The sequence below is a fragment of the Sphingomonas sp. MMS24-J13 genome (assembly GCF_044905095.1).
Taxonomy (GTDB): Bacteria; Pseudomonadota; Alphaproteobacteria; order Sphingomonadales; family Sphingomonadaceae; genus Sphingomonas_I.
On the sequence record NZ_CP173258.1, the window covers coordinates 796,295 to 909,079 of the forward strand.

Here is a 112,785-nt window from a genome sequence, read left to right on the forward strand (position 1 = left end):
AGGAAAGGATAATTCTCAATCGCCCAGCCATCTCGAGCGAAGTAGGGGGACCGCCAGCATCGAGCCCTTCGACTTCGCTCGAGACAATCGGAAACAGGAGGCCGCCGCCGCTCAGGCGGCGAGCCGCATTTCCATTCGGCTCCAGATTTCGACGAGGGCCTCGACGAGTTCGCGCATCATGGCCTCGCTGTGGGCGGGGCCGGGGGTGAAGCGCAGGCGCTCGGTGCCGCGCGGCACGGTCGGATAATTGATCGGCTGGACGTAGACGCCATATTCGGCGAGCAGGATGTCGCTCGCGCGCTTGGCCTTGACCGGATCGCCCACCATCAAGGGCACGATATGCGTGGTCGACGGCATCACCGGCAGGCCGGCTTCCTCCATCAGCGCCTTGAGCGTGGCTGCCGCCGCCTGCTGGCCGTCGCGCTCCTCGCTCGACGCCTTGAGGTGGCGCACGCTCGCCAGCGCACCCGCGACCAGCACCGGCGACAGGCTGGTGGTGAAGATGAAGCCGGGCGCGTAGCTGCGGATCACGTCGATGATCATCTTGTCGGCGGCGATGTAGCCTCCCATCACGCCGAACGCCTTGCCGAGCGTGCCCTCGATCACGGTGATACGCGAGGCCGCGTCGTCGCGATCCGAGATGCCGCCGCCGCGCGGGCCGTACATGCCGACGGCATGGACCTCGTCGAGATAGGTCAGCGCCTGATATTTGTCGGCCAGGTCGCAGATGGCGTGGATCGGCGCGACGTCTCCGTCCATCGAATAGACGCTCTCGAACGCGATCAGCTTGGGCGTTTCGGGATCGACCTCGGCCAGCAACTCCTCGAGATGCTCGAGATCGTTGTGGCGGAAGACGCGCTTCTCGCAGCCCGAATTGCGGATGCCCGCAATCATCGAGGCATGGTTCAATTCATCCGAGAAGATCACGCAGCCGGGCAGGACCTTGGCCAGCGTCGACAGCGTCGCCTCGTTCGAGACGTAGCCCGACGTGAACAGCAAGGCGCCTTCCTTGCCGTGGAGATCGGCCAGCTCATATTCCAGATCGACATGGTAATGCGTGTTGCCGCCGATATTGCGCGTGCCGCCCGATCCCGCGCCGACATCGTGCAGCGCCTCCTCCATCGCCGCGATCACATCGGGATGCTGGCCCATCGCCAGATAGTCGTTCGAGCACCACACCGTGATCGGCTTCGGGCCGTTATGCCCCGCAAAGCAGCGCGCATTGGGAAACATCCCCTTGTTGCGCAGGATGTCGATGAAAACCCGGTAGCGACCCTCAGCATGAAGCCGATCAATCGCCTGGGTGAAAACGCGGTTATAATCCAACGACGTGATCCCTGGCACCAAATCGGTGCGGCACTTAGCGATACGAACGCCGATTTGCCAGCGCGAAACCGTCACATTCGTTCGATCATCAGACCCAAAGACGTCCCGGCAGCGAAGGCTGGCATCTCAGGAGGAAGCGCGCGCACCTCGTCTCTCACCAGACCCCAGCCTGCGCTGGGGTGACGAGAACCGGGGCTCAGGCCGCGCGCACCGCCGGTCCCAGCCGCTCGATCATCGCTTTACGCATGACCTGATCGACATGGTAGCGCGGCATCGCGGCAGCGGTGAGCGCATGTTCGGTCCAGAGACCCGCCAGATCGGCCATCGTCCAGCTCACATCCTCCTTCAGCGACATCGCGCCCATGATGGTTTCGATGAGCTGCTGCTCGAACCATTCGCGCGCGATCGCCTGCGCTGCCTGACGCGCGCCCGGCACATGGATGAAGCGCTCGGTCCAGCGGTCGATCAGGTCGTTGAAGCCTTTGAAGTCGCCGTTGATGAGCAGCATGTTATGCTCGGGCAGGTAACGGGCAGCGCGCTTGACCATATCGTTCGGGCCGCGCGAGCCATCGACCACGCTGACCCAGCGCGTTTCCGGCTGAGGCGGGGTCTCGATCTTCTCCATGCCGTCATCGATCTCGTCGGCGAATTGCGACAGGATATCGGGCTGGGCGGGCTTGGGCTTCGGCTTGTCGATCGCCGTCGTTTCGGGCTTGGGCGGCTGGGGCTTGTCGACCAATTGCAGTGCCGGCTTGGCCTCGGCCGGCTTGGATGGCGCGGCGGGCTTTTGCACGGGCTTCTTGTAGCCGCCGAACTGGAAGAGCGAGCGCAGCGTTTTCAGCCGGTCGCGAATTTGTTCGGTCCGCTGCTCGCGCTGGCTGTCGGCGCCGAAATTCTCCTGGAAAGCGACCAGTTCGGCGGGCATCAGCGCGCGGAACTCGATCGCATATTGGCCCCAGTCGAGACCCTGATTGTTGACCAGCAGGTGCGTACGCGCCGTATTGGCGGTGACGAGCGAGGTCGCGCTCGGATTGGGCTCGACATAGAGCACGACCCGCTCGGCGCCGAACAATATGCCGAACGACTGCATCCGCACGAAGCCGCTGGTACGGATCTGCATCTCATACAGCTCGCTCTGAAAGAGCGCAGCGATATGGCCTTCGGGAATGTAGTTCCAATTGCCCGATTCAGCGTCCGCCTTGAGAATCCACCAATGGACGGTAGCACCCGATTTGGGGAGAATGGCGGCGCCGAAACTCTGGGAATTGCGCGTGAGCCATGGCTTCATGCCGCTCACCGCGGGCAGGCCGTTCTGCGGCGAGCCGAACGGAGATCGCCACCCGACGCGGGTGCGGACTGTCGTGCCCGGCGCGAATTCGAGGAAGCGCGTGTTGAGGTAGCGCAGAATCCACTGGTTGGGGTTCTGCGTGCCGACAGGTGCGTCGATGGTGGAATCATCGGCATCGCGACCGAGCAGAACCACCATCGTGCCGTGATCTTTGATCGGCTCCGGCTTCATCGCGTCGTCGATGGGCTGCCAGTAGAGGCCGTTCTCGAAGCGGCGCAGGCCATATTCGCCGGTAGCGTCCTTGAAGAGGTGGATCATGGCGCCGGCGCCATCCTTCCAGCTCAGATAGACCATGCCTTCCGGATTGAGCGGCGCGGCGGCGATCTTCGAACCCACGCCGAAATTGCCTGTGTCCGATTGCTGGTGGATCGAGGAGGAGAGCTTGTTGATGAACTCGACCATCTCGGGGCCGGTCATTCCCGATCCCGTATCGACGATCGAGAGCTTCATCGCCGATCCCGGGCCTGTCTGGCTGTGGCGCCGCCAATCGACGTCCCAGCGAATTTCGCCGACCTGCCCCGGCACGCGTTCGATGCCCTGCATCGCATTTTTGGTGAGCTCGCGCACGAACTGGAGCGGTGCGCAGTCCCGGTTGAGGCGATCCACCAGGAAACCCATCTTGGCGACGCTCATCGCCAGCATTTCCGGCTTGGCGGCGATATCGGTGCTCATCGTTTTCCCCCGCGGTGCAGCATTCGATCGGTTGCCTGAGCCGATCGCTTTCACCCTCTTTGATAGCAGGGGAGGTTAAAGATTAGTCAATTGCGATGATCGCATTTCGCTGCGACGCAGCACCCAACTAGAGCAATTCGATCCGCTCCAGTCCGCGGTCCGCGAGTGTCGTGCAGAAATAGGGCGCCGTATCTAGCGGAGCGGTAAAGACTATTGTCCCCGTGGCCGGTTTTTCGGGCCAGCCTTGGCCCTTTGTCAAAAAAAGCGCGCGCCGTGCTATCCCCGCCGCGCCATCGACGAAATCAATCGCGCGTGGCGCCACTGCGGCAAGCCGGTCCCGCACCAAAGGGAAATGCGTGCAGGCCAGTACGACCGTATCGACCCGGTCGCCGCCCCGTTGGCCCAGTAGGCCTTCGAGCGCGGCGGCATAATCGGTGTCGGCGGTCGGCTCACCACGCAGTCTTGCTTCAGCCAACTCGACCAGCCGCGCCGAGCCATGGCGCAGAACGAGGCAATCGCCCGCAAAGCGCGCGGAGAGATCATCGACATAGGGTTGGCGCACCGTTGCCTCGGTTCCTAGCACGCCTAAGGCACGGGCACGCGATCGTTCGGCAGCGGGTTTGATCGCGGGAACGGTGCCGACGATCGGCAGATCAAGCGCCGATCGCACCGCTGCCAGCGCGATCGTCGAGGCGGTGTTGCAGGCAATGACGATCAGCCGCGGGCGATAACGCTCCGCCAGTCTGCCGAGCAAGGCAGGAACGCGTGCGGCGATCTCCGCTTCGGTCTTCGTGCCATAGGGAAATCCGGCGTTGTCGGCGACATAGACGATCGGGGCGAGCGGGATGGCCGCGCGGACTTCGGCGAGGACGGATAGGCCCCCGACGCCCGAATTGAACACGAGGATGGGACGAGCATCCCCCGCCTCGATCCCTTGTGTCATTTTCCCGCCCGCAGTCCTGAGACCGTTAACGCAGGGCTGATCCGCTCGATATCCGTCTTGAGGTGCAGGAACGCGATCCCCGGCTGCTCCAGCGCGCGGGCGAGAGCGGGGGCGAATTGTTCGGTCGTTTCGACCGTCTCCGCCCAGCCATGATAGGCACGGGCGAGCGCGGCGAAATCGGGATTGGCCAGCGCCGTGCCCGAGATACGCCTCGGGTAGCGCCGCTCCTGATGCATTCGAATCGTGCCATAGGCACCATTGTCGACCAGCAGGACGAGCAGACGCGCGCCATATTGGGCGGCCGTCGCCAGTTCCTGGCCGTTCATCAGGAAATCGCCGTCGCCGGCCACGCACAGCACGCGGCGTTCGGGAAAGCGGATCGCGGCAGCGACGGCGGCGGGCAGGCCATAGCCCATTGCGCCGGCGGTGGGGGCAAGCTGGCTCGGCTGTGCGGCATAACGCCAGAAACGATGCGCCCAAGCGGAGAAATTGCCCGCGCCGTTGCAGATGATCGTGTCGCCGGGCAATTGTTCGCCCACCGTGCCCCAGCACAGGCCGAGATCGAGGGCGGCGCCGTTGGGCTGCGGGGTGCTCCACTCCAGCCATTGTGCATGCGCCTCGCCGCCGCTTGGCGAGCCCACGAAGGTTTCGTCGGCTGTCGCCGCCAGCAGACGCGCAAAGCTCGTCGAATCCGCACAGATCGATAGGTCGGTGCGGTAGACGCGGTTCAGTTCGTCGGGATCGGGATGGACATGGATCAACACCTGATCCGGATGATCGGGGCTGATCAGCGTATAGCCGTCCGTGGTCGCCTCACCGAGCCGCGTTCCGACTGCGAGCACCAGATCGGCCTGCCTGATCCGCTCGATCAACTTGGGATTGGGGCCATAACCGAGATTGCCGGCATAGACCGGGCAATCATTGGGCAGCGCATCCTGCCGCCGGAACGCGACCGCGACCGGCAGCCCGCTGCGCATCGCGAAAAGCGCGAAAGCTTCGCCCGTCTCTTTGTCCCAATCGGCGCCGCCGACGATTGCGATCGGGCTTTTGGCAGCGCGTAGTTTGTCGAACAGCGTGTTAAGCACCGCCGGGTCGCACGCCTGTATCGGACGTGCGACTGCCGGCCGATCGACGGCCTCGGCTTCTTCCTCCAGCATATCCTCGGGCAAAGCGAGCACCACCGGCCCCGGCCGGCCCGAGATCGCGGTTGCGTAAGCGCGGGCGACATATTCGGGAATGCGCGCCGCGCTTTCGATCTGCGCGGCCCATTTGCACAAGGGGCCGAAGAAAGCAGGGAAATCGACCTCCTGGAAGCCTTCGCGGTCGCGCGCGTCGCGGGCGACGTCGCCGACGAACAGGATCATCGGAGTCGAATCCTGCATCGCGACATGGACGCCGATCGACGCATTGGTCGCACCAGGCCCGCGGGTGACGAAGGCGATGCCGGGGCGGTGGGTCATCTTGCCGTCGGCCTCGGCCATGAAGCCGACCCCGCCTTCCTGCCGGCACACCACCAGATCGATCGATGGCGCATCGACCAAGGCGTCGAGCACGGGGAGAAAACTCTCGCCCGGAACGGTGAAGATACGGTCGCAGCGTTGTGCGATCAGGTTATCGACCAGGATACGGCCGCCGGTGCGAAGCTTCGTCATGCGCCCGCGCTATCATCGTAACGCCGTTTGAGGCAACGCGCCGCAATTGACCATTTGTGTCGCGCTTGCCTATGCGGGCAGGGCGGAGCGGGGCGACGTCCGATCCGATCTTTCTCCTGCGAGGGACCGTCATGGCCAACAAGATCTACTCCGATGCCGCCTCCGCGCTCGACGGGCTATTGTTCGACGGCATGACGATCTGTGCGGGCGGTTTCGGCCTGTGCGGCATTCCAGAGCGGCTGATCGACGCGATCGAGGCATCGGGGATAAAGGGGCTGACCTGCGTCTCGAACAATGCCGGCATCGATGGCCTGGGCCTGGGCAAATTGCTGCGCACCCGTCAGATCGCCAAGATGGTCTCGTCTTACGTCGGCGAGAACAAGGAATTCGAGCGTCAATATCTCGCTGGCGAACTCGAGGTGGAATTCTGCCCGCAAGGTACGCTCGCCGAACGTTGCCGGGCAGGGGGCGCAGGTATCCCCGGCTTCTACACCAAGACCGGTGTCGGCACCGTGGTCGCCGAGGGCAAGGAGACCAAAGAGTTCGACGGCGAGATCTATGTGCTCGAGCGTGGGATCGTTGCCGATCTGTCGATCGTCAAGGGGTGGAAGGCCGACGAGGCGGGCAACCTGATCTTCCGCAAGACCACCCGCAACTTCAACGCACCGATGGCGACTGCGAGCAAGATCACGGTCGCCGAGGTCGAGGAAATCGTGCCGGTCGGCAGCCTCGATCCCGACGCGATCCATGTACCCGGCATCTATATCAAGCGGCTGATCTCGGGCGCGCCCTACGAGAAGAAGATCGAGTTCCGCACCGTCCGGCAGCGCCAGGCGGCGTGAGCCGGCGCCCCGTCTGTCTGGCCGCAGCGGCCGTACTGACGCTCGTCTCGGGGATCGGGGCGGGCGAGGGCGCGTTTGCGAAGAGGCCGGCCAGGCAGCACAGCTTCGTGCCACCTGAACCACCGGCGGTTCCGCAGCAACTGCACGGCATTCAATATCTCTTCGGATCGGGCGAAGCAGCGGCGCTCAGCCGCGGGGTGTGGCACGCTTTCACCACTTTCGTCGACGGCGCGATGACCGATGGCAAACGCCGCAGCGTGGTGCTCGCGCCCGACGCGAGCCTCGCCGATCCGCATTTCCCCGATTGTGGCAGCAAGCCACCTGCGATCGTGCTCGATGTCGACGAGACGTCGATCCTCAATCTCGGCGCCGAATATGACGATCTGGCCGCCGGCCGGAAGACCTTCAACGACGATGCGTGGGACCGGTGGGAAAAAACGGGCGCCAATTATGTGTTGCCGACGCCGGGCGCCCGCGAAGCGCTCGATCATATCCGGGCGCTTGGCGTGACCGTGATCTTCAATACCAACCGGGCGCTCGCCAACGCCGCCGGCGCGCAGGCTGCGATCGATGCTGCCGGGCTCGGCCCCGCGCGCCATGGCGAAACCTTGTTCCTGATGGGTGATGACGCGACCGGATCGCGCAAGGACGGCCGCCGTCAGACGATTTCGGCGCGTTATTGCGTCCTGGCGATGGGTGGCGATCAGCTCGGCGACTTCACCGATCTGTTCAACACCGAACCCAACGGCATCGCCGCGCGCCGCGCCGCGACCGCCTTGCCGGGCATAGCCGAGCTTTGGGGCAATGGCTGGTTCGTGCTGCCCAACCCAGTCTACGGATCGGCGCTGCAGGGCGGCTCTGACGAGATCTTTCCCAAGGACAAGCAATGGCGCGATCCCGGCCCTTCGCCGGCTCCGTATCCCGTTTCCAAGAAGGTGAAGCACTGATGCCCTGGACCCGCGACGAAATGGCCGCCCGTGCCGCCAAGGAGCTGAAGGACGGCTATTATGTGAATCTCGGGATCGGCATCCCGACTTTGGTGGCGAACCACGTGCCCGAGGGTGTCGAGGTGACGCTCCAGTCTGAGAATGGCATGCTCGGGATCGGGCCCTTCCCCTATGAGGACGAGGTCGATCCCGATCTGATCAATGCCGGCAAGCAGACGATCAGCCAGCTGCCGTCATCGTCCTTCTTTTCCTCGTCGGACAGCTTTGCGATGATCCGTGGCGGTCATATCGACCTGACCGTGCTCGGTGCGATGGAGGTTTCGGAAGGGGGTGACATCGCCAACTGGATGATCCCCGGCAAGATGGTGAAGGGGATGGGCGGCGCGATGGACCTCGTCGCCGGCGTCAAGAAGATTATCGTCGTGATGGAGCATACCAGCAAGAACGGCGATCCCAAGTTCATTCCGGCCTGCACCCTGCCGCTGACCGGCAAGAATGTGGTCGACATGATCGTGACCGACCTGTGCGTGTTCTCGCGGCCCGATCATAAATCGCTATTCAAGCTGGTTGAGCTGGCACCGGGCGTGACGGCGGACGAGGTCGCGGCCAAGACGACCGCTGCCTACGAGGACTGATCGGGCTTGGCTTGACCCCGCCGCTCATCGACCACGACGTTTCGTCGCATGATATTGCGCGATGAGCCGAGCCCGCAATGCGTTGACGGCCTTGGCCATCGCCGCCAGAGCCTCGCCGACAATGGCTTTTCCAACGTGATACCGCCGACACGACCCAATCCCCCTAGGCATCGCCCGTGGCATGTCCCCGCGGTGGCGCGATGGATCGCGATCGTGCTGGTCGCCCTGATTGCGATCGAACTGGCGGTGATCGCGCGCCATTTCGTCGCGGAGGCGCCGGCCCGGCAAGGCGAATATACCGCCAACCGAGCCGAGCGCAGGCTCGGGGCGGGGCCGCTCAATCCCAAAGCCTATCGGATCGACTACACCCACCTCGATGCTCGTATCCGCCAGCTGATGGAACGGCGCGATATGGTGGGGTTGGGCGTCGCTGTCATCGAGGATGGGCAGCTCGCGTTTGTCAAAGGCTATGGCGAGACGGTTGCGGGCTCGGGCGATCGCGTCAGCGCGCAGACCCAGTTCCGCTGGGCGTCACTTTCGAAGAGCGTGGGTTCCACGCTCGTCGTCAAACTTGCTGCGGCGCACAAATTATCACTGGACGACCCGATCTCGAAATGGTCGGCGACGCTCAAATTGCCGCAAAATAATCAGAACGTCGCGACGCTCGGCGACGCGCTTTCGCATCGCCTCGGCATCGTCAAGAATGCTTATGACGATCGGCTGGAAGACAATGTCGATCCGGGGAGATTCGCGGCTCGTACGGCCCACTCTTTCCAATGTGCCCGCCCGGGACCTGTTTTGCCTATCAGAATATCGGTTATGATGTGGCGCACGAGGCGGTCGAGAAGGCGAGCGGCCTGTCGTACGATAAAGCGGCGCACACGATCCTGTTCGGGCCGCTCGGCATGACCAGCGCCAGTACGACGCGCGACGGCTATGTCGGAAAGAAGAGTTGGGCGCGTCCACACGATGGCCGGCGCGAGTTGCCAGTGCCCGAGGCCTATTTCCGCATTCCGGCGGCAGGGGGCGTCTCCAGCACGATCGTCGATCTGGGCATCTGGATGCGCGCCCAGATGGGCGGCGCGCCGCGCGTACTGCCGCAGGATCTTTTGTTCCAACTCCATGTGCCGCGTGTTCTCACGCCGCAGCGCGGGCGCGCCGATTACGATCAGATTCTTAAAAGCAGTGCGTACGGGCTCGGCTTTCGTTCATCGATCTATGAAGGCCATCACCTGGTTTGGCACCGCGGCGCGGTGAAAGGATCGCGGTCGCTGATCATCTTCGATCCGGATGCGCGATTCGGTGTGGCGATGTTGTGGAATTCGACGTCGGTCAAACCGACCGGCCTACCGATGGAATTGTTCGACGAATATTACCGCCGCACGTTTCGGGACTGGCTCCAGCCGGGCCGTCCTTAACCATGATTCGTAGTTATGGGGCATTTTTTGCCGATGGAAACCCCTAAAGACCTCTTAATCTGATGGAAGGCGCCGCTTTTTGGTTGACATGGAGTTAACCTTTGCTGCACTGCATCCAGCAGATGGCCCATGCGCGGGTCTTGTGTATGTAGGGGGCGGTAATGGTTTCGACCAAGTGGGCAATGGGCGCGATCGTTGGTGCGGCGATGTTCGCGGCGGTGCCGGCGAGCGCCACGGTAACGTTCGCGGATTACCAGCCTATCGATACCAGCAATAACATCGGGTGGCAGAACAATGGTTCGGGCGGCTCCGGTTCGGGCGGCTCGATTTACACGATTGCGCCGGGCGCGAGCACGCCAGGCAGCGTGCAGATCAAGTTTTCCTTCCTCCTGCCGGGGCTGGACGTCGTTTCCGGCGTAACGGCGAATTTCACGCTGCTGGCCACTGCGACGAACGCGCCCGCGCTGACGGATGGTTCCTTTTTCTATCAGCCGACGATTGCCGGCAACTTCTCGATCATCAGCACGTCCGCAATCACGGTTGCTGGCCATACCTATGCTTCGGGGTCGAACCTTCTGTCCGCCACGTTCACCGATTCGGGTATCTTCGGTGGGGTTGGATCTACCAGTGGAGAGCTCGATTCGACGGGCGATGGTTCGACCATTACTTACACGTCGGACTTCCTGAACTTTGCGCCGACGGTCAATCGCGATTTCGCCCTGTCGCTGGCGTCTATTGCATCGAAGCTCAGGTCGAACAATGCCAATACCGCGCTCGGCTCGTTCAGCGGCAATAGCAGCGGTAACTTCTCGTCCGATCCGGCGCCGCTCCCCATTTTCGCGGTTCCTGAGGCGGCGACCTGGGGTATGTTCATTGGTGGCTTCGGCCTGATCGGCGCATCGCTTCGCCGGCGCCGGGAATACTCGCTGGCCTGATTTACTTGGTCAATCAGTAAAAAAGGCGTTGAACTCTGGTTCAACGCCTTTTTTTGGCTCGTCTCGCCGACGGCGATCATGAGTTCGATCTCCACCTGCCGCCCGCCTTGAAGAGGTTGTTAGTAGGATCCGGGTCGGGGTTCGGGAAACAATAGCGGGTTCTCAATAGAACCGGTGTCCTTCCGCCCAGCGCAGTTCGTTGCGACGGTAGGTAAATGCCGGGACTTCCGGTTGATCATGCGCTGTGATGGATATCGTCTATGGGACGCTCGTTGCCGGAATTACCGGACCGTCGAGTTAACCGCAAATGGTTAACTTCGCATCTGCACAAAAATGGTTGACATTGAGTTAACCTTTGCCCTAGGTTCCCGTCGATCGTCCGACATGGCCGTCAGTAGAGGGGTAGTGGTACATGTTTTTTCCCAAGCTGAATGTGGGGGCAGGGCTTGCTGCCGCAACAATAGCCGCCAGCATGCTCGTTGCGACCCCGTCGCAGGCGACCATCACCAGTTTCGCATCTTACTCGGCCGTCAATTCGAGCTCCAATATCTATTGGAAGAACAGCGCGAGCGATGGTGCGAGCAGCAAGAGCGGTACCCTCTTCACGAGTTCCACTAACGGCTCGACTGCTGGTTCGACGACCATCAAATTCTCGTTCCTGCAGCCCGGCCTGAACGTCGTCTCCAATGTCACTGCGACTTTCACTTTGCTGGCGACCGTAACGAACGTGGCGGCGTCCAGCCTCGGACCGCAGCAAACTCAGAAGGGGCTTACGGGCTCTTTTTCGATCATCAGCACTGCGCCTATCACGATCTCGGGCTACACCTATGCAGCGGGTACCAACCTGCTGTCGGCGACGTTCACCAACGCGTCGATCAACGGAACTTCATCGGGCGGCGTTCGCGACGCAACCAGTGGTGCCAATGCCGGCACGATTACTTACACTTCGGCGTTCCTGAATTTCCTTCCGACCGTGGACAAGGACTTCTCACTTTCGCTGACGTCGATCACGCCGAGTTTGGCGCATAGCACGGGCAATGCGTTGAAGACGTTCAGGGCCAATTCCACCGGGACATTCTCGACCGATCCGGTTCCGGCGATCGTCATACCGGTTCCCGAAGCGGCGACCTGGGCGATGTTCATCGCCGGCTTCGGCCTGATGGGCGCGACGCTTCGCCGCCGTCGCCCGGAGCATTCGCTGGTCTGAGGCGATTGCATCAATGAATTGTTGGAGGGCGTCTGATTTCGATCCGGCGCCCTTTTCCATTGCGACGATTTGGTTGCTACGGGATAAGCTTTGTTATGCTTGAGCGGGGCGATCCGCGCGCCTATCTGCGGCCATCATGTCCAGCAAAGCCCGCACCCTCTACGAAAAGATTTGGGACGCACACGTCGTCTCGCGCCGCGATGACGGCACCTGCCTGATCTATGTTGATCGCCACCTCGTTCACGAGGTGACGAGCCCTCAGGCTTTCGAAGGGCTCCGCGTTGCCGGGCGCAAGGTGCGTCGTCCCGATCTCACGCTGGCCGTGCCGGATCATAATCTGCCGACGACTGCGCGTGTCGATGCGCAGGGACATCGCATTCCGATCGCCGACTCGGAAAGCGCGAACCAACTTGCTGCACTGCGGCGCAACGCGCCCGAGTTCGGGATCCGATTGTTCGACGAGATCGCGCCTGAGCAAGGCATCGTCCATGTCGTCGGCCCCGAGCAGGGTTTCACCTTGCCGGGCACGACCTTGGTGTGCGGCGACAGCCACACCGCTGCCCACGGCGCGCTTGGCTCGCTCGCTTTCGGGATCGGTACGTCCGAGGTCGAGCATGTGCTGGCCACCCAGACTTTGCTGCTCAAGCAATCGAAGACGATGGAAATCCGGGTCGACGGTACGCTCGGCTTCGGCGTGAGCCCCAAGGATGTGATTCTGGCGATCGTCGGCAAGGTCGGCGCCGCCGGCGGCACTGGCTACGTCGTCGAATATACTGGCGAGGTGATCCGCGCCATGTCGATCGAGGGCCGGCTGACCGTTTCGAACATGGCGATCGAGCATGGTGCGCGGTCGGGCTTGATCGCGCCCGACGAAGCCACCTTTGCCTATATTGCCGGCCGACCGATGGCGCCCCAGGGCGCGGAATGGGCGAAAGCGGTTGATCATTGGCGGACACTGCCGACCGACCCGGGCGCGGTGTACGACAAGGTGGTCCTGCTCCACGCCGACGAGATCGCACCGAGCCTGACCTGGGGCACCAGCCCGGAGGACGTCGTGCAGATCACCGGCAGCGTACCCGATCCGATGAGCTTCGCTGACCCCTCCAAGCAGGAGGCGGCTCGCAAGTCGCTCGATTATATGGGCCTTGTTCCCGGCACGCGCATGCAGGATGTCGGCGTCGAAAATATCTTCATCGGGAGCTGCACCAACAGCCGGATCGAGGATCTGCGCGCCGCTGCTGCGGTCGCCAAGGGGCGCAAGGTCGCAGGCAATATCCGCCAGGCGCTGGTCGTGCCGGGCTCGGGGCTGGTCAAGCGCCAGGCCGAGGCCGAGGGGCTCGATCGTATCTTCATCGAGGCTGGCTTCCAGTGGCGCGAGCCGGGCTGCTCGATGTGCCTCGCGATGAATCCCGACAAGGTTCCGGCCGGCGAGCGCTGCGCCTCGACCTCCAACCGCAATTTCGTCGGCCGGCAGGGGCCGGGTGCGCGCACGCATCTCGTCTCGCCGGCGATGGCGGCGGCGGCGGCGGTCACCGGCCGGCTGACCGACGTGCGCGAGCTGATGGGGTGAGTTCGCAAGCGCTGAAGGCGGCGTTTCCGGCATCGGTCGATGCGAATACGCGCTTGCTGGTGTTGGGCAGCTTGCCGGGCGAGGTCTCGCTGGCGGCGCGGCAATATTATGCCAACCCGACCAATCAATTCTGGCGGCTGCTCGGCGGCGTGATCGGCGAGGATCTGCCAATGCTTGGCTACTCCGCGCGCCTCGATCGCCTGCTCGCGCATGGCATTGGGCTGTGGGACGTGATCCAGTCGGCGCGTCGGGCAGGTAGTCTCGACACCGCGATCCGCGATCATCAGCCGCGCGATTTGCGCGCGTTCGCAATGCATCTGCCCAACCTCCGGGCCATCGCCTTCAACGGCGGCAAGGCCGCCTCCATCGGCCGCAGGCAATGGGGCGTGGATGACGGCTCGATTGCTCTGCTGGATCTGCCGTCCAGTAGTGCGGCCCATTGCAGTATCTCGTTCGACGCCAAGCAGGCGCAGTGGCTCGCCCTGAAAAGCCACGCAGGGAGTTTCAGATGAACCCGGTTACCTCGGTCGAAGGGCGCGCCTTCCCGCTCGGCCGCAAGAATGTCGATACCGACGTCATCATTCCCGCGCATTATCTCAAGACGATAACCCGCGCGGGCCTCGGGAAAGGGGCGTTCGAGACGATCCGCGCCGAGCCGGGCAATGTGTTCGACGATCCTGAATATGCCGGCGCGCCGATCCTGATCGCGGGCGACAATTTCGGCTGCGGATCGAGTCGCGAGCATGCGGCCTGGGCGCTGAACGACATGGGCGTGAGCGCGGTGATCGCGCCGTCTTTCTCGGACATCTTTTCAGGCAATGCGTTCAAGAACGGCATCGCGACGATCATCCTGCCGCAGGAGGCGATCGACCGGCTGATGGAGGTCGCGAAGACCGATCCGATCACCGTCGATCTCGAGACCGAAACCGTCACCACGCCGTTCCAGGACCGGTTCGAATTTCACATGGACCCATTCCGCCGCGATTGCCTGATGGGTGGCAAGGACGAGATCGGCCTGACGTTGGCCATGGCAGATAAGATCAGCGGATATGAGCGCACGATGGCAGTGGAGCGGCCCTGGTTGTAAAGGCTTGGTTTCGCTGCGTGACGTCAATGGGGCGCCGACGTCCAGCTTTCCCCTTCGATAGCTAAGGTCCGGTTGCGCCCTAACGCCGCGGTCCCTATCTTGCTGTTCAGAGCAAAGGGAGCCGAATGCATGTCCACCTTCGATGATCGTGAGCGCAGTTTCGAAACGAAATTCGCGCGCGATGAGGAGATGGCGTTTCGCGTCACCGCGCGCCGCAACCGTCTCGTCGGTGCCTGGGCCGCACGGCTGATGGGGCTGACCGCCGAGGAAAGCGATGCTTATTGCAAGGCGGTGGTTCAGGCCGATTTCGAGGAAGCGGGCGATGAGGATATCATTCGCAAGCTGCTTGGCGATCTGGTCTCCGCCGGTGTCGAGATGAACGATGCCGGTATTCGCTCCGCGCTCCACGACGCGACGATCGAGGCGCGTCGCCAGCTGATCGAGTCGCAATAATGGCGATGGCCGCAGACGAGATTGAAACGATGATTCGCGCCGCCATCCCGGATGCGCAGATCGAGATCAAGGATCTGGCCGGCGACGGCGATCATTATTCGGCGCGTGTCGTGTCCGAAAGTTTCCGGGGTCAATCCCGTATCATCCAGCAACGCCGTGTCTATGAGGCGCTGGGCGGCCGGATGGGGGGCGTGCTCCACGCGCTCCAGCTCACCACTGCCATTCCTTCCTGAGGACCAAGCCATGACCGAAGACGCCAATGCCCGCATCGATGCCGCCGTCAAGGCGAACGATGTGCTCCTGTTCATGAAGGGGACGCCGCTTTTCCCGCAATGCGGTTTCTCGAGCCGTGCGATCGCGATCCTCGAGCGGATCGGGGTGGAATATGGCACGGTCGACGTGTTGCAGGATCAGGGCATCCGTCAGGGTATCAAGGCCTATTCGGACTGGCCGACCATCCCGCAGCTCTATGTGAAGGGCGAATTTGTCGGCGGATCGGACATCATGATGGAGATGTACGAGAGCGGCGAGCTGCAGCAGCTGATGGAAGAGCAGGGGCTCGTCACCGCACAGTGATCCGCCCTCGTCGCGGCGGGGTTCGCATCGATCCGATGAGCGATCGGGTCGTGACGCTGGAGCCGCTCGTCCGCCGGCTGCTCGCGCCCAATCCATCGCCGTTCACGTATACGGGTACGCAGACATATATCGTCGGGCATGGCGATGTCGCGGTGATCGATCCGGGGCCGGATCTGCCCGAGCATGTCGCCGCGATCCTCGCCGCGACGGCGGGTGAAACGGTCACCGCGATCCTTTGTACCCACACGCATCGCGATCACAGCCCCGCGGCGCCTGCGCTGAAGGCCGTCACCGGCGCGCCGATCGTCGGCTGCGCGCCGCTCGTATTGGAGGATGCCGGGCCGCGTGCGGATGCGTCGTTCGATCCCGGCTATCGGCCCGATCGTGTGCTGGGGGATGGCGAGACGGTGTCCGGCCCCGGCTGGACCCTGGAGGCGGTGGCGACGCCGGGGCATACCTCCAACCATCTCTGTTTCGCGCTGCGCGAGAGTGGCGCTTTGTTCAGCGGTGATCATGTCATGCGCTGGTCGACCACCGTCGTCTCGCCGCCCGATGGCGACATGGCCGATTACATGATGAGCCTCGGCAAGCTGATCGAGCGCAACGATCGCATATATTATCCCGCGCATGGCGATCCGGTCGAGGAGCCGCGCCGCTTCGTGTCGGCGATCGCGATGCACCGCCGCCAGCGCGAGCGGCAGATCCTCGATCTGCTCGGACAGGAGCCGCTGCCGATCCAGTCGATGGTCGAGCGCATGTATTCCGGCATCGATCCGCGCCTGCACGGTGCGGCCGGCCGGTCGGTGCTAGCGCATTTGATCGATCTGGAGACACGGCAGGAAGTGGTCCGCGACGGCGACGGATGGGCGCTGGCGGCGTGACCCGGCAGGTGTTGAGGGTCGGTGGCGCGTTCCTGCTCGTCCTGCTGGTTGCGGCCGGGATCATCGCGGCCTTGGGCTGGCGGCTGAAGAAGGAGCTCAATCCCGATCCGGTAACGATCGCTACCGCCAGCCTGCAGGCGGTGCGCGAGCAAGCGGTCCTGACGCCGTTTGCCGCACGCTTCGTCGCGGTCGTGACCTCGGAGCAGCATCGCTTCCTGTTTGCGGCGCGGCGGACGTTGATCATGCCCGGCATGGTCCGCTACGAACTCGATCTCGCCGCCTTGCGGCAGCAGGATCTGGCGTGGAATGCGGCGACCCATACGCTTACCATCACCTTGCCGCCGATCCGCGTCTCGCGACCGCAGGTCGATCTCGATCAGGTGCGGACTTATGGCGAGGGTGGGGTGTTGCTGGCGCTGACCGACGTTGCCACCCAGCTCGATTCCACAAATAGGGCGGCGGGGCAGGCCGAATTGATGCGTCAGGCCGGGGAGGCCCTGCCGATGCGACTGGCACGCGATGCGGCCCGCAACGCGATCGCCCGGAGCTTCGCCATGCCGCTGAAGGCGGCTGGGCTCGATGCGACAGTGGTGGCGAAGTTCGCAGGGGAAGCTTAAGCGAACACCGTCATCCCCGCCTGCGCGAAAGCTGGGATCTCAGGAGGATATGAGCGCGGTCAACGCGCGCGAGACCCCACCCTGCGCTGGGGTGACGAGACTGAGTTGAGCCTCAGCCTAACTCTAACCCGGATTATCTGCCGTCGGCGCACCCGAGCTCACACCGCCAACGGTGCCGATGTTGCCGAACAGCTCGGACAGGAAGCCGCGGTTGGAACCGAGCACCGGGGTCTTCTTGCCGTCAAGCGAGACGTTGCGGATCGTCTCAAGCCCCGTTTTCTGCACCGACGCGACTTCGCCATTAGGGGCGAAGCGGATCGTAAGCAGCATCTGGCTGGTCGGATGCGGGGTCGAGAAAGCGAGCTGGCGGGTGTCGCGCGCGACATAATACCAGGTCGCACCCTTGTTGAACTGCCCTTCCAGGCTGGCGCGGCCGAGCGTCTTGTAGACCGAATCCCGCGTGTCGACGCCCGGCGCGACCGTATCGATCAGCGAGGAATTGATGATATAGCCTTTGTGATCGCGAACCGAGGTGCAGCCGGAAAGCGCAGCGAGCCCGATCAGCGCAAGCGGTGTGGCCGCTGCTCGCGCCCTGGATGCTGCCATTATATTCTCCCGACACAAACAATGAAGCGCCGGGATTGCAACCGCGCGCTGGTGCCTCAATATGCGGGGCCGCGCGCTTGGGCAAGCGGCGGCGAAAGGAGATGCGGCGAGTGGCGGGACTATGGCGGCGGCTGTTCGGCCGCGGTGAGCGCGATTCGTTGCTGCCGCTCTACCGATCGATCGTTGCGGCGGCGCGGCGGCCGGTCTGGTACCGGTCGGGCGGGGTACCCGACACGATCGATGGGCGGTTCGACATGGTCGCCGCGATCCTGAGCCTCGTCCTGCTGCGGCTTGAGCGTGAGGGCGCGCCGGGCCGCGAACCGGCGGCGCGGCTGACCGAGTTGTTCGTCGAAGATATGGACGGGCAATTGCGTGAGCGTGGCGTCGGCGATGTCGTGGTCGGCAAGCATGTCGGCAAGATGATGGGGGCGCTCGGCGGGCGACTGGGCGCGTTTCGCGAGGCGTTCGCCGTCGATGGCGATCTCGACGCGGCGATCGTGCGGAATGTCTATCGCGGCGTCGCGCCGGGCCCCGGCGAAAGCGAGGTGTTGCGCGATGGCCTGACCGCGCTCAACGCGACGCTCGGCGCGACGCCCGCGGACGAGATATTGGCTGGGGTATGGCAGAATTGACCGATCCGGAATTCTCGCGGCCGGTACGCCTCGATACGCTGGGTGACGGCGTGCGTCACATCGCGATCGAAGCGAACGCGGACGAGCGGATGGCGTTGGCGCGCCGGTTCGGCCTGCTGGCAATCGAACGGATGGATGCAGAGGCCGACCTGCACAATACCAATGGGGCGGTGCATGCGTCCGGCCGGCTGCGTGCGGCCGTCACCCAGGCTTGCGTGGCCAGCGGCGAGCCCATTGCGGCGATCGTCGACGAACCGTTCGAACTCAAATTCATGCCGGAGGGGAGCGCTACCGAGGACGAGATCGAGCTCGATGAGGACGATCTCGACATTATCGGCTTCGCGGGCGGCGCGATCGATCTGGGTGAGGCCGCAGCGCAGACTCTATCGCTTGCGCTCGATCCGTTCCCACGCGCGCCGAACGCAGCTCAGGTGCTGCGCGAAGCCGGTGTCGTCGATGAGCAGGATGTCGGACCGTTCGCCGTGCTCAAGGGCTTGAAAGACAAGCTTTAACGCACCTCTCCGATAAGGCTGCGGACCGCGTCCAGAAAGCGTGCCACGGTCACTGGCTTGGACACATACGAATCCACGCCTGCAAGCCGGATCCGTTCCTCATCACCCTTGGCGGCATAGGCCGTTACCGCCATGATCGGGATGGCGGCCAGTTGGGCGTCGCGCTTGATCGCCTCGATCAGTTCGAGCCCCGAAACGTGCGGAAGCTGGATATCCATGACGATCAGATCGGGGACGATGGCTTGCGCGCGCGTCAACGCGTCGCGGCCGTCGCTTACCGGTTCTGGTCTATAACCGTGCGCCGTCAAAAGATCGCAGAAGAGCCTGAGGTTAAGATCATTATCCTCGACAACCAGAACGGTTTTCGCCACGCGGCCTTCCTCGGGCTTGATCATACTCAACTCCTCACAGAAAAACGCATGACAGCGCATAATGGCAGACCGGATTTTGACGAGGCCGCGACGATCGGTTTGCGTGCGCTCGCCTGGACTTTGGGTGATGCGGATGTGGCAGCGCGGATGATCGCCACCACGGGCCTCGACATCGGCGATCTGCGGGCGCGGGCGGGGGAGCCGGCGTTGCTGGCGGCCGTGTTGTCGTTCCTCGAGGCTTATCAGCCGAATCTGATCGCCTGCGCCGAGGCACTCGATATGAACCCTAGTCAATTGGTAGCGGCGCGGATTCTGCTGGAACACTGATCGATCGGCCAGGCGTGGCGGCCTTCAATCGGACCGCTTTGCGGAGATGATCTTGACCGGCGCGAGCAGCATCTGGCCCTTCATCACCGCCGGACCCGCGTCACCGGTCGGTGAAACCAGGATGTGGCGGATGATATCCATGCCCTGGGTGACGTGTCCGAACACCGCGAAGCCGAGATTGTCTCCGGGTTGCGACGGATCGGCATCCATCGTCGGAAAACCCCCCACGACAACGAAGAAATCGCCGCTCGCCGTGCCGGGCGCGGCACGCGCCATCGAGATCGCGCCATCGACATGGCTGAGACCGGTCTTGGTGGTGGGCTCGTGCGCGATATTGGGAAAGACCCGCTTCGGATCGTTGCGCGCGCCGCCCTGGACGAGGCCATAGCCGTCCTGCACCTTGACCGAGCGATAGAAAGTGGTCCCGTCGAAACGCTTGCCGTCGACATAGCGCAGGAAGTTCGCGGTCGTGATCGGCGCGCGCTCCTTCTCCAGCTCGAACACGATCGGGCCCTCGCTGGTGGTGAGGGTGACATGGACTACCGCCGGCTTCGGCGCTGCCGGTGCCGGCGGTGCAGTTTGCACGGGTGGGGCCGGCGCAGGAGCGTCCTGCGCAAAGGCAGGAATTGCAGCGAGCCAGAGGAGCAGCGTGAATCGACGGTTCATCATTTCGATCTCAATTGACGATGCGCGAAGCTGTTCCGTCCGGTCCGGACAGGCAAGGCCGGAAATGCCTGTTGCACTTGCAGCAATCTCCTTCGAGCCGAGACCAGCTTATCGCATCACGTCGCTCGCGACACGATTTTCTTGGGAAACGGGCGGCTCAGATAGCCTGAGCCACCCAGACCAAACCGCCATGGCAGATCGATGGCCTTGGTAATGCCGATGCGGGGTCCTACCAGAATTTCACGTGGCGGCTCCCCCGCCTCGATCGAAAACGGGGGTTGATCGACCGGCAGCCCCGTCATCGCACCGGTGACGCCCAATGCTTGAGCGAGCTTGCCCGGCCCGCTGCAGAGCGCACGGATATCGACCAGACGACGCCTCTCCTGCATCGCCGCAATCCCGTCGGTCGGCTCGATCGCGCGGATCAGCACCGCGCCGCCATGGCGCGCCCCGCCGACGAAGTTGAGGCACCAGTGCAGCCCGTAGATCCGATAGACATAGACATGCCCGCCCGGCCCGAACATCGGCGCATTGCGCGGGGTCGGGCCGGGAAAGCTGTGTGCGGCCGGATCGTCGATATCGTAAGCTTCGGTCTCGACGATGATCCCGCCGATGCCGTCGATCAGAAAGCGTGCACCGATCAAGGCGCGCGCGAGCGACACGACCGGTTGCGTCCAGAATGCGGGCTCGATTGCCATGTTCGTGCTCCTGCCCGACGAAGGGGGGTGCAAGCGAGCGATTCGGAGGTGGGCGATGGACTTTCCGATTGAGGCGATCCGGGCGCAATTTCCGGCATTGGCGGTGACCGATGACGGCCGGCCGCGCATCTATCTCGACGCGCCCGGCGGCACGCAAGTCTGCCGCCCTGCGATCGAGGCGATGGTGGCGCACCTTCAACGTGGCACCGCCAACGCCGGCGGCGCATTCGCCACCACGATCGAGACCGACGCGATGAGCGCAGCGGCGCATGCGGCAATGGCCGATCTGCTCGGTGGCGAGTCGGACGAGATCGCGTTCGGGCCGAACATGACCTCGCTGACGTTCGCGCTATCGCGGGCACTGTCGCGCAGCTGGGAGGAGGGCGACGAGATCGTCCTGACCCGGCTCGATCATGACGCCAATGTCTCGCCGTGGTTGCTCGCGGCGCGCGATCGTGGGGCGAAGGTGCGCTGGATCGATTTCAATCCGGCGACAGGGGTGCTCGATTATGATGCGGTGCCCGGCCTGCTCGGGCCAAGGACACGATTGGTCGCAGTCGGGGCGGCCAGCAACGCACTCGGCACGCTCAACGATGTCAATCGAATCGTCGCGATGGTGCGCGCCGGATCGGAGGCCCTTGTGTTCATCGATGCGGTGCAATCGGTACCGCATGTGCCGACCGACGTTGAGGCGATCGGCTGCGATTTCCTCGTCTGCTCGCCCTACAAATTCTTCGGGCCGCACCAGGGTGTGCTCTGGGTGCGATCGGGGCTGATCGACGCGATCGAGGCCTACAAGGTGCGCCCGGCCGGCAATGACGGCGCGCATCGCTTCGAGACCGGCACGCCCTCGTTCGAAGGACAGGCGGGGGTGCTAGGGACGATCGTCTATCTCGACTGGCTGGGCGGCGAGGTTTCCGGCGCGAACGGCCGGCGCGAGCGCCTGCGTGCGGCGTTCGAGGCCTGCATCGCCTACGAACGCGATCTGGGCGAGCGGCTGCTGGCGGGATTGGCGACGATTCCGGGATTGAAGCTGTGGGGCGTGCCGACGATGGACGGCCGCGTCCCGACCTTCGCATTTACCATCGACGGCCACCATCCCGACGCGATCGCGGGGCATCTGGCGGGGCAGGGGATCTTCGCCTGGTCGGGCCACTTCTACGCGGTCGAGGTGATCGCGCGGCTGGGCCTGGCCGAAAGCGGCGGCCTGGTGCGGCTGGGGTTGTGCCACTACCACACCGCTGGCGAGGTGGATCGCACGATCGAGGCGCTTCGCGCTCTGTAATCGCGCCATGCCCGCCACCATCCGCACCACGCTCGAAGGCCTGCTCGCTCCCGGCCCGCGCATGGTCGACGAGCTCGAATGCGTCGCATCGGTCGCACTGGCTGTCCTGTTCGCGCATATGATCCATGCGCATAACGTCTCGTGGGCGGCGTTTACCGGCTTCGTGCTGATGCGCGGCCATGTCGCAGAAAGCTTTCTGCGCGGGATCATGCGGATCGTCGGCACTGCCGCCGGTGCGGGGCTGGGGCTGCTGATCGTTCCCTTCGCCAGCCGCTCGCTGCCGTTCGCGACGCTCGCGACTGCCTTGATCGGCGCGATCGGGCTCTACGGGATGCTCACTGCGAAGCGCGCCTATAGCTGGCTGCTGTTCGGGCTGACGTTCGAGATGATCCTGCTCGGCAAGCTCGAACATCCGACCGTCGATGTGATCGATTTCGCGAAAACGCGGCTGCTCGAAGTGATTGCCGGCACGGTCGCCTGCGTGATCGTCAGCGCGATCAGCACCTACACCGCCCGCCGCCACTGGCCGGGTCCGCCGATAGCGCCCGCGGTCCGGATCGGCTGGCATCCTTATGCCGCCAGCCATGCCGCGCAGGCGGGCATCGCCCTGGCCTTGCTGCCCGTCCTCCACGCCCTGTTCGGCATCCGCGAACTTGCGCAGGCGGGCGTGACGATCATGGCGGTGATGATCGTGCCGGTGACCGTACTCGGCAAGAGCGGGCTCGTGCCCGTCAATCGCCGTCTGCTCCAGCGGACGATCGGCTGTCTCGGTGGCGGGATGCTGGCGGCGGCCTTCCTGTTTCTGGCGCAGGGATCGCCGATCATCCTCATCGCCGGCACATGCATCGGTGTCATCGTCGGACGGCATATCGAGAATGCCGGCGGCACCACCACCTATGTCGGCCTGCAATTCACCCTCGCGATCCTCGTCACGCTCGTGCCCGATACCTATGCCGATGCCGAGATCATGCCTGCACTGCTGCGGCTGCTGAGCATTTTCATCGGGATGGCGCTCTTGGAGCCGGTGCTGCTGGCGTGGCATTGGCTCGCACCGCATGAAGCGCGGGCGGTGGCAGCATCGACGTCGTCCGAAAGTGAGTGATCGTTGCGATTCGATCCCCAACACGCTATTCGGGCCATGTCGGAAAAGGCAGACTTGGTCTGGTAAGCCCAAGTCCTTTCGGTAACGAAAGCTCTGGTCTTTGGCCTCGCGCCTGAGATCCCCGCGACGAACCCAGGAGGCTTCCAAAGCGTCCGATCGTTCGTCTGCGAGGTGCTCAGCTTGAGAAACGCTCCGGTCGAACGAACATCGACCAGGAGCGATTCATGAACACCCCCCACAATTCTTCCTACGACGTCGTGATTGCGGGCGCAGGGCCGGTCGGCCTGTTTCTCGCCTGCGAGTTGCGCCTCGCGGGCTGCTCGGTGCTGGTGATCGAGCAAGCGCGGGATCCGCATTCGCCGCTGAAGGCATTGCCATTCGGCCTGCGGGGGCTTTCGGTGCCGACGATCGAGAGCCTCGATCGCCGCGATCTGCTGGCTGCTATCGAGCAGGGCGCCGTCGGCCGCGATGTGCCGGCAACCGCGCATTGGATGCGGCAACGGCGTCGCCCCGCCGGCCATTTCGCGGGGATCCAGTTCTTCGAAGATCGGATCGACGGCACCGATTGGCCGTACCGGCTGCCGGGCCTGCCGCGCAGCATCGCCGCCGACATGGCGGGCATCGAAACCGTTCTCGCAGATCGCGCGACGGCCATGGGGGCCGAGATCAGGCGCGGTTGCGGCGTGGCGGATCTCGAACAATCCGATACGGCGGTGATGGTCCGCACTGGCACCGCGCCGATCTGCGCGCGCTGGCTCGTCGGTTGCGACGGTGGCCGTAGCACCGTGCGCAAGGCTGCCGGGATCGGCTTCGTCGGTACCGATCCCGAACTGACCGGCTATTCGGTCGAGGTCGTGCTGGCCGATCCGGCCAGGCTGATATCAGGCCGCCATTACACGGCGACGGGCATGTATACCTATAATGCGCCCGGCACGATCGCGATGGTCGATTTCGACGGCGGCGCCTTCCACCGGAGCGATCCGATCACGCGCGACCATGTCGAAGCCGTGTTACGCAGGGTTTCCGGCGCGGATGTCGCGGTAACCCGTCTCGAACTGGCCACGACCTGGACCGATCGCGCTTGTCAGGCGAGCGAATATCGCAAGGGCCGCGTGCTGCTCGCGGGCGATGCCGCGCATGTCCATTCGCCGCTCGGCGGACAGGGCCTCAATCTTGGGCTGGGTGATGCGATGAACCTCGGCTGGAAGCTCGCCGCCACGATCCGCGGCGATGCGCCGCCGGACCTGCTGGACAGCTATGCGCAGGAGCGGCAGCCGGTTGCCGCGCAGATCCTCGACTGGTCGCGTGCCCAGGTCGCGCTGATGCGGCCGAGCAGAAGTTCGCGTGCGATCGAAGCCATTATTCGCGATCTGATCGAAACAGGCGATGGCGCGACCTATTTTGCGGAACGGGTGCTGGGCGTTGCACTTCGGTACGATCTGGGTGGAAGCCATCCGTTGACGGGTCGTAGCGTACCCGATTTCGCGATGGCCGATGGGACACGAGTTAACGAGTATATGCGCAGCGGCCGCGGACTGATCGTGGATTTCGACAAGCGCCCGTCGCGCAAGTCGATCGCCGCCCAATGGCGGGACCGGATTGCGTATATTGCCGATGATGCAAGCGAGCGCCTTGGCCTGAGCGCGATGCTGGTTCGGCCAGACGGTGTCGTGGCCTGGGCGAGTGATCGTGCCGCCGACGACACAGGCCTTACCGCAGCCGCGTCGCGATGGTTCGGCTGACCGCGCGAGCCTTACTTCGCGAACAGCGCCTTCGGCACCAGCACATGCACCCCCTTGTTGCGATCGACGAGCTCGGTCACCGCGACATCGCCTGCCGCGCTCAGCAGCATATAGGCGTCGTCGCGGTTCATCCCCTTCGCCGCGACCAGATAGTCGATCATGTTGCGCAGCGCCTTGCGTGTCGCATTTGAGAGGTCGTCGTCGAAGCCCATCGCGATGTAGTGGGTCGGCGTCTCGGCGCGCGGATAAGCGGGCCCGGGCAGTTCACCCTTCTTGTGCAGGATGAAACGGAACGTCCCGGTCAGACTCGTTTCCAGCGCGGTGATGTCGACCTCGCCATTGCCTTGCGCGGCATGGCCGTCGCCCGCTTCGAACAGGGCGCCGGGGACATGGACCGGCAGATAGAGCGTGCTGCCCGCGATCAGATCCTTGTTATCCATATTGCCGCCGATGATCGTCGGGGCGGTGCTGTCGTAGCGGCCGAAATCGGGCGGCGGGGCGATGCCCATGCTGCCGAAGAACGGATGGAGCGGGATGGTGATGCCCGGCGCGAAATGCGCGACCATCTGCGTGCGATCGAGCGGGACGATCTTCATCCGCGCATAAGGGAAATCGTCGGTCAGGAAGCCGGCGCCGTATCGGAAGGCGTTATAGGCATAGGGAATGGCGAGATCGATCTTCTCGATCCGGATCTCCAGCGTGTCGCCGGGTTCGGCGCCCTCGATCGCGATCGGTCCGGTCAGGATATGCCCACCCGGCCCTTTGTCGGTGACATGCGCGGTGATGTCGCGCAGACTTTGCTCGACGTCCTTGGGCGCGACGCCCGCGCCCTCCAGTCGATCGGGGCTGCTGGTGATCAGGGTGTGCATCACCACGCGATCGCCCGATTTGATCGTCAGGACCGGCTTGGCCTTGGGATCGTAATGCCCCCACGCCACCGTCGTCGGCGAGGCGGGCAGATCATAGGTCCCGGCGCTCGCGGCTGTGCCGAGCAAAGCGGCAAGGATCATAAGATTCTTCATTTCGAACTCCCGATCGGCGGGCGGACCGGCATGCCGCCGAAGGTGACGATGCTCTCTGCGCCCTTGGCCGACAGTGCGGAGACGCCGAAGAAATGGTCGTCGATATTGATGTGCGGCAGGTCGATGGCGGTGGCCGAGGCGGGCACGTCTTTCTTGTCGCTCCACCCGAACGTATCGGCGCGCCGCCAGCGGATGCGATAGCCGGTGGCGCTGGGCACCGCGTCCCACTTGATATGGGTGTCGTCGCTGACCGCGCCCGAGATGGTCACCGTCGCCGGCGCGCCCGGTGCAGCGGCCAACTCGCGGATCACCGCCATGTTGAGCGCGGTGACGCGGGCGAGATAAGGGAAATCCACCCAGTCGATCGTGTCGCCATAGACGCGGCCGTTATCGGTGCGGAGCGACTGGTGCTGGCGATCATAATGCTCGGCCGGCTCGGTGAAGCGCACCGCCGGATAGCCCGCCTCGAGGAAGGGGATATGATCGCCGCCGCGCTGGAAGCGATCGGGCCGGCGCACCGCGAACACCTTGAGGCCGATGCCGGGCTCGGCGCCCGCCACTCGGGCCACCGCCTTGGCGAGCGCGCGCGAGGGGCTGTCATCCTCGCCGCCATTGCCGCGTTCCGCTGGATTGCCGGCGATCTGGATTCCCTCGCTGAACACGCGCACGACATCGGTGATATGCTCGCCGCCGATGCCGTGGGTGTTGCCGACGATATCGTTGTTGAGCACCGCCGCGACCTTCCAGCCGCGCGCCTTCGCGGTTCGTGCCAGCAACTGCCCGCCCCACAGGCCCTGCTCCTCGCCGGTCAGCACCGCATAGACGATGGTCGCGGGGAATTTCTCTTTCGACAGGATCCGCGCCGCCTCCATGACCAAAGCCGTGCCCGAAGCATCGTCATTGGCGCCGGGAGCGTCGCTGGCGGCGTCCATCACGTCGTTGACGCGGCTGTCGATATGCCCCTGGACGATGATGACACGGTCGGGGTCGGTCGTACCCCTCTGGACCGCGATCACATCCTCGACCCGAACGCCGCCGGGCGCGCGGGCGCCGGTGAAAGTGTCGCCGATCCGCTCGATCGTAAGACAACCGCCACACGCTGCCGCATTCTTCGCGAACACATCCGCGACCCAGTTGCGCGCCGCACCGATGCCGCGCTTCGGATCGGTCGTCGTGGAGAGCGTGTGGCGCGTGCCGAAGCCCACCAACGCAGTGATCGTTGTCTTGAGCGCATCGGGCGAAGGGGCGGGCGCAGCGCCGATCAGGAGGAGTGCGCCGAGCGGCAGGAGGGTGGTTTTCATGGGCGTCATCCTGCGGTCCAGCGTGAGCATGCGCAACAGGATTGAGCGTTGCCGCTGCGCGCCGGGCGCGTCATAGCTTGGGCGGGCAATCGCATCTGTTTTTCTCGTCATGCTGAACTTGTTTCAGCATCCACCAGGCATCCGCACGAACAGTGCGGTACGCACGGTAGACCCTGAAACAAGTTCAGGATGATGGATCGTCCTTTGCCCTGACGGTGTGGCTGATCAGCGACGTGGGGCAGGGATGAAAAGCAAGGCGTTGCGGCGGATCGGGATCGGGGTGGCGGGGCTGCTCGGGTTAATCCTGTTCATCGTCGCGATCCTGCTCATCATGTTCTTCCTAAGGCTCGAACGAAGCAAGCCACGCCTCGATGGCGAGGTGCAGGCCGCCGGCCTTGCCGCCCCGGTGCAGATCGATCGCGACGCCGCCGGCGTGCCGACCCTGACCGGCCATAGCCGCACCGATCTTGCTTACGCCACCGGTTATCTCCATGCGCAGGAACGTTATTTCCAGATGGACATGATGCGCCGGGCCGCTGCGGGCGAACTCGGCAGCCTGTTCGGAGCGGCCGGCCTCAAGATCGACGAGAAGACCCGCATCCACCTGTTCCGCGTTCGCGCGCGAAATGTGTTCGCGCATATGACGCCGGCCGAGCAGGCGATCCTGCGCACTTATGTGGCGGGGGTGAATAAGGGCCTTGGCGATCTCAAGGCGCCGCCGTTCGAATATATGCTGCTCCGCCAGACGCCGCAGCCGTGGCGACCCGAGGATTCGCTCCTCATCGTTTACGCCATGTATCTCGATCTGCAGGAGGCCGAGCCCAGGGTGCCGCTGGATCGTGCACGCGCGGTGGCACGCGTCGGGCCGGCAATGGCCGATCTGCTCTACCCGCTCGGCACCGAACTCGATGCGCCGCTCGACGGCAGCCCGATGCCGCCGGTCGCGCTGCCGGCCAAGCTGGGTGCCGCGTTGCCCGCGCCGCATGGCGCCGATCTGCCCGAGCCGATCGTCAAGGGCAGCAATAATTGGGTCGTCGGCGGGAGCCTTACCGGAACCGGCGCGGCGATGGTCGCCAATGACATGCATCTCGGGCTGCGCGTGCCCAACATCTGGTATCGCGCGCGGCTCGTCATACCGGGGCAGCTCGATATCGTCGGGGTGACCCTGCCAGGCATCTTTCCGATCGTGGTCGGCAGCAACACCCATGTCGCCTGGGGCTTTACGGTCGCGCATGTCGCCTCGCACGATGCGGTGATCGTCGATCCGGTCGCGGGGCGGAAGGATTGGTATGCGACGCCGGGTGGGCCGCGCCCGATCGCGGTGCGGCATGAGCGGCTGTGCGCCGCCGGTGCGTGCCGTGACCTCCCGGTGCGTTCGACCATATGGGGCCCCATCGTCGCGACCCTGCCCGATGGCCGCGAGGTCGCCGATCGCTGGGTGGCGCACGGCGAGCATGCCATAAAGCTCGCGCCGTTCCTGGCGATCGAGCAGGCGCATAAAGTACAGGACGTGATCGCCGCCGCGCACCAGACCGCGATGCCCGATCAGAATATGGTGATCGGCGACAGCGCCGGGCATATCGCCTGGACGATCGTCGGCCAGATCCCGCGCCGCTTCGGCATGAATGGCCGCGATCCGGCCAGTTGGGCGGATGGGTCGCGCGGCTGGGCGGGCTTCCTCGGTCCGTCGGAGATCCCCACGATCGTCGATCCGCCCGCGGCAAGGCTGTGGAGCGCCAATGCGCGAACGCAGGGCGGGGCCACGCTCGCCCGATTGGGCCCGGGCAATTATGACGATGGCGCCCGCGCACTGCGGATCAAGCAGCGCCTGTTCGCGAAAAATCGCTTCGCCGAGCGCGATATGCTTTCGATCCAGCTCGATCCGACCGCCTTGCGCATGCCCTTCTGGCAGAGCCAGATGCTGGCGGCGCTCGACAAGGCCAAGGGCGATCCGCGCCTGGTGGCGATGATCGCGCCGGTGAAGGCTTGGGATGGTCTGGCTACTCCCAATTCGGTCGGATATCGGTTGATCCGCGCGTTCCGCATCGATGTGATCCGCAACGCTTATGTCGCCTACATCGGCAAGCCCGAGGATACCGGCATCAGCAGCTACGCGCTCACCTCGTCCGAACAGGCGATGCGCGAACTGTTGCGCGCGCGGCCGGCCGCTCTGGTGCCGCCGGGGAGCGCGACTTGGGATGCCTTTCTCGCCTCCGCGCTCGCCGACGTCGCCAGGTCAGTCGCCGACGAGGCTGGTGGCGACGTCAATCGCTACACATGGGGCCGCTGGCTGACGGCATCGATCCACCATCCGCTCGCACAGGCGATCCCCTTGCTCGGGCTGCTGACCGATCCGAAGGACGAGCCCGTCCCCGGCGACAATGGCGTCGTCCGTGCGCAGGCACGCGGCGCGGGCGCAAGCGAGCGGCTGGCCGTCTCGCCGGGGCATGAGGCGCAGGGACTGTTCCAGATGCCCGGCGGCCAATCTGGCGCGCCGCTCGCGCCTTACTATCTTGCCGGGCATCGCGATTGGGTCGAAGGGCGCGCGGCACCCTTGCTGCCCGGCGCGACGCGCTGGACGCTGACCTTGCGGCCTTGAAGGAGCGGGACATGAAGATCGGATTTGTCGGCCTTGGCCGGATGGGCACCGCGATTGCGGGCAATCTCCTGAAGGCGGGGCATGAGGTCTCGGTCTGGAATCGGAGCGCCGACAAGGCCGAACCGCTGGTGGCGGCGGGCGCGACGTTGGCGACAAGCCCGGCCGAGGCGGCCGCCGGTGGTATCGTCATGTCGATGCTGGCCGACGATCATGCGGTCGAGGCCGTGGTGTTCGGCGAAGGCGGGATCCTTTCGGCCCGGTCGCAGCCGATCCACGTGTCGCTCAGCACGATCGGTCTGCGCTTTGCCGAGCGACTGTCGGGCGCTCACGCCGAGGCGGGCGGGGCGTTGGTCTCGGCGCCGGTCTTCGGCCGCCCGGCCGCGGCCGAGGCGGCGCAGCTCTTCATCGCGGCCGCAGGCGCGCCCGACGCCCTCGCGCGCTGCCAGCCCTTGTTCGATGCGATCGGACAGAAGACGTTCATCCTCGGCGATTCTGCGCCGATGGCCAATCTCATGAAATTGTGCGGCAATTTCCTGATCGGGTCGGTAATCGAGGGCATGGCGGAAGCCATGACGCTCGGCCAGCGCGGCGGCATTCCCAAGGCGAAGATGCTCGAGGTGCTGACCGGCAGCCTGTTCGATGCGCCGATCTACCGCGTCTATGGGGACATCATCGCGCGCGACGCTTACTCGCCCGCCGGCTTCACCGCCCCGCTCGGCCTCAAGGACATGAATCTCGTGTCGGAGGCGGCGAACGATATGCGCGTGCCGATGCCGGTGCTGGCGGTGGTCCGCAACCACGTCCTCTCGCTGATCGCGCGCGAGGGCGAGGAGGTGGATTGGTCGGCCCTGGCGCGGATGGTCGAGGGCGAGGCGGGGATTTGATCAACGGGGCTTTCTAGCTAAGCCCGAACTCGACGAACGAGATCCTGTTGCCGTCCGGATCGCGGATCTGGAAATCGGTCCCGCCCCAATCCTGCCGTTCGATAACCTGCGCGAAATCGATGTCCTTCGCTTCGTACTCCGCGAACAGTGCCGCAATGTCGCTGACCTCGATCGTCGCTAGGATCAGCGAGCTTTCGCGCGACGCCAGTTCGGCGAAATTGGGTTGCCGCACGAAGCGGAGATGAAGGCACGCACCGTCGCGCGAGACCGATGCGTAGAAGGGCGGCTCGCCGTGAAGGAAGTCGATCGCGAAGCCGAGCCTGGTCTTGTAGAAATCCGCCGCGGCGCTGACATCGCGCACGAATAGGATAGGCGTGATCCCTTTGAGGATCGGGTCGGTCGTCATGGAGCCACCGCCTTCATGAAGCGCGATAATTCGTAATCGCGTACATCGAAACCTGTCAACGCGGCGCCAGCGCCCTTATGGACCGAGCGGTGTCACAGACTGAGCAACCCGCCGCCGGCCCATCCTCCGCCCTGATCGTCATCATCGCGATCGCGGCAGGAGCGCTGGTCGCCAATCTTTATTATGCCCAGCCCCTGGTCGGCGAGATCGCCGCCGCGATCGGCCTGTCGCGCGACGTCGCCGGGGCGATCGTCAGCGTGACGCAGATCGGTTACGGCATGGGCCTGTTCTTCCTGGTCTCGCTGGCCGATCTGGTCGAGAGCAAGCGGCTGGTGCTGATCATGCTCGGCATCACGATCGCAGCCCTCATCGGCGCAGCGCTCGCGCCGAGCGCGGCGCCGCTGCTCGCCTGCTTCTTCCTGATCGGGCTGTGCTCGACCGCGGCGCAGGTGCTGGTGCCCTTGCTCGCGCATCTCGTGCCGGTCGATCAACGCGGGCGGGTCGTCGGGAACGTGATGGGCGGCCTTCTGACCGGCATCATGCTCGCGCGGCCGGTGTCGCTGTTCGTCGCGACAGCGTTCGGCTGGCGGGCGATCTTCTGGGGCTCCTCGGTGTTGATGCTGGCGATCGGGATCGGGCTCGTCCTGCTGATGCCGCGCCACCGGCCGACGAGCGGGCTCCATTATGGGCATATCCTCGCTTCGATGGGGCGGTTGTTCGCGACGATGCCGGTGCTGCGCTGGCGCGCGCTCTACCAGGCGCTGCTGTTCGGCGCATTCAACCTGTTCTGGACGGCCGCGCCGCTGATGCTGGCCGAGCGCTTCCATCTCAGCGGCAACGCGATCGGGTTGTTCGCGCTGGCCGGCGCGGGCGGGGCACTGGCGGCGCCGGTCGCGGGACGGATGGCCGATCGCGGACTTGGCCGGCTGGCAAGCATGGGGGCGATGGCGACGCTTGGCATTGGCTTCCTGCTCACCGGCTGGGCGGTCGCGGCGCTGGCCTTGCCGGCCCTGATCGTGATCACGGTAGCGATCGATGCGGCGGTGCAGATGAACCAGGTCGCCACCCAGCGCATCCTCTATTCGGGCCCGAGCGAGACGCGCGGGCGGGTCAATGCGCTCTATATGACCACCTGCTTCGTCGGCGGCGCTATCGGATCGGTGTTGGGCACGGTCAGTTACCATCGCGGCGGCTGGAATGCGACGATGGCGATCGGGTCGGTGCTGGGGTTGATCGCTTTGTTCTGCTTCCTCACGCTTGGGCGGAGCGCCGAGCGCGGTTAATCGTCCCGGTTCGACTTCATCAATTTCCAGCCGATCCACGACAAACCGCTCCCGATCGCGAACGGAACACCGCCCAGGATCAGGACCATCAGCACTCCGTCGGGCGCGCCGTGCTGCCCGATCATGCTGATGAGGAAGAACAGCGAGCAAAGCCCGCTCGTCCCGGCGACGAGCATGCCGACGGCAAGCAGGATCCCGCCCAACAGCCGGATCATCGCCGGCCCGCCACGGCCAGCGCGCGGTGGCGGGCGAGGACGCCCGCGCCTTCCGCGCCATCGCGATAGAAACTGTTATAGGTATCGAACGGGATGATCGCGCCCTCGGGCGTGACGAAGTGGACGCAGCTGCGCTTCACCGTGCCGAGATCGAAATTGTAGCGATCGAGGAATTGCAGGATCACCACGCGGAAGCTGTTCGCGTAGGACAGGTTCTCGGGCACCAGCGCCTGCGGCAGGCAGCAGAGCAGGCCCGCCAGCTTCTCCTCGGTATTGGCCTGCGTGGTTGCGAGCGAGAGCAGATCGAGGATCCGATCGCGCAGCGCCGGATAGGCTTCGTAGCTGATCGTGTTCGGGCCGCTCAGCATCACCTCGCGCGGCAGCAGCGACGTGATCGGCGTGATGTCCTGCCCCTGCCGCAGCCCGTAGCCGATGCAGATCTGATCGGGATTGCAGGGCAGGGGAATCATGTCCTCGATCCCGAACACACCCGATTTGCCGATCTCGCGGCGGATTTGTGTGAGCAGCACGCGATTTTCACGAGCATCGAACCCGTCGTTGCGCCCGGCATCCTGCACCGGCTGGAAGGTCACGCCGCGCACGCATGACCATGTCAGCGCATGCTGCACGATCGCCGCCACCTCATGATCGTTCACCCCGCGCTTGACGACCGCGACCAAAGTGGTCGCCAGCCCGACCTTTTCGAGCGCCTCTAGTGCCTGCCGGCGGATCCGCGCCAAACGTGCGCCGCGCAGATCGAGCAGCGCATCGTCGTCGAGCGAATCGAACTGCAGATAGACTTCCAGACGGGGCGCATAGCTCGCCAGCCGCGCCACGAAATCCGGATCCTGCGCGATCCGCACCCCATTGGTGTTGATCATCACATGGCGGATCGGGCGGCGTTTGACCGCATCCAGGACCGCGAAGAAATCGGGATGGATGGTCGGCTCGCCGCCCGACAGCTGGACCAGATCGGGTTCGCCCTCGCTCGCCACCAGCACGTCCAGCATATGCTCGATCTCGGCGAGCGGGCGGTGGCTGCCATGCACGTCGGTCGCGTTGGCGAAGCAGACCGGGCAGGCGAGATTGCAAGCCTCGTTGATCTCGACGATCGCCAGGCAGCTATGCTGCTCGTGATCGGGGCAGAGGCCGCAATCGAACGGGCAGCCGGCCTCGGTACGGGTCTGCGTGTGGAGCGGGCGGTCGCCGGGTTTGATCCAGAGCTTCTGCTGGCGCCAATAATCGAGATCGTCGCTGATCAGCGTCTTCTGCACGCCATGATCGCGGCAGCGCTTGAGGTAATAGACGCGTGCATCGTCCTCGATGATGATCTTGGCGGGGACCGGCTCGAGACAGGTCTCGCACAGGCTCGTCGTCTGGCCGTGAAAGATATAGGGCGCGGCCTTGCGCTCGAACGGCTCAGCCTGGGGGGCGGGTTTCGTCAGTATCGCCGCGTCGCCACCAGAGGATGCCATAGGCGATCAATCCCATCATGAGCAGGTGGAAGATGTTGAGCGGCCCGATAACAGGGGGATAGGGCTTCAGGAACTCCCACGCGAAACGCTGGCCAGCATAGATGATAATCATCGCATGGAAACCGTGCGCGGCTGCCCAGCGGGCATGACGGATGCGGCCATGCAGATAGAAAGCGAGAAACGCGGCCATCGCGGCGGCTTCGTAAAGCTCGACCGGATGGCGCCCGATGCCATCGCCCAGATCGACCGCCCAGGGCAGGCGCGTCGGCGTGCCATAGGTGAAATCGGACAGGCCGGCGAAGAGGCAGCCAAAGCGGCCGACGATCATGCCGACGCAGATCGGCAATACGAAGGCGCCCCCTGTCGAACGGCGAACGTCATGCCGCCACTTCCACACTTCGACCCCGAAGATACCGCCCGCCAGCGCGCCGGCGATGCTATGGCCGGGCGCGGCGATCATCGCGCGCAAGGTGTTGGCCGAACCGAACAGCCATGCCCCGATCAAGGCTCCGAGACCGAGCGCCACGAAATAGCCCGGCCGGGTCGTGTCCGCGAGGCGCCGGGCCTCTGCGGGCCAGCGGTGATATTGCCACCGGCTTGCTAACGCCGCGCCCGTCCAGGCCAGCGCATCGCCGATATAATGGGCTCCGGGCGCGGTCGGCACGACGATCATTTTGGTCCTTTAGAGCTATCTCTTGTTAAATTAAATCGTCACCCCGGCTTGAGCCGGGGTCTCGCTATTTCGGCGGAACAGAAGAAGCGGGACCCCGGCTCAAGCCCGGGGTGACGGGCAAGGTGGAGCGGACCGTTACAATCGGATTCGGGCTTTAACAGGCTGCGGAAAAACGCGCGTAACCGGCCGTTTTGTCCATTGGATTGAGGGCTTGGACGGGCCTCGGCGCGGGGTTACGGGCGTCCATTTTGGCCATTTTGCTCGGACTGCGCCGATTTGAGGCGGAGTCCGAGCATGGTCAGGCAGCCGCGATCAGCTTGGGTATCCGGATGAGGTTGTAGGCGGCGGTGGTCAAGATGAAGGCCCATCCGACGCGATCGGTGCCCCTGTGGCGGGTCTTGCGCAGTCCGCCGGTGGTCTTGGTCCAGCCGAACACCTCTTCGATGCGCTTTCGGACGCGCAGGCTGATGGCATAGCCGGGATGGCGGGTTGTGCGGCCGTCGATGGCGCTCCTGCGCCGTCGGTCGCCGGCGGGCGTGATCTGCTCGTTGCGGGCGATGTGCGGTGAGACTTTGCGGGCGCGCAGTTCGCGAACGAACTCGCGCGCATCATAGGCCTTGTCGGCGCCCAAGGTTATACGGCCGCTGGCTCCCAGCGCATCGACCAGCGCCAGCGCGGCCTCGCGTTCCGCGGTGCCCGTCGCCTGCGTGAGGGTGGCACCGACTACCAGGCCATTGCGGTTCTCCATCAACACATGCCCCATGAACGCCATGCGTGACGACTGGCCGTTGGCCTTGCGGTAGAGCTTCGCCTCGGGATCGGTGGTCGAGGTATGGGTCTGGTTCGATCGCTTCTCGCCGCGAAAGTCGCGCTCGGCATTGCGTCCCGGCCCCGGCGGTCCATCGCCATCATCCTTGCGACGGAAGCTCTTCATCGACGCCCAGGCGTCGATCAGCGTGCCATCCACCGAGAAGTGATCATCCGAAAGCAAGTCGCGGCTTCGGGCCTGCGCCACCACCGCAGCCAGGAACCGGGTCGCGACATCGCCTTCCAGGAGCCGGTCGCGGTTCTTGGTGAACACCGTGGCGTCCCAGACTGTCGCATCCATCGACAGGCCGACGAACCAGCGGAACAGCAGGTTGTAGTCCAACTGCTCCATCAGCTGACGCTCGGAACGGATCGAATAAAAGACCTGCAGTAGAAGCGCGCGAAGCAGCTTCTCGGGCGCGATCGAGGGGCGACCCGTCTTCGCGTACATCCCCTCGAAATCGCCCGACAGAACCTCAAGCACTTCGTCGACCATAGCGCGGATCGGACGAAGCGGATGACCCAGGGGAACCCGCGCCTCGCAACTCACATAGGAAAACAGGCTATCCGTCCGAACGTCCTCGCCGCGCATGCCGCACCCCAAAACTCACCGCGACACTTGAATCACGACCGACGCATCCCGGAAAGAGTTTTTCCGCAGCCTGTTAAGGCAAAAAGCGATCGCTTTTCTGCATCGCCAACGAACGATCACAGTGATCGCCTTTCGCATTTGCCGCTGCCCCACCGAGCCCCTACATCGCGGGCCCAATCACCGGGGACGGGATCCTTTCGATGGCTGACTATGACTACGACCTTTTCGTGATCGGCGCGGGATCGGGCGGCGTGCGCGCCGCGCGGGTTTCGGCGGCTTATGGCGCGAAGGCCGCGGTCGCCGAGGAATATCGGGTCGGCGGCACCTGCGTGATCCGCGGCTGCGTGCCCAAGAAGCTGCTCGTCTACGGCGCCCATTTCGCCGAGGATCTGCAGGACGCCCGCCGCTTCGGCTGGAACGTTCCCGAATGCGCGTTCGACTGGAAGGCGCTGCGCGACAATGTCCTGTCCGAGGTGACGCGGCTCGAAGGGCTGTACAGCCAGACGCTCGGCAACAACAATGTCGAGATCATCAAGGAGCGCGCGACCGTCGCCGGGCCGCATGAGGTCAAGCTCGCCAGCGGCAAGACCGTCACCGCCAGATATATCCTGATCGCGGTCGGTGCGACGCCCGACGTGCCCGATTTTCCGGGTCCGAATATGGCATCACCTCGAACGATGCGTTCCACCTCGATGACGTTCCCAAGCGGATCGTGATCGCAGGCGCGGGCTATATCGCCAACGAATTCGCCGGCATCTTCCACGAATTCGGTTCGCACGTGACTTTGGTCAACCGCTCCGACGTGATCCTGCGCGGCTATGACGAGCAGATCCGCGATCGCCTGCTCCAGATCTCGATGACCAAGGGCATCGATTTCAAGTTCCATGCGTCGTTCGAGAAGGTCGAGAAGCAGCCCGACGGGTCTCTGCTGGTCTATTGCAGCAAGCATGACCCGATCCCCTGCGACGTGCTGATGTTCGCCACCGGCCGTCGCCCCAATACCGACGGCCTCGGACTCGAGAGTGCGGGCGTCGAGCTCGATTCGAAGGGCGCGATCAAGGTTGACGAGGATTGCCGCTCGACCTGCGACAGCATCTACGCAGTGGGCGACGTGATCAATCGCGTCCAGCTCACCCCCGTCGCGATCCGCGAGGGGCAGGCTTTCGCCGATACCGTCTTCGGCAATCGCCCGCACCGCGTCGATTACGGCACGATCCCCTCGGCGGTGTTCAGCAATCCGCCGATGGCAGGCGCGGGGCTGACCGAGGCCCAGGCGCGCAACACCTATGGCAACGTCAAGATCTACACGTCGGATTTCCGGCCGATGAAGAATGTCCTTGCCGGCCGCAACGAGCGCTCGCTCTACAAGCTGGTTGTCCATTCGGTCACCGATGTCGTGCTCGGCATCCACATGATCGGGCCAGACGCGCCTGAAATCCTGCAGGCGGCGGCGATCGCGGTGAAGGCCGGGCTGACCAAGCAGGCGTTCGACGATACGGTCGCGCTGCATCCCAGCATGGCCGAGGAGCTGGTACTGATGCGCTGATCCGGGCACTGTAACCGGATCGTCATACAGCGGCCCTAGCCGGCGGACGGGAGATCATCGACGTCCGATTTCACGCCTTTCGCCACGAGCCATGCGCCGGGCCCGATATGGGCCTGCTGGCGGACGGGTGACGACGATGTGGCCATGGGCGAAAATGCGCCGCCCGCCGAATGCGATTTCCGCTGGCTCCATCTCGATCTGTGGGACAAGCGCAACCTGCGTTGGGTCGAAAGCGTCGGCATGCCGCCGCTGATCCGCGACCTCTTTGTCGGCCAGGACGCGCATCCGCGCAGCAGTGCCGAGCGCGGCTGGATCGGGCTGGTGCTGCCCGATTTCGAGCGCGAATTCGATCGCGTCGATACCGGCCGGCTCGGCGCGTTGCGCGTCGTGATCGGGCCGAGCATGGTGCTGACGGGGCGCCATCACCCGCTGCATAGCCCCGACGTGATCCGTCATCGTGCCGCATGGAGCAGCGCGATCGACAGCGCGATCGCGTTCGAAATCGTCCTGACGGTGATCGCCGATACGGTCTCGGAGCGCGCGCAGACGATCGCGTCCGAATTGCTCGTCATGGAAGATCAGTTGCTGGCCGATGATCAGGCGCCCGATACGCGTGCGCTGATCGCGATGCGGCGGCTCTCGGCGCGGCTGCATCGCATGCTCGGCGGCATGCGGATCGCTTTGGCCGGGCTCGACGGCAACCCGGCGTTGCCGCCTGCACTGGCGCCGGTCGCCACGCGTATGCTGCAACGGCTTCACACGCTCGATGCCGACGTGGTTGCCGGCCAGGGGCAGTTACGTCTGCTGCGCGAGGAGTTGGACCTGCAGGCGGGCCAGCGCACCAACGAGAATGTCTATCTGCTCTCGATCATCACTGCGTTGCTGATGCCGGCGACCCTCGTCACCGGCTTCTTCGGCATGAACACCAGCGGGATGCCGCTCGCCAAGGGCGAGGCCGGCACCTTCTTTGCCTTGTTCGGCGCGCTGGCCCTGTCGGGCCTGACCTGGTTCGCGCTCAGAATGATGGGTTTGATGCGGCGCTGACCTGCCCGGCTGCCCGTCACCTCCTCGCTAGGGCTCGCATGACGGCCGGGTTTAAGCCGGCCGCTTCGGGATCGTCAGCCCGCTCTGCACCGCTGGACGCGCCAACGCGCGGTCGAGCCACGCAGGTACGTTCTTGAGGCCGTCATAGCCGACGATATCGCGTGCCTCGTAGAAGGTGATCAGGTTGCGCACCCAGCCGATCATCGAGATGTCGGCGATCGTGAAATCCGCGCCCATGATCCACTCGCGCCCCTCCAGCCGGGTTTCGATGACGCCGAGCAGGCGCTCGCTTTCCTTGCGGTAGCGTTCGAGAGGGCGCTTGTCCTCGATCTCGCGGCCGGCGAATTTGTTGAAGAAGCCGAGCTGCCCGAACATGGGGCCGATCGAGGCCATCTGGAAGAAGACCCACTCCATCGTCTCGTAACGGCCGCGCGTATCGGTGGGCATCAACTTGCCGGTCTTTTCCGCCAGATACATCAGGATCGCGCCCGATTCGAACAGGCCGATCGGCTTGCCGTCGGGGCCGTCGGGATCGACGATCGCCGGGATCTTGCCATTGGGATTGAGCGACAGGAATTCGGGCGTCCAGGTCTCGTTCGCCATGATGTTGATCGCGTGGGGTTCGTATTCGAGGCCCAGTTCCTCCAGCGCGATCGAGACCTTCACGCCATTGGGGGTGGGGAAGGAGTAAAGCTGAAGGCGGTCGGGATACTCCGCCGGCCATTTCTGGGCTATCGGGAAGGCCGAAAGGTCGGTCATGCGAGACTCCTTGAAGATGCGGATCAGGCGGAGGGCAGAAGGGCGGCAATCTCGCGCGTCGCGATGCCGCGCGTGCCTCCGGGAATATCGCCCTTGGCCAAAGCACGCGCCGCCTCGACCACGCCGGTCATCGCCGCGCGGTAAAGCGAACCGCCGATGCTCACGCGTTTGACGCCGGCAGCGGCCAAGGTCGCGAGATCGACCCCGGGGCCCACCACGACGTTGACCGGCTTGGGCGCGACCGCGCGCACCACCGCCTCGATCGATGCCATGTCGGGCAGGCCGGGGGCGAACAGCACGTCGGCACCCGCTTCGGCAAAGGCAGTCAGGCGACGGATCGTGTCGTCGAGATCGGGACGGCCGTTCAGATAATTGTCGGTCCGCCCGGTGAGCAGAATGCGGCCCTTTGCCGCCTGCGCAGCGGCGCGGATACGGGCGACCGCGTCGTCGAAATCATGGATCGGGTGGCTCGGGTCGGCGGTCGTGTCCTCGATGCCGAGCCCCGCAAGGTCGTGGGCAATGGCCGCTTCCACCGTGGCGACGCAGTCTTCGGGCGAGGGCCCGAAGCCGTCCTCCAGATCGCCGTTGACCGGCAGGTCGGTCAGCCGCGTGAGCAGAGCCGCGTTGTCGATCGCCTCCGCACGCGACACCGCATGCGCGCCATCGGGCCGGCCGAGTGCGAAAGCGATCGCGACGCTGGTGGATCCGAGCGCCAGAAAGCCTTCACGTTTGAGGAGCAGGGCCGACGCGCCATCCCACGCATTCGGCATGATGAAGGCGCCGGGAGCCGCGTGCATGGCGCGGAAGCGTTCATAAAGCTCTGGCTGGCCCACCCGCGATCCTCCCCTATCGTTTCACCACCGAGTTGGGAACGAGGGAGACGCCGATCAAGCTGCAGCGTCGTTAATTTCTCCGCGGCGCCGGGCGCCGATCAGTGGTGCGCGGTTTCGTCTGCAGGGCCGCCGATCAAGATGAACCGGCGGTCGCAATAGCCGCAATCGACATAGCCCTTCTCGTCGATCTCGAGATAGACGCGCGGATGGCCGAGCGCGGCCCCGCCGGGAATTTCGGTTGCGCCGTCGCAAGCGACTCTGGCGGTGGCGACTCGGGAGATTTCGGGGGCTGGCTGCATCGTCGGTGCGGATAGCAAGCGCGCTTGCACGAGACAATTCTCCGTTGGAGGATTGACGCTCAATGCCGCGCCAAGGCCGCGATGCAGGTGGCATGGTCCGTATCGTTGCCCTGCGGATTGCGCGTGTCGATCCAGGTGACGCGCGGCACGCCGCCGCCGGCGGGCGGATAGAGGTAGGCGTCCAGCACGCATGCGGCCCCCCGAAACTGCAGCTTCCGGGCTGGGCCCTCATGCTGATCGAGTGCGGGCGTGCCGAATTGCGCGATCAGGACGCGAGCGTCGCTGCCGACGATCTGGAATGCCGGCGTCGGGTTACCCGGCGGCTGGACTGGACGGCGCGAAACCGTAACCGGGCGCGGCCCTGGCGGGGTATCTCCTGCGCAGCCGGCCAGCACGGCCAGTGAAGCGAGGGCGACGTGTGTGAGGATCGAACGCATCGCCCGTCTTTCGTCACCGGCACACGAATTGGCAAGCCCGCATCGGTCCGGCCGTGGCTGGCGGGCGGTTGCGTGCGCGCGCCCGGAACCGTAGTCGGTCTTGTTCAAGGTTTCCCGGAGTTTGCCCTTTGATACCCGCACCCACGTTCGACATCGTCGCGATCGGAAATGCCATCGTCGACGTGCTCGCCCAGGCGGATGAAGATTTCCTCGCCTCGGTCGGGCTGACCAAGGGGGCGATGCAACTGCTCGACGAAGAGGCGTCGACCCATCTCTACGCCCGGATGGGCCCCGCCCGCGAGATCAGCGGGGGCTCGGCGGCCAACACGCTGGCTGGCATGGCCGCGCTCGGCGCGCGCTGCGCTTTCATCGGCCAGATCGCCGACGATCAGCTCGGCGAGGTCTTCGCGCACGACATCCGTGCCAACGGCGTCGCCTTCGCCACCCCAATGCGACCCGGCCAGCCGAGCACGGCGCGTTGCCTGATCCTCGTCACGCCCGATGCGCAGCGGACAATGAACACTTTCCTCGGTGCCTCGCAATTCCTGCCCGAGCAGGCGCTCGATCGCGAGACGATTGCCTCGGCAGCGATCCTCTACCTCGAAGGGTATCTGTGGGACCCGGACGAGCCCCGCGCGGCGATGCGCGCCGCGATCGATATCGCGCGCCGGGCCGGCCGCAAGGTCGCCTTCACGCTATCGGATTCCTTCTGCATCTCGCGGCACCGCGCCGATTTCCGCCGGCTGATCGATAGCGGGCAGATCGACATCCTGTTCGCCAATGAAGGCGAGCTTCTGACGTTGGTCGAAGGCGAGGATTTCGATGCCGCGGTGGCCGAGATCGCGGCCCATATCCCGACTTTGGTGGTGACGCGCGGCCCCCATGGCGCGATCGCAATGGTCGATGGGGTGCGCCATGCGGTGCCGGCCGAGCCCATCACGCGGATTGTCGACACGACTGGAGCAGGCGATCTGTTCGCGGCGGGTTTTCTGGCGGGTCAGATCCAGGGACGCTCGGTCGCGGATTGCCTGCATATGGGGGCCATAGCGGCCGCGGAGATCATCTCGCACTACGGCGCGCGGCCCGAAGCCAAACTCGACGAACTGATCAAGGCCAGATTGGGTTGATCGGGTAAAGCCCCGCCGCTCGAAAGGGCGGGGCTCTCGTTCAGTTCAAAGCGTGCCTGGAACGGGCGGCGCGATATCCTCCTCCTCGTCGGCGCCGTGCATCATCCCGCGCCCGACATAGCTGCGCGAGCGGCTGTAGAAGAAATAGACCAGCAGGCCGATGATGCCCCAGCCCGGCAGGACGAGGATCGCGGTCAGCGGCAGCGAGATATAGAGCCCCAGGCAGCCGACGATCGCCAGCGGGGCGATGATCCAGACCAGCGGCATGCGGAAGGGCCGGTGGCGGCCCGGATTGATGACGCGGAGCACCATGACCGACACCGCCACCATCAGGAAGGCGAACAAGGTGCCCGAATTGGAATAATCCGCAAGTTTGCCGACCGGAAGGAAGGCCGCTGCGATCGTTGCGCCGACTCCGGTCACCATCGTGACCACATGCGGCGTGCGGTAGCGCGGATGCACCGAGGCAAGCTTTGCCGGCAGCAAGCCGTCACGCGCCATGGTGAAGAAGACGCGGGTCTGGCCGAACATCATCATCAGGACGACCGAGGGCAATGCCAGCACGGCGGCGAGGCCGACGAGACGGCCGACCTTATGCCATCCGATCGTGTCGAGCACGTGGACCAGTGCCTCCTTCGAGCAGACCAGAGGCTCGATCGCACCCGATGCGACGACCGAAGCGCAGCGCCCGGCCATTTCGGCCGATCCCGGGGCGAGCGAGACGCCCGCGGTCATTTCCGGCTGCGCGCCGATCGCGCCGATCGCGCCCGATGCGACCAGCAGGTAGAAGATGGTGCAGACCGACAGCGAAGCGATCAGCCCGATCGGCACGTTGCGCTGCGGGTTCTTGGTCTCTTCCGCGGCAGTCGAAACCGCATCGAAGCCCACATAAGCAAAGAAGATCGACGCCGCGGCGCCGAATACGCCGGCACCGCCGGTGGGCAGGAAGGGCTTGAAATTCTCGGCGTTCATGACGGGAATCGTCAGGATGATGAACAGGGTCAGCGCCAGGATCTTGATCGCGACCAGAACCGCGTTGACGCGCGCGCTCTCGGTCGTGCCGATGATGAGGAGCCATGTCACGAGCCCCGAAATGATGATCGCCGGCAGGTTGACCCAGCCACCCACCTGGAGCGCGGTGGTCAGATCGGCGGACGGTGCGGCCCCAAAGGCCAATTGCGCCTTGGCCATGAGCGCATCGGCGTTACTGAGCGCGGCGGGAAAGTTGATGCCGAGCCCTTTGAGGAGCCCGACCGCATGGTTCGACCAGCCGACCGCGACCGCGCTCGCGCCGACCGCATATTCGAGGATCAGCGCCCATCCGACCATCCAGGCGAGCAGTTCGCCGACGACCGCATAGGTGTAGGTGTAGGCCGATCCCGACACCGGCACCATCGATGCCAGCTCGGAGTAACAAAGTGCGGCGACCGCACAGACGAAGCCGGCGACGATGAACGAGAAGAGCATGCCCGGGCCGGCCTTTTGCGCAGCCTCTGAGGTCAGCACGAAAATACCAGTGCCGATCACCGCGCCGATGCCCAGCATCGTCAGTTGGAAGGCGCCGAGCGTTCGATGGAGACCCTTTTTCTCGGCCGTCGCGAGAATGGCGTCGAGCGGCTTGACGCGGTCAAAGAGCATGCGGGAACCCTTTTTGCGGGCGCTTAGGCCCATCTTGTGATGTGCGGAGCCTAACGGCTTGTCCTTCAAGCGCAATAGGGCCTTGTGCAGTGCACCTATCGCGCGAGCATCGGCCCCAGAGCCCGTCCGCCGAACAGGTGGACGTGGAGATGCGGAACCTCCTGCCCGCCATGACCGCCGGTATTGGCCAACAGGCGATAGCCCGGCGCAACCAGGCCGTTATCGCGCGCGACCTTGCCGATCGCGCGCACGAATCCGGCGATCTCCGCATCTGCCCCCCTGGCCGAGAAATCGTCCCAAGAGACATAAGGGCCTTTAGGGATCACGAGGATGTGGATCGGAGCCGCCGGGCTGATATCGTGGAAGGCAAGGGCGAATTCGTCCTCATAGACCTTCTTCGACGGTATCTCGCCGCGCAGGATGCGGGCAAAGATGTTGCTGTCGTCATAGGGCAGGGTGGCGTCGATCGGCATAGTAATGCTCCTCATGCAAACCCGTCACCCCAGCGATAGCTGGGGTCTCGTGAGGGTAGGGGGCTCGCTTCATCTCCTGAGATGCCAGCCTTCGCTGGCATGACGTTCAGGGCATGACCGAGCGGCTGGCTTTTTCATCATGGCCCGAGACGCCTTCGCGGCGATCGAGTTCGGCCATCACGTCGTCCAGCCGAACCCCGGCATCTGCCAGCAAAACCATGAGGTGAAACAGCAGATCCGCCGCTTCGCCGGTCAGCGCGGCCTTGTCCTCGGCCAGCGACGCGACGATCGCCTCGACCGCTTCCTCGCCGAGCTTGCGCGCGATCCGGGGGCGGCCCTTAGCGAAGAGACTCGCGACGTAGGAGGTGGCGGGATCGGCGCCCTTGCGTGCGGCGATCGTGGCTTCGAGGCGGGCGAGTGTGTCCGGCATAAGTGACTATCCCGCGTGCGAGCGGACGGGAAAGCCCGCTGCTGCCAAGGCAGCATGCGCTTCCGCCACCGTATGCTCGCCGAAGTGGAAGATGCTCGCGGCCAGCACCGCGCTCGCATGGCCTTCGGCCACACCCGCGACCAGATCGTCGAGTGTTCCGACCCCGCCGCTCGCGATCACGGGCACGCTCACCGCGTCGGCGATGGCGCGGGTCAGCGCGAGATCATAGCCGCCCTTGGTGCCGTCATTGTCCATCGAGGTGACGAGCAATTCGCCTGCGCCAAGTTCGGCCAGGCGGACCGCATGTTCGACCGCGTCGATCCCGGTGGCCGTCCGGCCGCCATGGGTGAAGATCTCCCAGCGGCCGCGAGCGACCGCCTTGGCATCGATGGCGCCGACGACGCATTGCGCGCCGAAGCGGTCGGCGATGTCGGCGGCGAGTTCGGGCCGCGTGACCGCCGCGGAATTGATCGCGACCTTATCGGCACCTGCCAGCAGCAAGGCGCGCGCGTCTTCGGGCGTCCGCACCCCGCCGCCGACGGTCAGCGGCATGAAGCACACCGCGGCGGTGCGCGCGACGATGTCCAGCAAGGTGCCGCGTTTCTCGTGGCTGGCGGTGATGTCGAGGAAGCAGAGCTCGTCGGCACCGGCGGCGTCATAGACCTTCGCCTGCTCGACCGGATCGCCCGCATCGGTGAGATCAAGGAATTGCACGCCCTTCACCACGCGCCCGCCGGCGACGTCGAGGCAGGGAATGACGCGGACGCGGACGCTCATAGCGCGTCGTCGTGGGCGAGCCGCAGCGCCTTGCGCAGATCGAGCTTGCCTTCGTAGATCGCGCGTCCGCAGATCACGCCTTCGATGCCTTCGCTGGCGTGGCGGGCGAGATCGGCGATATCCACCAGGCCGGCAACGCCGCCGCTCGCAATGACCGGAATCCGTGCCGCACGCGCAAGCGCGGTGGTCGCCCGGACATTGCAGCCCTTGAGCAAGCCGTCGCGGCCGACATCGGTGAACAACACCGCCGCAACACCCGCATCGGCAAAACGGTTGGCGAGATCGGCGGCCGTCACGTCGGACACCTCGGCCCAGCCGTGGGTCGCGACCATGCCGTCGCGGGCGTCGACCGCGACGATGATGCGGTTGGGCAGGTCTTTCGCGGCCTGGATCACCAGTTCGGGATCGGTCAGCGCAGCAGTACCGATCACCACCCGGGCAACGCCCCGTTCGATCCAGCGGTCGATTGCCGCGCGATCGCGAATTCCACCACCGACCTGCACCTGGCCGGGAAAGCTCTCGACGATCTCGGCCACGACATCGCCGTTGACCGAGGCACCGGCGAAGGCGCCGTCGAGATCGACGACATGGAGATGATCGGCCCCACACTCGTGGAACACATTGGCCTGCGCGACCGCATCGTCATTATAGATGGTCGCCCGTGCCATATCGCCCTCGGCCAGACGGACGACCTTGCCGCCCTTCAGATCGATCGCGGGATAGATGGTGATGCTCATGGAATCAGGGCCGCCACTCGAGGAACCGCGCGAGCAACGCCAGTCCATAGGCCTGGCTCTTCTCGGGGTGGAATTGAACGCCGACCAGATTGTCGCGCGCGACGGCAGCCGTCACTCGGCCGCCATGCTCGGTGACGGCGGCAAGATCACTTGCATCGATCGGATGAAACGCGAAGCTGTGAAGAAAATAGGCCTCGCCCGGGACGATCAAAGGATGCGGCTTGGTCAGCGTCACATCGTTCCAGCCCATATGCGGCACACGTGCCTCTGGGTCGGCCGGCTCCAGCTTCGCGACCGTGCCGGGAATCCAGCCGAGCCCGGGGTGCGTGCCGAATTCCTCGCCCGCATCGGCCATGAGCTGCATGCCGACACAGACGCCGAGGAAGGGATAGCCCTCGACCCGCACGCGGCGGTCGAGCGCATCGACCATGCCAGGAATGGCGGACAGCGCCCCCATGCAGGCGGCGAAGGCGCCCACGCCGGGCAGCACGATCCGATCGGCGCCGGCGACGACATCGGGATCGGCTGTGACGCTGACATCGGTCGCTCCTGCCGCTCGCAGGGCATTATCGACCGAGCGGAGATTTCCTGCGCCGTAATCGATCAGGGCAAGCGTCATGCCGCGCCGCCCAAAGTGCCCTTGGTCGAGGGAATCGCATCCGCCTTGCGCGCATCGATCTCGATCGCCTGGCGCAGCGCGCGCGCGAGGCCTTTGAAGATGCTTTCGCAGATGTGGTGATTGTTGCGGCCGTAGAGCGTCTCGACATGGAGAGTCAGCCCCACTTCGCCCGCGAAGCTGTGGAACCAATGTTCGATCAGCTCGGTATCGAGTTCGCCGAGCTTCGTCTGGCTGAAGCCCGATTTCCACACCAGGAACGGCCGCCCCGAAATATCGATCGCGATTCGGCTCAAAGTCTCGTCCATCGGCGAATAAGCGGTGCCGAAGCGCGTGATGCCGCGCCGGTCGCCCAGCGCCTTTGCCACGGCCTGGCCGAGCGCCAGCGCCGAATCCTCGGTCGTGTGGTGCTGATCGATATGCAGATCGCCGTCGCACCTGAGCGTGATGTCGATCAGTGAATGGCGCGATAATTGCTCGATCATATGATCGAGGAACCCGATCCCGGTCGAAACGTCGTAGATCCCGGTTCCGTCGAGGTTGACGGTGACGTCGATCGCGGTTTCCGCGGTCTTGCGGTTGATCGTGGCTGTGCGCATGATCGCGTCGCTATAGCGTGCGTCACCCGACAGGCAACGCTTGACCAGCCACGCGTCGGCGTTCAGTTGAAGGCCCATGAGCGACAGCGCGCCCGACAGCCTGATTCCCTATGACGAGATCGTCCAGGACGCTTTGCGTGCCGTGGTCGGCCGCGTGCTGGGCCAGGTGGAAAAGGGTGGGGGCCTTCCCGGCGCGCACCACTTCTTCATCACCTTCAAGACGGGTGCGCCGGGCGTCGATATCCCCAAGCATCTGACAGATCGCTATCCCGACGAGATGACGATCGTGATCCAGAATCGCTTCTGGGATCTCCACGTCTCCGAAAGCGGCTTCGAGGTCGGTCTCTCGTTCAATCAGGTCGGCTCGAAGCTTTCGATTCCTTTCGCCGCGATCACCGCCTTTCACGACCCGGCGGTGGATTTCGCGCTCCACTTCTCGGCCCAGGTCGAGAATCAGGAGCCCGAGGAGATCGCCGCGCCGGAGAACGATCCGGTCGTGCGCACGAGTGAAGAGGGATCGAACGTCGTCTCGGTCGATTTTACCCGCAAGAAATAGTAAAAATGTCTACGGACATGCCGATCTTGGCGCTGCGCTTTATAGTTCGGAAACCTTGATCGCCTAGACCGGCTGCGGAGACGACGCGGATGGCGGGTGCAGATCGGGTGAAGAACGAGGCGCGTATCGCCGAACGGCGGCCGGCTATGGCGCCAAGCACGATGCGGGCCGATGGCGCGATGCCGGTCGATGTGATGGTGATCGACGTATCGGCCACCGGCGTGCGCATCTCGACCGCTTTCGAGCTCGATGTCGGTCAGGAGATCAGCATCGGCCTGGCCGGCGCGGGATCGACGCGCGCCTTCGTGGCGTGGAAGCGCGACAACGAATATGGCTGCAAGTTCGAACGCCCGCTGGAGGCCGAGGGCGAAGCGCGTGCTTTCTCCCGCTCGCCAGTCGTCCATCTCGGGCGGGTTGCGCCGGTCAAGCAGCAGGGCGGGCATGACGATCTGCGGGAATTGTGGCAGCAGCATCGTCCCTGGAAGATCCCGCTCGATGCGGTCTTCGTGTTCATCGTCGAGCTTGGACTGGCGGCTGCCGGCCTGTGGTGGCTGTTCGGTCGTTAAAAGCCCGGCCGACGGGCTTGCTTTGTCGAGGCGCAAGCCCAGATCAGGCATTATGAGCACCCGCACCGAAACCGACAGCTTTGGCCCGATCGAAGTTCCCGCCGACGCTTACTGGGGCGCGCAGACCCAGCGATCGATCGAGAATTTTCCATTCGGCGAACGCGAACGCATGCCGATCGGCATCATTCATGCCCTCGCCATCGTAAAGCAGGCGGCGGCAAGGGTTAACCGCAAGCACGGGCTCGATGGGGCACTGGCCGACGTGATCGAGTTGGCTGCGGCGGCGGTGACCGCCGGCGACTATGACGATCATTTCCCGCTGGTCATCTGGCAGACCGGATCGGGCACCCAGACGAACATGAACGTCAACGAGGTGATTGCCGGCATCGCGAACGAGATGCTGGCCGGCAAGCGCGGTGGAAAATCGCCGGTCCATCCCAACGATCATGTCAATCAGAGCCAGTCGTCGAACGACAGCTTTCCCACCGCGATGCACATCTCCGCCGCGCTCGCTGCGAGCCGCTTGCTGATCCCGGCGCTCGAACGGCTCGAAGCGGCCTTGCTCGAGAAGGTCGAGGCGTGGGGCGATATCGTCAAGATTGGTCGCACCCATTTGCAGGACGCCACCCCGCTGACGCTTGGCGACGAATTTTCATCCTATCACGCGCAGATCCGCGCCGGGCGGAAGCGCATCGCGCCTTTGATCGAGCATGGCCTGTGCAAGCTGGCGCAGGGGGGCACCGCAGTCGGCACCGGGCTCAACGCGCCGGCCGGGTTCGCGGAAGATGTCGCCGCCGAGATTGCGTCGATCACCGGCCTGCCGTTCGAGACCGCACCCAACAAGTTCGAGGCGCTGGCGACCCACGACACGCTTGTCGATTTTTCAGGACGGCTGAACACTCTCGCCGTTGCCTTGTCCAAGATCGCCAACGATATCCGCTTATTAGGCTCGGGCCCGCGCTGCGGCCTCGGCGAACTCAAGCTGCCCGAGAACGAACCCGGCAGCTCGATCATGCCCGGCAAGGTCAATCCGACCCAGTGCGAGATGCTGACGATGGTTGCAGCGCAGGTGATGGGCAATCATGTTGCGATCACGGTCGGTGGGCTGCAGGGGCATTTGGAGCTCAATGTGTTCAAGCCAATGATCGGTGCCAATGTGCTGCGCTCGATCGATCTGCTTGCGACCGCGATCGACAGCTTCCGCGAACGCGCGATCGAAGGACTGGAGCCCGATCGCGATCGGATTGCGGCTTTGGTCGATCGATCCTTGATGCTGGTCACCGCGCTCGCGCCCGAGATCGGTTACGACAATGCCGCCAAGATCGCGAAACATGCCCACGCCCGCGGCCTGACGCTCAAAGAGGCGGGGCTCGCTCTGGGGCTGGTCGATGAGCCCACGTTCGACCGCGTTGTCCGGCCCGAGGCCATGCTCGGTCGGTAGAAATACGGATTAAACCGCTCCGAAACGATGTGCATCTTGGCGGATGATTACGTCATCCTGTCATAAAGGAGCGATGCATGACGGAAGCCGGGCAGAACATTGTCGACGATGCGCCGATAGGGGCAGGGCTGTTCCTCGTACTCGGTGGATTGATCGCGTTCTGGGTGATGTTGATCCTGTGGGCGCTTCGCATCCTTTGAATTGCGTCGCGCCAAGCCCGCTTAATCCTGCAACACCTCATCCGAACGAAGGCTGGGATCTCAGCAGGATATGAGCGCGCGCCTCTCTCACGGACCCCAGCCTGCGCTGGGATGACGAAGAAGAGCGTCTGTCTTTAGGCTAGGCGCTTCAGCGCCGCAGCCGCTCGATCGCCTGCGCTAGCGCCACATATAACTTGCCCGCGTCCGAAGAGAGCATCGTCGTCGCGATCGGCGTGCCGTCCTTGGTCGCCATCACCCGGCGCAGCAGCGCCTCGAAATCGTGGATGTAACGGTTGACCTGTTCGTGGAACTCGGCGTCCTCACCATAGCGGCCGGCGATCACGCCCACCTCGACCCGGTCGAGCAGGCGCACCGCACGGCGGGTGAAGATGCCGCGGTCGCCGCGGAGATAGGCCTTCCACTGCTCGTCGGTGACTTCGTTCGAGAAGATCTTGGCGACGTCGATCGCGGTCGAGTTGAGCGCTTCGATCAGCAGGCTCACGCTGCGCGCGAAGTTCGCTTCGTCATGCGCCTCGGTCTGCTCGCGATTCTCGGCGATGCGGGCATCGATCGCAGTCGAGGTCTCGGCGATCGTGACGAGCTGGCGGGTAAGCCGCTCGGCTGCCAGCCGCGCGCTTTCGATCGCCTGTTCGGAGGCCGCGCCGATTCCCGCCATCTCGGTCTGGCCGACCTCGCTGATCGCCTGGCTCAAGGCGCGCGCGGCGGATTCGCTCAGCCGCTGCGCCACGCGCGGGATGACCGCACTGATCGCGTCGCGGGCATGATCCGACGCTTGCGTGGCAGTCTCGCGGACGCGGAGCAACGCCTCGATGAGATTGCCGGTGGTGCCCTCGGTCAGCGAGCGCATCTGTTCATCTGCCTTGACCAGCAAGGCTTCGAGCGCCGCAGTTTGCTCGTGCAATCCCGCCAGCCGCTCGCCGGCGAGGGTGCCGACCTCGTCGAGCGCGCCCTTTTGTCGTTGAAGCAGCGCATCGGCCTCGGTGAGCTTTTCGCCGACCGTCGTAATTGCCTCGCTAAGGCCATCGGCGCGTTGGCTCGCGCCGGAGATCGCCTGCAGGCTCTGTTCGGCGTGGAGACGAATGCGCGATAGCGCCGACGGGATCGTCTCGCAGATCGCGACGCTGCTGGCCTCGGCCTGCACGCGCAACTGCGTGACGCGGCCGAGGAGGGTGTCGGCGGCCTGGCTGCTGCCGCCGAGCGAACGACTGACCGCATCGGCATTGTCGGCGAGCGCAATCACCGTCTCCGAGAGACCGGCGGTGTGTGCGACGCCGGCTTCACCCAGCGCGGCGAGGCGCGTTTCGACCGCCGCGATCGTCTGCTCGAGTCGGTCGAGCAACCCGCGGCCAGCCTCTTCCTGCCCGCTAAGGCCGGCACCGATCGCATCGATTCGCGATACCAGAGCATCGAGGCGAGCCGACAGGATCCGCACCGCATCCTCGCCAGCCGTGCCGATATTCGCCTGACCTTGCGCCATCAGCGCCGTCAGCGCGGCGCTTTGTTCACCGACGACGCGGCGCGTCTCGTCGACGCCTTCGGCGACCGTCTCCATCGTGATGTCGACCGCGCGGCCCATCGAGATGGCGGCATCCTCGATCCGACGGTCCGCGGCGGCAGCGGCGGCCTCGATCCGGTCGAGCTGGCCGGCGAGCCGTGCGGCGGCGCCTCCGGTACCCTCGCTGGCGGCGCGGGCGCGCGTTTCCAGTTCGGCGAGTAGCTCGTTGAAGGTGCGGATGCGCTTGTCGGCTTCGGCACTGCCTTCGCGTAATTTCTCACCGAGCAGGCGGGCAACTTCCTCGGCTTGCGGCAGATCGGTCATCAACACGCCAAGATCGGCGCGTGCGAGGGTCGTCGCGGACTCGAACGTGGTGGCTGCTGCGCCGAACGCCTGCGCCTGGCTGCGCAGGTCCGCTGCGGTCCCGCCGAGCCGCGCGCTGGCGTCGTTGCCCAACGCCTGAAGCTCGCCGGCCTGCGCCGAGAGCGCGCTGCGCCCCTCCTCGATCTGCCGTGTCATCAAGGCAAGCATTCCGGCGAGCGATTCGCTGTCGGCACGCAACCGTGCGGCGGCGCGCGAATAGGCATTGGCTTCGGCTCGACCCGAACGCAGCAGCAACAGATAGAGAATCGCGAACAAGGCCAGTGGCCCGCTGCCGAGCCCTATCCAGGCAGCGAGCTTGAGCAGGGGCAGCCCCTCGGGCGGCGTCGCCTGAGCAATTCCGATCGCGAGCGCGACGATCCAGCTTATGGCAAACAGGCCCAACAGCAGGCAGACAAGGATGGTCGGCCAGTGGCGTGAAGGGGCGGGGGCCTCCCACATCGCGTGCCCGGAATCGGGTACCGCCTCGCCGGCGTCGGCCGACCAGTCGGGGACTTCTTCATTCTCGTTGGCCTGCACGCTCTGGTTCATTGTCAGACTCTATCATCTTTGTAGTTCCGCGAAAGCGTAGACCTTTGCTTGATTCGATCGCTGCGTGCCCTATCCAATGGCGTTATGGCAGGGGAGCCGCTCACCGCGCTGATTGGCGCTTACGAGCCCGGGCCGGCGGGCCTCAGGGCACTGATGCCGATCGCCGGCATGACCCTGGTCGAGCAACAGGCGCGCCGTGCATCCACGGCAGGCGCGACCCACATATTGTTGCTGGTGGAAGAGGTTTCACCCGATCTCGTCGCGGCGGTCGGCCGCCTGCGAAGTGACGGGCTGACGGTCGGCATGGCAGAGGGGATCGATGTCGCTGCCGACGCGCTGGCCGAGCAGCAGGTGCTGGTGATCGCCGATGGCTGCCTGCCCGAACCCCGCGTGCTGCGCGATCTGGCGGCGTTGCCGGTACCGGCAGTGACGACGCTCGCCGACATCGCGGATCACGAGCGGTACGAGCGGATCGACGCCAACGCGCGCTGGGGCGGTGTCGCGCTGGTCGATGGCCATCGCGTCGCCGAGACCGCCACGATCCTGGGCAGCTGGGATCCGATCTCGACCCTGTTGCGTCGGGCAGTGCAGGAGGGAGCGATCCGGCTGGCGGTCGACGAAGCGGCACCTTTGCTGTTGGTCGATTCTGCCAGTGTGTCGTCGGCGGAGGCCGCGATCGTAGCGGCAGCACGACTACCGGCGGGCGATTGGATTTCGCGCTTCGTGTTCGCGCCGATCGAGGAACTGGTGCTGCCGTTCCTGCTAGCGCGCCGGATCAACGCCATCTGGCCAACGCTTGCCGCTGCGGGTTTGGCGATGTTCGGTGGTGGCATGGCCTGGGCCGGATGGCGTTGGCTGACGCTTGTCTGCCTGCTTCTGGCTGGCCCGATCGCGGCGGGTGCGTCCCGGTTGGCACGCGTCCAGGCAAGGACGATCCCGTTCGAACGGGGCTTCGCCGCCGCACGGCTGATCGGGGCTGCGCTGGGTGCAAGCGGCCTGGCGACGGGGCTGGCGATGGCCAGCGGACAATGGGGCTGGTGGCTTGTCGCCGCGATCGTGCTGATCATGATGACGGCGCTGGAGGCCGTTTGCCGCCTCAGCGAGAGAGGGCGATCGCTCTGGCTTGCCAGTGCGGATGCATCGGTGTGGACAATACTGCCTTTTGCCATCGCCGGCTGGTGGGGGGCGGGGCTTGCCGCTTTGGCGGTTTATGCCAGCCTGTCATTTGCGTGGGAATTAGGGTGGATGGTGCGCGAGAAGATGAAAATCGGCTGAAAGCTTGGTGGGCAGGCGGCAGGCTCTGCCGCCCCGCCCAACCGCTGCGTCAGATCGCGAGGATCACGCCGATGGCGAGCGCCTGCGCGCTCACAACGAGCAGGAAGCTCGCCGTGTTTTCAAACAACTTCACGTACTTTCTCCTATGAGACCGCAATATGGTGCGATGCAGCATAGATAATATTGTTGCGCACTATCGCAATTTTAAAACGCTTCATCGCCCTTGCAAAAATTGCAATCATCGTTGAGCGGCATGCCTTGGTCAGCAAAGCTCGCTGCCACAGCCTGCGCGCTGGTGACGAGTCCTAGGCATTCGCGCACGTGAAGGAGGCGCGCGAGCGCATCATGCGTTTCCTGGGGGTGGGCAACTGCCCCCGCCACGGCGTTAAGCAGCACATTCTCAGCCTCGCTCGTCCGCGGGCAGCAGCACGGCGCCACCACTAACCGGATCGCCGAGACACGCGATACTTCCGCCATGAACGCGCGGGTGAGGATCAGCGGTCGGCGATAGCCGAGGCCGAAGCCGGTGAAGAACGCATGCGCCGCGTGCGCATCATCAATTCCTCCCGCTGCCATCCGCCGAATCCCGTAGAGCAATAGTCGCGCATAAGGGCTGATCGGGGCGGGGTGGGGCAGCAACGTTGCGGCGGGGATGGCGGATTTCATATCGGCAGCCTCCTTGTTCACGAGGCAATGCTCGCAGTACTGCTATTGCAAGTCAATCGCAAAAAAGTGAAGCGGAGCATGAGAGAGATACTCCCCATCCCGGAACCGGATGAGCCCCATCGCGCAGCGATGGCGGAGCGGTGCGACGAGCGCTGTGCCCTGCCGGACCGCGCCCCTCCACCGCGCCGTTTCGCGTCGAGGTCCCCATCCCCCCAGCGGGAGGGGCTGCTTTATGAACAGCGATACGCCTTCGGATCGTTCACATCGCCGGTGCCACTATAACTCGCCTCCGCTGGGAATGGGCACAGTGGCCGCCTAATCGGCCCGGAGTCATGCGTCGCCACCACCATCGCCGGTGCCTGGCCCTGCTCGACCCATTGTTCGAGCGCGGTCAGCGTGTCGGGGCGGTTGAGGCCGGGGCCGCCGCCGCAATGTTCGGTGCCCGGCGCCATGAACAGGCGGACATTGCCGGCCGCGGCCGGGCTGGCCTTGGTGACCGCCTGATAATATTCGATCGTGCCGATCGGGCTTGGCCCCGGATCGCTTTCGCCATGCCATAGGATCAGCTTTCCGCCGCGCCCGGCGAAGGCGCTGATGTCCGGGTTGGTCGCCTCATAAGTCTTCGCGAATTCGCTCGATCGCGCGACCATCACCTCCTGTGGGGTGAGGTTGACCAAGTCGATATCGGCGTTGGCGAACAGCAGAGGCTTCAGCCCGAGCATGCCGCCGCCGCGCGTCACATCCTTGGCGCCCGGCGCGGTCGCGATAAAGCGGCTCCAACCGGCCTCGCCGCCGCGCATCAGCGGGAAAGCGGCCCACGTCCCGTCGGGCGCGCGGATGCCGGCATAGGCCGTGCGCATTGCCACCGCCTGCTCCGGGGTTATGCAGCCGCCGGCCGAAGCGCCCGCCTTGCAGGTGATCACCTTCGGATCCCAGCTGCACTTGCGTGGATTGTTGAGATAGCCCTGCGTTCCGCCGCAGGCCGAGAGGACCGCTGCCTGCACGAACGCCAGTTGTTCGTTGGTCAGGCCCGATCCGGCAAACATCTTGTTCCGCAACAGAGACGAGGTCTGCACCTGGAGCGAGTAGACAGGCGCGCCGGCGATGATGCCGTCATAATCGGTAGGGAAGCGCTGCGCTTCCATCAGTCCCATCCGCCCGCCGGTCGAGCAGCCCTGATAGTACGTGTGCGCCTGCTCGCGGCCATAATAGAGCCGGACGAGTTGCTTGGACGCGACCGTCATCTCGTGGATCGCGCGGTAGGAGAAGTCCTTCACCGCCTCGGGGCTGGCGACCCATTCATTGTCCCACACCGATGTGCCGGGATGGCCGCCATCGGTCTGTGCAGTAGCATAGCCGCGCGCCAAGCCGGGTTGCGCGGCCATCAAGGTGACGTTGCCCGCCCAGCCGCCGCCGCCCGAGCCGAGGATCTTGCCGTTCCACTGATCGGGCAGGCGATAGACGACGCCGATATGCGATCCCGCGACCGGGGTCAGCCACGCCTTGACCTCGCAATAGGAGGGCGTGCCGTCCTTCGCGGCGACGGTCACGCTCGACTCGATCTTGCCATGATCGCCGAGCGCGGTGCCGGCCAGCGCCTCGCAGCCCGGCTTCGCGCCTTGGGCCAGCGCCGGCGCCGCGGCCAGCAGGCACATGGAAAGTGCCGTGCCCATGCCTGCCCTTGCGATGAATCCGCTCTTCCGCATCCCGTCCTCCCAAACCTGTTTGGGGGCAAACTATACGGGCTGGTACGTTGCGCCAATCCTCAAGATCGACTCAACGAGGGGGCTAGGTCGGCGGGGTACCGTTCGCGCCGAGGACCGATCCGGCGATATAGAGCGTGCCGCCGATCATCACGACCGGCGGTTCGCCGCCGTCTTTCGCGATCTCGCGTAGGCCCGAAAGGGGATCGGCGATCACCGATCCGACCAGCCCCAGCGACTCGGCGGCTGCGACAATCTCCTCGGGCGCATGATGCTCATGGCCGGGCACCGGAAAGGCGCGTAGCCGTACGCCGCTGCCGGCGAAGGGCTCGAGGAAACCGCGCAGATCCTTGTTGGCGAGCATGCCCATCAGGATGTGGAACGGGCGGCCCGGGGCGACGCGGGTGCGGAAGAATTCGGCGATGGCGCGCGCGCCGGCCGGGTTGTGCCCGCCGTCGAGCCACAATTCGCTTCCGGCAGGCAGCAAGGCCGGCACAGGCCCGGTCGAAAGCCGCTGGAGCCGGGCAGGCCAGTCCGCCCAGCCCATCGCTGCACGCAGCGCCGAGTCCGGGATCGTCAGCACCTGCTGGTGGCGCAGCATCGCGACCGCGAGCGCGGCGTTCGCAGCCTGATGCGCGCCGGCCATGCGGGGCAAAGGGAGTTCGAGCTCGCCCTTCGCATCGCGGTAATGGAGCTTGCCGCGGCTGACGGGCGCATCCCACGCTTGGCCCCGCGGCAGCCAGAGCGCGCCGGCTTCGTTCGCGACCCGCTCGACCTGCGCGGCCTGCGACGGCGGATAGGCAAAGGTCAAAAGCGGGACGCCACGCTTGGCGATACCGGCCTTCTCGGCGGCGATTTCTTCGATCGTGTCACCGAGGAAGAATTGATGGTCGAGCCCGAGCTGCGCGATCCCGCAGGCAATGGGGTGCTGGATGACGTTGGTGGCGTCGAGGCGGCCGCCGAGGCCAACTTCCATGATGCACGCATCGGCCGGCGTCCGGCTGAAGGCGAGGAAGGCAGCGGCGGTGGTGATCTCGAAGAAGCTGGCGGTGATGCCGTCGCCCGCGTCGAGCACTTCCTCGAGAAGCGAGGCGAGCGCGTCATCCTCGATCAGCTTGCCGGCGATCCGGATCCGCTCGTTGAAGCGCAGCAAATGCGGGCTCGTGTAGACGTGCGCGGTCAAGCCAGCGGCCTCGATCGCGGCGCGCAGGTACGCGCACGTCGATCCCTTGCCGTTGGTGCCTGCGACATGGAGTACCGGCGGCAGATGGAGATGCGGATCGCCCAGCACGGAAAGCAGCCGGCTGACGCGATCGAGCCCGAGCACGTCGGGGCCGGGCGACCGCAAGGTCAGCCGGTCGAGCTGACGCTGCACGCCGGGATGATCGGACCTGGCGCCGTCCATTGTCAGGCTGCGGCGCGGCCGGGGCAGAGATAGGAAATCAGCCGGGCGAGTTCGGCGCGCAATTTGTGGCGATGGACGACCATGTCGATCATGCCGTGTGCGAGCAGATATTCGGCGCGCTGGAAGCCCTCGGGCAGTTTCTCGCGGATCGTGCTTTCGATCACGCGCTGGCCGGCAAAACCGATCAGCGCACCCGGCTCGGCGATCTGGACGTCGCCGAGCATCGCATAGGACGCGGTGACGCCGCCTGTGGTCGGATCGGTCATCACGACGATGTAGGGCAGGCCTGCTTCGCGCAATTTCTGGATGCCGACCGTGGTCTTGGGCATCTGCATCAGGCTGAGAATGCCCTCCTGCATGCGCGCGCCGCCGGCGGCGGTGAAGATGATGTAGGGGCAATGCTCGGCGATCGCCGCCTCGATCCCGGCGATGAATGCTGCGCCCACCGCCAGCCCCATCGATCCGCCCATGAAGGCGAAATCCTGGACGCCCACGACCGCCTTGTAGCCCTCGATACGGCCGACCGCGTTGATCAGCGCATCGCTCTCACCGGTCTTGGTGCGGGCCGCCTTGATGCGATCGGCGTAACGCTTGCTGTCGCGGAACTTGAGCGGATCCTCGCGCACCTGCGGGCCGGGCAGGGGGGTGTATAGCCCGCTGTCGAAGATCTGGTCGAAGCGCGCGTCGCTGCCGATGCGGCCATGATGCTGGCACTTCGGGCAGACCGACTGATTGTCTTCATATTCCTTGGTGAAGAGCATCGTCCCGCACCCGGCGCATTTGTGCCAGAGATTGTCCGGGGTTTCCTTCTTTTGCAGGAAGGGCACTGCATTGCGAACGCGATCGAGCCAGCTCATGCTGTCGCCTCCTTCGTTGCTGCGCGAACAGCTTTGCTCAAACTCTTGATCAGATTGAGAACATCGGGCGCGGGATCGCGGTTCTCCGCCGCTGCTTTGGCAACCAGATCGATGATCGCCGATCCCACTACTACGCCGTCGGCGACGCGTGCCACCGCTTCGGCCTGCTCGGGTACGCGGATGCCGAAGCCGACCGCGATCGGCAGATCTGTGCCCTCGCGTAGCCGTCCGACCGCCTCGGCGATGCTGGTGTTGGTCGCCTGCTGCATGCCCGTGATGCCCGCGACGGAGACATAATATAGGAAGCCACCGGCGCCATCGATCACGGCGGGCAGCCGCGTGACATCGGTTGTCGGTGTGGCCAGACGGATTACGTCGATCCCGGCCGAGCGCAAAGCAGGGCCGATCGCGGCATCCTCTTCGGCCGGCACATCGACGCAGATCACGCCATCGACGCCGGCCTCGGCACAGGCCTCGGCAAACCATTGGTCGCCCCGGCGCAGCATCGGATTGGCGTAGCCCATCAGCACCAGCGGCACCGCCGGATGGCGATCCCGAAAGTCCTTGGCGATCCGGAAAAGGTCGGCCGTCCGCGTACCGGCGGCGAGCGAACGCAGATTGGCCCGCTGGATCGCGGGGCCGTCGGCCATCGGGTCGGTGAACGGCATGCCGAGTTCGATCACGTCCGCGCCGCCCTCGACCAAGGCATCGAGAATGGCGGGCGTGGCTCCGGGCGAGGGATCGCCACCGGTGACGAACGTCACGAGCGCGGCACGGCCTTCGCTGCGGAGACGGGCGAAGGTTTCGTCGAGGCGGCTCAAAGCTCGACCCCCAATTCGTCGGCGACGGTGAAGATGTCCTTGTCGCCGCGCCCTGACAGGTTGAGCAGGATGATCTGATCTTCGCGATATTCTCGTGCTTTATGGACGATTGCAGCAATACCATGCGAACATTCGAGAGCAGGAATGATGCCTTCGAGCCGCGAGCAGAGCTGGAAGGCGTCGAGCGCATCCTTGTCGGTCACGGGCTCGTATTTCACGCGGCCGATGTCGTGCAGATAAGCATGCTCGGGCCCGATCCCGGGATAATCGAGGCCGGCCGAGATCGAATGCGCCTCGGTGATCTGGCCGTCCTCGTCCTGCAGCAGATAGGTCTTGTTGCCGTGGAGGATGCCGGGCGTACCGCCGTTGAGGCTGGCGGCATGCTTGTCCGTATGGACGCCATGGCCGGCCGCCTCGATCCCCAGCATCGCGACCTCGGGATCGTCGAGGAAAGGATGGAACAGCCCGATCGCATTCGATCCGCCACCGACCGCTGCCACAAGCAGATCGGGCAGGCGGCCCTCGGCCTCCAGCATCTGCTGCTTCGCTTCGTGGCCGATCACCGCCTGGAAATCGCGCACCAGCTCGGGATAGGGGTGCGGACCGGCGGCGGTGCCGATGATGTAGAACGTGTCGTCGACGTTCGCGACCCAGTCGCGCAGCGCCTCGTTCATCGCATCCTTGAGGGTCTGCGCGCCGCTGGTGACGGGCACCACCTCCGCGCCGAGCAGCTTCATCCGGAACACGTTGGGCTGCTGTCGGGCGACATCGACCGCGCCCATGTAGATCACGCAGGGCAAGCCGAAGCGCGCCGCGACCGTCGCCGTCGCCACGCCATGCTGGCCGGCGCCGGTTTCGGCGATGATGCGCGTGCGGCCCATCCGCCGCGCGAGCAATATCTGGCCGATGCAATTGTTGATCTTGTGCGCGCCGGTGTGGTTCAGCTCCTCGCGCTTGAAATAGATCTTGGCTCCCATGCCGGCGGGGGCATCGCGGCGCAGCGCCTCCGTCAGCCGCTCGGCATAATAAAGCGGGCTCGGCCGGCCCACATAATGGGTCATCAGCCCATTGAGTTCGGCATGGAAGAGCGGATCTTCCTTGGCCGCGCGATATTCGCGCTCGAGCTCGAGGATGAGCGGCATCAATGTCTCGGCGACATAGCGGCCGCCGAAATCACCGAAATGGCCCGACGCGTCGGGGCCTTGGCGGAGCGAGTTGGGAATGGTCATGATTGCGCGGTCGCTTGAAGGAAGGCGGCGATCTTGTCCACATTCTTGACGCCGGGCACGCTCTCCACGCCCGACGACGCGTCGATCGCGCGTGCGCCGGTGATGCGCACCGCGTCGGCGACATTCTCCGCATCGAGCCCGCCCGACAGCAGCCACGGCAAAGGATGGGTGAAACCATCGAGCAGGGTCCAGTCGAAGCGCATCCCCATGCCGCCGGGCAAGGTTCCGGGCGGTGTCTTGGCGTCGTAGAGGATGCGATCGACAGCACCGCGATAGCGGGCTGCGGCGTCGAGGTCGGCGCGGGTGCGCACGGGAATCGCCTTCCATATTTCGATGCCGCGGCGGCGAAGGGCCGCGAGCCGCTCGGGCGTCTCGTTGCCGTGGAACTGAAGCGCGGTCAGGCCTGCCTTGAGGACATGCGCGATCAGAGCGTCATCCGGATCGACGAGCACGCCGACCTTGCCGACCGAGACCGGCGCGCGCCGTACCAGCGCGGCCGCCTGCTCGGGCTCCACATGGCGCGGGCTTTTCGGAAAGAAGATGAAGCCCAGCCATGCCACACCGCCCGCGAGGGCGGCATCGACGGTCGGCGCGGTGGAAAGGCCGCAAATCTTGGTCTGGACAGGCATGGGCGTTCGATGGCGACTAACCCCGCGCCTTTCAAGGGACAGCTATAAAGTGGCGCCGATCGCTCTCGCAGCGGCGTCGGGGTCTTCGGCCTTGGTGATCGGCCGGCCGATCACCAAGATCGAGGCGCCGTTGTCGAGCGCTTGGCGCGGAGTCATGACGCGCTTTTGATCGCCCACGGCGCCTCCTGCGGGCCGTACGCCCGGCACGACGAAGAAGCCGTCGCGCCAGATCTTCTTCGCAGCCGCGACCTCGAACCCGGAGCAGACCACGCCATCGAGGCCCGCCTCGTGCGCCAGCCCGGTCAGCCGTTCGACCTGCGCATGCTCGCCGCCCGATACGCCGATCGTTTCGAGATCGCCCGCATCGAGGCTGGTGAGCACAGTCACGGCAACCACGCGGCAGGTAGGGGGCGCGGCCGCCTTGGCATCTTCCAGCATCGCGCGACCACCGGCAGCGTGGATCGTCAGGATCGATGGTGCAAGGTTATGCAGCGCCTGGATCGCGCTGGCGACCGTATTGGGAATGTCGTGAAGCTTGAGATCGAGGAAGATCGGCAGGCCGAGGTTGGCGATCTCGCGCACCCCCTGATGGCCGTGCGCGGAGAAGAATTCGAGACCGAGCTTCAGCCCGCCGACATGGTGACGCACCCGTTCGGCCAGCGCGATGGCACGCCCCAGATCGGGCGTATCGATTGCAACGAAGATGGGATTGGACATCAATCTGCCTGTGCGGGGCCGAAGCCGGGTGTGGGCGGCTGGTACAATGCGGGCTCGGGCGTCACCACCGGCTGAACCGCGGCGCCCAGTTCGCTCGTCCGCCGCCGGCGTTCGCGCCAGCGCCAGGCGTAGTGCCACAGATAAAGCGGCACGAACCCGATGAGGAACACGATCATCAACAGCACGGGCAGCTTCACGTCGGCCTGGAGGTCGCCGAACAGATTGATCGTCACCGGCACCCAGTTGCGGATCGAAAAGACGACCACCACCACGGTAACGGCCACCCAGAAGAGCGTTCGCAAAAAGCCCATAGCGGTCTGATTAGGGCCAGAACGGAGCGAAGACCAGAGCGGACGACGCATCCGGCTTGCTCCATCCGTCATCCTTGCCTATGTTCTTGCTTCGTTCGCAGTCCGGGAATCAGGAATGGCCAAGCCGCAACGCCGCTTCGTCTGCCAGCAATGCGGCAGCGTCTCGAACAAATGGCAGGGCCAGTGCGTCGATTGCGGCGACTGGAATACGTTGGTCGAGGAATCGGGCGGCGTGGTGACGCCGTTTGCGGCCAAGCATGATCTGCGCTCGGGCGGCCGTTCGATCATGCTGTCGGGGCTGGATGCCGATATCGCGCTGCCACCGCGCCTTTCGACAGGAATTGCCGAACTGGATCGGGCACTTGGCGGCGGGCTGGTGGCGGGGTCGGCGACCCTGATCGGCGGCGATCCGGGGATCGGCAAATCGACCTTGCTGCTGCAGGCCGCAGCCAGAATGGCGCAGGCGGGCGCGCGCGTCGCCTATGTATCGGGCGAAGAAGCTGCCGATCAGGTGCGGTTGCGCGCGCGGCGCATGGGTCTGGGGCAGGCTCCAGTGCAGCTCGCGACGGCGACGTCGGTGCGCGATATCCTGACTACGCTGGATGCGGGCGCACCGCCGGCGTTCCTGATCATCGATTCGATCCAGACGATGCATTCCGATCTGATCGAAGGCGCCCCCGGCACGGTCAGCCAGGTCCGCGCGTCGGCACAGGAGCTGATTCGCTACGCCAAGGATCGCGGCACCGCCGTGGTGCTGGTCGGGCATGTCACCAAGGATGGCACGATCGCGGGCCCACGCGTGCTCGAACATATGGTCGATACCGTGCTGAGCTTCGAAGGCGAGCGCAGCCATCAATATCGCATTCTGCGTGCGGTGAAGAATCGCTTCGGCGGCACCGACGAGATCGGCGTGTTCGCAATGGAGGCGCAGGGCCTGTCCGAAGTCGCCAATCCCTCGGCTTTGTTCCTGACCCAGCGTGGCGATGCGATCGCGGGCGCGATCGTCTTCCCGGCGATGGAGGGAACGCGCCCGGTGCTGGTCGAGATCCAGGCTCTGGTCGTGCGGCTAGCTTCGGGTGCGACCCCGCGTCGTGCGGTGGTCGGCTGGGATAGCGGCCGCCTCGCCATGACGCTGGCGGTGCTGGAGGCGCGCTGCGGACTGAGCTTCTCGACCTGCGAAGTCTATCTCAACGTCTCGGGCGGCTATCGCATCGCCGATCCAGGCGCGGATCTGGCGGTGGCGGCGGCGTTGGTCTCGGCCTTGGCGGAGCGGCCGATCCCGTCCGATGCAGTTGCGTTCGGTGAGATCGCCCTGTCGGGTGAGGTGCGCGGCGTCGCGCATGCCGGGCTGCGGCTCAAAGAGGCGGCGAAGCTCGGTTTCGGCCGCGCGCTGCTGCCGAGCGGAACCAAGGATGGAGATGGTGGCCTGACCGTCAACGCCTTTCCGACGCTCGGCGCCTTGGTCGATCACATGCTGGGCCGGTGACCCAGAACCCGTCATGCCAGCGAAGGCTGGCATCTCAGGAGGCAAGAATGCGCCGTGGCGGCTGGACTTACATCATGACCAACAAACCGCGCGGCGTACTCTATGTCGGAGTCACCAGCAGCTTGCCCCATCGCATTACCCAGCATCGCGCGGGCAATGGCGCCGCTTTCTGTCGCGAATACAACCTGACCCGATTGGTTCATGCCGAACAATATGGGTTTATCCTCGAGGCCATCGCGCGTGAAAAGGCGCTGAAGGCGTGGCAGCGAGAATGGAAGATCAGGCTGATCGAGGAGGCGAACCCGGAATGGGCCGACCTGGCGGATGATCTCGTTAACCTCTCCTGAGACCCCAGCTTTCGCTGGGGAGACGACGAGAGAAGTGGGGGGCGCAGCGCCTTCCATTGACTTTATGCCAGCAAAGCCTGGCATCTCGGTCGGCAAGCACGTGACCACCTCACCGACGCTGTCCTGCTTCCATACGATCTGGCATGAACTGAGATTATGATCGTCCGCACATCACTCGCCGCCGAGCCCCGAATCGCATGCTGACCGCGCTCGACGTCATCGTCCTCGTATTGATCGGCGGCGGCGCGGTGCTGGGCGCGTTTCGCGGGTTCGTGACCGAAGTGCTGTCGCTGTTCGCATGGGTTGCCGCGATCCTCGCGCTGAAGATGACCCATACGCCCGCGACCCACGCCCTGACGGGAATCACGCATAGCGAGAGCGGCGCCAAGGTGCTCGCCTTCGTGCTGATCTTCGGCATCGTCTTCTTCGGCGGCCGGATGGTGGCGGCCTCGCTCGGGCGGCGAACGCGGCAATCGGTGCTGGGGCCGGTCGATCGCGCGCTCGGCATCGGTTTCGGCGCGCTCAAGGGATTGCTGATCGCGACCGTGCTCTTTCTTGGCGTGAACCTCGGCTATGACATGGTCTTCGGCAGCGCGTCGGAGCGCCCGCAATGGCTCCGCACCTCACGCACTTATCCGTTGCTCAACGCGAGCGGACGCGCCGTGGTCGATTGGGTACAGCGCCGCCGCGCGCTCGGGCATGAGCCCGACCAAAATTCATCGAGCGACAGCGGCACGAGCAGGGAATGATCCGGCACGGTAGCGGAACGGCGATCGCGTCCCTACTATCCGTCGCATGTCGGCAGCGCTCTACAACCCCACCATCCTGAGACTCGCCACCAGCATCCCGCATCAGACGCGGCTGGCCGAGCCCCAGGGCAGCGCCGAACGGCGCTCGCCGATCTGCGGCAGCCGCGTCACGGTCGATGTCGTGCTGGATGAGCAGGGCAGGGTGACAGAGCTCGGTCAACTCGTCCGCGCCTGCGCGCTCGGGCAGGCGTCGGCTTCGTTGATGGGCGCCCACGCCATCGGCCGGACGCTGCCCGAACTGGAGGCGGCGCGCGATGCGCTAACCGCGTTCCTCGCCGGCGAACGCGATGATCCGGGCGATTGGCCGGGGCTAGACGTGTTCGTGCCCGCCCGCCCGCACAGCGCACGCCATCCGTCGATTCGGTTGGCGTTCGAAGCCGTCGCCGAAGCCGCTGCCTCCGCCCACGCCTCGCAAACGGCCGGCACGTGAGCGAATCGACCGTTACCGATGGCGTCATCATGCTCGGCGCCGCGCTGGCATTCGTGCTGCTGTTCCGCAAGCTTGGGCTGGGTGCCACGCTCGGCTATCTCGTCGCCGGCGCGCTGATCGGGCCGCAGGCATTGCGTCTGATCGACGGGGCGCAATCGAAGCTCAGCATCGCCGAGCTCGGCATCACCTTGCTGCTGTTCATCGTCGGTCTCGAGCTCAACCTGACCCGGCTGTGGCGGCTGCGGCGCGACATTTTCGGTTTCGGGCTCGTGCAGGTCGCTTTGTGCGGCGTGGTACTGGCGGTCGTCGTCAGGCTGACCGGTTTCAGCGTTCCCGCGGCGCTGGCGCTCGGTCTGCCGCTCGCGCTGTCCTCGACCGCGCAGGTGTTGCCGATGCTGCGATCGGCCGGACGGCTGAATACGCCTTTCGGCGAGCGGGCCTTCTCGGTCCTGCTGTTCCAGGACCTCTCGATCGTCCCGCTCATCACGATCATCGCGAGCCTCAGTAGGGTGCCGGCCGACCCCGCCGCGCCGCCGGGCTGGATGCTGGCCCTCTACACGGTCGGCGCCGTGCTCGGGCTGGTGCTCGCTGGCCGGTATCTGATCAACCCCCTGTTCCGGTTGATCGGGGGGCTGGGCGAGCGCGAGCTGTTCGTGGCTGCCGGCTTGTTTACCGTACTGGCCGCCTCGGCCGTCATGGAGGCGCTCCACCTGTCGACCGCGCTCGGCGCGTTCGTCGCCGGCGTGATGCTGGCGGACTCACCCTATCGGCATGAGCTGGAGGCGGATGTCGAGCCGTTCCGCACCGTGCTGCTGGGCCTGTTCTTCCTCGCGGTCGGCATGGCGCTCAACCTGCACGCGATCATTGCGCGACCTCTGTTCGTGGTCGGACTGGCTGCGGCGGTGGTCGGCGTGAAGACGCTGGTGATCTTCCTGCTCGCCCTGCTGTTCGGCGTCGAGCGGCGGCCCGCTTTCGCGCTTGGCCTGCTGCTCAGCCAGGGGGGTGAGTTCGGCTTCGTTCTGTTCGGGCAGGCGACGGCTGCGCAACTGGTCGCACCCGAGGCGGCAAGTCTGGTCGGCGCGGTCGTGACCTTGTCGATGGCGACCACGCCTTTCCTGATGATGCTGAGCCGCCGGCTGCGCCAGGATGACGTCATGGAACGGCGCGACGATCTCGACGGCCCCGAAAAGGCCGAGCATGGCGCCGCGATCGTCGTGGGCTATGGCCGTTTCGGGCAAACGATCGTGCAGATGCTGATCGGCGCGCGGATCCCGGTCACGATCATCGACAATGATGGCGAGCAGATCGACGTCGCCGCCAAATTCGGGCTTAAAGTCTATTACGGCGACGGCACCAGGCTCGAACTGCTGCGGCAGGCCGGCGCCGACGAGGCGAGAGCGATCGTGTTTGCGATGGACAAGGATCAATTGAGCCGCGAGGAACTCGAAACCGCGCTCAAGACGTTTCGGCAGGCCGCGATCTTCGTACGCGCCTATGATCGCCGCGCGCTGATGCGCTACCGCGGGCTCGACGTTACGCTCGTCGTCCGCGAATTGTTCGAAAGCGCGGTGCTGACGGGGCGTAAAGTATTGGGAACACTGGGCCTGCATGATGACGAGGTCGCGCGGATCGAGCGGGTTTACCGCGCCCGCGACAAGGAGCGGCTCGCCGTGCAAGCCGACAAAGGGCTATTCTCCCAGGAAGCGCGCGTGCCGTTCCTGCCCGATCGCCCGCTCGAGGAGTATGAGGATTGAAGTCCGGTCTGATCTCGCGGCTTGCGGCCGTGTCTGCCGCGATCGCCGTGATGGCGGGTGCTTTCGGGGCGCATGGCGCATCCGGCAGGGCGGCCGAATGGCTCAAGACGGGCGGCGAATATGAACTGATCCATGCCGTCGGCGCGCTGGTGGCGGCTTCGGTGCTGCGGGCGCCGCTAGCCGCGATGTTGCTGCTTGCGGGCTCGCTGTTGTTCGCCGGGACGCTTTACGCCATGGCCCTCGGGTTCCCGCACTGGCTGGGGGCGATTACGCCGATCGGCGGCGCGGGGATGATCGCGGGCTGGGTGCTGCTGGCGTTCAAAGGGAAATGATGCGCCGAACCCCTCGCCCCATCAGGTGAGCACTATCCCCTTTTTTCGTCACGCTGAACTTGTTCCAGCATCCGCCAGGACGGTGCTGTTCGCACGGTGGACCCTGAGACAAGTTCAGGTGACAGACAGATAATGCGAGCAATCGCGCTCAACCAGCCGAACGGACCGTTTCGCGCAAAAGGGGAGGAAGTCTCTTACCGTTCCCCGTCCAGAAACTGCTCCACCGCAGCCAGGCTGACATCCTTCGCCAGATAGGTTTCCCCGATACCGCGCGCGAGCAGGAAGGGCAGTTTGCCGCCCTCCATCTTCTTGTCGTGCGCCATATGTTCGACCAGACGTGCGCCGGGCGCTATGGCGTGGGCTTCGGCCAATGTCGTCGGCAGGCCGGAACGCGCGAGGTGGTAGCCGACGCGGGTTGCATCCTGATCGGGGCACAGGCCCTGCGCGGCGGAGAAGCGGAAGGCGAGCGCCATGCCGCACGCGACAGCCTCGCCATGCAGCAACGTGTCGGAAAAGCCGGTCTCCGCCTCCAGCGAATGGCCGAAGGTGTGACCGAGATTGAGGAGCGCGCGCGTACCGGTCGTTTCGCGCTCGTCCTCGGCAACGACCCGCGCCTTCGCGGAAACCGAATAAGCGATGGCATGGGTCCGTGCCGCGGCGTCGCCCGCCAGCAGGGCGGGCCCGTTCGCCTCACACCACGCGAAGAAATCGGGATCGTCGATCAGGCCGTATTTGACGACCTCGGCATAGCCTGCCGCGACTTCGCGGTGGGGGAGGGTGTCGAGCGTCGTCGGATCGATCAGGACGAGATCGGGCTGGTGGAATGCGCCGATCAGATTCTTGCCGGCACGCGTGTTGATCGCGGTCTTGCCGCCGACCGAACTGTCGACCTGCGCCAACAAGGTGGTCGGCACCTGGATGAAGCCGCAGCCGCGCTTGAGGATCGAGGCGGCGAAACCGACCAGATCGCCGATCACACCGCCGCCGAGCGCGACGATATGGTCGCTACGCTCGACGCCGAGATCGAGCAGCCGGTCGCTCAGTTGCTCGAGCACGCTCCAGCTCTTGGTCGCTTCGCCGGGGGGCAGGATGATCGGCTCGATGACGATATCGCCGAGCCCGGCGGCGAAACGCGGCAACTGGGCGGCAGCGACATTCTCGTCGGTTACCACCACCAGTCGCTTGCGCCGTGCCATACCCGCCAGGTGTGTGGCGGCACGATCGAGCAGCCCGGCTTCGATCAGGATGGGGTAGCTGCGCCGGCCGAGGCCGACATCGACGCGAATCACAGTCCGAGCACTTTCATGATTTCGCCGACCGTCGCCTCGTGCGGAAGCGGGCGGCTTTTGATGTGGATCGGGGCCAGCGCGTAGATCGGATTGCGCACCGCTGCCAGTGCGGCAAGCTTCTCGCGCGGATCGCCATCCTTCAACAAAGGCCGCGAGCCCAGGCGCCGGCCGACCCGTTCGACCAGCATGTCGATATCGGCGTCGAGCCAGATCGCGGTTGCGCGTTCCAGGATGAGTGCGCGCGTCTGTTCGTTCATGAAAGCGCCGCCGCCGGTGGCGATCACCTTGCGCCGCCCGTCGATCAGCCGCTGGATCACCCGACGCTCGCCGTCGCGAAACTGCTGCTCGCCAAAGCGTTCGAACATCTCGGCGATCGTCATGCCGGCCGCATCCTCGATCTCACGATCCGAATCGACGAAGGGCAAATGGAGGCGCTGAGCGAGCCGCCGGCCGACCGTGGTCTTGCCGACGCCCATCAAACCAATCAGCACGAGCGGACGGTTGAGGTCGGTCCGGGGTGCGGGCGTGGCGTGCATGGTCGTTGGGGCTATACACAGGACCCCCGCCTCGGGCAAAACGCCGCTCCGGCCCTCCCCCGGGTGGAATGCAAAAAGGTTGATATGTCGCGCCCGATCCTGATTCTCGCCATCCTCGTGGTGGTCGTCCTCCTCGTTCTGTTCGGGCTCGCCTCGCTCGATCGCGAGGTGCCGATGACGAATGTGGAGCAGCCGGTGACGAATGCCGCGGCGCATTAAGCCAATTCTTGGGGCGCTGGCGGCGGGCGTCGCCGGCCTCGCCCTGACCTTGCCGGCATTGGGCCAGCAGGCGCCGCAGTCGCTCTTGCCGCCCGGCTTCGGCGCGCCGGCCCCGGCACGCCCCGCGCCATCGACGCCGAGCGCGCCGGCCGCTGCGCCGACACGGAGCCTTCCGCCCCCGGTTGTGCCGGCAGAGCCGGAAGCCGCGCCGCCGCCTCCGCCCGTCCCCGGTGCTGACGAGGGTATCGCGGAGACGAACGGTTCGCTTCAGTCGCTCGATGCGTTGGTCAATGCGATAACGACACCCGCGGAGGAAATGCCGGCCTCCGCCAAGCGCTCGCTCGACATGGTCGGTACGACCCCGATCTACGGCACCGATGCGTTCGGCGATGCCGACGGACGTTATCTGGCGACGCTGATGCGGCGCGTTCAGACACCGATCGCGTCGCGCTGGGCCGAGATCACGTTGCGGCGCATGCTGGTCCAGGCCACCCCCGCCCCGCGTGGTGAGGATAAGGCGGATTGGGTTGCTGATCGCGCCGCCCTGCTGCTGCGGCTGGGCGAAGCGGACGCGGCCCGCAGGCTCGTCCAGGGCGTCGATGTCGATAATTTCAGTCCGCGCCTGCGTCGCGTCGCGATCGGATCGGCGCTGGCCAATGCCGATCCGGCGGGTCTTTGTCCGTTGCCCGACGGTGCCGAGCAGGTCGGCGATCAGCCGATCTGGCCGATGATCCGCGCAATGTGCGCGACCTTGTCGGGCGATGAAGCGACTGCAAACGCGACGATCGGACGAGCGCCCCAAGGCGATCCGATCGATCACAAGCTTGCCGAAAAACTGGTCGCGGCCGGTGGTGGGGGGCGGCGTGAGGTCACGATCGATTGGACGGGGATCGATTCGTTGACCGACTGGCGCTTCGGCATTGCCAGCGCGCTCGGCGTACTCATCCCGCAAAGCCTGCTCGATGCCGCCCCGGCCTGGTTCCAGGCGTGGCTGGCGCGCGCGCCCATGCTGAGCGCGGCCAATCGCGTGGCGCCGGCGCGGGTCGCGACGGCGATCGGCCCGATGTCGAGCGTCGATCTGGTCGATCTCTATGGCGCCGTGATGGACGAGAGCGGCGAACAGGATACGGATAGCCCCGCCGGCCGCCTGCGTGCCGCCTATCGCGGCGACGATGACGATGCGCGGCTGTCGGCGATGCATGTGCTGTGGGACGCGGCCGCCAATGGCGAGGGTGGCGAGCGGGACAAATATGCCGCCTCGATCCTGACCGCCCGCGCCGCTGCAGGCATCAAGGTGTCGTCGGATCAGTCTGACGATGTGGCACCTCTGGTGGCGTCCATGCTGTCGGCCGGGCTCGATCTGCAGGCGCAACGCTGGGCGAGCGTCGCGGAGGCGGCGGGTGGCGCCGATGGCGATCGGGCGTGGGCGATGCTCGCGGTCGGCGCGAGCCGGCCGGTGGTGCAGGTCACTGCCGATCGTTTGGGCAAGCTCGCCGATCGTGGCGGCGAGACCGGGCGCCATCGCACCGCTTTGCTGCTGGCCGGGTTGCTCGGGCTGGGCCGCGTAGCACCGGCCGAGGTCACCACCTTGGCACAGGAGGCCGGGCTCGCCGTCAATCCGTCCAGCCCTTATGCCAAGGCACTCAAGCGTGCGGTTGACGGGCGGCAGCGCGGCACGATCGCATTGCTGGTGGCCGTCGGCATGCAGAATCCGCGTTGGCAGACCGTGCCGGCGGGGGATTTCTATCAGATGATCGCGGCGCTCAACGCGATCGGCATGAAGGGTGAGGCGCGGATGATCGCCGCCGAGGCGATGGCGCGGCTGTGAGCGGAGGGGCGGTTACCGACGCCGCTCTGATCGAACGCTTTCTCGAGATGATGGCGGCGGAGGCAGGCGCCGCCGCAAACACGCTCGCCGCTTATCGTCGCGATCTGGAGGGCGCGTCCGGTCATCTGGCGGGTAGGCTGGGGGAGGCCGATGCCGCGGCCTTGCGCGATCTCGGCAAATCATGGCTGTCGCTCGCCCGCAGCAGCGTCGCGCGTAAGGCATCCGCGCTGCGCCGGTTCTTCGGTTTCCTGGCGGAGGAAGGTTTGCGGCGCGACGATCCATCCGATGCCTTGCCCCGGCCCGGTACGGCGCGAACCCTGCCCAAGGTGCTGGGCCATGGCGATGTCGACAGACTGTTCGTCGAAGTTGCGCGCCGGCTGGACGAGGCACGCTCGCCTGCCCATCTGCGCCTCTCCGCGCTGATCGAACTGCTCTACGGATCGGGTCTGCGCGCCACCGAGCTGGTCTCGCTGCCACGCCATCTGATCCGCGCCGAGCAGCCTTATGCGATCCTGCGCGGCAAGGGTGGGCGCGAGCGGCTCGTGCCGGTGTCCGATCGCGCGCGCGCCGCTGTCGCCGCATATGCGGCGACCCTGCCGAAGGACGCCGCGTGGCTGTTCCCATCGGGCAAGAAGCATCTCAGCCGGGTGCGGCTGTTCCAGATCGTGCGCGAGCTGGCGATGGCGGCGGGGATCGATCCCGAGCGGATCAGCCCGCATGTGCTGCGCCACGCCTTCGCGACGCACCTGCTGGAAGGGGGCGCCGATCTGCGCGCGCTGCAGACGATGCTCGGCCATGCCGACATCGCCACCACCCAGATCTACACCCATGTCGACAGCCGCCGGCTGGTCGAGCTGGTCAACCAGCGCCATCCGCTCGTTGACGCCCCGCCGGCTAAATCCTAGGGCGCGCGACCATGGCTGCATTCCTGGAATTCGAAAAGCCGATCGCCGAGCTTCAGGCGCGGATCACCGAGCTGCGCGGCACCGCGCAAACCAATGACGGCACGCTCGATATCGAGGCAGAGGTCTCGCGGCTGCAGGTCAAGGCCGATAAATTGCTGCGTGAGACCTATGCGAAGCTTTCTCCGTGGGAGAAGACGCAGGTTGCCCGCCACCCCGAGCGGCCGCATCTCAAGGATTATATCGCCGGTTTCGTGGACGATTTCATGCCGCTCGCCGGCGATCGCGCTTTTGCCGACGATCAGGCGATCATGGGCGGGCTCGGGCGAATCGCCGGCCGCCGCGTGATGGTGATCGGGCACGAGAAAGGTGACGATACGGCGAGCCGGCTTCGGCACAATTTCGGCATGGCCAAGCCCGAAGGCTATCGCAAGGCGATCCGGCTGATGCGACTTGCCGACCAATTCGGGCTTCCGGTGGTGACATTGGTCGATACGGCCGGCGCTTTTCCCGGTGTTCAGGCCGAGGAGCGCGGGCAGGCGGAAGCGATCGCGCGCTCGACCGAGCAATGTCTTGCGCTTGGTGTCCCGATCGTCGCGGTGATCGTGGGCGAGGGAGGGTCGGGCGGCGCGGTCGCGCTGGCCGCCGCGAATCGCGTGCTGATGTTCGAACATGCGATTTATTCGGTCATCTCGCCCGAAGGTGCGTCGTCCATTCTGTGGCACACGGCCGACAAGGCGGCCGATGCGGCCGAGGCTATGAAGATCACTGCAAGCGATCTGCTGAAGCTAGGCATCGTCGATCGGGTCGTCGCCGAGCCGGTGGGGGGCGCCCAGCGCGACCCGACCGCAGCGATCGCGGCCTTGGGCAGCGCAATTTCCGAAGAACTGGAGTCGATGGCGGATCAAAGCCGCGCGACTTTAATCGCGAGCCGTCGCGAAAAATTCCTGCGCATCGCCTGAAGGCGGCTTCCCGGGGACAGGCTTGCTGTCGGCGTGGAGGCAGGGGGCTTGTCGAGCGGTCAGATTGTTCGGCATTTCCCGCTTGGCGGGGTGACTGTACAGATGAGACCGTAATTTAGCCAGTAATCAAGTCTATTCGATTGCGCTTATACTGCGAGCATTGCTAACAATTTCGGGAGAACATACTCGGTATGGCTCCCGCTGTGCCGCTATCTCGGCTCGTCTGCAGATTGCAATGCAACCGTTTCGGCGTGAATATAGTGCATCTTAACTAATTTATCGGATATCTTAAATAAATTCAGATCAGATCAAATTAGCATAAAATATTATATCATATGTATCCGTAATTCTTCACCGTTGACCAAAAAACGGCCGACGCAGTGTCCCGCGCCGGCCTAATATCTCCAAAATATTGGGTCGATATTACGAAACGGTCATGTTGTTCGATACGTTGGTGAAGGTGTTCTTAAGCTTTCCGCCGAGCGTCGTCATCGCGCCGATGGCTGCGACTGCAATAAGGGCCGCAATCAGGCCGTACTCGATCGCCGTTGCGCCCTTGTTGTTTTTTACGAGATTGCGAATTCGCTGCATTTTAATATCCCCACGATCGAGTATTTGAGAGGTCATATATCCAGGTGCCAGTGCCATCGGTGCCGGACCGGCGAAAGTTTGTATATTCGGCAACGGTTGCTGAAGATTTAACGCTGAGCGCAGGGTTTATACTATTCAACCTTTGCCACCTTGGCGGCCATGTTGCTCCACATGTCGCCGGTGGCGCCCCCCAGCGCCGACACGCCCGCGACGATCACGATGACCAGAAGGGCGACGATCAACCCATATTCGATGGCGGTCGCGCCGCGCGTGTCGCGCGCCAACTTGCCGATCCGTCCGCCCATCGCGCTTTTCCCTATTCCGACGAGCGCGGCTTGCGCCAAGTTGACCGCATCTAAATTCCCCCAGTAAAGAAAGCCTTCCCATGGATATTCTTATCGTAGTCGCGGTGGCGCTGATCGACGGCGAGGGGCGGTTGCTGGTCCAGCAACGGCCGGTGGGGAAATCGATGGCCGGGCTGTGGGAATTCCCCGGCGGAAAGCTTGAGACAGGCGAAACGCCCGAACTGGCGTTGGTGCGCGAGCTCAAGGAAGAACTTGGCATCGATACGGAGACCGCCTGCCTCGCGCCGGCGACCTTCGCGAGCGACCGGCTAGGGGATCGGCATCTTCTGTTGCTGCTCTATGTCTGTCGCAAATGGCGCGGCATTCCGCGCGCGCTCGAAGGCGGTGCGCTCAAGTGGGTTCGCCCGATCGAGCTCCATGGGTTGGATATGCCCCCTGCCGATCGCCCGCTGGTCGGGCTCCTCGAGGCCTTGCTGTAGGCGAGTCCACGCGCGGTCGTGACGCGCTAGCCGAGGCGGACGACGGAGAACAGGCTGGCCCACCCAACGATTTGCTGTAGCGTCCTGCCATCCGGGATCAATTGCCGTCCAGCGAAGGCTGGGGATTCACAAGGATATGAGCGTGCGCGATTCTCACGAGATCCCGGCTTTCGGGCACCCAGCAACGTACCATTGTGTAGCGCCCCTCCATTGGGCGATGGCCTCTCGGCGAGGCCTCTTTCATGGGTGAACGCTTTCGCATCGCGCTGCGGTGGATGCTGGCGGCTGCTTTTCTCTATGCCGGCTATATGCATGTCGGCCGACCGGATTTCTTCCTGCCGATCGTCCCCGATTGGGTGCCGCTGCCGCGCGCAACCGTGATCGTGACCGGATGGTGTGAAATTGCCGGTGCGATCGGGCTACTGGTGCCCCGCTTGCGCTGGATCTCCGGCGTCATGCTCGCGCTGTATGCGGTCTGCGTGTTTCCGGCGAACGTGAAGCATGCGCTGGAGCATGTCCGCGTCGGCAACGGCACGCTCGGTTGGTGGTATCATGGGCCGAGGCTGCTGTTTCAACCGGTGATCGTCTGGTGGTGCCTGTTCGCGGGCGCGGCGATCGACTGGCCGTTCAGGCGGAAGCCTTAGCGAGCAATCGATCGTCGATGCTTTCGTCTTCCAGAGGCTTGCCGTTGGCGGCGTAGCGATAGGGCGACAGGAACAGCATCAGGACGATGCTGATCAGCAACGCCGCTTCGAACGCGGTCAGGGCGGTCGAATAGCTGCCGGTGATGTCGAACGCCTTGCCCATCGCGAACGGGCCGATGCCCGTGCCCACTGCGGCGATGGCGTAGATCGTGCCGTAGAGCAGCCCGAAGGCGCGCACCCCGAACAGGCGGGTGAGGAAATAGGGCAGGATGCTATATTCGCTGCCTGCGCCCGCACCGATCATCGCCGCGCCGAGGAACAGGCCCGCGGTCGAGGTCGAGAATTGGAGCGCCACGACACCGCACAACACGATCCCGAACACGGGAATGATGATCCGCCGCGTCTGCAGCTTGTCGAGCAGCATGCCGATGCCGAACTGCGCGGCCATCATCGAACCGGCGTACACCGAGAGCGCCGCAGCGGCCATGGTGTGGGTCATGCCATGATCGGTCATGATCGCCGCCATGTGGCCGCCGATGCCGTTGATCACCATGCAGGTGAGGCAGGTGGCACCGAGCATGAGCAGGTAAGCGGGCTTGAAGATCGCGACCTTGCCCTCGAGCCCCTCGGCCACCGCGACATTGGTCGGCGCCTCGGCCGTGGCGGGGGGGCGATGCCGGGGGAGCGCGAGCGCGGCGGGCAGACCGAGCAGGAGCCCGATCAGCCCGACGCCGAAATAGGTCGTCCGCCAGCCGCCATGCTCGAGCAGGGCGGCGCCGATCAGCGGCATCACCGTCATGCCGAGCCCGCCGCCCGCACCGAGGCACAGGCCGAGCAGGGTGCCGCGATTGGTGCTGAAATAGCGCGAGATGATGTTGCCGAAGGCGATACCGGTCACGAGCGTGCCGCACAGCATGCTGAAGACCTGCAGCACGATAAGTTGGGTGATCGATCCGTTGAGCTGGCTCATCAGCATCATCGATCCGCCGCACAGCACGTAGCCGGGGATCAGGATGCGGCGCGCACCGAACAGGTCGAGCAACCGCCCGATCAGGATGTAGGACAAGGCGGTCAGTGGGGATGCGATCAGGAGCGCCATCGATATGGTCGCCCGGCCCCAGCCGAATTCGTGCGAGGTTGGCTCGAGCAAGAGCGGGGTCGTCGACAGCAAGGCCGGCGCGGAAACGGTCATGCCGATGAACGAGGCTATCCCCACGGTAAGCTGCTGTCGGGTCATGCCTGTCATCCTCATCCGCTTTGTTTGTGGGAACTGCCGTCCCACTTTTTATCGTCTTCCCAGCGGAGGCTGGGATCTCCGGAGGATGTGAGCACCCGCCGCTCTCCTGAGACCCCAGCCTTCGCTGGGGTGACGGTCTTTGGGCGTCGCTTTCCCTGCATCTCACTCAGCCCTGCCGGCTGGGTACGCCTTCCATATGATCATTCTCGCCCTCGATCTTGCCGAGCGCTTCGCGGGTGAAGGGGATGATATCGTGGAAGCGTCCCTCGCGCGCCTTGCGCACCCAATCGGGGTCCCCGATCTGCCCGCGGCCGACGGCGATCAGATCGAAATCACCGCGGGCGATGCCTTGCTCCAGCAAGGTGATGCTCTCGGCGATATGGTGATCGGCTTCCTGGCCCTGCACCGTTTCCATGATGTCCTTGGTCAGGCCGACGCTGCCGACCGCGATCACAGGCAGCCCGCTCAGTTCTTTCACCCAGTGCGACATGGTCTTGTCCGAATGCGGCCAGGCCGGCTCCCAGAAACGGCGGGTGGAAATGTGGAGTACGTCGACCCTCGCCTCGCGCAGGATCGACACGAGGATGCCGAGCTCTTCCGGGCTGTCGACGATCGTCGCGCGCAGATCGATCTCCTTCCATTGCGAGAAGCGGAACGAGATAAGAAAATCCTCCCCGCAGGCAGCCCGGATCGCACGCGCGATCGCGGCCGGGTAGCGCGCGCGATCGGCGATCGTCGGGCCGCCATAATCGTCGTCGCGCCGGTTCGTGTTGGCCCACAGGAACTGGTCGAGGAAATAGCCGTGTGCGCCATGGATCTCGACGCCGTGCGCGCCGGCTTTCTGCGCGAGCAGCGCCGAGCGCACGAACGCATCCTTGATCTCCTCCAGCTCTTCGGCAAGCGCCGCCCGCCCCCGCGGCCGATCGGGCGCCATGAGGCCCGAAGGGCTGAGGGTAGGGGTGATCTGTTCATCCGGGCGTTCGGGATCGGGCTCGTCCTTACGGATCGCGCCCTCATGCCACAATTGCATGATGATCTTGCCGCCCGCCTCGCGCACCGCCGCCACGCATTTCTGCCAGGCGTCGAAGCTCGAATCGTCGAGCCGGCTGAATACCTCCGACCGGGTCGAGGAGACGTGATCGACCGCCACCAATTCGGTGATGATCAGGCCAACCCCGCCGTGCACCCGCCGCACATAATAATCGCTGAGCCGATCGGTCGGGGCACCGCCGACCGACCAGCCGCGCTGCATGCCCGGCAGCACGAAGCGGCTTGCGAGTTCAAGCGACTTGAGCCTGAAGGGGCTGAACAGGGGAGAGGGATTGGATGCCATGAGGTTTCCAGATCTCTAAATGGAACAGGGATGGATTGATCAATAGTGCCAGCGGACAGTCGCGCCGAAGGTGCGCGGCGGGTAGAGCAGGACCGTGTCGCCATCGACCGTGTTGACGAAGGCGAGCTGCTGCGCACCCTTCTCCATATTCTTGATGAAGCCAATCACCTCCCAATGCCCGTTGGGCGTGCGGTAGGTGAGGTTGGCGTTGGTGCGCGTGTAGCGATTCTGCAGCGAGCCCGGTTCGTTCGCGTTCGACATGTAATGGGCGGCGACGAGCTTGCTATCGATGCCGAAGATCAGCTTGGCGCCATTGTTCAGATCGAACGTATGCTCGTAGGTGCCGGCGATCGTATATTTGGGCGATGCCATGAGGTGATTACCCGACAGGTCTTGTCCGCCGACGAGGTAGCGATCGAATTTGGCATGAAGCAGTGCCACCGTGGCGGTAAAGCGATCCGCCGGCGTCGCCGCCCAGGTCGCCTCGATCTCGCCGCCATACATGGTCGATTTCTGCGAGTTGGAATTTTCGAGGAAGAAGCCGGGGATCTTGCCCGCAGGATCGGTCTCGACAGTCAGCGCCTGGAGATCGCGGTAATCATAATAGAAGGCTTCGGCGTTGAGCTGCACCCGGTTCGAGAAGAAGCGGTTCTTGGTGCCGACCTGATAGGCGGTGACCGTTTCAGGCTTGTAGGTGCCATCGAAGCCGGGGAAGGCCGGCACCTGGTTGACGCCGCCCGATTTGAAGCCGGTGCTGACCGTGCCGTACAACAACGAGCGATCGCTCACGTCGAATTCGGCGCCCGCCTTCCAGGTGACCTTCTTCTCGCGGAATTCGTCGTTGATCGGCAAGGTCACTTTGGTGGTGGAGACGGTCGCGAGCGATCCGCTCGCGGATTTGTCTTCGTCGGTGTAGCGGATGCCGCCCGAGATGCGGAACGTCTTGCTGATCGGCACGGTGACGTCGGCGAACACCGCCTTCGAATCCGATTTCAGGTTCGGATCGCTGAAGAAATAGTTGAACCCGTCCTGATAGAAGATCTCGGTGCCCGGGCCGGTCTCATGCGCATAATAGCCGCCGACCAGCCACTTGATCGGCGAGGAGGGCGCCGAGGCGAGGCGGACTTCCTGCGTGAAGAATTTGCTGATGACGCCCTGGACGAAGCCCGATGCCGTGCTCGGCGTCACCTGCGTCTGGCGCGCGAGGAAATTATTGTCGCGATAGCTGGTCAGCGAGGTGACCGTCGCCCAGGGGAGTGTCCAGTCGATCTGGCCATAAGCGCCCCACGTCTTGATCCGGTTGAAGTCGCCCGGATCGCGCGCCTTCAGTCCGCTCCACGGGACGAAGGGGCGGCCGATGCACTGCGGGCTGGTCGAATTGGGCGGGCAATAATCGAAGCCCGCACCGTCATTGTGGATGCGGTAGCGATCGACCGAGGCGATGATCCGCAGATTGCTGGCGGGCTGGACCAGCAGGCGAATGCGGCCGGTCGAGTTTTCCGCATTGCTGTAGCCGTTGCGATAATAGCTGCTGTGCTTGTCCGATCCGAACGCGGCGCGGATCGCGACGCTGTCGCCGAGCGGCACGTTGACCACGCCTTCGGTGCCGACTTGCGCATAGTTGCCTAGTGTCAACGCGGCGCTGGCTTGCACCTGGTTGAGCACCGGCTCGTTGGTCAGAAAATTGATCGCGCCACCATTCGAGTTGCGGCCGTAGAGCGTGCCCTGCGGGCCGCGCAACAATTCGACGCGGGCGATGTCGACCAGCACCGGCGGATAGGCTTGCGGATGCGCGACGAAGATGCCGTCGATCGTGTAGGCGACTGCGGAGTCGATGCCGGCCTGCGTGCTGAACGTGCCGACGCCGCGGATGAAGAGGATCGGCACGCTCGTCGCCGGCGACAATTCGACCGAAGGCATCCGCGACTGCAGATCGCCGAGATTCTTGATGCCGGAGCGGGTCAGCGTGTCGCCGCCGATCGCGGTGATAGCGACGGGAGCCTTCTGCAGGCTTTCGCTGGTGCGCCGCGCGGTGACCACGATCTCTTCGAGCCCGGTGGATGCCGGCGCGGGGGCGGCCTGATCGGCGGTGGGTGGAGCTGCCGCTTGCTGGGCTGCCGCATTGGCGGCGGCCAGAGTCGACAAGGCGCAGAAACAGGACAGCCTGATGGACTTCCTCACAATTCCCTCTCCTAATTTTTCTTTTGTGGGCGGAGGCTATGCAGGAGAGCGGCGCGCGTCTTTCACAATTGAGCAGCCGAGTTTCGAAATTCCGCACTCCGCCGAAAATCGCGATTTTTCCGGCGCGCGCCGGAAACGGGATGGCTCACCCCGCGATGGGCATCGATCCCGATCGGTAGGCGCGGGGCGTCACACCCGCATAACTTTTGAAGCAGGTGCTGAAATAAGCGCTGCTGTTGAAGCCGCAGGCCAGCGCGATATCGGTGATCGACCGGCTTTCGGCGATGCGCGAGCCGAGCATCTCCCCTGCCTTGCGCAACCGGTATTGCCGGATCATCTCGGCCGGCGACATGCCGCCCTGGCAGATGGCATGCAGATAGCGCACCGACAGGTTGAGCTCGCGTGCGATCACTTCGATGTCGAAATCGGGATCGGCATAGCGATCGGCGATCACATTCTCGATCAGCCGGATCCGTTGCGCCACCCGGCCGGTATCGGCAGCCGCCGTTTCGGTGTTCAGCCCCGACATGGCCGCCAGCAGGCTGCCGACCAGTTTCGCCTTCACCGACGTGGCATTCGCGATGCCGATGCCGTGGCGCAGCGCCAGCATGATATTGCGCGCGACGTCCGCCACACCTCGGTCAGGAGGAAGCTGACGGCCGCTGATCCGATCGGCCGTCGGAATGTGGTTCGTTACCAACTGGTGCGGCAGCAGGAGAGTCAGATGCCGCGTATTCTGGACGCTGCGCGTGTGGATCGGGATGTCCGAACTCAGGAAAACGACGTCGTTGGCGGCAATCTCCTGGATTCCGTCATTGCGCGTCTCGATCCAGGTGGGCTTGTCGGCGGTGTACATGCAGAATCTGGAGCAACCGTCGGGCGCGCCGCCATCGCTGAACATCTCGATGCCGTCGGTCAGCACCCAATCGATCACAACGATGCCATCCCCGGCTTCGCAGCTTTCGGCTATAACTTTGGGGCTGCGAGGCGATCCAATAAATGTCGGGCTGCGATAAATGGAATGTCGCGACAACCAGATCCGATCAGCGGCCATTGACCATGTTCGCTCAAATGCTGCACTGCAGTATAGTTGCTGTTATCGGTCACATGGTACTCGGTCGAACGTTTCCGTCAACATTAAATGGATCGCTCTACAACAGATCGAACGGAAAATCGGGCGGCCTATAGCTGGCCACGCGCTTTTATAGTGTGAAATCAAGCTGCTTGTGATCGTCGAGTGCGTCATCTTCGGCCAGGGCGGACAGTGTCAGCCCGAGCAGCCTGATGCCTTTTTCGACCGGGCATAAGGCCACAAGCAGGGCATGGCCCGCTGCGCCGATGGTAGCCCGGTCGCTCAACAGCGCGACATGGCTCTTGGCGCGCGTGATCTGGCGGAAATCGGCATATTTGACCTTGAGGGTCACGGTGCGTCCCGCCGATCCCGATCGCTCGACCCGCTCCATCAAGGCATCGAGCACATTCTCCAGCGCTTTGGCCAGTTCGTCCGGATCTTCGATGTCCTGAAAGAAGGTGCGCTCGGCGCCGACCGATTTGCGGATGCGATCGGGGCGGACCGGCCGCTCGTCGATCCCGCGTGCCGCCCCGTGGAGATAGGAGGCGAACTTCCCGAAATGCGCTTCGAGGAATTGCAGGCTCTGGTCACGGAGATCGGCACCGGTGTGGATGCCCAGCCTCGTCATACGCTCCGCCGTCTTGGGTCCAACCCCGTGGAAGCGCGATACCGGCAGGCTTTCGACGAAAGCCGCACCTTTCGCCGGTGGAATCACGCACAGGCCATCGGGCTTGTTCTGGTCCGATGCCAGCTTGGCGATGAACTTGTTGTAGGAGACGCCGGCCGATGCGGTAAGCCCGATCTCGGCCTTGATCCGCGCGCGTATCTCCTTTGCGATATCGGTCGCCGAGCGCGCGCCCGACACGTCGAGATAGGCTTCGTCGAGCGATAGTGGTTCGATCAGCGGTGTATAATCCGCGAAGATCGCCCGGATTTCGCGGCTGATTGCGGTGTAGACATCGAAGCGCGGCTTGACGAAGACCAGCTCGGCGCAGCGCCGCCGCGCGGTGACCGACGGCATTGCCGATCGCACGCCGAACTTGCGCGCTTCGTAACTTGCGGCTGCGACGACGCCGCGCTCGCGCGTGCCGCCGACTGCGACCGGCTTGCCGCGAAGCTCCGGGTTATCGCGCTGCTCTACCGACGCATAGAAAGCGTCCATGTCGATATGGATGATCTTGCGGGATTGTGCTTCGCCCGCTTCATCCGATCCCGCGTCCATAATCCGCTTTTAAAGCAGAAAATTCCCGGCCGAAACCGGGCGTCCGCTTACGCCAGGCGCTCGGGAACCGCTTCGGCTTCCTCGATCAAGGTGCCGCGCTCGGCCATCGCTTCCCACGGGAAGACGAACCAGCGCTTGTCGGTCGCGCGATCGATCGTGCGCGAACGATATTGGACCTTGGCGACCGAGCGGACATTGTCGATCAGCACCGCGACGCGGATATTGTCGATCACGCCGCCCTCGGCAATCAGGCTCTTGTTGAGCGCTTCGATCGTGCGACCGCTATCGTTGATATCGTCGATCAGCAGGATGCGCTGCCCTTCGCGCGTAGAGGCAGCGAGCTTGTGGAGCAATTCGTCGGCAAAAGCGGGAACGCCCGAACTGAAATCGACCGACAGCATCGATATTCCGGTGCGGTGTGAGAGATAGGCTGCCGGAACCAATCCGCCACGGCCAATGCCGACGAGATGGTCGGGACGCCAGTGATCGGCTTTCAGCGCATCGGCGATGGCATGAACGTCACTGACGAATTCGCCATAGGCGATCGGCGAAAGCTCGGGGTCGGACATATTTTTGTCGGTCTCTCTTCTGTCTTTTCGTCTTAATGGCTGGCGGCGAAGGCGTCGACCGCTTCGAGGTGGCGGGTGACCACATCGTCCGGCAGGAACGAGCCCAGGAAGCTGTTGCGCGCCAGCGTCACCAACTGGTCGCGGCTGACGAGGCCGGCAATGGCACGGTAATTGTCCGCGACATAGCCGCCGAAATAGGCGGGATCGTCGGAGTTGATGGTCGCGCGCAGGCCTTTGGCTAGCATCGCCGGGATGGGGTGGCGGGCGACATCGTCCACCACGCAAAGTTTGAGGTTGGAGAGCGGGCATACGGTAAGGGTCATGCCCGCACGCGCCAGCCGCGTGACCAAATTCGGGTCCTCGAGCGAGCGGTTGCCGTGATCGAGCCGGTCGATGTGGAGCAGATCCAGCGCCTCGGTCACATATTCGGGTGGCCCTTCCTCGCCGGCATGCGCGACGCGCTTGAGGCCATGCGCAGCCGCGGCGGCGAAGACTCGTTCGAACTTGGACGGGGGATGCCCCACCTCCGAGCTGTCGAGGCCTACGCCCGCGATCCGGTCCAGCCACGGTTCGGCCGCGTCGAGGGTGGCGAAGGCGGAAGCCTCGTCGAGATGGCGCAGGAAGCAGAGGATAAGCTTCGAACTCAGCCCGAACTTCGCCTCGGCCGCCCTCATTCCCGAGAGCAGGCCGTTGGCCGCGACGCCGAAGGGAAGGCCGCGATGGGTGTGGGTTTGCGGATCGAAGAAAATCTCGGCATGAACGACACCATCGGCATGCGCGCGGGTGAAGTAAGCCAGCGCCAGATCGTGAAAATCTTCCTCGGTCCGGAGGACGTCGGCGCCTTGATAATAGATGTCGAGGAAATCCTGGAGGCGGGAGAAGCTATAGGCCGCGCGCAATTCTTCGACGGAGGCGAACGGAATCTGGATGCGGTTGCGCTGGGCAAGCTGGAACATCTGCTCGGGTTCGAGGCTTCCCTCGATATGAAGGTGCAGCTCAGCCTTGGGCAGGCCGGTGATGAAGGCATCGAGATCGCTCATGGCGACGATGCCTAGCAGGGCGGCAGCCCTTGGGTATAGCCTGCCATTGCTGCTTGCGCTTGACGGTTGCGCGGGCTCGTCGATGCCGGAAGCCATCAAGTCGCGTGGCGATCTCGTTCTTGACGCTGCCGATCCGGTGATTGCGGCGACGATCGCGGGCGTGACGATGCGGCTGCGGGTCGATCTGGGCGCGCACGACACGATCGAGCTCAACCCGGCCGCGGCGGCGCGTTTGCCGCTCGTCTATGTCGGCGGCCCCGACGTGCTCGTCGGGCGCATCCGGTTGCTTGGGCGCACGGCAATCGCAAAAGTCCGGATCGGATCGGTCGAGCGACCGCTGCAAGTGATCGAGCATGGCCGCGATTGCTGCGCAGGTGCCGATGGAATGGTCGGCCCGCAGACGCTGCCTTACGATCGTGTCCTGTGGCGCAATTCCTCCGCGCCGGCACCTACACGGACGGTCAGATTGCCGCTCGATGACGAGCCGTCGACCGGTTTGTCAGCGCTCGTGCCGGACGAGGCGGCGCGGATCCGGGTGCGCTTCGCTTTCTGGCAACCCGAATCCGGGGCGACCGCTGCCGCCGGAGCGATCCTCGCCGCCGCATGGGGCGGGCGATGGGCCGGGCCCGAGCGGCAGGTGTCCGCCGCGTTCGGCATCCAGCGACCCGCGCGTCCCGTCATGTTCGATCGCCCCTCGACATTGGCCGGCTTCCGCTTCGATCGGCTGATGATCCGCACGGCCGACTTCGGCGGGCACGAGCAGCTGCCGACGGACCCGGTCTCGCCCGACGAGATCGTGGTGACCCAGAAAGTGCAGCGTCAGGAAGCGTGGCCGGCAGTGACATTGGGCGCCGATCGTTTGGCCCGATGCGCCGAGGTCGCCTTCGCTGCCGGGCCGCGCAGCGTGACGCTGCGTTGTGCGTTCGATTGAGCCGCCGTGCGCGTGGCGTCGCGCCTTCCTTGATGCTGGTCGCGTGCTCTACTGCCCACCCGCCGGCCAACTGCCACCGATCGCCTGGATCAGGGTGACGGCGGCGACCTGCCGGTCGACCACCGCCTGCGCCTCGCTGCGCCGCGCGCTGAGCGCGGTCGTCTGGGCGGTGATGACGTCGCTGTAGGCGATCTGGCCGGCGACATATTGGTTCTGAGTCAGCGCCTCGACCTGATTGGCCGATGTGGCCGCGCGGGTGCGCTGATCGGCGACATAAGCCAGGATGCGACTGGCGGCGAGTTCGTCCTCGACCTGCTGGAAACCGGCGAGCACGGTCTGGCGGTAATTGGCGACCGCCTGATCATAGGCTGCGCGCGCCTCTGCCACCCTGGCCGAACGGGCGCCGAAATCGAGCAGGGTCAGAGCGCCCTGTGCTCCGAGCGACCAGATGCTTGCGGCCGAGGTGAACAATTGGGCGATCTTGCTCGTATTGCTGCCGACCGAGCCGGACAGGTCGATCGTCGGGAAGAATGCCGCCTTCTGAATGCCGATCGCCGAATTGGCGGCGGCGACGCGGCGCTCGGCCCCGGCGATATCGGGGCGGCGTTCGAGCAAGGAGGCTGGGAGCACGGACGGCACGTCGGGCACCGACCTATTCCATGTCTGCTCGGGCAGCGAAAAACTGGACGGATTCTCGCCTATCAGCACTGCAATCGCATGCTCGAGCAGTGCGCGCTGGCGCACCAGATCGGCGGCATCGCCCTTCGCGCCCTCAAGCTGGGTCTGCGCCTGGAGCACGTCGACCTTCGCGACGACGCCCTGATTGTATCGATTGGTGGTGATCTTCAGCGCGCGGGCATAAGCCGTAACGGTCGCGTCGAGGATAACCTTCTGCTCTTCCAACCCGCGCAGCTGGACATAGTCCGCGGCAAGCTCGCCTTGCGCGGACAGCTTCGCGTTGTTGAGATCGGCCTCGGTCGCCTGGGTGAGTTCGCGCTGCTGACTGACCGAATTGCCGATCTTGCCCCACAGATCGGGCTCCCACGTGCCGCCGAGCGAGACGGAATAACGCTGGCTGCCCGAACTCACGCTGCTGGTAGTGCCGCCCGAGCCGATGATCGTGGTGGTGGAGCTGCCGAACGAGCCGGCGCGGGTGGCGTCCGCGGTCAGGCTGACCGTGGGGAAAAGCGAGGCGCGCAATTCGCGCACGGTCGCCCGCGCCTGCGCATAAGCGGCCGCGGCCGCGGCGACATTCTGGTTGTTGATCGAGACTTTGGCTTCCAACGCATTGAGCGTCGGATCGTTGAACAGCATCCACCATTCGCCCTTCGCGACCGCATCGGCGGGTGCGGCGGCGCGCCAGCCCGGCGCTTCCTTGAAGCTGGCGGGGATCTGCGCGGTCGGACGGTGGTATGCCGGTGCGAAGCTGCAGCCAGACAGAAGAAGAGAAAAGATCAAAATCCTCCCCGTGCCGGGGAGGACCTTCGGTAGTTTCTTCATATCGTCTGGAGTCCCTGGGGGCCGTGGCTGGCGAGCAGGCGTTCGTGGGGTGAGCGGCGGCGGAAGCGATCGAGCGTCAGATAGACGACCGGGGTGGTGAGCAGGGTGAGGAACTGGCTCGCGATCAGCCCGCCGATGATGGCGATGCCGAGCGGCTGGCGCAGTTCCGATCCCTCGCCGAAGCCGATCGCCAGCGGCAGCGCGCCCGATATGGCCGCAAGCGTCGTCATCAGGATCGGGCGGAAGCGCATCAGCGCCGCCTCGCGCACCGCCTGTACAGGCGTGAGCCCGCGCGATCGTTCGGCATCGAGCGCGAAATCGATGATCAGGATCGCATTTTTCTCGACGATGCCGATCAGCAGGATCATCCCGATCAGGCCGATCAGATCGAATTGCGTGCCGGTGATCGCCAGCGCCAGCACCGCGCCGACGCCGGCCGAGGGCAGGGTGGACAGCACCGTCAACGGATGGATCGCGCTCTCGTAGAGGATACCGAGCACGATATAGATCACGACCACCGCGGCCGCGATCAGGATCGGGGTCGAACTGCTCGATTGCTTGAATACCTGCGCTGTGCCCGCGAGGTTGCCATGGACCTGGCTGGGCAGGCCGAGGCTCGCCTGGACCGTGCGGATCCGATCCGCCGCCTGGCTCAACGTATAGCCGCTGGCCGTGTTGAAGCTGATCGTCGCCGCCGGCGCGGCATCCTGGTGATTGACCTGCGCCGCGGTCGAGCGGTTCGACCAGGTCGCGATCGCCGAGAGCGGGGTCATGTTCGACGCGAAGGTGTTGACCGCATTGCCCGTGGTCGAGTCGGCATTGCCGGTCCGCGAGACCGGTGAGGAGCCGCCGACCCCCGAGGAGGTGCCGATCGTCGTGAGCCCGTTGGCGGTCTTGGTCGCGCCATTGGCCGTGATCGTTCCACCCGTACCGTTGCTGGCCGACGTCGCGCCGGTGACAGCAGCGCCGGAGATCGTGCTGCTGGCCGCCGTCACCGTCGTCGTTGCCGCCGTCGTGCGGGTCGCGGGAACGTAGATATTGTTCAGCGCTTCGGGCGAGCCGGTGAATTCGGGCGCGACGCCCATTACCACATGATATTGATTGAGCCCCGAATAGATGGTCGCAACCTGACGCTGCCCGAACGCATCATAAAGCGTGTTGTCCACGTTCGACGGCGTGATGCCAAGCCGGGTCGCGGTATCGCGATCGATATTCACATAGGTTTCGGCGCCGCCCTCTGCCTGATCGATGTCGACGTCGGTCAGTTCGGGCGTGTGCTTCAGCGCCTGAAGCAATTTCATGCCCGACGCGCGCAGCACATCGGGATCATCCGCCTTCAGCGTATATTGATAGGCACTGTTGCCCTGCCGTCCGCCGACCCGCATGTCCTGCACGGGGGCCAGGAACACCGCGACGCCGGTGACCTTCGACAGTTTGGGACGCAGGCGATTGACCACATCGCGTGCGGGATCGCGCTTGCTGAGCGGTTTCAAGGTCACTTGCATGAAGCCGCCACCCGCGCGTGCGCCGCCGGTGAAGGCAACCACGGTCTGCACCGCGCGGTCCTTGCGGATGATGCCGACGATCTCGGTCAGCTTCTTCTGCATGTCCTGGAACGAGATGCTCTGATCGGCTCGCAGGCCGCCCATCAACCCGCCCGTATCCTGCTCGGGAAAGAAGCCGCTCGGGATCGAGACGAGCAGGAAGGCATTGAGTGCGACCGCTCCGCCCAGCATCAGCAGGGTCGCGCCGCGATTGGCGAGAGACCAGTCGAGGCTCCTTTCATAGCGTCGGTGGATACGCCCGAAGATGCTCTCCAGCTTTTCCGACAGACGGTTGGGCCTGGCCTGGCCGGGCTCGCGCAGCAGGATCGACGCGACCATCGGCGTCGTCGTCAGCGAGATGATCAGCGAGATCATGACCGCGACCGACATGGTGACCGCGAATTCGCGGAACAGGCGGCCGATGATGCCGCCCATGAACAACAGCGGGATGAATACTGCGATCAGGCTGACCGCGATCGTGAGCACGGTGAATCCGACTTCACGCGCGCCGTGCAACGCCGCCTGAAGCGGTTTCATCCCCGCTTCGACGTGGCGGGTGATGTTCTCCAGCACCACGATCGCGTCGTCGACAACGAATCCCGTCGCGACGGTCAGTGCCATCAGCGACAGATTGTTGAGGCTGAATCCCAGCAGATACATCACGCCCACGGTGGCGCTGAGCGACACCACCACCGCGATCGCGGGCACGACGGTCGCGCGCAAAGATCGCAGGAAAATCGAGACGACGATCACGACGAGAATGGTCGCGATCACGAGGGTCAACTCGACTTCGTGGAGCGAGGCGCGGATCGTTGTCGTGCGATCGTTGGCGACGGTCAGCTTGATGTCCGATGGAATCGACGCCTCGAGCCCCGGTATCTGCGCCTTCACCGCATCGACGGTCGAGATGATGTTCGCGCCCGGCTGGCGGCTGATCACCACCATCACTGCGCGCTGGCCGTTGAACAGGCCCATCGTGCGGATATCTTCCGGACCGTCGTAAACATGGGCGATATCGGCGAGCTTGACCGCCACGCCGTTGCGCCATGCGATGACGATGCCGGCATAATCGGCGGCCTTGAGACCGGGAGCCTGGCCGTAAAGCTGCCAGGCGGTCTTGCCATCCTCGATCACCCCGCGCGGCCGGTTGGCGCTCGTCGAGGAGATGGCGGTGCGTACATCCTCCAGCGGAATGCCGTAGCGCGACAAGGCCAGTGGATTGAGATCGATCCGGACGGCGGGCAAAGCGGCACCGCCGAGCTCGACATCGCCCACGCCCTGCACCTGCAGCAGGCGCTGCTGCACGACGTTGGCGACGGCATTGTAAATGTCGGTCGCGGCACGCGTTTGCGAGGTCATCGCGATGATCATGATCGGCGCGTCGGCCGGGTTGATCTTGCGATAGCTCGGATTGCTGCGGAGCGTCGTCGGCAGATCGGCGCGGGCGGCGTTTATCGCCGCCTGGACGTCGCGCGCGGCGCCATCGATATTGCGCGACAGATCGAATTGCGCGGTGATCTGCGCCGATCCGATCCCCGATCGCGAGGTGAGTTCGGTCACCCCCGCGATCGTCGCCATCCGCTTCTCGAGCGGGGAGGCGACGCTGGTGGCCATCGTCGTCGGCGAAGCGCCGGCGAGATTGGCCTGGACGTTGATCGTCGGGAAATCGACCTGCGGCAGCGGTGACACCGGCATCACGAAGAACGCCGCCACGCCCGACAGGAACAACCCGATCGTGAGGAGCAACGTGCCGATCGGCCGGCGGATGAAGGGGGCCGATAGGTTCATGACCTGGAAGCCCTCACGCCCGGCTCTCCAGCGGCAATTCCGGTTCCGCTTCGCGCCGTGCGCTCCACCGGGTCGACATCCGTTCGAACGCCAGGAAGATCACCGGCGTCGTGAACAGGGTCAGCGCCTGGCTCAGGATCAACCCGCCGGCGATCGCGATGCCCAGCGGACGGCGCAACTCAGCACCCATGCCCGAGCCGAAGATCAGCGGCAGCGCGGCGAACAAGGCCGCGAAGGTCGTCATCATGATCGGGCGGAAGCGCAGATGCGCCGCCTGGCGGATCGCGGTGTCGGCATCCTTGCCTTCGGATCGTTGCGCATCGATCGCGAAGTCGATCATCATGATCGCATTCTTCTTCACGATGCCGATCAGCAGCACGATGCCGATGATCCCGATCACGCCCAGATCGTTGCCGGTCAGCCACAAGGCCAGCAGCGCACCAACGCCGGCCGAGGGCAGGGTCGAGAGGATCGTCACCGGGTGGATGAAGCTCTCATAGAGCACGCCCAGCACGATATAGACAACCACGATCGCCGCGAGGATCAGCCAGATCTCGTTCGAAAGGCTCGCTCGGAACGCATTGGCGGCACCGAGGAAGGTCGTGGTGATCGCGGCCGGCATGCCGATGCGCTTTTCGGCGGCGGTGATGGCATCGACCGCACCCCCGAGACTCTCGCCCGGCGCGAGATCGAACCCGATCGTCGAGGCGGGGAACTGCGCCACGCGCGACACCTGCAGCGGCGCCTGCCCCTCGACGAACCGCGCCACCGTCGAGAGCGGGACGGCGGTGCCGCTCGATGTGGTCACATAGAGGCGCGAGAGCGCGTCGGGTGAGGTCAGCATCCCGGGTTCGCTCTCGAGGATCACGCGATATTGCGTGGTCTGGGTGAAGATGGTCGAGATGATGCGCTGGCCGAACGCATTGTAGAGTGCGCTGTCGACCGAGGCTGCGCTGATGCCGAGCCGCGCTGCGGTATCGCGGTTGAGCTGCACCGTGATCGCATGCCCTTCATTCTGCACGTCCGAGGTGATGTTGCGCACCTTCGAGACATTCTGGAGCGCATCGGTCAGCTTCTGCGTCCATTGCTCGATCAGCGCCTGATCCGAGCCCTGGAGCGCGAAGCGATATTGGGTCGGGCCACCCTCGGCATCGATCGTGAGATCCTGCACCGGGCGGACATAGAGCGTGACCCCGGCGACGTCGTGCGCGCGCTGGCGCAGCCGCTGGATCAGCCGGGTCTGGCTGGTGGTGCGATCCCCCTTGTCCTTGAGGTTGATCAGCATGCGGCCCTGGTTGAGCGACGGATTTTGCCCGTCGACGCCGACATTCGAGCTCAGGCTCGCGACGTCGGGATCGCCCAATATGGCGTCGGCCACCTTGTTCTGCAGATCGGACATGCGTCCGAACGACACGCCCTGGCCGGTGACGATGACGGCCTGGAGCTGGCCGGTATCCTGTTCGGGGAACAGGCCCTTGGGAATGGCGACGAACAGCAGGGCGGTCAGCACCAGGCTGCCGGCAAAGACCAGCAAGGTCGCGGTCTGGCGAAGCAATACCCAATCGAGCGCCCGCGAGTAGGAATGGCTGATCCGGTCGAAGCGCTCCATCGTCCAGTCGACGAAGCGCGGCTTCTTCGTCTCATGCTCGGGCTTGAGCCAGCGCGCCGACAGCATCGGCACCAATGTCAGCGCGACCACGGCCGAAATGAGGATCGTCACCGCCAGGCTGACCGCGAATTCGCGGAACAGGCGGCCGACGACATCCCCCATGAAGAGGAGCGGGATCAGCACCGCGATCAGGCTGACGGTCAGGCTGATGATGGTGAAGCCGATCTCGCGGCTGCCCTGAAGCGCTGCGGCGAGCGGCTTTTTTCCCTCTTCCAGATGGCGCGCGATATTCTCGGTCACCACGATCGCGTCGTCGACGACGAAGCCGCTCGCGATCGTCAGTGCCATCAGCGTCAGGTTGTTGAGGCTGTAGCCCATCATGTACATGACGGCGAAGGTGCCGACGATCGACAGCGGCACCGAGAGGCTGGCGATCAGGGTCGCCTGCGGCGACCCCAGGAACAGGAAGATCGCGAGCGTCACCAGCACGACCGCGAACACCAGTTCGACCTGCACGTCGTGGACCGAGGTGCGAATGCCGGTGGTGCGATCGGTCAGCAAGGTAACGTGGACGTCGGCGGGAAGCGACGCTTCGAGATCGGGCAAGGCCGTCTTGATCGCATCGACCGTACCGATGACGTTGGCGCCCGGCTGACGCTGCACGTCAACGACGATCGCAGGCGTGCGGTTCATCCAAGCGCCGATGCGGGTATTCTCCGAACTGTCGACGACGTTGGCGACATCGCTCAGCCGGATCGGCGAGCCGGCATTATAGGCGATGATCAGGTTCTTATAGTCGTTGGCAGTGGCCAGCTGATCGTTGGCGTCGATCGACCAGCTGCGCGTTGCGCCATCGAAGCTGCCCTTCGCGCCGTTGACGTTGGCGGCCGCGATCGAACTGCGCAGCTGATCCAGCGAAAGGCCGTGCGCGGCGAGTGCTTGCACATTCGCCTGGATCCGTACCGCCGGCCGCTGTCCGCCCGAAAGCGAGACGAGGCCGACGCCCGAAATCTGCGAGATCTTGTTGGCCACGCGTTGCGAGACGAGGTTCTGGACATCCGCCAGGGTGCGGGTGGCCGATGTCACGCCGAGGCTGAGCACCGGCGCGTCGGCGGGATTGACCTTGGCATAGATTGGCGGCGCCGGAAGATCCGACGGCAGCAACGTGTTGGCGGCGTTGATCGCCGCCTGAACTTCCTGCTCGGCGACATCGAGCGTCAGATTGAGCCGGAACTGGAGCGTGATGACCGACGCGCCCGCCGACGAGACCGACGACATGCGCGACAGGCCCGCCATCTGCCCGAACTGGCGTTCGAGCGGAGCCGTCACGGTCAGACCCATCACGTCCGGGCTGGCCCCCGGATAAAGGGTCGAAACCTGGATCGTCGGATAGTCGACCTCGGGCAAGGCCGAAAGCGGCAGGAAGCGATAGCCGACAATGCCGGCCAGGAAGATCGCCAGCATGAGCAGGGTGGTCGCCACCGGCCGCATGATGAACGGCCGCGACGGGTTGGCACCCGCAGGGTCGAAGAGTTCCTCCTCCTCGACCGCATCGACGGGGGGCGACATTTCGTTCACTGGGTCGGCTCCCGTGCCGGGCAGGGCTTAGCGGCGGCGCAATCCATCACTGGCCGCCGCCATTCCCGCCACTGTCGCCACCGCCGCTCTGACGGCGATGATGCCTCTTGCCCTGACCATCGCCGGCTGCGCCCGATGGGCTGTCGGCCCCCGCTGCGGCATTGTCGCCACCGGGCCGGCCGCCACCCGCGCCCGCCCCCTGGCTGCCGCTGCCGCCGAACAGCCAACTGAACCAGCCGCCGCTCTTCCTGCGGCCCTGGAAGCCCGATTTGTCGCCGGGGAGCGTCACCTTCGATCCGTCTTCCAGATTGTCGGCACCCTCGGTGATGACGGTATCCCCGACCTTGATGCCCGACAGGATAGCCGTCTTGTCGCCATTCGCCGGGCCAAGCTTGACGATCTGCAGCTTCACCGTTTTGTCGGACTGGAGCAGGAAGACGAAATCGCCCTGCACGCCGTGGCGCACCGCGGTTACCGGAATGGTCGGCGCGCTCTTGAGCGTATCGACCAGCAGCTTGATATTGACGAACTGGTTCGGAAACAGCTTGCCGTCCGGATTGGGGAAGCGCCCCTTGGCCTTGACCGTGCCGGTGGTGGCGTCGATCTGGTTGTCGAAGGTGAGGAAATTCCCCTGCGCGAGGACGGTCTGCCCGCTCTGGTCGGTGGCGGTCACCGGCAGGTTTCCGGCCACCTTCCGCCGCTCGATGATGTTGGGCAGGTTTGCCTGCGGCACGGCGAAGCTCACGTCGATCGGGCTGGTCTGGGTGATCACTGCCACGCCGTTCGTGTCGCCCGGGGTGACGTAATTGCCGATGTCGACCTGGCGCAGGCCGATACGGCCCGAAACCGGCGCGGTGATCGAGGTATATTGCAGGTTGAGCCTGGCGGTCCCGACGGCAGCACGATCGGCGCCGACCGTGCCCTCGTTCTGCTTCACCGTCGCGGCCTGCGTATCGACCTGCTGGCGCGCGATCGAATCCTGCGCAAGCAGGGTCTGGTAGCGTTTCAGATCGACGCGCGAGAGATTGAGCGTCGCTTCGTCGCGCGCCAGGTTCGCCTCGGCCTGTGAGAGCGCAAGGCGATAGGGACGGGGATCGATCTGGGCTAGAAGCTGGCCCTTCGCAACGACCTGACCTTCGGTGAAGTTGATCGTGAAGATATTGCCCGAAAGCTGCGGACGCACCGTCGCGCTGACGATCGGCTGCACCGTGCCAATCGCGGAGAAGCTGATCGGCGCATCCTCCGCCACCACCTTGGCGATACCGACCGTCGCTGCCGGCCGCCCACGCCCCCCGGCGCCGCCACGGCCTGCGCCGGGCCTGCCGCCACCGCCCGGGCCACCCTGCGCGCCGCCGCCACTGCTGTGCGTGAGGAACCAGGCGGCGAGGCCGATCAGGATCAGGACGCCAATCACGATCAGCGCGTTGCGCCGTGAATGGGGGATCGTTCGACGATCTCGGCCTCTGGTTCGAAATGCTCGTTCATATCTGCCCGTGGTGGGAGGAAAGCCTCTGCGGATTACCGCTTCGGCGATGGCACTTGCCGTGGAATGTCAATGTTGCAATCCCCAGATAGCCTTTAACACATGATGAAGCCTCTGGAGCAGTAATGACCGCAATCGATTGGGACCGGATCGACGACCTCAAATATCGCGACGAGGCCAATTCAGTCCGCGCGTTGCTGGCTCGTCAACCGCTCTCGACGGAGGAACGCCGCAAGGTGGAGCGCGATGCTGCGGCGATGGTCCGCGGCGCACGATCATCGGCGCAAAAGCAGGGCGTGGTCGAGAGCTTTCTCCAGCAATTCTCGCTCGGCACGCGCGAGGGGCTGGCTTTGATGTGCCTTGCCGAGGCGTTGTTGCGGACCCCCGATTCCGAAACGCGCGATCGGCTGATCGCCGAGAAGATCGGATCGGCCGATTGGGCGAGCCATCTTGGCCAGTCGGAGAGCCTGTTCGTCAATGCATCGACCTGGGGGTTGATGCTGACCGGCAAACTGGTTGATGTCGATGATGAAGCAAAGAGTGATCTTGGCGGATTTTTGAAGCGTCTGACCGCGCGGGTGGGCGAGCCGGTGATCCGCCAGGCCGTCGGCGCGGCAGTGCGGATGATGGGCGAGCAGTTCGTGCTCGGCCGCACGATCGAGGCCGCACTGGCCCGGGCGCGCCGCGAAAATTACCTCTGCTCGTTCGATATGCTGGGCGAGGGCGCGCGCACGGCCGCCGATGCCGATCGCTACGAAACCATCTATGCCCACGCGATCGAGGCGGTCGGCTGCGCCCGGATTGCCGGGACCAAGCCCGAGGACGGCCACGGCGTTTCGGTCAAGCTTTCGGCGCTCTCGCCGCGCTATGAAGCGGTGCAGGAAGCGCGGGTGTGGGCGGAGCTCTATCCGCGCATCAAAAGGCTCGCGCTGATCGCGGCGCATCACGATCTCAACTTCGCGATCGATGCCGAGGAGGCGGACCGGCTCGTCCTTTCGCTCAAGCTGGTCGACCGGCTGGTGCGCGAGCCCGAACTGGGGAGCTGGACCGGGCTCGGCGTGGTGGTGCAGGCCTATCAGAAGCGCGGCCTCACGGTCATCGAGCATCTGCGCCGGCTGGCCGAGGCGAGCGGCCGGCGGATCATGGTCCGGCTGGTCAAGGGCGCCTATTGGGATAGCGAGATCAAGAAGGCGCAGGTGGCGGGCCGGCCCGGCTATCCCGTCTTCACGACCAAGCCCGCGACCGATCTGTCCTATCTGGCCTGCGCCGACGCGCTGATCGCGGCCTCACCGAGCCTCTATCCGCAATTCGCGACGCATAATGCGCACACCCTGGCGGCGGTGCGGCTGATGGCGCAGCGCAAGGGCACGCGGATCGAGCATCAGCGGCTGCACGGCATGGGCGAAGCGCTCTACAAGGCCGCCTCGCTCGGGAATACGGTGCTGCGCGCTTATGCGCCGGTCGGCGGGCATGAGGAGTTGCTGCCCTATCTGGTACGCAGGCTGCTGGAGAATGGCGCCAACACCAGCTTCGTCCACGCCTTGCTCAACGAGCGGGTGCCGGCGGAGGACGTGGTCGCCGATCCGATCGCCGCGGTCGAGGCGCGGCCGTTCGCGCATCCACGCATCCCGATACCGGCCGACATTTACGGTCCTTCGCGCCGCAACCCACTGGGGCGCGATTATTCGATCCTGGCGGAGCGTGAACGCGCTGCCCGTGCAGCCACCGGCATCGCCACCGAGACGCTCACGGCGGGACCGATCGTCGGCGGGAAGCTGCTCAAGGGCACGGGGGCCAGGCCGCTTACCAGTCCGGTCGATCGATCGATCCTGATTGGCGGAGTCTCGGAAGCGACTGCCGCCGAAATCGACGAGGCGGTCAGAGGCGCCCGGCGTGCCCAGCCCGAGTGGGACGCGATCGGCGGCCCCGAGCGCGCACGGACATTGCGTGCGATGGGCGATGCGCTCGAAGCCGAGATGGATCGTTTCGTGGCCCTGCTGGCGCGCGAGGGTGGCAAGACGCTCAACGATGGCGTCGCCGAAGTGCGCGAGGCGGTCGATTTCTGCCGCTATTATGCCACGCTGGCCGAGAAGCAGTTTGCGGGTCTCGAGAGCTTGCCCGGCCCGGTCGGCGAGACCAACCAGCTCGAACTGCGCGGCCGCGGGGTGTTCGTCTGCATCTCGCCGTGGAACTTCCCGCTCGCCATCTTCACCGGGCAGATTGCGGCGGCGCTTGCTGCAGGGAATGCCGTGCTCGCCAAGCCGGCCGAGCAAACCCCGTTCGTCGCGGCCGAAGCCGTTCGGCTCTACCACAAAGCGGGACTCGATCCCGATCTGCTGGCATTGCTGCCCGGCGATGGCGCCACGGTCGGTGCGGCCTTGTGCGGTCATCCCGGAATCGATGGCATCGCCTTTACCGGCGGCACCGATACCGCCCGCGCGATCAATCGCCAGATCGCCGATCGCGACGGCCCGATCTTGCCCTTCATCGCCGAGACCGGCGGGCTCAACGGCATGTTCGTCGATACGACCGCGCTCAAGGAACAGGTGGTCGATGACGTGATCCTGTCGGCGGTGGGATCGGCCGGGCAAAGATGTTCAGCGCTGCGGGTGCTGTTCGTGCCCAATGACAGCGCCGATGAATTGATCGCGACATTGTCGGGCGCGCTCGATGCGTTGGTGATCGGCGATCCGGCTGATCCCGCTACCGATATCGGCCCGGTGATCGACGAGGAAGCCCGCGCCAATCTGGAGGCGCATGTCGCGCGGCTGGAGCGCGAGGCGAAGATCGTCCGCCGGCTCGATCCGGGTGTGTGGGGTACGAAGGGCACCTATTTCGGGCCGGTCATCGCCGAGGTGCCGCGCCCCGATTTCCTTGAGCGCGAGGTGTTCGGACCGATCCTCCACATCTATCGCTACGATCCCGAGGCTCTGGCGACGGTCGCCGGCAAGCTCGCAGCGCGGCGCTATGGGCTGACCCTGGGCGTGCACAGTCGGATTGAGCGCTTTACCGAGGAGGTGCGCGAGCTGGTTCCGGCGGGAAATGTCTACGTCAACCGATCGATCATCGGCGCGGTCGTGGGGGTGCAGCCTTTCGGCGGCGAGGGCCTGTCCGGCACCGGTCCGAAGGCGGGCGGGCCGCATTCGCTGCTGCGCTTCGCGACCGAGCGTGCGCTCTCGGTGAACATCACCGCCCAGGGTGGGGATCCGGCGCTGCTGAACCTCTAAGATCCTCCCCAGTGAGATGCACAGGATCTACTCCGGTACCGGATCCCGCACGATCCACGCGCCTCTGCGCTGGGTCAGCACCCAATAATACGCCATTGCCCCTACGATCTGTGCGGCGGTCGCGATCATGCCCGGCCGGCCCTGCAGCGGATCGAGCATGTTCGCATAGACGACGCCCACCAGGGCGAGCAGAACGAATGCCGGCGCGATCGGGAACAACGGCATCTTGTATGGCGCATGGCTCGTCGCCCCATTCCGCCGGCCTGCGATCGCGGCCACAGCGATCGCGGCATAGGTCACGATCAATCCGCCGCCATTGAGGATCAGCAGGAATTCGAGGCTGATGAAGCAACAGGCGATGCCGACCCCGCCGACCACCAGGTTGGCGACCCACGGGCTGCCCCATTTGGGGTGGATCGCGCCGATGAAGATGTCGAACCGATAGCCCCATACCGCATCGCGCCCGGTGCACCAGAAGAAGCGCGCCGACGCGAGCACGGTGACGATCGCCGCGTTGACGATCGAGATCACTACCCCGATCGCCACCGCCTGCGAGAGCAAGGTGCCGCCGCGCAGGGTGACGAAGAGCCCGAACGGATCGCTGTTCGAAAACAGCGCCTTGAGATCGGGCGCGCCGATCAGGACGGCAAGGATCGGCACCAGTTCGAGCGTCAGCGACAGGCCGAAGGAGGTGAGGATGACGCGCGCGATCTTGCGGTGTGCGTCGTGCATCTCCTCGCCGAAATAGACCGCCATGCCATAGCCGTTGAGCGCGAAGATCGCGACCGTGGTGGCGAGTCCGATGGCAGAGAGCGACGTGGGCGCCATCGCTCCCTCGGCGAGCATCGTCGGATGGGTCAGCAATGGCAGTATTGATCGGACCGGCTCGGCCAGTCCCAGCGCAATCACGACCCCCAGCGCGATCACCTCGACGATCATGAACAGGCCGGTGACGAGTGCGTTCACGCGAATGTTGAGCAGGCCGAACAAGGTCGAGCCGCCTACGACGACGATCGCGGTCGGGATCTGGGGAAGACCCGGAATGACCGAACTCAGCACCGCACTGACGCCGAGTCCGATGACCGGCGGGAAAAGGATATTGTTGAAGACGTTGATGCCGAGGATCACGAAGCCCGGTAGCGGCCCGAGCGTGCGCGCCACCATCACATATTCGCCGCCCGCAACGGGAAAGGCGGAGGACAGTTCGGCATAGACATAGGCGGTTGCGACGCAGACCAGCCCGGCGACGATGAAGGCCCAGAGCGTGCCGGTGCCGGCGACCTGAAGCATACCGGGCACGATCACGAACACCGACGAGGCGGGCGTCGTCGCCGACAGGGTCAAAAACAGCAGGCCAAGCACGCCGAGGCAGCGCGGCAGCGGCGCCGGTGCCGGCGGAAGCTCATGCAGTGCGGTCATCCATCCCCCCGTGATGCGTGGCATCCAACGCGGCGTAATGGGATCGTCACATCCTTGGAATCAACAGGGCGGACGCGGTTTTTGCCGCGCCCGCCCCAATTCGATCGAAAAAAGCGAGCTCAGCCGAAACGGCCGGTCACATAATCGCGGGTGCGGCGCGAGCGCGGGTTGGAGAAAAGCGCCTCGGTCGGCCCGAACTCGATCATCCGGCCGAGGAACATAAAGCCGGTATAATCCGAGATACGCGTCGCCTGCTGCAGGTTATGGGTGACGATCACGATCGTCAGATCGCGCTTCAGCTCTGACAAGGTCTGCTCGAGCTTGGCGGTCGAGACCGGATCGAGTGCGCTGGCGGGTTCGTCGAGCAAAAGCACTTCGGGCTCCACCGCGATGCCGCGGGCGACACACAGGCGCTGCTGCTGACCGCCCGACAGGCCGAGGCCTGACGTGTGCAGCTTGTTCTTGACCTCATCCCACAAGGCCGCGCGTGTCAGCGCGCGTTCGACGATCTCGTCCATCTGCGCCTTGGTGCGCTTGTGGTAGAGGCGCACCCCGAAGGCGACATTGTCGTAGATCGACATGGGGAAGGGCGTCGGCTTCTGGAACACCATGCCGACGCGCGCGCGCAGCGCCGCCGGATCGCCGCCCTTGAGCATGTCGACGCCGTCGAGCAGGATCTCGCCTTCGGCGCGCTGGCCCGGATAGAGGCCGTAGATGCGGTTGAGCGCGCGCAGCAGGGTCGATTTGCCGCAGCCCGAGGGCCCGATCAGCGCGGTGATCGCGTTGCGCTCGATCGGAAGATCCACGCCATGCAGCGCCCGGTTCGCGCCATAGAAGAATTCGAGGTTCTTCGATTCCAGCACCAGCGGGCCGGCGGGGGGCGTCATGAACTGTTCTTCGCCGTCCGAACTCGACGGGGGCGACATCACGGCGGTATCGGTCATGGTCGATGCGTCTCCCGGGCGAGGTAGCGCCCGATGATGTTGATGGCGAGGACGGCAAGGGCGATCAGCAGCGCACCCACCCAGGCCAGCCGCTGCCAATCGTCATAGGCAGAAAGCGCGAACTGGAAGATGGTGGTGGGCAGGCTGGCCATCGGCTGCGACGGATTGGCGTTGTAGAATTGGTTGCCTAGGCTGGTGAACAGCAACGGCGCGGTCTCGCCCGAGATGCGGGCGAAGCCCAGCAGGCCGGCGGTGAGCAGGCCGGTGCGCGCCGATTTCCAGATGATCCGGCGGATCACGAAGGCGCGGCTGGCGCCCAGCGCCATACCGGCTTCGCGCAGCGCGCCGGGCTGGAGGCTCAATATATCCTCGGTCGTGCGCACGACGATCGGCGTGGCTAGGAAGGCGAGGGCCACCGCGCCGGCATAGCCGGAGAAGCCATGGAACGGCGCGACCAGCATCTCATAGACGAACAGGCCGATCAGGATCGACGGTGCCGAGATCAGCACGTCGTTCAGGAAGCGGATGACCATGCCATATTTGGTGCCGGCGCCATATTCGGCGAGCCAGGTGCCGGCGAGGATGCCGACCACCAGAGCGATCGCCATGCCGAGCCCGCACATGATGAGCGACCCGACGATGGCATTGCGCAGACCGCCGGGCGAGCCGGGGGCGGGCTGGTCATGCGTGAAGATCATCACGTCGAGTCCGCCGATGCCCTTGCTGAACAAGGTCCACAGGATCAGCACGAGCGCTCCGAGCGCAATCACCGTGGCGATCCCGCACAGGACGACGAAGACGCTGTTGGCGAGGCGGCGGTTGGTAGCGCGGGACATTAGATTTTCTCCTCGCGCAGCAGGATCCGGGCAACCGCCAGCACCGCGAAGGTGATGACGAACAGCAGGAAGCCGAGCGCGACCAGCGCGGCGCTATGCATCTCGCTCGTCGCTTCGGCGAATTCGTTGGCGACGGTCGATGCGATCGTCGATCCGCTGTCGAACAGCGAATGGGGAAAGCCATGCGCGTTGCCGATGATGAAGGTCACCGCCATCGTCTCGCCGAGCGCACGGCCGAGGCCGAGCATCACGACGCCGATCATGCCGCGGCGGACATAGGGGATCACGACCGACTTGATCACCTCGAACGGGGTGCAGCCCAGGCCGTAGGCGGCCTCGCGCACCTGCGGCGGAACGGTCATGAACAATTCGCGGAAGACCGCCGCCATGTAAGGCAGGATCATGATCGCGAGGATCAGCGAGGCGGTGAAGATGTTGGCGCCGTTGGGAGTGCCGGCAAAGAATTTATCGATCCAGCCGCCCGGGGTCGCGTGCATGGCGATGGGAAGCTGGACGTTCTTTGCGAACCAGGGGGCGAGCACGAACAGGCCCCACATGCCATAGACGATCGAGGGAATGCCGGCGAGCAGCTCGACCGCGACCGCAATCGGGCGGGAGAGCTTTACCGGGCAGAATTCCACCAGGAACACCGATACGCCGAGTGCCAGCGGCAAGGCGATGATCAGCGAGAGAAAGGCGGTGATCAGCGTGCCGGCAATCGGCCCGGCCGCGCCATAGACTTCGCTCACCGGGTTCCAGGTGGTCGAGGTCAGGAAGCCGAAGCCGAATTGCTTGAAAGCGGGCAGGCCGCCGATGAACAGGCTGACGACGACGCCGGCCAGCGCTGCCAGCAGCAAGGTTGCCGCCGCCGTGCAGGCGAAGCGGAAGACCACTTCGCCCAGCGCATGCCCGGCCGGAGCGCCGCGCGGCGACGAAATGGCGGAAGAGTAAGTATCAGTGGTCATATATCGTTAACCCACCGCCCCCGCGTGTGCGGGAACCCATGACTCTGGCTTCACGAGTGACACTCCGATTATAGAGACACGGGCCCCTGCAAGCTGGCCGTCAAAACGGCATTCGCCAGCCGTCCTGCAGGGGCAATGTGATCGAAACGCTTACTTGGCTTCGTAGACCGGCTTGCCGCCGGCCGTGACCGAGCGCGCCCACTGCTTCTTGAGCAGGCCCTTCACGTTCGCAGGCAACGGCACGTAATCGAGGCTGGCAGCCTGCGCGTCGCCCTTGCTGTAGGCCCAATCGAAGAACTTCAGGACCTGCGCGCCCGACGCGGCGTTTTCCTGATTGCGGTAGACCAGAATGAAGGTGGCGCCGGTGATCGGCCAGGCGGCCGGGCTCGGCTGATCGAGCAACAGGATGTAGTTGCCGGGCGAACGCAGCCAGTTGGCCGAGCCCGCGGCAGCGGAGAAGGCGGCAGCGTTGGGGGCGACGAACTTGCCGGCCTTGTTCTGCATGTTGGCGTAGGTCGAATTGTTCTGCTTGGCATAAGCATATTCGACATAGCCGATCGCGCCGGCGGTCTGCTTCACGAAGGCGGCGACGCCGTCATTGCCCTTGCCGCCGAGGCCGGTCGGCCACTGGACCGAGTCGCTCGCGCCAACCTGGCTCGCCCAGGCCGGGTTCTTCATCGCCAGATAGGAGGTGAAGAGGAAGCTGGTGCCCGAGCCGTCCGAACGGTGCACGACGGTGATCGGCAGCGCCGGGAGCGGCACGCCCTTGTTGATCGCGGCGATCTCGGGCGCATTCCAGCGCGTGATCTTGCCGAGGAAGATGTCGCCGAGCAGCGCGCCGGTCAGCTGAATCTGGCCGGGGCGGATGCCGGGCAGGTTCATGACGGGCACGACGCCGCCGACGACCGTCGGGAACTGATAAAGGCCGGCAGCCGCGAGTTCATCGGGCTTGAGCGGCTTGTCGGACGCGCCGAAATCGACCGTCTTGGCCTTGATCTGCTTGATGCCGCCGCCCGAGCCGATCGCCTGATAGTTCAGACCGACGCCGGTCTGAGCCTTATAGGTTTCCGCCCACTTGGCGTAGATCGGTGCGGGGAAAGTCGCGCCAGCGCCAGCAATGTCGGCAGCAACGGCAGAGGTGGCGAGGGCAAGGATGCCGACGCCCACGACGAACTTCTTGAACATGGTAGTCCCCTGGAGAGAGTTGCGACGCTGCGGCCGCTACAAGCGCGGTATCGGCAGTCGATGACTCTTCTGTGACAAAGGGCTGTCCGGATCGGGGACGGAACGAGATGATTCTGCGCGTGCGGAGGAAGTTTTGCTATCGCAGCTATAGGCGGGCGCTGGTTAACGGCCCGTCATAAATCGCCCCAATTATCCTCTCCTGCCTTCCGCGGGAGATGGAGTCCTCAGCTCGGCAAAACCCGGATTGCGCCCTTGGCGGCATTGCCCGCCAGCAAGGCATAAGCCTGCAGCGCCTTCGATACCTCGCGCTTGCGACCGAGCGGCTTCCACGCTTTGTCGCCGCGCGCTTCCATCTCCGCGCGCCGCGCCGCCAGCGTCGCATCGTCGACGGCGAGATGGATCGTGCGGTTGGGGATGTCGATCTCGATCGGGTCGCCATGCTCGACCAAAGCGATCAGCCCCCCTTCGGCCGCCTCGGGCGAGGCGTGGCCGATGGAGAGTCCCGATGTGCCGCCCGAGAAGCGGCCATCGGTCAGCAAGGCGCAGGCTTTGCCGAGCCCCTTCGATTTCAGATAGCTGGTCGGGTAGAGCATTTCCTGCATGCCCGGGCCGCCCTTGGGGCCTTCGTAACGGATCACGACGACATGGCCGGCCTCGACCTGGTTGCCGAGGATGCCGGCGACCGCGGCGTCCTGGCTCTCATAGACGATCGCCTTGCCGTGGAATTTGAGGATGGAATCGTCGACGCCGGCGGTCTTCACGATGCAGCCCTCGGGCGCGAGATTGCCGAACAGGACAGCCAACCCGCCATCCTGGCTGAAGGCGTCGGGCTGCGCACGGATCACGCCGCCGGCGCGATCGAGATCGAGTTCCTCCCAGCGCGCCGACTGGCTAAAGGCGACCTGCGTGGGCACGCCGCCCGGCGCGGCGCGGTAGAATTTGCGGACCTCGTCCGAATCGGTCTGCGTCACATCCCAGCGGCCCAGCGCCTCGCGCATCGTACCGCTGTGAACGGTCGGCTGGTCGGCATCGATCAGTCCGGCGCGATCGAGTTCGCCGAGGATCGCCATGATCCCGCCGGCACGGTGGACATCTTCCATATGCACGTCGGACTTGGCCGGAGCGACCTTGCACAGGCAGGGGACGCGGCGGGACAGACGGTCGATATCCGCCATCGTGAAATCGACCTCGCCCTCCTGCGCGGCGGCCAGCAGATGGAGCACCGTGTTGGTCGATCCGCCCATCGCGATATCGAGGCTCATCGCATTTTCGAACGCGGCGAAGGTGGCGATGTTGCGGGGCAGCGCCGTCGCATCGTCCTGCTCGTAATAACGCTTGGCGAGATCGACGATCAGATGCCCGGCCTCGCGGAACAGGCGTTCGCGATCGCTGTGCGTTGCCAGCACCGATCCGTTGCCGGGCAGCGAAAGCCCCAGCGCCTCGGTCAGGCAGTTCATCGAATTGGCGGTGAACATGCCCGAGCAGCTTCCGCAGGTGGGGCAGGCCGAACGCTCGATCGTCTGCACGTCCTCATCGGACATCGTGTCGTCGGCGGCGGCGACCATCGCGTCGATCAGATCGAGCGCGACCTCCTTGCCCTTCAACACGACCTTGCCGGCCTCCATCGGCCCGCCCGAGACGAACACGGCGGGGATATTGAGGCGCATCGCGGCCATCAGCATGCCGGGCGTGATCTTGTCGCAGTTGGAGATGCACACCATCGCGTCGGCACAATGCGCGTTGACCATATATTCGACGCTGTCGGCGATCAGTTCGCGGCTCGGCAGCGAATAGAGCATGCCGCCATGGCCCATGGCGATGCCGTCATCGACCGCGATCGTGTTGAATTCCTTGGCGACGCCGCCCGCCGCCTCGATCTCGCGCGCGACCAACTGGCCCAGATCCTTGAGATGAACATGGCCCGGCACGAACTGGGTGAAGCTGTTGCAGACTGCGATGATCGGCTTGCCGAAATCGGAATCCTTCATGCCGGTCGCGCGCCAGAGGCCGCGGGCTCCGGCCATGTTACGGCCATGGGTGGTGGTGCGTGAGCGATAGACAGGCATGGCGGGCGCTATAGGAGGGCTATCCGGGGCAGGCAACAATTTAAATTATACGAAAATCGCATAATCGGTAATTTTATTTCGCGACGGACGGATGTTGGCACGGACGGCACGCTAGCAAACGACAATGCTCGATGGCATGGTTTGCCGATGCGGTGGGCTGTCATTCTGGTGATGCTGGCGGGACCGGCCGTCGCTGCGGATGTCGCGGGTCCTGCTTTGCCCGCTAAGACAGTGGCTACCCCGGCGCAGGCGGCCATGGCACGCTATCGCAGCAACTATGCGCCCGCCGCACCCCCGAAACCCTGTCAGCGGCCTGAGGAGGGCGAGGTGGTGGTATGCGCGGCCGACGGCCGTGGCGGGTCGGCCGATCGGTTGCCCTTACCGGATGAACTCGGCCGCCGGGATGAGGCACGGCTGGCGAAGGGCGAGCCGCCGCACTTGGGCGTTGGTGGATCGCCAGTGAAAAATCCGCCGGGAACTGGACTGACCCTGACCCTCAAGGGCGGCAAGACGACGATCACCGGCAACAGCGACCGATAGCGCGCTTGTCGCAAATCAGCCGCCTGGAGGCCCGAGCCGGAATCGAACCGGCGTGCAAGGATTTGCAGTCCTCTGCGTAACCACTCCGCCATCGGGCCAGCGGGACGCGGCCCATGCGAATTTTGGCCGGCTTTGTCAAACGATGAGGTCGTCGCAGTCTGTCCGTCTCCGGACAGTTGCCGGCGGAATGTCCGCATGTGAACAGTAAAATGAGATCGATTTGACGCTTACCCTCACGTCGGATGTGGCACGAATGCTGCTGTCTGATATGCGGGGGCAGGCTGCCGCGCGCGATACTTGGCGTTAACCATCACGCGCGATAAGGCCTTGGCAATCTTCGCGGTGTCTTGTATAGATAAGACACCTGATAGGGGCACTCACTTTGACCGAGCACAATTTCGAACAGATGCGCCGCGCGATGGTGTCTAACCAGCTTCGGACCACCGCCGTCAACGATCCGCGCGTGGTCGTCGCGATGGGCAAGGTACCGCGCGAGCGCTTCGTGCCCGAAGCGCAAGCGGATCTGGCCTATCTCGATGCCGCAGTGCCGCTCGGCAATGGCCGGGCGCTGCCGGCGCCGATGGTGCTGGGCCGGCTGTTGACCGAAGCGCGGATCCGTCCCGGTGAGCGCATGCTCATCATCGGCGCGACGACCGGCTATGCGGCAGCGGTCGCAGCCGAACTCGGCGCGCAGGTGACGGCGCTCGACGAGGACGGCGTGCCCGTGCTCCCCGGCGTCACGTCGGTGACAGGTGCGCTCGCGCAGGGCTGGGCCGGCGGCGCACCTTATGACCTGATCCTGTTCGATGGGGCGGTCGAGGAAGTTCCGGTGGCGATCGTCGCTCAACTCGCCGATGGCGGCCGGATCGCGGCCGGGATCATCGAAAATGGTGTCACCCGGCTCGCGATCGGCCGCAAGGCGGGCAGCGGCTTCGGCATGATCAGCTTTGCCGATGCCGAGGTGCCGGTCCTGCCCGGTTTCGCGCGACCGCGGGAATTCACATTCTGATGCGACTTTCGCTGACGATCGGCCTGCTGATGGCGGGCGTTGCGACTGCGCCCGTCCATGCGGAAACGCTGCGCGACGCCTTCATCCAGACCTATACGACCAGTCCGACCTTGACCGCCGCGCGCGCGCGGTTGCGGGGAACGGACGAGGGCGTTCCGCTGGCAAAGGCGAATGGCCGGTTGCAGGCGACCGGCAATGCCGGTCTGACCCAGAACACCGCCAGCACGACGTCGCTCGGCAATGGTGGCCGCTCGCTCACCGCGCAGCTCAGCCTGTCTTATCCTTTGTATCAGGGCGGTCGCGTCAAGAATGCGATCAATGCCGCCGAGGCGCGGGTGATCGGCGGCCGCGCCGATCTGCGCACCACCGAGGGCAACGTCTTTACCGACACCGTCACGGCGTACATGAATGTGATTCGCGACCAATCGATCGTCGCGCTGAACCGCAAGCAGGTCGACGTCCTGACCACCAACCTGAAGGCGAGCCGCGATCGCTTCGCGGTGGGTGACCTCACCCGCACCGATGTTGCCCAGTCGGAAGCGCGGCTCAGCCTGGCGCGCAGCGCGCTCGCCACCGCGCAAGGCAATCTGACCTCGAGCCGCGAGGCGTATCGCAACGTCGTCGGCGCCTGGCCCGAAAATCTCCAGGACCCGCCGCCTCTGCCGAAGCTGCCGGCGACCGCCGACGAAGCCGTCGCGATCGCGCTCGATAATAGTCCTTCGTTGCAGTCGGCAACCGCCACGACGCAGGCTGCGCAATATGACGTGCGAACGGCCCGTGCAGCCCGCCTGCCGACCGTCTCGGCGGTCGGCGGCACCGCTTATAACAATTATCTCGGGACGCGCGCGCTGGCGTTGGGGCTGCCTAAGGACACACCGGGGTTGAGCCAGGATGTGTCGCAGAACAATGTCGGCGTGACGATGACCTTGCCGCTCTATCAGGGTGGGCTTGTCGGTGCGCGTGTTCGTCAGGCGCAGGCGGCCGAAAGTCAGGCGCTGGAGCAGGGCATCAGCACCGAGCGGCAGTTGATCGCCAACACGCGTGCCGCCTTCGCGATCTTTCAGGCCGCGACCGCCGCGATCACCGCCAATCAGGAGGGCGTATCCGCCAACACGCTCGCGCTGGAGGGCGTCCGTGCCGAAAACAGCGCCGGCACGCGCACCGTACTCGACGTGCTCAATGCCGAGCAGGAATTGCTCAATTCGCAGGTCGCGCTCGTCACCGCCGAGCGCGATCAATATGTCGCCGGTTTCAACCTGATCAACGCGATGGGCCATGCCGAGGCTGCCTCGCTCGGTCTCGACGGCGGCTCGCTCTATGATCCGATCGCGAATTATCGCCATGTGCGTAACCGTTTGGGCGACTGGAGCGATGCGCCGACCCCCAAGCCGCAGGCGACCCGTACGGTCGGCCCGACGCCGAACGATGCTGATGTCCAGCCGCTGCCGCCGCAGAAGGATCTGTTGGTGCCGCCGGCACCCGTGACAGTGCCGCGCAACTAGGCGATAACCGGGCGCATGGATCAAGCGCCCGAGCAATCTATGGAGGATATCCTCGCCTCCATCAAACGCGTCATCAGTGCCGATGTCGAGGCAGCGCGCCGATTGCCGCCGTCGCAGCCCGTCGCAGAGGACGAGGACGTGCTGGAGTTGGGCGAGCCGGCCGGGGAAGGCGGTCTCGTTTCGGGGGCGACCGCAGAGGCGAGCAAGGCGGCGCTGGCGGCGCTGGCAAACATCGGCATCGACCCGAGAGCCGATGCCAATACGCTCGATGGCCTGGTGCGCGAGATGCTGAGGCCGATGCTGAAGACATGGCTCGATGCGCATCTCCCGGAGATCGTGGAGCGCATCGTCGCGAGAGAGGTGGCGCGGGTTCTGGGGCGGTAACCCGGCCCGCCCACCCGTCATTCCCGCGAAGGCGGGAATCCACCAGGCCGCAGATCCGAACCATGAAATTCGACGCGGCGCGGTCGAACCAGCTCTCCTACAGCCAGGGACAGAGTTTGCTTCCCTGTGGATTCCCGCCTTCGCGGGAATGACGGGGTGGGGCAGGGGTGTGGCTTTGCGTCCTACCTCCGCGCTGCTAATCCCGCGTCATGAAAAAGCTTATGCTCGCGGCGTTTGCCGCTACCGTCGCCTTTCCCGGGCTCGCGCGGCCGTTCACACCGCAGGATATGGTTTCGCTCAGCCGGGTCAGTGCCCCGCAAGTCTCGCCCGACGGCCGCTGGCTGGTTTGGCAGCAGCGCGAGACCGATCTTGCCGCCAACAAGGGCCGCAACGATCTGTGGCGGCTCGATCTCAAGGCCAAGGCGGCCAGCCCCGAGAAATTCGCCTCTCTGGCAGATGCCGAGGAGACCGATCCCGCATTTGGCGCCGACGGTCAGCTTTACTTCCTTTCCAACCGCAAGGGCGGCAAGAGCGCGGTCTGGCGGGTCGCGATGACGGGCGGAGAGCCGGTGCGCGTGACCGGCGATTACGATCTGTCCGGCTTCAAGCTCTCGCCCAGGGGCGATGCCATTCTCGTCTGGGCGGATCGTCCGGTCGGTGCCAGATCGCTTTCCGACGAGCAGCCGCCCAAGGCGAAGGAGCAGGGCAGCGGTCGCACCTACGACCAACTCTTCGTGCGCCATTGGGACACGTGGGCGGACGGACAAAGATCGCAATTGTTCGTGATTCCCATGGCGAACGGTATCGCTTCGGGCGCCGGTCATGCGATCGAGGGCGGGCTTGTCGGGGATACGCCATCCAAGCCGATGGGTGGCGGCGAGGAGATATCCTGGAGCCGCGACGGCAAGACCGTCTATTTCGCGCTGCGCGAGGCCGGCCGGATCGAGGCGCTGTCGACCAATCTCGATATCTTCGCCGCCCCCGCCGACGGATCGACGCCCCCGATCAACCTGACTGCCGACAACAAGGCGACCGATACCTTGCCGGCCGTTTCACCCGATGGCCGCTGGCTGGCATATGCGGCGATGAAGCGGCCCGGCTACGAGGCCGATCGCCAGGTGCTGATGCTGCGCGAGATCGCGACCGGACAGGTCCGCGCCGTGTCCGAGGCGTGGGATCGTTCGATCGCGTCGATCGATTGGGCGTCCAATTCGGCGAGCCTGATCGTCACCGTCGACGATATACTCGATCACCCGGCCTATCGGGTCGATATCGGCGACGGCAAGGTCCATCGGCTGACGGGGGCGGGGCATGTCGCCAGCGTGGCGCCGCTCGCCAAGGGCGGCATGGTCTACTCGCTCGACACGCTGACCGCGCCGGCCGATCTGTGGCGCTGGGACGAGAACGGGAAGGTCACGCGCCTGACCTCGGTCAACGCCGCCAAGCTCGCCGGGGTCGACCTGCCGACCGTCACGCGCTTCAATTTCAAGGGCGCGAATGGCGATACGGTATGGGGCTTCACGATGCGCCCCGCGACCCTGCCGGCCGGCACCAAGGCGCCGATCGCCTTCCTCGTCCATGGCGGTCCGCAGGGTACGTTCGGCGAGGCGTGGTCGTATCGCTGGAACCCGATGGCATGGGCCGGCCATGGCTTTGCCGTGGTGTCGGTCGATTTTCATGCAAGCCAGGGATATGGCCAAGCCTTTACCGATGCGATCAACAAGGATTGGGGCGGCAAGCCGCTCACCGATCTCAAGCTCGGCCTCAAATATGCGACCGATCACTTTGATTTCCTTGATGCGGACAATGCCTGCGCGCTTGGCGGGTCGTATGGCGGCTACATGATGAACTGGATCGAGGGCAATTGGCCCGATCGGTTCAAGTGCATCGTTCAGCATGACGGCGTGTTCGACGCGCGCGCCATGGCCTACGAAACCGAAGAGCTGTGGTTCGACGAATGGGAGCATGGCGGCAAGGCCTATTTCCAGGATCCGGCTGCGTTCGAGAAATGGAATCCGGTCAACTTCGTCGACAGGTGGAAGACGCCGCAGCTCGTCATCACGAGCGAGAAGGATTTCCGCATTCCCTATACGCAAGGGCTGGCGGCCTTCACCGCGCTCCAGCGGCGTGAGATCCCGTCGCGTCTGTTGATCTTCCCGGACGAGAATCACTGGGTGCTGAAGCCGAAGAATTCGCTGCAATGGTATGGTGAAGTGTTCGGTTGGATGGACAAGTGGATCGGTGCGGCGCACTGATCGTTACGCAGACCGGACGAATGATCCGGCGGCAGCAACAGGAGTGGGCCATGCGCGCGATGCTTTTGACGGTTGGACTATCGATGGCGGCGGCGACGCTGCCGGCACTTCCTGCTCATGCCGCCCCGCCCGGGACCTATCTGCGCACCTGTAACGCTATCCGGGACGAAGGCCCCGGCCGGATGAGCGCGCAATGCCGCGACGTGAACGGCCGTTATCGTTTCTCCGGGCTCGACTATCGCGGCTGCCGGGGCGACATCGGCAACGATAACGGCCGGCTCATTTGTGCCGGCGGCGGTCCCGGCGGTCCCGGCGGTCCCGGCTGGGGTGGTGGCGATGGCGGTTTCCGTATGCCCGGCGGCACGTGGCGCGAAACCTGCCGCGGCCGTGACATGCGCGGACCGATGGTGTTCGCACAATGTCAGGGCATTGGCGGGCGCTGGCGCGATACGCGGATCGACGTGCGCGATTGCCGTTCGGGCCGGCTCGCCAACCTCGACGGGCGCCTCGTCTGCGATCGGTGATCGCTGATACAATTTGCGACAATTTCGGCGGCCGGCCGGGATAGGTGAGCGACAGTCAGGGGCCAAATTCTCCTCAACGCCGATGAGACGGCGTCAGTTTGAAGGAGAAAGTCCGTGAAGAAGTTCATCCTTGCTGCGCTGGCCGCCACCATCGTGACCACCCCTGTTCTCGCTGCGCCGAACTGGAACAACGATGACCGTGGCCACAATGCGCAACGCTACGACCGGCATGACCGCGATGGCCGTCCGGACCGCGCGGGCAACCGGTTCGATCGCGGCGACCGCTTCGATCGTCATGATCGCCACGACCGCGTCGAATACCGCAACTGGAATCGCGGCCAGCGTTTCGATAGCCGCTATGCCTACAATTACCGGGTGATCCAGAGCCCGCGTGTCTATCGCCTGCACGATGCGCCGCGTGGCTATCGCTGGGTCCAGTCGGGTAACGATGCGGTCCTGGTCGGCATCACCAGCGGGATCGTCGCCTCGGTACTGGCGAACGCAATCCGCTAAGTCGAAAGGAGGGCCCCGGGACACATGTCTCGGGGCCTTCGCATTTCCACCGGAGCCGCTAGACCCTCATCATGGCCGCCGAACCCCATATCCTGATCGTCGACGACGAACGCGACATCCGCGATCCGCTCGCCTCCTATCTCGGCAAGAACGGGATGCGGGTGACCAAGGCCGCCGACGCCGCTGCCGCGCGTGAAGTCATCGCGGTCCATGCGATCGATCTGATATTGCTCGATATCATGATGCCCGGCGAGGACGGGCTGGCGTTCGCTGGATTTGTCCGCGCGACCACCAAAATGCCGATCATCCTGCTGACCGCCAAGGTGGAGGAGATGGACCGCATCATCGGGCTCGAGATCGGTGCCGACGATTACGTCACCAAACCCTTCTCACCGCGCGAACTGCTCGCCCGCATCAAGGCGGTGCTCCGTCGCACCTCGGGAACGGCGCCGGTCCATGCCCCCGATGCGGAGGGCTTCGCTTTCGGCCAATGGGTGTTGAACACCGGCAATCGCGAACTGATCGATGTCGACGGCGTGGCCACCCCGCTTTCGACCGGGGAATATAATCTGCTTCACGCTTTGGTGACGCATCCGCGCCGCGTGCTGAGCCGAGACCAGTTGCTCGATCTTGCGCAGGGGCGTGAGCTCGCCGCTTTCGAGCGTAGTATCGATAATCAGATCAGTCGTTTGCGCCGCAAGGTTGAGAGCGATCCTTCGGATCCGCAACTGATCAAGACCGTATGGGGCGGCGGCTATATGCTGAGCTGCGAAGTCCGTTGGCTATGAAGCTGTTTCCCCGCAGCCTCGGCGGCCAGATGGCAGTGCTGCTAGGGCTGGCGTTGCTCGTCGCCCAACTCGCTAATTTCGCGTTGATCCTCAACGAGCGCCAGAAACTGAGCCTAGCCGAAAATCAGGGGCCGGCGATCGTGCGCTTCGCCGGCACAGCCGCAGATCTCGATCAGGCGGCCCCCGAATTCCGGTCGGCGGT

111 protein-coding genes, 1 tRNA gene and 2 pseudogenes (2 of these 114 only partly in view) are annotated in these 112,785 nt (G+C 64.9%); 55 read left to right on the forward strand and 59 right to left on the reverse strand.

The features are described 5' to 3' along the window. Positions 1-12 carry the end of a hypothetical protein gene (locus tag AB4Z44_RS03765; protein ID WP_404712741.1) on the forward strand. It extends 339 nt beyond the left edge of the window, so only the last 12 of its 351 coding nucleotides appear in the window; its start codon lies off the left edge, out of view; its stop codon occupies positions 10-12. Between the two features lie 99 nt (positions 13-111). Here AB4Z44_RS03765 and hemA read toward each other — a convergent pair whose 3' ends face one another. The 4 genes from hemA to AB4Z44_RS03785 form a co-directional block, all read right to left on the reverse strand. Beyond that, on the reverse strand, positions 112-1,326 hold the full coding sequence (gene hemA / locus AB4Z44_RS03770; protein ID WP_404712742.1) for a 5-aminolevulinate synthase: 1,215 nt from the start codon (positions 1,324-1,326) through the stop codon (positions 112-114). 196 nt (positions 1,327-1,522) lie between these two features. After that, entirely contained in the window at positions 1,523-3,346 is a 1,824-nt protein-coding gene (locus AB4Z44_RS03775; protein ID WP_404712743.1) for a hypothetical protein, read from the reverse strand. Positions 3,347-3,473: 127 nt separating this feature from the next. Beyond that, on the reverse strand, positions 3,474-4,289 hold the full coding sequence (murI, locus tag AB4Z44_RS03780; RefSeq protein ID WP_404712744.1) for a glutamate racemase: 816 nt from the start codon (positions 4,287-4,289) through the stop codon (positions 3,474-3,476). Further along, positions 4,286-5,941 (reverse strand): thiamine pyrophosphate-binding protein, encoded by a 1,656-nt coding sequence (locus AB4Z44_RS03785; protein ID WP_404712745.1) that lies wholly within the window; start codon positions 5,939-5,941, stop codon positions 4,286-4,288. Before AB4Z44_RS03785 ends, murI begins: the two co-directional genes overlap by 4 nt. Before the next feature lie 131 nt (positions 5,942-6,072). On the opposite strand from AB4Z44_RS03785, the gene AB4Z44_RS03790 reads away from it, so the two are divergent. From AB4Z44_RS03790 to AB4Z44_RS03855, 14 genes and pseudogenes are all read left to right on the forward strand, one after another. Continuing rightward, positions 6,073-6,783 carry a CoA transferase subunit A gene (locus tag AB4Z44_RS03790; RefSeq protein ID WP_404712746.1) on the forward strand — a complete coding sequence of 237 codons (711 nt, stop codon included), beginning with the start codon at positions 6,073-6,075 and terminating at the stop codon, positions 6,781-6,783. Next, positions 6,780-7,730 (forward strand): HAD family acid phosphatase, encoded by a 951-nt coding sequence (locus tag AB4Z44_RS03795; RefSeq protein WP_404712747.1) that lies wholly within the window; start codon positions 6,780-6,782, stop codon positions 7,728-7,730. The genes AB4Z44_RS03790 and AB4Z44_RS03795 overlap by 4 nt, the downstream gene beginning before the upstream one ends. Further along, complete coding sequence (locus tag AB4Z44_RS03800) at positions 7,730-8,365, forward strand: 3-oxoacid CoA-transferase subunit B (RefSeq protein ID WP_404712748.1); 636 nt, start codon at positions 7,730-7,732, stop codon at positions 8,363-8,365. Before AB4Z44_RS03795 ends, AB4Z44_RS03800 begins: the two co-directional genes overlap by 1 nt. Before the next feature lie 411 nt (positions 8,366-8,776). After that, positions 8,777-9,783 (forward strand): annotated as a pseudogene (locus tag AB4Z44_RS03805) (serine hydrolase domain-containing protein). Between the two features lie 161 nt (positions 9,784-9,944). Then, positions 9,945-10,718: a PEPxxWA-CTERM sorting domain-containing protein gene (locus AB4Z44_RS03810; protein ID WP_404712749.1), complete on the forward strand. Its 774-nt coding sequence runs from the start codon at positions 9,945-9,947 to the stop codon at positions 10,716-10,718. A 412-nt stretch (positions 10,719-11,130) separates the two neighbouring features. Continuing rightward, a complete protein-coding gene (locus AB4Z44_RS03815) occupies positions 11,131-11,925 on the forward strand; it encodes a PEPxxWA-CTERM sorting domain-containing protein (RefSeq protein ID WP_404712750.1) in 795 nt (264 codons plus the stop codon). Between the two features lie 136 nt (positions 11,926-12,061). Next, the gene (gene leuC / locus AB4Z44_RS03820; RefSeq protein WP_404712751.1) at positions 12,062-13,495 is read left to right on the forward strand and encodes a 3-isopropylmalate dehydratase large subunit; all 1,434 of its coding nucleotides are present in this window, start codon (positions 12,062-12,064) and stop codon (positions 13,493-13,495) included. Beyond that, positions 13,492-14,007, forward strand: a complete 516-nt coding sequence (locus tag AB4Z44_RS03825; RefSeq protein ID WP_404712752.1) for a DNA-deoxyinosine glycosylase — start codon at positions 13,492-13,494, stop codon at positions 14,005-14,007. Before leuC ends, AB4Z44_RS03825 begins: the two co-directional genes overlap by 4 nt. Next, positions 14,004-14,582 (forward strand): 3-isopropylmalate dehydratase small subunit, encoded by a 579-nt coding sequence (gene leuD / locus AB4Z44_RS03830; protein WP_404712753.1) that lies wholly within the window; start codon positions 14,004-14,006, stop codon positions 14,580-14,582. Before AB4Z44_RS03825 ends, leuD begins: the two co-directional genes overlap by 4 nt. A gap of 129 nt (positions 14,583-14,711) precedes the next feature. Continuing rightward, positions 14,712-15,035, forward strand: a complete 324-nt coding sequence (locus tag AB4Z44_RS03835) for a DUF1476 domain-containing protein (protein ID WP_404712754.1) — start codon at positions 14,712-14,714, stop codon at positions 15,033-15,035. Continuing rightward, on the forward strand, positions 15,035-15,268 hold the full coding sequence (locus tag AB4Z44_RS03840) for a BolA/IbaG family iron-sulfur metabolism protein (protein WP_404712755.1): 234 nt from the start codon (positions 15,035-15,037) through the stop codon (positions 15,266-15,268). The genes AB4Z44_RS03835 and AB4Z44_RS03840 overlap by 1 nt, the downstream gene beginning before the upstream one ends. A 10-nt stretch (positions 15,269-15,278) precedes the next feature. Further along, entirely contained in the window at positions 15,279-15,611 is a 333-nt protein-coding gene (gene grxD / locus AB4Z44_RS03845; RefSeq protein WP_404712756.1) for a Grx4 family monothiol glutaredoxin, read from the forward strand. A gap of 35 nt (positions 15,612-15,646) precedes the next feature. Further along, complete coding sequence (locus AB4Z44_RS03850) at positions 15,647-16,492, forward strand: MBL fold metallo-hydrolase (protein ID WP_404712757.1); 846 nt, start codon at positions 15,647-15,649, stop codon at positions 16,490-16,492. Beyond that, positions 16,489-17,109, forward strand: coding sequence for a DUF4230 domain-containing protein (locus tag AB4Z44_RS03855; RefSeq protein ID WP_404712758.1), 621 nt, complete (start codon positions 16,489-16,491; stop codon positions 17,107-17,109). Before AB4Z44_RS03850 ends, AB4Z44_RS03855 begins: the two co-directional genes overlap by 4 nt. Positions 17,110-17,232: 123 nt before the next feature. Here AB4Z44_RS03855 and AB4Z44_RS03860 read toward each other — a convergent pair whose 3' ends face one another. Beyond that, complete coding sequence (locus AB4Z44_RS03860; RefSeq protein WP_404712759.1) at positions 17,233-17,715, reverse strand: outer membrane protein assembly factor BamE; 483 nt, start codon at positions 17,713-17,715, stop codon at positions 17,233-17,235. A gap of 101 nt (positions 17,716-17,816) precedes the next feature. On the opposite strand from AB4Z44_RS03860, the gene AB4Z44_RS03865 reads away from it, so the two are divergent. Together AB4Z44_RS03865 and AB4Z44_RS03870 are read left to right on the forward strand one after the other, a co-directional pair. Then, the gene (locus AB4Z44_RS03865; RefSeq protein ID WP_404712760.1) at positions 17,817-18,347 is read left to right on the forward strand and encodes a ubiquinol-cytochrome C chaperone family protein; all 531 of its coding nucleotides are present in this window, start codon (positions 17,817-17,819) and stop codon (positions 18,345-18,347) included. Next, complete coding sequence (locus AB4Z44_RS03870; protein WP_404712761.1) at positions 18,335-18,859, forward strand: YceD family protein; 525 nt, start codon at positions 18,335-18,337, stop codon at positions 18,857-18,859. The genes AB4Z44_RS03865 and AB4Z44_RS03870 overlap by 13 nt, the downstream gene beginning before the upstream one ends. Here the strand turns inward: AB4Z44_RS03870 and AB4Z44_RS03875 are convergent. Further along, on the reverse strand, positions 18,856-19,230 hold the full coding sequence (locus tag AB4Z44_RS03875; RefSeq protein WP_404714342.1) for a response regulator: 375 nt from the start codon (positions 19,228-19,230) through the stop codon (positions 18,856-18,858). The genes AB4Z44_RS03870 and AB4Z44_RS03875 overlap by 4 nt on opposite strands. A 48-nt stretch (positions 19,231-19,278) precedes the next feature. Here AB4Z44_RS03875 and AB4Z44_RS03880 point away from each other — a divergent pair, with 48 nt between their 5' ends. Then, on the forward strand, positions 19,279-19,557 hold the full coding sequence (locus tag AB4Z44_RS03880; protein WP_404712762.1) for a DUF3572 family protein: 279 nt from the start codon (positions 19,279-19,281) through the stop codon (positions 19,555-19,557). A 24-nt stretch (positions 19,558-19,581) separates the two neighbouring features. On the opposite strand, the gene AB4Z44_RS03885 is transcribed toward AB4Z44_RS03880, so the two are convergent. Both AB4Z44_RS03885 and AB4Z44_RS03890 read right to left on the reverse strand, forming a co-directional pair. After that, positions 19,582-20,223 (reverse strand): peptidylprolyl isomerase, encoded by a 642-nt coding sequence (locus AB4Z44_RS03885; RefSeq protein WP_404714343.1) that lies wholly within the window; start codon positions 20,221-20,223, stop codon positions 19,582-19,584. A 116-nt stretch (positions 20,224-20,339) separates the two neighbouring features. Further along, complete coding sequence (locus AB4Z44_RS03890) at positions 20,340-20,921, reverse strand: DNA-3-methyladenine glycosylase (RefSeq protein ID WP_404712763.1); 582 nt, start codon at positions 20,919-20,921, stop codon at positions 20,340-20,342. A gap of 55 nt (positions 20,922-20,976) precedes the next feature. Between AB4Z44_RS03890 and AB4Z44_RS03895 the strand changes: the two genes are divergently transcribed. From AB4Z44_RS03895 to AB4Z44_RS03905, 3 genes are all read left to right on the forward strand, one after another. After that, positions 20,977-22,206, forward strand: a complete 1,230-nt coding sequence (locus AB4Z44_RS03895) for a cysteine desulfurase-like protein (RefSeq protein WP_404712764.1) — start codon at positions 20,977-20,979, stop codon at positions 22,204-22,206. 7 nt (positions 22,207-22,213) lie between these two features. Next, entirely contained in the window at positions 22,214-23,308 is a 1,095-nt protein-coding gene (locus tag AB4Z44_RS03900; RefSeq protein ID WP_404712765.1) for an FUSC family protein, read from the forward strand. Between the two features lie 224 nt (positions 23,309-23,532). Continuing rightward, positions 23,533-25,050, forward strand: coding sequence for an FAD-dependent monooxygenase (locus tag AB4Z44_RS03905; RefSeq protein WP_404712766.1), 1,518 nt, complete (start codon positions 23,533-23,535; stop codon positions 25,048-25,050). An 11-nt stretch (positions 25,051-25,061) separates the two neighbouring features. On the opposite strand, the gene AB4Z44_RS03910 is transcribed toward AB4Z44_RS03905, so the two are convergent. Both AB4Z44_RS03910 and AB4Z44_RS03915 read right to left on the reverse strand, forming a co-directional pair. Then, the gene (locus AB4Z44_RS03910) at positions 25,062-26,072 is read right to left on the reverse strand and encodes an acetamidase/formamidase family protein (protein WP_404712767.1); all 1,011 of its coding nucleotides are present in this window, start codon (positions 26,070-26,072) and stop codon (positions 25,062-25,064) included. Further along, positions 26,069-27,373, reverse strand: a complete 1,305-nt coding sequence (locus AB4Z44_RS03915) for a M28 family metallopeptidase (protein ID WP_404712768.1) — start codon at positions 27,371-27,373, stop codon at positions 26,069-26,071. The genes AB4Z44_RS03910 and AB4Z44_RS03915 overlap by 4 nt, the downstream gene beginning before the upstream one ends. A gap of 244 nt (positions 27,374-27,617) precedes the next feature. Between AB4Z44_RS03915 and AB4Z44_RS03920 the strand changes: the two genes are divergently transcribed. Together AB4Z44_RS03920 and AB4Z44_RS03925 are read left to right on the forward strand one after the other, a co-directional pair. Further along, positions 27,618-29,972, forward strand: a complete 2,355-nt coding sequence (locus tag AB4Z44_RS03920) for a penicillin acylase family protein (RefSeq protein WP_404712769.1) — start codon at positions 27,618-27,620, stop codon at positions 29,970-29,972. A gap of 11 nt (positions 29,973-29,983) precedes the next feature. Continuing rightward, on the forward strand, positions 29,984-30,856 hold the full coding sequence (locus tag AB4Z44_RS03925) for an NAD(P)-dependent oxidoreductase (RefSeq protein WP_404712770.1): 873 nt from the start codon (positions 29,984-29,986) through the stop codon (positions 30,854-30,856). Positions 30,857-30,869: 13 nt separating this feature from the next. On the opposite strand, the gene AB4Z44_RS03930 is transcribed toward AB4Z44_RS03925, so the two are convergent. Further along, entirely contained in the window at positions 30,870-31,262 is a 393-nt protein-coding gene (locus tag AB4Z44_RS03930) for a glyoxalase superfamily protein (protein WP_404712771.1), read from the reverse strand. 89 nt (positions 31,263-31,351) lie between these two features. On the opposite strand from AB4Z44_RS03930, the gene AB4Z44_RS03935 reads away from it, so the two are divergent. Continuing rightward, positions 31,352-32,545, forward strand: a complete 1,194-nt coding sequence (locus tag AB4Z44_RS03935) for an MFS transporter (protein WP_404712772.1) — start codon at positions 31,352-31,354, stop codon at positions 32,543-32,545. Here the strand turns inward: AB4Z44_RS03935 and AB4Z44_RS03940 are convergent. The 4 genes from AB4Z44_RS03940 to AB4Z44_RS03955 all read right to left on the reverse strand — a co-directional run bounded on the left by AB4Z44_RS03940 (position 32,542) and on the right by AB4Z44_RS03955 (position 36,307). Then, the gene (locus AB4Z44_RS03940) at positions 32,542-32,760 is read right to left on the reverse strand and encodes a hypothetical protein (RefSeq protein ID WP_404712773.1); all 219 of its coding nucleotides are present in this window, start codon (positions 32,758-32,760) and stop codon (positions 32,542-32,544) included. The genes AB4Z44_RS03935 and AB4Z44_RS03940 overlap by 4 nt on opposite strands. Then, positions 32,757-34,235 (reverse strand): radical SAM protein, encoded by a 1,479-nt coding sequence (locus AB4Z44_RS03945; protein ID WP_404712774.1) that lies wholly within the window; start codon positions 34,233-34,235, stop codon positions 32,757-32,759. The genes AB4Z44_RS03940 and AB4Z44_RS03945 overlap by 4 nt, the downstream gene beginning before the upstream one ends. Further along, positions 34,180-34,908, reverse strand: coding sequence for a prolipoprotein diacylglyceryl transferase family protein (locus AB4Z44_RS03950; RefSeq protein ID WP_404712775.1), 729 nt, complete (start codon positions 34,906-34,908; stop codon positions 34,180-34,182). Before AB4Z44_RS03950 ends, AB4Z44_RS03945 begins: the two co-directional genes overlap by 56 nt. Before the next feature lie 298 nt (positions 34,909-35,206). Continuing rightward, complete coding sequence (locus AB4Z44_RS03955) at positions 35,207-36,307, reverse strand: IS5 family transposase (protein WP_404710544.1); 1,101 nt, start codon at positions 36,305-36,307, stop codon at positions 35,207-35,209. A 200-nt stretch (positions 36,308-36,507) separates the two neighbouring features. Between AB4Z44_RS03955 and gorA the strand changes: the two are divergent. Continuing rightward, positions 36,508-37,853, forward strand: a pseudogene (gene gorA / locus AB4Z44_RS03960) (glutathione-disulfide reductase). Positions 37,854-37,997: 144 nt separating this feature from the next. Continuing rightward, a complete protein-coding gene (locus AB4Z44_RS03965; RefSeq protein ID WP_404712776.1) occupies positions 37,998-38,897 on the forward strand; it encodes a CorA family divalent cation transporter in 900 nt (299 codons plus the stop codon). Between the two features lie 51 nt (positions 38,898-38,948). Here AB4Z44_RS03965 and AB4Z44_RS03970 read toward each other — a convergent pair whose 3' ends face one another. The 4 genes from AB4Z44_RS03970 to AB4Z44_RS03985 all read right to left on the reverse strand — a co-directional run bounded on the left by AB4Z44_RS03970 (position 38,949) and on the right by AB4Z44_RS03985 (position 41,225). Next, on the reverse strand, positions 38,949-39,656 hold the full coding sequence (locus AB4Z44_RS03970) for a glutathione S-transferase family protein (RefSeq protein ID WP_404712777.1): 708 nt from the start codon (positions 39,654-39,656) through the stop codon (positions 38,949-38,951). A gap of 23 nt (positions 39,657-39,679) precedes the next feature. Further along, complete coding sequence (locus AB4Z44_RS03975; RefSeq protein ID WP_404712778.1) at positions 39,680-40,489, reverse strand: isocitrate lyase/phosphoenolpyruvate mutase family protein; 810 nt, start codon at positions 40,487-40,489, stop codon at positions 39,680-39,682. Between the two features lie 98 nt (positions 40,490-40,587). After that, positions 40,588-40,788 (reverse strand): zinc-finger domain-containing protein, encoded by a 201-nt coding sequence (locus tag AB4Z44_RS03980; protein ID WP_404714344.1) that lies wholly within the window; start codon positions 40,786-40,788, stop codon positions 40,588-40,590. Positions 40,789-40,847: 59 nt separating this feature from the next. Continuing rightward, the gene (locus AB4Z44_RS03985; RefSeq protein WP_404712779.1) at positions 40,848-41,225 is read right to left on the reverse strand and encodes a hypothetical protein; all 378 of its coding nucleotides are present in this window, start codon (positions 41,223-41,225) and stop codon (positions 40,848-40,850) included. 131 nt (positions 41,226-41,356) lie between these two features. Between AB4Z44_RS03985 and AB4Z44_RS03990 the strand changes: the two genes are divergently transcribed. Beyond that, positions 41,357-42,352 carry an adenosine kinase gene (locus AB4Z44_RS03990; RefSeq protein WP_404714345.1) on the forward strand — a complete coding sequence of 332 codons (996 nt, stop codon included), beginning with the start codon at positions 41,357-41,359 and terminating at the stop codon, positions 42,350-42,352. 45 nt (positions 42,353-42,397) lie between these two features. On the opposite strand, the gene AB4Z44_RS03995 is transcribed toward AB4Z44_RS03990, so the two are convergent. The 7 genes from AB4Z44_RS03995 to hisB all read right to left on the reverse strand — a co-directional run bounded on the left by AB4Z44_RS03995 (position 42,398) and on the right by hisB (position 47,622). Beyond that, complete coding sequence (locus AB4Z44_RS03995) at positions 42,398-43,990, reverse strand: amino acid permease (protein ID WP_404712780.1); 1,593 nt, start codon at positions 43,988-43,990, stop codon at positions 42,398-42,400. Positions 43,991-44,085: 95 nt separating this feature from the next. After that, positions 44,086-44,463 (reverse strand): histidine triad nucleotide-binding protein, encoded by a 378-nt coding sequence (locus AB4Z44_RS04000; RefSeq protein WP_404712781.1) that lies wholly within the window; start codon positions 44,461-44,463, stop codon positions 44,086-44,088. 106 nt (positions 44,464-44,569) lie between these two features. Beyond that, positions 44,570-44,893, reverse strand: a complete 324-nt coding sequence (locus tag AB4Z44_RS04005; RefSeq protein WP_404712782.1) for a phosphoribosyl-ATP diphosphatase — start codon at positions 44,891-44,893, stop codon at positions 44,570-44,572. A 6-nt stretch (positions 44,894-44,899) separates the two neighbouring features. Further along, complete coding sequence (gene hisF, locus AB4Z44_RS04010) at positions 44,900-45,670, reverse strand: imidazole glycerol phosphate synthase subunit HisF (RefSeq protein WP_404712783.1); 771 nt, start codon at positions 45,668-45,670, stop codon at positions 44,900-44,902. Next, positions 45,667-46,407 (reverse strand): 1-(5-phosphoribosyl)-5-[(5-phosphoribosylamino)methylideneamino]imidazole-4-carboxamide isomerase, encoded by a 741-nt coding sequence (hisA, locus tag AB4Z44_RS04015; RefSeq protein WP_404712784.1) that lies wholly within the window; start codon positions 46,405-46,407, stop codon positions 45,667-45,669. The genes hisF and hisA overlap by 4 nt, the downstream gene beginning before the upstream one ends. Before the next feature lie 4 nt (positions 46,408-46,411). Further along, a complete protein-coding gene (hisH, locus tag AB4Z44_RS04020; protein ID WP_404712785.1) occupies positions 46,412-47,026 on the reverse strand; it encodes an imidazole glycerol phosphate synthase subunit HisH in 615 nt (204 codons plus the stop codon). After that, positions 47,023-47,622 carry an imidazoleglycerol-phosphate dehydratase HisB gene (gene hisB / locus AB4Z44_RS04025; protein ID WP_404714346.1) on the reverse strand — a complete coding sequence of 200 codons (600 nt, stop codon included), beginning with the start codon at positions 47,620-47,622 and terminating at the stop codon, positions 47,023-47,025. The genes hisH and hisB overlap by 4 nt, the downstream gene beginning before the upstream one ends. A 76-nt stretch (positions 47,623-47,698) precedes the next feature. On the opposite strand from hisB, the gene AB4Z44_RS04030 reads away from it, so the two are divergent. The 4 genes from AB4Z44_RS04030 (at position 47,699) to AB4Z44_RS04045 (ending at position 50,385) form a co-directional block, all read left to right on the forward strand. Beyond that, positions 47,699-48,178 carry an SspB family protein gene (locus tag AB4Z44_RS04030; protein WP_404712786.1) on the forward strand — a complete coding sequence of 160 codons (480 nt, stop codon included), beginning with the start codon at positions 47,699-47,701 and terminating at the stop codon, positions 48,176-48,178. A gap of 89 nt (positions 48,179-48,267) precedes the next feature. Continuing rightward, on the forward strand, positions 48,268-48,744 hold the full coding sequence (locus tag AB4Z44_RS04035) for a PilZ domain-containing protein (protein WP_404712787.1): 477 nt from the start codon (positions 48,268-48,270) through the stop codon (positions 48,742-48,744). 52 nt (positions 48,745-48,796) lie between these two features. Continuing rightward, positions 48,797-50,185 carry a class II fumarate hydratase gene (gene fumC, locus AB4Z44_RS04040; RefSeq protein ID WP_404712788.1) on the forward strand — a complete coding sequence of 463 codons (1,389 nt, stop codon included), beginning with the start codon at positions 48,797-48,799 and terminating at the stop codon, positions 50,183-50,185. 77 nt (positions 50,186-50,262) lie between these two features. Next, positions 50,263-50,385: a hypothetical protein gene (locus tag AB4Z44_RS04045; RefSeq protein ID WP_404712789.1), complete on the forward strand. Its 123-nt coding sequence runs from the start codon at positions 50,263-50,265 to the stop codon at positions 50,383-50,385. Positions 50,386-50,533: 148 nt separating this feature from the next. On the opposite strand, the gene AB4Z44_RS04050 is transcribed toward AB4Z44_RS04045, so the two are convergent. Further along, a complete protein-coding gene (locus AB4Z44_RS04050) occupies positions 50,534-52,813 on the reverse strand; it encodes a hypothetical protein (protein WP_404712790.1) in 2,280 nt (759 codons plus the stop codon). Positions 52,814-52,897: 84 nt separating this feature from the next. On the opposite strand from AB4Z44_RS04050, the gene AB4Z44_RS04055 reads away from it, so the two are divergent. Further along, positions 52,898-54,088: a hypothetical protein gene (locus AB4Z44_RS04055; RefSeq protein ID WP_404712791.1), complete on the forward strand. Its 1,191-nt coding sequence runs from the start codon at positions 52,898-52,900 to the stop codon at positions 54,086-54,088. 49 nt (positions 54,089-54,137) lie between these two features. Here the strand turns inward: AB4Z44_RS04055 and AB4Z44_RS04060 are convergent, their stop codons facing one another. The 10 genes from AB4Z44_RS04060 to AB4Z44_RS04105 form a co-directional block, all read right to left on the reverse strand. Beyond that, the gene (locus AB4Z44_RS04060; protein WP_404712792.1) at positions 54,138-54,263 is read right to left on the reverse strand and encodes a hypothetical protein; all 126 of its coding nucleotides are present in this window, start codon (positions 54,261-54,263) and stop codon (positions 54,138-54,140) included. Positions 54,264-54,292: 29 nt separating this feature from the next. Next, positions 54,293-54,754, reverse strand: coding sequence for a DUF6628 family protein (locus AB4Z44_RS04065; RefSeq protein ID WP_404712793.1), 462 nt, complete (start codon positions 54,752-54,754; stop codon positions 54,293-54,295). A gap of 230 nt (positions 54,755-54,984) precedes the next feature. Then, positions 54,985-56,460 (reverse strand): tannase/feruloyl esterase family alpha/beta hydrolase, encoded by a 1,476-nt coding sequence (locus AB4Z44_RS04070; RefSeq protein ID WP_404712794.1) that lies wholly within the window; start codon positions 56,458-56,460, stop codon positions 54,985-54,987. Positions 56,461-56,542: 82 nt separating this feature from the next. Next, complete coding sequence (locus AB4Z44_RS04075) at positions 56,543-57,862, reverse strand: bifunctional folylpolyglutamate synthase/dihydrofolate synthase (RefSeq protein WP_404712795.1); 1,320 nt, start codon at positions 57,860-57,862, stop codon at positions 56,543-56,545. A gap of 2 nt (positions 57,863-57,864) precedes the next feature. Then, complete coding sequence (accD, locus tag AB4Z44_RS04080; protein ID WP_404712796.1) at positions 57,865-58,719, reverse strand: acetyl-CoA carboxylase, carboxyltransferase subunit beta; 855 nt, start codon at positions 58,717-58,719, stop codon at positions 57,865-57,867. Continuing rightward, positions 58,716-59,540 (reverse strand): tryptophan synthase subunit alpha, encoded by an 825-nt coding sequence (trpA, locus tag AB4Z44_RS04085; protein WP_404712797.1) that lies wholly within the window; start codon positions 59,538-59,540, stop codon positions 58,716-58,718. The genes accD and trpA overlap by 4 nt, the downstream gene beginning before the upstream one ends. Then, positions 59,537-60,769, reverse strand: a complete 1,233-nt coding sequence (trpB, locus tag AB4Z44_RS04090; RefSeq protein ID WP_404712798.1) for a tryptophan synthase subunit beta — start codon at positions 60,767-60,769, stop codon at positions 59,537-59,539. The genes trpA and trpB overlap by 4 nt, the downstream gene beginning before the upstream one ends. Then, on the reverse strand, positions 60,766-61,398 hold the full coding sequence (locus tag AB4Z44_RS04095) for a phosphoribosylanthranilate isomerase (protein ID WP_404712799.1): 633 nt from the start codon (positions 61,396-61,398) through the stop codon (positions 60,766-60,768). Before AB4Z44_RS04095 ends, trpB begins: the two co-directional genes overlap by 4 nt. Before the next feature lie 42 nt (positions 61,399-61,440). Next, positions 61,441-62,115 carry an orotidine-5'-phosphate decarboxylase gene (pyrF, locus tag AB4Z44_RS04100; protein WP_404712800.1) on the reverse strand — a complete coding sequence of 225 codons (675 nt, stop codon included), beginning with the start codon at positions 62,113-62,115 and terminating at the stop codon, positions 61,441-61,443. Beyond that, positions 62,115-62,426, reverse strand: coding sequence for a hypothetical protein (locus tag AB4Z44_RS04105; protein WP_404712801.1), 312 nt, complete (start codon positions 62,424-62,426; stop codon positions 62,115-62,117). The genes pyrF and AB4Z44_RS04105 overlap by 1 nt, the downstream gene beginning before the upstream one ends. Positions 62,427-62,541: 115 nt before the next feature. Between AB4Z44_RS04105 and radA the strand changes: the two genes are divergently transcribed. The 6 genes from radA (at position 62,542) to AB4Z44_RS04135 (ending at position 67,584) form a co-directional block, all read left to right on the forward strand. Continuing rightward, positions 62,542-63,912 carry a DNA repair protein RadA gene (radA, locus tag AB4Z44_RS04110; RefSeq protein WP_404712802.1) on the forward strand — a complete coding sequence of 457 codons (1,371 nt, stop codon included), beginning with the start codon at positions 62,542-62,544 and terminating at the stop codon, positions 63,910-63,912. Between the two features lie 47 nt (positions 63,913-63,959). After that, positions 63,960-64,259, forward strand: coding sequence for a GIY-YIG nuclease family protein (locus tag AB4Z44_RS04115; RefSeq protein ID WP_404712803.1), 300 nt, complete (start codon positions 63,960-63,962; stop codon positions 64,257-64,259). Positions 64,260-64,456: 197 nt separating this feature from the next. After that, positions 64,457-65,008 carry a CvpA family protein gene (locus AB4Z44_RS04120; RefSeq protein ID WP_404712804.1) on the forward strand — a complete coding sequence of 184 codons (552 nt, stop codon included), beginning with the start codon at positions 64,457-64,459 and terminating at the stop codon, positions 65,006-65,008. Between the two features lie 46 nt (positions 65,009-65,054). Then, a complete protein-coding gene (locus AB4Z44_RS04125) occupies positions 65,055-65,498 on the forward strand; it encodes an iron-sulfur cluster assembly scaffold protein (RefSeq protein WP_404712805.1) in 444 nt (147 codons plus the stop codon). 29 nt (positions 65,499-65,527) lie between these two features. Next, a complete protein-coding gene (locus AB4Z44_RS04130) occupies positions 65,528-67,252 on the forward strand; it encodes a cation:proton antiporter (protein WP_404714347.1) in 1,725 nt (574 codons plus the stop codon). Between the two features lie 8 nt (positions 67,253-67,260). Continuing rightward, positions 67,261-67,584, forward strand: coding sequence for a DUF423 domain-containing protein (locus AB4Z44_RS04135; RefSeq protein ID WP_404714348.1), 324 nt, complete (start codon positions 67,261-67,263; stop codon positions 67,582-67,584). Between the two features lie 194 nt (positions 67,585-67,778). On the opposite strand, the gene aroB is transcribed toward AB4Z44_RS04135, so the two are convergent. Further along, a complete protein-coding gene (gene aroB, locus AB4Z44_RS04140) occupies positions 67,779-68,870 on the reverse strand; it encodes a 3-dehydroquinate synthase (protein WP_404714349.1) in 1,092 nt (363 codons plus the stop codon). Beyond that, positions 68,870-69,409: a shikimate kinase gene (locus AB4Z44_RS04145; protein WP_404712806.1), complete on the reverse strand. Its 540-nt coding sequence runs from the start codon at positions 69,407-69,409 to the stop codon at positions 68,870-68,872. The genes aroB and AB4Z44_RS04145 overlap by 1 nt, the downstream gene beginning before the upstream one ends. Positions 69,410-69,493: 84 nt before the next feature. On the opposite strand from AB4Z44_RS04145, the gene AB4Z44_RS04150 reads away from it, so the two are divergent. From AB4Z44_RS04150 to AB4Z44_RS04165, 4 genes are read left to right on the forward strand one after another with little or no spacing between them, the layout of a single operon-like run. Continuing rightward, positions 69,494-69,628, forward strand: coding sequence for a hypothetical protein (locus AB4Z44_RS04150; RefSeq protein ID WP_404712807.1), 135 nt, complete (start codon positions 69,494-69,496; stop codon positions 69,626-69,628). Continuing rightward, on the forward strand, positions 69,612-71,456 hold the full coding sequence (locus AB4Z44_RS04155) for a hypothetical protein (protein WP_404712808.1): 1,845 nt from the start codon (positions 69,612-69,614) through the stop codon (positions 71,454-71,456). The genes AB4Z44_RS04150 and AB4Z44_RS04155 overlap by 17 nt, the downstream gene beginning before the upstream one ends. A 47-nt stretch (positions 71,457-71,503) precedes the next feature. Continuing rightward, a complete protein-coding gene (locus AB4Z44_RS04160) occupies positions 71,504-72,361 on the forward strand; it encodes a tyrosine recombinase (protein ID WP_404714350.1) in 858 nt (285 codons plus the stop codon). An 11-nt stretch (positions 72,362-72,372) separates the two neighbouring features. After that, complete coding sequence (locus tag AB4Z44_RS04165) at positions 72,373-73,320, forward strand: acetyl-CoA carboxylase carboxyltransferase subunit alpha (RefSeq protein WP_404712809.1); 948 nt, start codon at positions 72,373-72,375, stop codon at positions 73,318-73,320. 423 nt (positions 73,321-73,743) lie between these two features. Here the strand turns inward: AB4Z44_RS04165 and AB4Z44_RS04170 are convergent, their stop codons facing one another. Then, on the reverse strand, positions 73,744-73,911 hold the full coding sequence (locus AB4Z44_RS04170; RefSeq protein WP_404712810.1) for a Flp family type IVb pilin: 168 nt from the start codon (positions 73,909-73,911) through the stop codon (positions 73,744-73,746). 131 nt (positions 73,912-74,042) lie between these two features. Further along, positions 74,043-74,216, reverse strand: coding sequence for a Flp family type IVb pilin (locus AB4Z44_RS04175; protein WP_404712811.1), 174 nt, complete (start codon positions 74,214-74,216; stop codon positions 74,043-74,045). 80 nt (positions 74,217-74,296) lie between these two features. Here AB4Z44_RS04175 and AB4Z44_RS04180 point away from each other — a divergent pair, with 80 nt between their 5' ends. Continuing rightward, positions 74,297-74,695 carry a (deoxy)nucleoside triphosphate pyrophosphohydrolase gene (locus tag AB4Z44_RS04180; RefSeq protein ID WP_404712812.1) on the forward strand — a complete coding sequence of 133 codons (399 nt, stop codon included), beginning with the start codon at positions 74,297-74,299 and terminating at the stop codon, positions 74,693-74,695. Positions 74,696-74,937: 242 nt separating this feature from the next. Continuing rightward, positions 74,938-75,339 (forward strand): DoxX family protein, encoded by a 402-nt coding sequence (locus AB4Z44_RS04185; protein ID WP_404712813.1) that lies wholly within the window; start codon positions 74,938-74,940, stop codon positions 75,337-75,339. On the opposite strand, the gene AB4Z44_RS04190 is transcribed toward AB4Z44_RS04185, so the two are convergent. The 7 genes from AB4Z44_RS04190 to AB4Z44_RS04220 all read right to left on the reverse strand — a co-directional run bounded on the left by AB4Z44_RS04190 (position 75,323) and on the right by AB4Z44_RS04220 (position 83,993). Beyond that, positions 75,323-76,576 carry an MFS transporter gene (locus tag AB4Z44_RS04190; protein WP_404712814.1) on the reverse strand — a complete coding sequence of 418 codons (1,254 nt, stop codon included), beginning with the start codon at positions 76,574-76,576 and terminating at the stop codon, positions 75,323-75,325. The genes AB4Z44_RS04185 and AB4Z44_RS04190 overlap by 17 nt on opposite strands. Before the next feature lie 166 nt (positions 76,577-76,742). Further along, positions 76,743-77,909 (reverse strand): 12-oxophytodienoate reductase, encoded by a 1,167-nt coding sequence (locus AB4Z44_RS04195; protein ID WP_404712815.1) that lies wholly within the window; start codon positions 77,907-77,909, stop codon positions 76,743-76,745. A gap of 39 nt (positions 77,910-77,948) precedes the next feature. Continuing rightward, positions 77,949-80,090, reverse strand: coding sequence for a TonB-dependent receptor (locus AB4Z44_RS04200; protein WP_404712816.1), 2,142 nt, complete (start codon positions 80,088-80,090; stop codon positions 77,949-77,951). Positions 80,091-80,235: 145 nt separating this feature from the next. Then, a complete protein-coding gene (locus AB4Z44_RS04205) occupies positions 80,236-81,024 on the reverse strand; it encodes a helix-turn-helix transcriptional regulator (protein WP_404712817.1) in 789 nt (262 codons plus the stop codon). 268 nt (positions 81,025-81,292) lie between these two features. Further along, positions 81,293-82,384, reverse strand: a complete 1,092-nt coding sequence (gene dinB / locus AB4Z44_RS04210) for a DNA polymerase IV (protein WP_404712818.1) — start codon at positions 82,382-82,384, stop codon at positions 81,293-81,295. A gap of 47 nt (positions 82,385-82,431) precedes the next feature. Beyond that, positions 82,432-82,953, reverse strand: a complete 522-nt coding sequence (locus AB4Z44_RS04215) for a phosphoribosyltransferase (protein WP_404712819.1) — start codon at positions 82,951-82,953, stop codon at positions 82,432-82,434. A 32-nt stretch (positions 82,954-82,985) separates the two neighbouring features. Continuing rightward, positions 82,986-83,993 carry an adenosine deaminase gene (locus AB4Z44_RS04220; RefSeq protein WP_404712820.1) on the reverse strand — a complete coding sequence of 336 codons (1,008 nt, stop codon included), beginning with the start codon at positions 83,991-83,993 and terminating at the stop codon, positions 82,986-82,988. An 82-nt stretch (positions 83,994-84,075) separates the two neighbouring features. Between AB4Z44_RS04220 and AB4Z44_RS04225 the strand changes: the two genes are divergently transcribed. Continuing rightward, the gene (locus tag AB4Z44_RS04225; protein WP_404712821.1) at positions 84,076-84,924 is read left to right on the forward strand and encodes a hypothetical protein; all 849 of its coding nucleotides are present in this window, start codon (positions 84,076-84,078) and stop codon (positions 84,922-84,924) included. Positions 84,925-84,972: 48 nt separating this feature from the next. On the opposite strand, the gene AB4Z44_RS04230 is transcribed toward AB4Z44_RS04225, so the two are convergent. From AB4Z44_RS04230 to AB4Z44_RS04245, 4 genes are read right to left on the reverse strand one after another with little or no spacing between them, the layout of a single operon-like run. Further along, positions 84,973-86,382: an efflux transporter outer membrane subunit gene (locus AB4Z44_RS04230; RefSeq protein WP_404712822.1), complete on the reverse strand. Its 1,410-nt coding sequence runs from the start codon at positions 86,380-86,382 to the stop codon at positions 84,973-84,975. 38 nt (positions 86,383-86,420) lie between these two features. Continuing rightward, a complete protein-coding gene (locus AB4Z44_RS04235) occupies positions 86,421-89,756 on the reverse strand; it encodes an efflux RND transporter permease subunit (protein WP_404712823.1) in 3,336 nt (1,111 codons plus the stop codon). A 13-nt stretch (positions 89,757-89,769) separates the two neighbouring features. Then, positions 89,770-92,934, reverse strand: coding sequence for an efflux RND transporter permease subunit (locus AB4Z44_RS04240; protein WP_404714351.1), 3,165 nt, complete (start codon positions 92,932-92,934; stop codon positions 89,770-89,772). Between the two features lie 55 nt (positions 92,935-92,989). Beyond that, positions 92,990-94,357: an MdtA/MuxA family multidrug efflux RND transporter periplasmic adaptor subunit gene (locus AB4Z44_RS04245; RefSeq protein ID WP_404712824.1), complete on the reverse strand. Its 1,368-nt coding sequence runs from the start codon at positions 94,355-94,357 to the stop codon at positions 92,990-92,992. Between the two features lie 194 nt (positions 94,358-94,551). On the opposite strand from AB4Z44_RS04245, the gene putA reads away from it, so the two are divergent. Then, positions 94,552-97,653 carry a bifunctional proline dehydrogenase/L-glutamate gamma-semialdehyde dehydrogenase PutA gene (putA, locus tag AB4Z44_RS04250; protein ID WP_404712825.1) on the forward strand — a complete coding sequence of 1,034 codons (3,102 nt, stop codon included), beginning with the start codon at positions 94,552-94,554 and terminating at the stop codon, positions 97,651-97,653. Positions 97,654-97,680: 27 nt separating this feature from the next. Here putA and AB4Z44_RS04255 read toward each other — a convergent pair whose 3' ends face one another. From AB4Z44_RS04255 to ilvD, 6 genes are all read right to left on the reverse strand, one after another. Continuing rightward, complete coding sequence (locus AB4Z44_RS04255; protein ID WP_404712826.1) at positions 97,681-99,072, reverse strand: APC family permease; 1,392 nt, start codon at positions 99,070-99,072, stop codon at positions 97,681-97,683. A gap of 119 nt (positions 99,073-99,191) precedes the next feature. After that, positions 99,192-100,001, reverse strand: coding sequence for a phosphate ABC transporter ATP-binding protein PstB (gene pstB / locus AB4Z44_RS04260; protein WP_404714352.1), 810 nt, complete (start codon positions 99,999-100,001; stop codon positions 99,192-99,194). A gap of 11 nt (positions 100,002-100,012) precedes the next feature. Further along, the gene (pstA, locus tag AB4Z44_RS04265) at positions 100,013-100,852 is read right to left on the reverse strand and encodes a phosphate ABC transporter permease PstA (RefSeq protein WP_404712827.1); all 840 of its coding nucleotides are present in this window, start codon (positions 100,850-100,852) and stop codon (positions 100,013-100,015) included. Further along, positions 100,852-101,817 carry a phosphate ABC transporter permease subunit PstC gene (pstC, locus tag AB4Z44_RS04270; RefSeq protein ID WP_404712828.1) on the reverse strand — a complete coding sequence of 322 codons (966 nt, stop codon included), beginning with the start codon at positions 101,815-101,817 and terminating at the stop codon, positions 100,852-100,854. The genes pstA and pstC overlap by 1 nt, the downstream gene beginning before the upstream one ends. A 150-nt stretch (positions 101,818-101,967) precedes the next feature. Then, positions 101,968-103,002, reverse strand: a complete 1,035-nt coding sequence (gene pstS / locus AB4Z44_RS04275) for a phosphate ABC transporter substrate-binding protein PstS (RefSeq protein WP_404712829.1) — start codon at positions 103,000-103,002, stop codon at positions 101,968-101,970. A gap of 224 nt (positions 103,003-103,226) precedes the next feature. Continuing rightward, positions 103,227-105,068, reverse strand: coding sequence for a dihydroxy-acid dehydratase (ilvD, locus tag AB4Z44_RS04280; RefSeq protein ID WP_404712830.1), 1,842 nt, complete (start codon positions 105,066-105,068; stop codon positions 103,227-103,229). A 147-nt stretch (positions 105,069-105,215) separates the two neighbouring features. Between ilvD and AB4Z44_RS04285 the strand changes: the two genes are divergently transcribed. Then, positions 105,216-105,608, forward strand: a complete 393-nt coding sequence (locus tag AB4Z44_RS04285) for a hypothetical protein (protein ID WP_404712831.1) — start codon at positions 105,216-105,218, stop codon at positions 105,606-105,608. A gap of 24 nt (positions 105,609-105,632) precedes the next feature. On the opposite strand, the gene AB4Z44_RS04290 is transcribed toward AB4Z44_RS04285, so the two are convergent. After that, positions 105,633-105,706: transfer RNA gene (locus AB4Z44_RS04290), tRNA-Cys, on the reverse strand. Positions 105,707-105,990: 284 nt separating this feature from the next. Here AB4Z44_RS04290 and AB4Z44_RS04295 point away from each other — a divergent pair. From AB4Z44_RS04295 to AB4Z44_RS04330, 8 genes are all read left to right on the forward strand, one after another. Next, entirely contained in the window at positions 105,991-106,617 is a 627-nt protein-coding gene (locus tag AB4Z44_RS04295; RefSeq protein ID WP_404712832.1) for a protein-L-isoaspartate O-methyltransferase, read from the forward strand. Beyond that, on the forward strand, positions 106,617-108,119 hold the full coding sequence (locus tag AB4Z44_RS04300) for a TolC family outer membrane protein (RefSeq protein WP_404712833.1): 1,503 nt from the start codon (positions 106,617-106,619) through the stop codon (positions 108,117-108,119). The genes AB4Z44_RS04295 and AB4Z44_RS04300 overlap by 1 nt, the downstream gene beginning before the upstream one ends. A gap of 39 nt (positions 108,120-108,158) precedes the next feature. After that, positions 108,159-108,503 carry a DUF2497 domain-containing protein gene (locus AB4Z44_RS04305; RefSeq protein ID WP_404712834.1) on the forward strand — a complete coding sequence of 115 codons (345 nt, stop codon included), beginning with the start codon at positions 108,159-108,161 and terminating at the stop codon, positions 108,501-108,503. A gap of 209 nt (positions 108,504-108,712) precedes the next feature. Then, positions 108,713-110,758 carry a prolyl oligopeptidase family serine peptidase gene (locus AB4Z44_RS04310; protein ID WP_404712835.1) on the forward strand — a complete coding sequence of 682 codons (2,046 nt, stop codon included), beginning with the start codon at positions 108,713-108,715 and terminating at the stop codon, positions 110,756-110,758. 50 nt (positions 110,759-110,808) lie between these two features. Then, entirely contained in the window at positions 110,809-111,282 is a 474-nt protein-coding gene (locus AB4Z44_RS04315) for a hypothetical protein (protein WP_404712836.1), read from the forward strand. Between the two features lie 114 nt (positions 111,283-111,396). Then, positions 111,397-111,795 carry an RcnB family protein gene (locus AB4Z44_RS04320; RefSeq protein ID WP_404712837.1) on the forward strand — a complete coding sequence of 133 codons (399 nt, stop codon included), beginning with the start codon at positions 111,397-111,399 and terminating at the stop codon, positions 111,793-111,795. Positions 111,796-111,866: 71 nt separating this feature from the next. Continuing rightward, entirely contained in the window at positions 111,867-112,583 is a 717-nt protein-coding gene (locus AB4Z44_RS04325; protein ID WP_404712838.1) for a response regulator, read from the forward strand. Next, on the forward strand, positions 112,580-112,785 hold the 5' portion of the coding sequence (locus AB4Z44_RS04330; RefSeq protein ID WP_404712839.1) for an ATP-binding protein. The gene runs 1,117 nt beyond the window's last position; 206 of the gene's 1,323 nt are visible here — the first part of the coding sequence; it begins with the start codon at positions 112,580-112,582; its stop codon lies beyond the right edge, outside the window. The genes AB4Z44_RS04325 and AB4Z44_RS04330 overlap by 4 nt, the downstream gene beginning before the upstream one ends.

Coding starts and splice junctions, on each gene's coding strand:
- AB4Z44_RS03775 (WP_404712743.1), bottom strand. CDS start 3,346: ATGAGCACCGATATCGCCGCCAAGCCGGAAATGCTGGCGATGAGCGTC.
- murI (WP_404712744.1), bottom strand. CDS start 4,289: ATGACACAAGGGATCGAGGCGGGGGATGCTCGTCCCATCCTCGTGTTC.
- AB4Z44_RS03785 (WP_404712745.1), bottom strand. CDS start 5,941: ATGACGAAGCTTCGCACCGGCGGCCGTATCCTGGTCGATAACCTGATC.
- AB4Z44_RS03790 (WP_404712746.1), top strand. CDS start 6,073: ATGGCCAACAAGATCTACTCCGATGCCGCCTCCGCGCTCGACGGGCTA.
- AB4Z44_RS03800 (WP_404712748.1), top strand. CDS start 7,730: ATGCCCTGGACCCGCGACGAAATGGCCGCCCGTGCCGCCAAGGAGCTG.
- AB4Z44_RS03810 (WP_404712749.1), top strand. CDS start 9,945: ATGGTTTCGACCAAGTGGGCAATGGGCGCGATCGTTGGTGCGGCGATG.
- AB4Z44_RS03815 (WP_404712750.1), top strand. CDS start 11,131: ATGTTTTTTCCCAAGCTGAATGTGGGGGCAGGGCTTGCTGCCGCAACA.
- leuC (WP_404712751.1), top strand. CDS start 12,062: ATGTCCAGCAAAGCCCGCACCCTCTACGAAAAGATTTGGGACGCACAC.
- leuD (WP_404712753.1), top strand. CDS start 14,004: ATGAACCCGGTTACCTCGGTCGAAGGGCGCGCCTTCCCGCTCGGCCGC.
- AB4Z44_RS03835 (WP_404712754.1), top strand. CDS start 14,712: ATGTCCACCTTCGATGATCGTGAGCGCAGTTTCGAAACGAAATTCGCG.
- AB4Z44_RS03840 (WP_404712755.1), top strand. CDS start 15,035: ATGGCGATGGCCGCAGACGAGATTGAAACGATGATTCGCGCCGCCATC.
- grxD (WP_404712756.1), top strand. CDS start 15,279: ATGACCGAAGACGCCAATGCCCGCATCGATGCCGCCGTCAAGGCGAAC.
- AB4Z44_RS03850 (WP_404712757.1), top strand. CDS start 15,647: ATGAGCGATCGGGTCGTGACGCTGGAGCCGCTCGTCCGCCGGCTGCTC.
- AB4Z44_RS03860 (WP_404712759.1), bottom strand. CDS start 17,715: ATGGCAGCATCCAGGGCGCGAGCAGCGGCCACACCGCTTGCGCTGATC.
- AB4Z44_RS03865 (WP_404712760.1), top strand. CDS start 17,817: ATGCGGCGAGTGGCGGGACTATGGCGGCGGCTGTTCGGCCGCGGTGAG.
- AB4Z44_RS03870 (WP_404712761.1), top strand. CDS start 18,335: ATGGCAGAATTGACCGATCCGGAATTCTCGCGGCCGGTACGCCTCGAT.
- AB4Z44_RS03880 (WP_404712762.1), top strand. CDS start 19,279: ATGACAGCGCATAATGGCAGACCGGATTTTGACGAGGCCGCGACGATC.
- AB4Z44_RS03885 (WP_404714343.1), bottom strand. CDS start 20,223: ATGAACCGTCGATTCACGCTGCTCCTCTGGCTCGCTGCAATTCCTGCC.
- AB4Z44_RS03890 (WP_404712763.1), bottom strand. CDS start 20,921: ATGGCAATCGAGCCCGCATTCTGGACGCAACCGGTCGTGTCGCTCGCG.
- AB4Z44_RS03895 (WP_404712764.1), top strand. CDS start 20,977: ATGGACTTTCCGATTGAGGCGATCCGGGCGCAATTTCCGGCATTGGCG.
- AB4Z44_RS03900 (WP_404712765.1), top strand. CDS start 22,214: ATGCCCGCCACCATCCGCACCACGCTCGAAGGCCTGCTCGCTCCCGGC.
- AB4Z44_RS03905 (WP_404712766.1), top strand. CDS start 23,533: ATGAACACCCCCCACAATTCTTCCTACGACGTCGTGATTGCGGGCGCA.
- AB4Z44_RS03910 (WP_404712767.1), bottom strand. CDS start 26,072: ATGAAGAATCTTATGATCCTTGCCGCTTTGCTCGGCACAGCCGCGAGC.
- AB4Z44_RS03915 (WP_404712768.1), bottom strand. CDS start 27,373: ATGAAAACCACCCTCCTGCCGCTCGGCGCACTCCTCCTGATCGGCGCT.
- AB4Z44_RS03920 (WP_404712769.1), top strand. CDS start 27,618: ATGAAAAGCAAGGCGTTGCGGCGGATCGGGATCGGGGTGGCGGGGCTG.
- AB4Z44_RS03925 (WP_404712770.1), top strand. CDS start 29,984: ATGAAGATCGGATTTGTCGGCCTTGGCCGGATGGGCACCGCGATTGCG.
- AB4Z44_RS03930 (WP_404712771.1), bottom strand. CDS start 31,262: ATGACGACCGACCCGATCCTCAAAGGGATCACGCCTATCCTATTCGTG.
- AB4Z44_RS03940 (WP_404712773.1), bottom strand. CDS start 32,760: ATGATCCGGCTGTTGGGCGGGATCCTGCTTGCCGTCGGCATGCTCGTC.
- AB4Z44_RS03945 (WP_404712774.1), bottom strand. CDS start 34,235: ATGGCATCCTCTGGTGGCGACGCGGCGATACTGACGAAACCCGCCCCC.
- AB4Z44_RS03950 (WP_404712775.1), bottom strand. CDS start 34,908: ATGATCGTCGTGCCGACCGCGCCCGGAGCCCATTATATCGGCGATGCG.
- AB4Z44_RS03955 (WP_404710544.1), bottom strand. CDS start 36,307: ATGCGCGGCGAGGACGTTCGGACGGATAGCCTGTTTTCCTATGTGAGT.
- AB4Z44_RS03965 (WP_404712776.1), top strand. CDS start 37,998: ATGGGCGAAAATGCGCCGCCCGCCGAATGCGATTTCCGCTGGCTCCAT.
- AB4Z44_RS03970 (WP_404712777.1), bottom strand. CDS start 39,656: ATGACCGACCTTTCGGCCTTCCCGATAGCCCAGAAATGGCCGGCGGAG.
- AB4Z44_RS03980 (WP_404714344.1), bottom strand. CDS start 40,788: ATGCAGCCAGCCCCCGAAATCTCCCGAGTCGCCACCGCCAGAGTCGCT.
- AB4Z44_RS03985 (WP_404712779.1), bottom strand. CDS start 41,225: ATGCGTTCGATCCTCACACACGTCGCCCTCGCTTCACTGGCCGTGCTG.
- AB4Z44_RS03995 (WP_404712780.1), bottom strand. CDS start 43,990: ATGCTCTTTGACCGCGTCAAGCCGCTCGACGCCATTCTCGCGACGGCC.
- AB4Z44_RS04000 (WP_404712781.1), bottom strand. CDS start 44,463: ATGCCGATCGACGCCACCCTGCCCTATGACGACAGCAACATCTTTGCC.
- AB4Z44_RS04005 (WP_404712782.1), bottom strand. CDS start 44,893: ATGCCGGACACACTCGCCCGCCTCGAAGCCACGATCGCCGCACGCAAG.
- hisF (WP_404712783.1), bottom strand. CDS start 45,670: ATGAGCGTCCGCGTCCGCGTCATTCCCTGCCTCGACGTCGCCGGCGGG.
- hisA (WP_404712784.1), bottom strand. CDS start 46,407: ATGAGCATCACCATCTATCCCGCGATCGATCTGAAGGGCGGCAAGGTC.
- hisH (WP_404712785.1), bottom strand. CDS start 47,026: ATGACGCTTGCCCTGATCGATTACGGCGCAGGAAATCTCCGCTCGGTC.
- hisB (WP_404714346.1), bottom strand. CDS start 47,622: ATGCGCACAGCCACGATCAACCGCAAGACCGCGGAAACCGCGATCGAC.
- AB4Z44_RS04030 (WP_404712786.1), top strand. CDS start 47,699: ATGAGCGACAGCGCGCCCGACAGCCTGATTCCCTATGACGAGATCGTC.
- AB4Z44_RS04035 (WP_404712787.1), top strand. CDS start 48,268: ATGGCGGGTGCAGATCGGGTGAAGAACGAGGCGCGTATCGCCGAACGG.
- fumC (WP_404712788.1), top strand. CDS start 48,797: ATGAGCACCCGCACCGAAACCGACAGCTTTGGCCCGATCGAAGTTCCC.
- AB4Z44_RS04045 (WP_404712789.1), top strand. CDS start 50,263: ATGACGGAAGCCGGGCAGAACATTGTCGACGATGCGCCGATAGGGGCA.
- AB4Z44_RS04050 (WP_404712790.1), bottom strand. CDS start 52,813: ATGAACCAGAGCGTGCAGGCCAACGAGAATGAAGAAGTCCCCGACTGG.
- AB4Z44_RS04055 (WP_404712791.1), top strand. CDS start 52,898: ATGGCAGGGGAGCCGCTCACCGCGCTGATTGGCGCTTACGAGCCCGGG.
- AB4Z44_RS04060 (WP_404712792.1), bottom strand. CDS start 54,263: ATGCTGCATCGCACCATATTGCGGTCTCATAGGAGAAAGTACGTGAAG.
- AB4Z44_RS04065 (WP_404712793.1), bottom strand. CDS start 54,754: ATGAAATCCGCCATCCCCGCCGCAACGTTGCTGCCCCACCCCGCCCCG.
- AB4Z44_RS04070 (WP_404712794.1), bottom strand. CDS start 56,460: ATGCGGAAGAGCGGATTCATCGCAAGGGCAGGCATGGGCACGGCACTT.
- AB4Z44_RS04075 (WP_404712795.1), bottom strand. CDS start 57,862: ATGGACGGCGCCAGGTCCGATCATCCCGGCGTGCAGCGTCAGCTCGAC.
- accD (WP_404712796.1), bottom strand. CDS start 58,719: ATGAGCTGGCTCGATCGCGTTCGCAATGCAGTGCCCTTCCTGCAAAAG.
- trpB (WP_404712798.1), bottom strand. CDS start 60,769: ATGACCATTCCCAACTCGCTCCGCCAAGGCCCCGACGCGTCGGGCCAT.
- AB4Z44_RS04095 (WP_404712799.1), bottom strand. CDS start 61,398: ATGCCTGTCCAGACCAAGATTTGCGGCCTTTCCACCGCGCCGACCGTC.
- pyrF (WP_404712800.1), bottom strand. CDS start 62,115: ATGTCCAATCCCATCTTCGTTGCAATCGATACGCCCGATCTGGGGCGT.
- AB4Z44_RS04105 (WP_404712801.1), bottom strand. CDS start 62,426: ATGGGCTTTTTGCGAACGCTCTTCTGGGTGGCCGTTACCGTGGTGGTG.
- radA (WP_404712802.1), top strand. CDS start 62,542: ATGGCCAAGCCGCAACGCCGCTTCGTCTGCCAGCAATGCGGCAGCGTC.
- AB4Z44_RS04115 (WP_404712803.1), top strand. CDS start 63,960: ATGCGCCGTGGCGGCTGGACTTACATCATGACCAACAAACCGCGCGGC.
- AB4Z44_RS04120 (WP_404712804.1), top strand. CDS start 64,457: ATGCTGACCGCGCTCGACGTCATCGTCCTCGTATTGATCGGCGGCGGC.
- AB4Z44_RS04125 (WP_404712805.1), top strand. CDS start 65,055: ATGTCGGCAGCGCTCTACAACCCCACCATCCTGAGACTCGCCACCAGC.
- AB4Z44_RS04130 (WP_404714347.1), top strand. CDS start 65,528: ATGCTCGGCGCCGCGCTGGCATTCGTGCTGCTGTTCCGCAAGCTTGGG.
- AB4Z44_RS04145 (WP_404712806.1), bottom strand. CDS start 69,409: ATGCACGCCACGCCCGCACCCCGGACCGACCTCAACCGTCCGCTCGTG.
- AB4Z44_RS04150 (WP_404712807.1), top strand. CDS start 69,494: ATGTCGCGCCCGATCCTGATTCTCGCCATCCTCGTGGTGGTCGTCCTC.
- AB4Z44_RS04155 (WP_404712808.1), top strand. CDS start 69,612: ATGCCGCGGCGCATTAAGCCAATTCTTGGGGCGCTGGCGGCGGGCGTC.
- AB4Z44_RS04160 (WP_404714350.1), top strand. CDS start 71,504: ATGATGGCGGCGGAGGCAGGCGCCGCCGCAAACACGCTCGCCGCTTAT.
- AB4Z44_RS04165 (WP_404712809.1), top strand. CDS start 72,373: ATGGCTGCATTCCTGGAATTCGAAAAGCCGATCGCCGAGCTTCAGGCG.
- AB4Z44_RS04170 (WP_404712810.1), bottom strand. CDS start 73,911: ATGCAGCGAATTCGCAATCTCGTAAAAAACAACAAGGGCGCAACGGCG.
- AB4Z44_RS04175 (WP_404712811.1), bottom strand. CDS start 74,216: ATGGGCGGACGGATCGGCAAGTTGGCGCGCGACACGCGCGGCGCGACC.
- AB4Z44_RS04180 (WP_404712812.1), top strand. CDS start 74,297: ATGGATATTCTTATCGTAGTCGCGGTGGCGCTGATCGACGGCGAGGGG.
- AB4Z44_RS04185 (WP_404712813.1), top strand. CDS start 74,938: ATGGGTGAACGCTTTCGCATCGCGCTGCGGTGGATGCTGGCGGCTGCT.
- AB4Z44_RS04190 (WP_404712814.1), bottom strand. CDS start 76,576: ATGACCCGACAGCAGCTTACCGTGGGGATAGCCTCGTTCATCGGCATG.
- AB4Z44_RS04195 (WP_404712815.1), bottom strand. CDS start 77,909: ATGGCATCCAATCCCTCTCCCCTGTTCAGCCCCTTCAGGCTCAAGTCG.
- dinB (WP_404712818.1), bottom strand. CDS start 82,384: ATGGACGCGGGATCGGATGAAGCGGGCGAAGCACAATCCCGCAAGATC.
- AB4Z44_RS04215 (WP_404712819.1), bottom strand. CDS start 82,953: ATGTCCGACCCCGAGCTTTCGCCGATCGCCTATGGCGAATTCGTCAGT.
- AB4Z44_RS04220 (WP_404712820.1), bottom strand. CDS start 83,993: ATGAGCGATCTCGATGCCTTCATCACCGGCCTGCCCAAGGCTGAGCTG.
- AB4Z44_RS04225 (WP_404712821.1), top strand. CDS start 84,076: ATGCCGGAAGCCATCAAGTCGCGTGGCGATCTCGTTCTTGACGCTGCC.
- AB4Z44_RS04235 (WP_404712823.1), bottom strand. CDS start 89,756: ATGAACCTATCGGCCCCCTTCATCCGCCGGCCGATCGGCACGTTGCTC.
- AB4Z44_RS04240 (WP_404714351.1), bottom strand. CDS start 92,934: ATGTCGCCCCCCGTCGATGCGGTCGAGGAGGAGGAACTCTTCGACCCT.
- putA (WP_404712825.1), top strand. CDS start 94,552: ATGACCGCAATCGATTGGGACCGGATCGACGACCTCAAATATCGCGAC.
- AB4Z44_RS04255 (WP_404712826.1), bottom strand. CDS start 99,072: ATGACCGCACTGCATGAGCTTCCGCCGGCACCGGCGCCGCTGCCGCGC.
- pstA (WP_404712827.1), bottom strand. CDS start 100,852: ATGTCCCGCGCTACCAACCGCCGCCTCGCCAACAGCGTCTTCGTCGTC.
- pstC (WP_404712828.1), bottom strand. CDS start 101,817: ATGACCACTGATACTTACTCTTCCGCCATTTCGTCGCCGCGCGGCGCT.
- pstS (WP_404712829.1), bottom strand. CDS start 103,002: ATGTTCAAGAAGTTCGTCGTGGGCGTCGGCATCCTTGCCCTCGCCACC.
- ilvD (WP_404712830.1), bottom strand. CDS start 105,068: ATGCCTGTCTATCGCTCACGCACCACCACCCATGGCCGTAACATGGCC.
- AB4Z44_RS04285 (WP_404712831.1), top strand. CDS start 105,216: ATGCGGTGGGCTGTCATTCTGGTGATGCTGGCGGGACCGGCCGTCGCT.
- AB4Z44_RS04300 (WP_404712833.1), top strand. CDS start 106,617: ATGCGACTTTCGCTGACGATCGGCCTGCTGATGGCGGGCGTTGCGACT.
- AB4Z44_RS04305 (WP_404712834.1), top strand. CDS start 108,159: ATGGAGGATATCCTCGCCTCCATCAAACGCGTCATCAGTGCCGATGTC.
- AB4Z44_RS04310 (WP_404712835.1), top strand. CDS start 108,713: ATGAAAAAGCTTATGCTCGCGGCGTTTGCCGCTACCGTCGCCTTTCCC.
- AB4Z44_RS04315 (WP_404712836.1), top strand. CDS start 110,809: ATGCGCGCGATGCTTTTGACGGTTGGACTATCGATGGCGGCGGCGACG.
- AB4Z44_RS04325 (WP_404712838.1), top strand. CDS start 111,867: ATGGCCGCCGAACCCCATATCCTGATCGTCGACGACGAACGCGACATC.